75 protein-coding genes and 1 other RNA gene (1 of these 76 cut by a window edge) are annotated in these 84,730 nt (G+C 67.3%); 46 read left to right on the top strand and 30 right to left on the bottom strand.

Annotated elements, in window-relative coordinates; genetic code table 11:
* Nucleotides 1-328: 328 nt before the first annotated feature.
* Both NR101_RS05240 and ppa read right to left on the bottom strand, forming a co-directional pair.
* Nucleotides 329-1,450, bottom strand: a complete 1,122-nt coding sequence (locus NR101_RS05240; RefSeq protein WP_256776000.1) for an HDOD domain-containing protein — start codon at nt 1,448-1,450, stop codon at nt 329-331.
* 151 nt (nt 1,451-1,601) lie between these two features.
* Nucleotides 1,602-2,138, bottom strand: a complete 537-nt coding sequence (gene ppa, locus NR101_RS05235; RefSeq protein ID WP_256776001.1) for an inorganic diphosphatase — start codon at nt 2,136-2,138, stop codon at nt 1,602-1,604.
* Nucleotides 2,139-2,322: 184 nt separating this feature from the next.
* Here ppa and NR101_RS05230 point away from each other — a divergent pair, with 184 nt between their 5' ends.
* Nucleotides 2,323-3,240: a hypothetical protein gene (locus NR101_RS05230; protein WP_256776002.1), complete on the top strand. Its 918-nt coding sequence runs from the start codon at nt 2,323-2,325 to the stop codon at nt 3,238-3,240.
* 273 nt (nt 3,241-3,513) lie between these two features.
* Here the strand turns inward: NR101_RS05230 and NR101_RS05225 are convergent, their stop codons facing one another.
* The gene (locus NR101_RS05225; RefSeq protein ID WP_256776073.1) at nt 3,514-3,771 is read right to left on the bottom strand and encodes a DUF2789 domain-containing protein; all 258 of its coding nucleotides are present in this window, start codon (nt 3,769-3,771) and stop codon (nt 3,514-3,516) included.
* A gap of 280 nt (nt 3,772-4,051) precedes the next feature.
* Here NR101_RS05225 and NR101_RS05220 point away from each other — a divergent pair, with 280 nt between their 5' ends.
* The gene (locus NR101_RS05220) at nt 4,052-4,366 is read left to right on the top strand and encodes a hypothetical protein (RefSeq protein ID WP_256776003.1); all 315 of its coding nucleotides are present in this window, start codon (nt 4,052-4,054) and stop codon (nt 4,364-4,366) included.
* A 64-nt stretch (nt 4,367-4,430) separates the two neighbouring features.
* On the opposite strand, the gene NR101_RS05215 is transcribed toward NR101_RS05220, so the two are convergent.
* On the bottom strand, nt 4,431-6,458 hold the full coding sequence (locus NR101_RS05215) for a sodium-translocating pyrophosphatase (RefSeq protein WP_256776004.1): 2,028 nt from the start codon (nt 6,456-6,458) through the stop codon (nt 4,431-4,433).
* Nucleotides 6,459-6,862: 404 nt separating this feature from the next.
* On the opposite strand from NR101_RS05215, the gene NR101_RS05210 reads away from it, so the two are divergent.
* Nucleotides 6,863-7,366, top strand: coding sequence for a hypothetical protein (locus NR101_RS05210; protein ID WP_256776005.1), 504 nt, complete (start codon nt 6,863-6,865; stop codon nt 7,364-7,366).
* Between the two features lie 96 nt (nt 7,367-7,462).
* Here the strand turns inward: NR101_RS05210 and NR101_RS05205 are convergent, their stop codons facing one another.
* Nucleotides 7,463-8,719: a 6-phosphofructokinase gene (locus NR101_RS05205; RefSeq protein WP_256776006.1), complete on the bottom strand. Its 1,257-nt coding sequence runs from the start codon at nt 8,717-8,719 to the stop codon at nt 7,463-7,465.
* Between the two features lie 141 nt (nt 8,720-8,860).
* On the opposite strand from NR101_RS05205, the gene NR101_RS05200 reads away from it, so the two are divergent.
* The 3 genes from NR101_RS05200 to NR101_RS05190 all read left to right on the top strand — a co-directional run bounded on the left by NR101_RS05200 (nt 8,861) and on the right by NR101_RS05190 (nt 11,699).
* On the top strand, nt 8,861-9,424 hold the full coding sequence (locus NR101_RS05200; protein WP_256776007.1) for an adenylate kinase: 564 nt from the start codon (nt 8,861-8,863) through the stop codon (nt 9,422-9,424).
* Nucleotides 9,425-9,742: 318 nt separating this feature from the next.
* Nucleotides 9,743-11,107 (top strand): UDP-N-acetylmuramate:L-alanyl-gamma-D-glutamyl-meso-diaminopimelate ligase, encoded by a 1,365-nt coding sequence (mpl, locus tag NR101_RS05195; RefSeq protein WP_256776008.1) that lies wholly within the window; start codon nt 9,743-9,745, stop codon nt 11,105-11,107.
* A gap of 13 nt (nt 11,108-11,120) precedes the next feature.
* Entirely contained in the window at nt 11,121-11,699 is a 579-nt protein-coding gene (locus NR101_RS05190) for an LON peptidase substrate-binding domain-containing protein (RefSeq protein WP_256776009.1), read from the top strand.
* Nucleotides 11,700-11,869: 170 nt separating this feature from the next.
* Here NR101_RS05190 and NR101_RS05185 read toward each other — a convergent pair whose 3' ends face one another.
* Nucleotides 11,870-13,870, bottom strand: coding sequence for a bifunctional DedA family/phosphatase PAP2 family protein (locus NR101_RS05185; protein WP_256776010.1), 2,001 nt, complete (start codon nt 13,868-13,870; stop codon nt 11,870-11,872).
* 102 nt (nt 13,871-13,972) lie between these two features.
* On the opposite strand from NR101_RS05185, the gene NR101_RS05180 reads away from it, so the two are divergent.
* Both NR101_RS05180 and NR101_RS05175 read left to right on the top strand, forming a co-directional pair.
* Nucleotides 13,973-14,635, top strand: coding sequence for a serine/threonine protein kinase (locus tag NR101_RS05180; protein WP_256776011.1), 663 nt, complete (start codon nt 13,973-13,975; stop codon nt 14,633-14,635).
* 11 nt (nt 14,636-14,646) lie between these two features.
* Nucleotides 14,647-15,141: a DUF2867 domain-containing protein gene (locus NR101_RS05175; protein ID WP_256776012.1), complete on the top strand. Its 495-nt coding sequence runs from the start codon at nt 14,647-14,649 to the stop codon at nt 15,139-15,141.
* A 7-nt stretch (nt 15,142-15,148) separates the two neighbouring features.
* On the opposite strand, the gene NR101_RS05170 is transcribed toward NR101_RS05175, so the two are convergent.
* Nucleotides 15,149-15,835, bottom strand: a complete 687-nt coding sequence (locus NR101_RS05170) for a hypothetical protein (protein WP_256776013.1) — start codon at nt 15,833-15,835, stop codon at nt 15,149-15,151.
* Between the two features lie 108 nt (nt 15,836-15,943).
* On the opposite strand from NR101_RS05170, the gene NR101_RS05165 reads away from it, so the two are divergent.
* Both NR101_RS05165 and NR101_RS05160 read left to right on the top strand, forming a co-directional pair.
* Complete coding sequence (locus NR101_RS05165) at nt 15,944-16,762, top strand: NAD(P)-dependent oxidoreductase (protein WP_256776014.1); 819 nt, start codon at nt 15,944-15,946, stop codon at nt 16,760-16,762.
* 89 nt (nt 16,763-16,851) lie between these two features.
* Nucleotides 16,852-17,802, top strand: coding sequence for a YiiG family protein (locus tag NR101_RS05160; protein ID WP_256776015.1), 951 nt, complete (start codon nt 16,852-16,854; stop codon nt 17,800-17,802).
* A gap of 84 nt (nt 17,803-17,886) precedes the next feature.
* Here the strand turns inward: NR101_RS05160 and NR101_RS05155 are convergent, their stop codons facing one another.
* Nucleotides 17,887-18,759: an ion transporter gene (locus tag NR101_RS05155; protein ID WP_256776016.1), complete on the bottom strand. Its 873-nt coding sequence runs from the start codon at nt 18,757-18,759 to the stop codon at nt 17,887-17,889.
* Nucleotides 18,760-18,823: 64 nt separating this feature from the next.
* On the opposite strand from NR101_RS05155, the gene NR101_RS05150 reads away from it, so the two are divergent.
* A complete protein-coding gene (locus NR101_RS05150; RefSeq protein ID WP_256776017.1) occupies nt 18,824-20,053 on the top strand; it encodes an acetylornithine transaminase in 1,230 nt (409 codons plus the stop codon).
* Between the two features lie 60 nt (nt 20,054-20,113).
* On the opposite strand, the gene NR101_RS05145 is transcribed toward NR101_RS05150, so the two are convergent.
* Complete coding sequence (locus NR101_RS05145; protein ID WP_256776074.1) at nt 20,114-20,725, bottom strand: HAD-IA family hydrolase; 612 nt, start codon at nt 20,723-20,725, stop codon at nt 20,114-20,116.
* Between the two features lie 124 nt (nt 20,726-20,849).
* On the opposite strand from NR101_RS05145, the gene azu reads away from it, so the two are divergent.
* Nucleotides 20,850-21,296 (top strand): azurin, encoded by a 447-nt coding sequence (gene azu, locus NR101_RS05140; protein ID WP_256776018.1) that lies wholly within the window; start codon nt 20,850-20,852, stop codon nt 21,294-21,296.
* Between the two features lie 107 nt (nt 21,297-21,403).
* Here azu and hemL read toward each other — a convergent pair whose 3' ends face one another.
* Nucleotides 21,404-22,693 (bottom strand): glutamate-1-semialdehyde 2,1-aminomutase, encoded by a 1,290-nt coding sequence (gene hemL / locus NR101_RS05135; RefSeq protein ID WP_256776019.1) that lies wholly within the window; start codon nt 22,691-22,693, stop codon nt 21,404-21,406.
* A gap of 16 nt (nt 22,694-22,709) precedes the next feature.
* A complete protein-coding gene (thiE, locus tag NR101_RS05130) occupies nt 22,710-23,345 on the bottom strand; it encodes a thiamine phosphate synthase (RefSeq protein WP_256776020.1) in 636 nt (211 codons plus the stop codon).
* Between the two features lie 72 nt (nt 23,346-23,417).
* On the opposite strand from thiE, the gene NR101_RS05125 reads away from it, so the two are divergent.
* A complete protein-coding gene (locus NR101_RS05125) occupies nt 23,418-23,609 on the top strand; it encodes a rubredoxin (RefSeq protein ID WP_256776021.1) in 192 nt (63 codons plus the stop codon).
* A gap of 116 nt (nt 23,610-23,725) precedes the next feature.
* Here NR101_RS05125 and NR101_RS05120 read toward each other — a convergent pair whose 3' ends face one another.
* From NR101_RS05120 to NR101_RS05085, 8 genes are all read right to left on the bottom strand, one after another.
* The gene (locus tag NR101_RS05120; protein WP_256776022.1) at nt 23,726-24,571 is read right to left on the bottom strand and encodes a tetratricopeptide repeat protein; all 846 of its coding nucleotides are present in this window, start codon (nt 24,569-24,571) and stop codon (nt 23,726-23,728) included.
* A 157-nt stretch (nt 24,572-24,728) separates the two neighbouring features.
* Complete coding sequence (locus NR101_RS05115) at nt 24,729-25,178, bottom strand: DUF192 domain-containing protein (RefSeq protein WP_256776023.1); 450 nt, start codon at nt 25,176-25,178, stop codon at nt 24,729-24,731.
* Nucleotides 25,179-25,230: 52 nt separating this feature from the next.
* Nucleotides 25,231-25,878 (bottom strand): ribose-5-phosphate isomerase RpiA, encoded by a 648-nt coding sequence (gene rpiA, locus NR101_RS05110; protein ID WP_256776024.1) that lies wholly within the window; start codon nt 25,876-25,878, stop codon nt 25,231-25,233.
* Between the two features lie 28 nt (nt 25,879-25,906).
* On the bottom strand, nt 25,907-26,383 hold the full coding sequence (locus tag NR101_RS05105) for an EVE domain-containing protein (RefSeq protein WP_256776025.1): 477 nt from the start codon (nt 26,381-26,383) through the stop codon (nt 25,907-25,909).
* A 12-nt stretch (nt 26,384-26,395) separates the two neighbouring features.
* Nucleotides 26,396-27,001 (bottom strand): 5-formyltetrahydrofolate cyclo-ligase, encoded by a 606-nt coding sequence (locus NR101_RS05100; protein ID WP_256776026.1) that lies wholly within the window; start codon nt 26,999-27,001, stop codon nt 26,396-26,398.
* Between the two features lie 79 nt (nt 27,002-27,080).
* A non-coding RNA gene (gene ssrS, locus NR101_RS05095) (6S RNA) lies at nt 27,081-27,265 on the bottom strand.
* 197 nt (nt 27,266-27,462) lie between these two features.
* The gene (locus NR101_RS05090) at nt 27,463-27,759 is read right to left on the bottom strand and encodes a cell division protein ZapA (RefSeq protein ID WP_256776027.1); all 297 of its coding nucleotides are present in this window, start codon (nt 27,757-27,759) and stop codon (nt 27,463-27,465) included.
* Nucleotides 27,756-27,977, bottom strand: coding sequence for a TIGR02449 family protein (locus tag NR101_RS05085; protein ID WP_038686482.1), 222 nt, complete (start codon nt 27,975-27,977; stop codon nt 27,756-27,758). Before NR101_RS05085 ends, NR101_RS05090 begins: the two co-directional genes overlap by 4 nt.
* 199 nt (nt 27,978-28,176) lie before the next feature.
* Between NR101_RS05085 and NR101_RS05080 the strand changes: the two genes are divergently transcribed.
* Complete coding sequence (locus tag NR101_RS05080) at nt 28,177-28,725, top strand: UPF0149 family protein (RefSeq protein WP_256776028.1); 549 nt, start codon at nt 28,177-28,179, stop codon at nt 28,723-28,725.
* 7 nt (nt 28,726-28,732) lie between these two features.
* Nucleotides 28,733-30,058: an aminopeptidase P N-terminal domain-containing protein gene (locus tag NR101_RS05075; protein WP_256776075.1), complete on the top strand. Its 1,326-nt coding sequence runs from the start codon at nt 28,733-28,735 to the stop codon at nt 30,056-30,058.
* 155 nt (nt 30,059-30,213) lie between these two features.
* Here NR101_RS05075 and pepQ read toward each other — a convergent pair whose 3' ends face one another.
* From pepQ to rph, 7 genes are all read right to left on the bottom strand, one after another.
* Nucleotides 30,214-31,542 (bottom strand): Xaa-Pro dipeptidase, encoded by a 1,329-nt coding sequence (gene pepQ, locus NR101_RS05070; protein ID WP_256776029.1) that lies wholly within the window; start codon nt 31,540-31,542, stop codon nt 30,214-30,216.
* A gap of 82 nt (nt 31,543-31,624) precedes the next feature.
* Nucleotides 31,625-31,984 (bottom strand): PilZ domain-containing protein, encoded by a 360-nt coding sequence (locus tag NR101_RS05065; RefSeq protein ID WP_256776030.1) that lies wholly within the window; start codon nt 31,982-31,984, stop codon nt 31,625-31,627.
* Nucleotides 31,981-34,503 carry a DUF1631 domain-containing protein gene (locus NR101_RS05060; protein WP_256776031.1) on the bottom strand — a complete coding sequence of 841 codons (2,523 nt, stop codon included), beginning with the start codon at nt 34,501-34,503 and terminating at the stop codon, nt 31,981-31,983. Before NR101_RS05060 ends, NR101_RS05065 begins: the two co-directional genes overlap by 4 nt.
* A gap of 235 nt (nt 34,504-34,738) precedes the next feature.
* Nucleotides 34,739-35,968 carry a radical SAM family heme chaperone HemW gene (gene hemW, locus NR101_RS05055; protein ID WP_256776032.1) on the bottom strand — a complete coding sequence of 410 codons (1,230 nt, stop codon included), beginning with the start codon at nt 35,966-35,968 and terminating at the stop codon, nt 34,739-34,741.
* 58 nt (nt 35,969-36,026) lie between these two features.
* Nucleotides 36,027-36,620: an RdgB/HAM1 family non-canonical purine NTP pyrophosphatase gene (gene rdgB, locus NR101_RS05050; protein ID WP_256776033.1), complete on the bottom strand. Its 594-nt coding sequence runs from the start codon at nt 36,618-36,620 to the stop codon at nt 36,027-36,029.
* Nucleotides 36,617-37,006 (bottom strand): VOC family protein, encoded by a 390-nt coding sequence (locus tag NR101_RS05045; RefSeq protein WP_256776034.1) that lies wholly within the window; start codon nt 37,004-37,006, stop codon nt 36,617-36,619. The genes rdgB and NR101_RS05045 overlap by 4 nt, the downstream gene beginning before the upstream one ends.
* Nucleotides 37,003-37,731: a ribonuclease PH gene (rph, locus tag NR101_RS05040; protein ID WP_256776035.1), complete on the bottom strand. Its 729-nt coding sequence runs from the start codon at nt 37,729-37,731 to the stop codon at nt 37,003-37,005. The genes NR101_RS05045 and rph overlap by 4 nt, the downstream gene beginning before the upstream one ends.
* Nucleotides 37,732-37,852: 121 nt before the next feature.
* Here rph and NR101_RS05035 point away from each other — a divergent pair, with 121 nt between their 5' ends.
* The 17 genes from NR101_RS05035 to NR101_RS04955 all read left to right on the top strand — a co-directional run bounded on the left by NR101_RS05035 (nt 37,853) and on the right by NR101_RS04955 (nt 62,100).
* Nucleotides 37,853-38,713: a YicC/YloC family endoribonuclease gene (locus NR101_RS05035; protein ID WP_256776036.1), complete on the top strand. Its 861-nt coding sequence runs from the start codon at nt 37,853-37,855 to the stop codon at nt 38,711-38,713.
* Entirely contained in the window at nt 38,710-39,375 is a 666-nt protein-coding gene (gmk, locus tag NR101_RS05030) for a guanylate kinase (RefSeq protein ID WP_256776037.1), read from the top strand. The genes NR101_RS05035 and gmk overlap by 4 nt, the downstream gene beginning before the upstream one ends.
* Before the next feature lie 112 nt (nt 39,376-39,487).
* A complete protein-coding gene (gene rpoZ, locus NR101_RS05025) occupies nt 39,488-39,787 on the top strand; it encodes a DNA-directed RNA polymerase subunit omega (RefSeq protein ID WP_005410877.1) in 300 nt (99 codons plus the stop codon).
* 220 nt (nt 39,788-40,007) lie between these two features.
* Nucleotides 40,008-42,167 carry a bifunctional (p)ppGpp synthetase/guanosine-3',5'-bis(diphosphate) 3'-pyrophosphohydrolase gene (locus NR101_RS05020; RefSeq protein ID WP_256777710.1) on the top strand — a complete coding sequence of 720 codons (2,160 nt, stop codon included), beginning with the start codon at nt 40,008-40,010 and terminating at the stop codon, nt 42,165-42,167.
* A gap of 510 nt (nt 42,168-42,677) precedes the next feature.
* A complete protein-coding gene (locus NR101_RS05015) occupies nt 42,678-43,070 on the top strand; it encodes a RidA family protein (protein WP_256776039.1) in 393 nt (130 codons plus the stop codon).
* A 1-nt stretch (nt 43,071) separates the two neighbouring features.
* On the top strand, nt 43,072-45,183 hold the full coding sequence (recG, locus tag NR101_RS05010) for an ATP-dependent DNA helicase RecG (RefSeq protein WP_256776040.1): 2,112 nt from the start codon (nt 43,072-43,074) through the stop codon (nt 45,181-45,183).
* 435 nt (nt 45,184-45,618) lie between these two features.
* Nucleotides 45,619-46,554, top strand: a complete 936-nt coding sequence (locus NR101_RS05005) for a nucleoside hydrolase (protein ID WP_256776041.1) — start codon at nt 45,619-45,621, stop codon at nt 46,552-46,554.
* 112 nt (nt 46,555-46,666) lie between these two features.
* Complete coding sequence (locus tag NR101_RS05000) at nt 46,667-46,927, top strand: type B 50S ribosomal protein L31 (protein WP_256776042.1); 261 nt, start codon at nt 46,667-46,669, stop codon at nt 46,925-46,927.
* Nucleotides 46,928-47,272: 345 nt separating this feature from the next.
* Nucleotides 47,273-48,550 carry a citrate synthase gene (locus NR101_RS04995; RefSeq protein ID WP_256776043.1) on the top strand — a complete coding sequence of 426 codons (1,278 nt, stop codon included), beginning with the start codon at nt 47,273-47,275 and terminating at the stop codon, nt 48,548-48,550.
* A gap of 714 nt (nt 48,551-49,264) precedes the next feature.
* Complete coding sequence (locus NR101_RS04990) at nt 49,265-49,627, top strand: NirD/YgiW/YdeI family stress tolerance protein (protein ID WP_256776044.1); 363 nt, start codon at nt 49,265-49,267, stop codon at nt 49,625-49,627.
* 593 nt (nt 49,628-50,220) lie between these two features.
* Nucleotides 50,221-50,718 carry a CS1 type fimbrial major subunit gene (locus NR101_RS04985; protein WP_256776045.1) on the top strand — a complete coding sequence of 166 codons (498 nt, stop codon included), beginning with the start codon at nt 50,221-50,223 and terminating at the stop codon, nt 50,716-50,718.
* A 67-nt stretch (nt 50,719-50,785) separates the two neighbouring features.
* Entirely contained in the window at nt 50,786-53,509 is a 2,724-nt protein-coding gene (locus tag NR101_RS04980; protein ID WP_256776046.1) for a TcfC E-set like domain-containing protein, read from the top strand.
* Entirely contained in the window at nt 53,506-54,639 is a 1,134-nt protein-coding gene (locus tag NR101_RS04975; protein WP_306175391.1) for a CfaE/CblD family pilus tip adhesin, read from the top strand. The genes NR101_RS04980 and NR101_RS04975 overlap by 4 nt, the downstream gene beginning before the upstream one ends.
* Nucleotides 54,640-54,655: 16 nt before the next feature.
* Complete coding sequence (locus NR101_RS04970; RefSeq protein ID WP_256776047.1) at nt 54,656-55,351, top strand: pilus assembly protein; 696 nt, start codon at nt 54,656-54,658, stop codon at nt 55,349-55,351.
* Nucleotides 55,352-55,419: 68 nt separating this feature from the next.
* Entirely contained in the window at nt 55,420-60,798 is a 5,379-nt protein-coding gene (locus tag NR101_RS04965) for an ESPR-type extended signal peptide-containing protein (protein WP_256776048.1), read from the top strand.
* A gap of 64 nt (nt 60,799-60,862) precedes the next feature.
* Nucleotides 60,863-61,303: a hypothetical protein gene (locus tag NR101_RS04960; protein ID WP_256776049.1), complete on the top strand. Its 441-nt coding sequence runs from the start codon at nt 60,863-60,865 to the stop codon at nt 61,301-61,303.
* Nucleotides 61,294-62,100, top strand: coding sequence for a toll/interleukin-1 receptor domain-containing protein (locus tag NR101_RS04955; RefSeq protein ID WP_256776050.1), 807 nt, complete (start codon nt 61,294-61,296; stop codon nt 62,098-62,100). Before NR101_RS04960 ends, NR101_RS04955 begins: the two co-directional genes overlap by 10 nt.
* Before the next feature lie 155 nt (nt 62,101-62,255).
* Here the strand turns inward: NR101_RS04955 and NR101_RS04950 are convergent, their stop codons facing one another.
* Both NR101_RS04950 and NR101_RS04945 read right to left on the bottom strand, forming a co-directional pair.
* A complete protein-coding gene (locus NR101_RS04950) occupies nt 62,256-62,906 on the bottom strand; it encodes a hypothetical protein (RefSeq protein WP_256776051.1) in 651 nt (216 codons plus the stop codon).
* 271 nt (nt 62,907-63,177) lie between these two features.
* Nucleotides 63,178-65,604, bottom strand: a complete 2,427-nt coding sequence (locus NR101_RS04945; RefSeq protein ID WP_306175390.1) for a penicillin-binding protein 1A — start codon at nt 65,602-65,604, stop codon at nt 63,178-63,180.
* 224 nt (nt 65,605-65,828) lie between these two features.
* Between NR101_RS04945 and NR101_RS04940 the strand changes: the two genes are divergently transcribed.
* From NR101_RS04940 to tkt, 14 genes are all read left to right on the top strand, one after another.
* Nucleotides 65,829-66,887, top strand: a complete 1,059-nt coding sequence (locus NR101_RS04940) for a pilus assembly protein PilM (RefSeq protein ID WP_345779476.1) — start codon at nt 65,829-65,831, stop codon at nt 66,885-66,887.
* The gene (locus NR101_RS04935) at nt 66,887-67,696 is read left to right on the top strand and encodes a PilN domain-containing protein (RefSeq protein ID WP_256776053.1); all 810 of its coding nucleotides are present in this window, start codon (nt 66,887-66,889) and stop codon (nt 67,694-67,696) included. The genes NR101_RS04940 and NR101_RS04935 overlap by 1 nt, the downstream gene beginning before the upstream one ends.
* On the top strand, nt 67,693-68,370 hold the full coding sequence (gene pilO, locus NR101_RS04930; RefSeq protein WP_256776054.1) for a type 4a pilus biogenesis protein PilO: 678 nt from the start codon (nt 67,693-67,695) through the stop codon (nt 68,368-68,370). The genes NR101_RS04935 and pilO overlap by 4 nt, the downstream gene beginning before the upstream one ends.
* Nucleotides 68,367-68,900 carry a pilus assembly protein PilP gene (locus tag NR101_RS04925; protein ID WP_256776055.1) on the top strand — a complete coding sequence of 178 codons (534 nt, stop codon included), beginning with the start codon at nt 68,367-68,369 and terminating at the stop codon, nt 68,898-68,900. The genes pilO and NR101_RS04925 overlap by 4 nt, the downstream gene beginning before the upstream one ends.
* 19 nt (nt 68,901-68,919) lie before the next feature.
* Nucleotides 68,920-70,893: a type IV pilus secretin PilQ family protein gene (locus NR101_RS04920; protein ID WP_256776056.1), complete on the top strand. Its 1,974-nt coding sequence runs from the start codon at nt 68,920-68,922 to the stop codon at nt 70,891-70,893.
* A gap of 191 nt (nt 70,894-71,084) precedes the next feature.
* Complete coding sequence (locus NR101_RS04915) at nt 71,085-71,411, top strand: YkgJ family cysteine cluster protein (protein ID WP_256776057.1); 327 nt, start codon at nt 71,085-71,087, stop codon at nt 71,409-71,411.
* Nucleotides 71,412-71,526: 115 nt separating this feature from the next.
* Nucleotides 71,527-72,561: a MoxR family ATPase gene (locus tag NR101_RS04910; RefSeq protein WP_256776058.1), complete on the top strand. Its 1,035-nt coding sequence runs from the start codon at nt 71,527-71,529 to the stop codon at nt 72,559-72,561.
* Nucleotides 72,562-72,566: 5 nt separating this feature from the next.
* Nucleotides 72,567-73,493, top strand: a complete 927-nt coding sequence (locus NR101_RS04905) for a DUF58 domain-containing protein (RefSeq protein ID WP_256776059.1) — start codon at nt 72,567-72,569, stop codon at nt 73,491-73,493.
* On the top strand, nt 73,490-73,951 hold the full coding sequence (locus tag NR101_RS04900; RefSeq protein ID WP_256776060.1) for a DUF4381 family protein: 462 nt from the start codon (nt 73,490-73,492) through the stop codon (nt 73,949-73,951). The genes NR101_RS04905 and NR101_RS04900 overlap by 4 nt, the downstream gene beginning before the upstream one ends.
* An 80-nt stretch (nt 73,952-74,031) precedes the next feature.
* Entirely contained in the window at nt 74,032-74,979 is a 948-nt protein-coding gene (locus NR101_RS04895; RefSeq protein WP_256776078.1) for a VWA domain-containing protein, read from the top strand.
* Complete coding sequence (locus NR101_RS04890) at nt 74,976-76,748, top strand: VWA domain-containing protein (protein WP_256776061.1); 1,773 nt, start codon at nt 74,976-74,978, stop codon at nt 76,746-76,748. Before NR101_RS04895 ends, NR101_RS04890 begins: the two co-directional genes overlap by 4 nt.
* A complete protein-coding gene (locus NR101_RS04885) occupies nt 76,745-78,451 on the top strand; it encodes a BatD family protein (RefSeq protein ID WP_256776062.1) in 1,707 nt (568 codons plus the stop codon). Before NR101_RS04890 ends, NR101_RS04885 begins: the two co-directional genes overlap by 4 nt.
* 66 nt (nt 78,452-78,517) lie before the next feature.
* Nucleotides 78,518-79,855 carry a dicarboxylate/amino acid:cation symporter gene (locus NR101_RS04880; protein WP_256776063.1) on the top strand — a complete coding sequence of 446 codons (1,338 nt, stop codon included), beginning with the start codon at nt 78,518-78,520 and terminating at the stop codon, nt 79,853-79,855.
* 201 nt (nt 79,856-80,056) lie between these two features.
* The gene (tkt, locus tag NR101_RS04875; protein WP_256776064.1) at nt 80,057-82,057 is read left to right on the top strand and encodes a transketolase; all 2,001 of its coding nucleotides are present in this window, start codon (nt 80,057-80,059) and stop codon (nt 82,055-82,057) included.
* 172 nt (nt 82,058-82,229) lie between these two features.
* Here tkt and NR101_RS04870 read toward each other — a convergent pair whose 3' ends face one another.
* On the bottom strand, nt 82,230-84,188 hold the full coding sequence (locus NR101_RS04870) for an acetyl-CoA hydrolase/transferase C-terminal domain-containing protein (protein ID WP_256776065.1): 1,959 nt from the start codon (nt 84,186-84,188) through the stop codon (nt 82,230-82,232).
* A gap of 31 nt (nt 84,189-84,219) precedes the next feature.
* Nucleotides 84,220-84,730: the 3' portion of a flavin reductase family protein gene (locus NR101_RS04865; RefSeq protein ID WP_256776066.1), read on the bottom strand. The gene runs 47 nt beyond the window's last position; only the last 511 of its 558 coding nucleotides appear in the window; its start codon lies beyond the right edge, outside the window; its stop codon occupies nt 84,220-84,222.

The raw sequence follows: 84,730 nt of genomic DNA, 5'->3' as shown, positions 1-84,730 counted from the left end.
GAGGGGGCGGCCGCAGGCCGACGCCGGAGGACATTCGCCGGAAAGGGCATGGGGGCCCAACGCCCGATCCACCGACGGCCGCGCCTGGAAGGGTTCACAGCGCGCGTCATGCGTGCGACGCCGATGGGAGAAGCCTCTCTGTCGAGTTCATTGCGCAATGGAAGGCGCCTTGCACCGCACCGCCGCACGTGCACGCGCACGGGTCTACGTCAGCGCCGGCGGACACGCTGTAGGTGCCGTTGATCGAATTCGGAAGGGCCGGACATTGGCCGGCCCACGATCAAACCTTCCAGCGCAGCCGCATCGCCACGCCGGAAGGCGGCAGGCCTCAGGCCTCGCTGGCCACCAGCCCCATCAGCGCATTGGCGTGGTCCCGCCACTGCGGCAGCTTGTGCAGCACGCCTGCACGCTGCAGGTACTCCTCATCCACCGGATCGCCATTGATCAGCGCTAGCGCCACGTGCACCGCACCGGTCACCCAGAAGCTGCGCGTGTTGGACTTCTGCGGCTGCAGGTGGAACGCCACCGCCTCGATGATCGGCATCGGCAGTCCCCACAGGCCCAGCAGGTAGGCGCCGGCCTCGGCATGGCCGGGGCGTTCATCGGCCGCGTCGGCCGGGGCAACGCGCTCGTTGCGCACGCCCGGCAACAGCAGCCCGATGTCGGCCAGCAACGCGGCCGTCGCGCCAAGCTCAGCGCTGGAATCGGGCAGCAGCTTGGCCGCCAGCCGCGAGGCCAGCAATGCGCGCTGCTGCAGCGAATTGCGTTCGGCACCGGACAACGCCGAGGCGGAAAACACCTCGCTGGCCAGCACCAGGTCGCGCAGGGTGGACAGGCCCAGTCGCGTTACCGCGGTGCGCAGGTCGGAAATGGTACGGCCGCTGTTGAAGAACGCCGAGTTGGACAGCTGCAGCACCTTCGCCGCAATCGCCGGGTCGGCCGACACCAGCTTGGAGACATCGGCGGTGTCGGTCTCGTCGTCATGCTCCAGCGCTTGGGTCAGGCTCAGGTACAGGTGCGGCGGTGAAGGCAGCTTTTCGATGCGGCCGATCGCGCTGCGCAGATGTGCGCTGTCGAGCAGTTCGCGCAGCTCTTCCAGGCTGGTCAGTGCTTCCAGCAGCACTTCCGGGGCCAGCGGCATCGGCAGGAAGCGGTGGGCCACCCCGATCAGGCGCGCCGGCGGCGGCCGGTTGCCCTGCTCGGCATCCACCAGCGCGATGCGGATCGTCTCCGGACGCAGCGTCCGGATCTGCCCGAGCAGCGTGGTGGCGTTGAGATCGGGCAGGGTAGGGCAGGCGATCACCGCGTCGATCGGACCGGCGGCGACGATGTTCATGGCCGCCTGGCCATCGGATGCGGTCAATGGTTGCCACTCTTCCCCAAGATCGGCAATGAAATCCATCAGCTCAGCCGACAGGCTGGCTTGGTCCCCAACAAGCAGAATACGCACGACACAGTCCCCTGGCTGACCACGGTGAAACGCACCGTGGACGGTGTGAAGACGCAATGTACCCAATCCGGCACAAATAGTGATGTGCCGCAGTTAAAAAACGTGATGTCCATCGCTTCGGCGGCGAGCGCCGAAGCGATGCGGTTCAGCCTCAGCCGTTGTTGCTGAGGTAGCGCTGGTGCGCTTCGATCAGGATCTGCTTGGCTTCGGCAGCGCCGGCCCAGCCGTCAAGCTTGACCCACTTGCCCTTTTCCAGGTCCTTGTAATGCTCGAAGAAGTGGCCGATGCGCTCCAGCCAGTGGCTGGACACCTGCCCGATGTCTTCCACATGGGCGTAGCCGCTGAAGACCTTGGAGATCGGCACGGCCAGGATCTTCTCGTCGCTGCCGGCCTCATCGCTCATCTTGAGCACGCCGACCGGACGGCAACGCACCACCGAACCGGGGATCAGCGGCAGCGGCAGCACCACCAGCACGTCGGCCGGGTCGCCGTCGCCGCACAGGGTGCTCGGCACGTAGCCGTAGTTGCACGGGTAGCGCATCGGGGTGGACAGGATGCGGTCGACGAAAATCGCGCCGGTTTCCTTGTCCACTTCGTACTTCACCGGCTCGGAATCCTTCGGGATCTCGATGATGACGTTGATTTCTTCCGGCGGGTTCTTGCCGGGCGAGACGAGTTCCAGACCCATGGGTGTACTCCGAGAGGGGGATGAAGGCGGATAGCCCCCCATTTTATGCCTTTGCCGGCCCGCGTGCAGCGGGGTGGGACCATGGCCCCGTGGAGGGTTTCCCCACGGCCCGGCGCGGCCTGCCCGGATGGGGCTGCACCCCGGGATCGGCGAGGCTGGTCCCTCCTTCTGCTGGAGTCTGGCCATGGACATGCGTCACCGGTTGCTGCTGCGAGTGTTTGCCCTGCTGCTGGCACTGCCCAGCGCCCCCCTGCTTGCCCGGCCGTTCATCGACCTGGTGGATTTCCCCCGCAACGAGGCCAACTGGGATCGCTTCTATTCCCTGGAAGCCCACCTGGCGAGCCGCTTTGACGCAGTCTGTGCCGATACCCTCTGCGAAGGCGACTACAGCAATCTGCGCGCGCTGCAACTACGCTGCTCGGTCAATGCGGCCCGTGCGCAGGTGCATGCCTGCAACTGGCTGTTCATTGCCAGCGAACTGCAGGTAGCGCCGGACACGGGCGAGGTGCGGGTGGACAACCGACGCTGGGACTGCCCTTTGCCGCTGGGCAAGGGAGTGGCGGTGGAGGCCTTCCATGCTTCCCTGGAAAGCGCCGACGCGCTGGATATCGTGCTGCCCGGTGCCGCGATGTCCATCGGCGAGGCGGTGGGCGACTGCCTCCAGCAGACCCGGCGGTCGGCGCGCGCGGCAGCGTCGGCCCGCTACGTGGACGCGCGGGATTATCCCCGCCAGGGCCAGGGTGGGGCGCGTTTACGTGCGCTTGAACAGGCGCTGGTGCGCGGCTTCGATGACATCTGCGGCGACACCTTCTGCGAAGGCGAGTACTACAACCTGCAGGCCATGCGCCTGCGCTGTTCGGTGCACGCCGCCAGCGGCCGGGTGGGGGAGTGCCGGTGGACATTCGCCGGCAGCAACATGGCGGTGGAGGCTGCCACCGGTGCGGTCACCGTGGATGCCCGCGATTGGGCCTGCCGCCTGCCGCTGGCGTCTTACACCCCCTTGCCGCTGCTGCTGGATACGCTTCACGGGCAGGACGCCATCGACACCCTTCTACCGGGGACCAGCACTACGGTGTACGAAGGGTTGACTACCTGCCTGTGAGCTGCCGTGTGATCGCCACAGGCGCGGTAGCGGATGAGGCGGGCAGGCACGACGCATCTGCATTTGCGGGGGACCTGACGCGCCTTCCGCCCCGGCCCTGTGTCTGTCGCATGACCACCGACGCCTCCGCCCGCACCGGGATGCGGATCCGCGGACGCCCGGCGTTGCTGCGGCCGGTGCAATGCAACCGCGGCAACATCATGGGGGCACCGAAGATGTGATCCAGGCGATCTGGTGCGCAGGGACCGGCAGCTGCCGGTCCCTGCGTTGTCATTACACGCCGGTCTGCTGCGCCACGGCGTCGGCATGCAGCGCTTCGCTGAGTTCATCGACGATGATCGCCCAGTCGGCATCGGACTTGAGCTGTTCGGCGAGGAACTGACGTTGCCCGTCGTTCCAATACGGTGCGTCGACCAGGGCGACCTCGGTCGGCAGCTGGTGGGCACGGATGAAGCCGGCGATCGCCTCGTCGGACGCCTCCAGCCCGAGCTGCAGGAACAGATTGCCCATGCGCGGTTCGGTGGTGATCATCATGGGGTGGTCTCCGCAAAAAAGGGGGGTCCCCATTATCGATGCAGCCGCGTGAGCGCCGCATCGCCGGAGCGGGGGCAGGGCGCCCGGCGATGCACAGGGTCGCCGCGCCGCTGGCCGCGGTGGACAGCGCGGCGACCCGGTGGAGGTCATGGTGCCGGTGGCATTTTTCATCCGTCGCCGCTGAACCCGGGCGTGGCCCCTGCGTTGCCTGCGCAGCGAGGTGGCACTAGCATCCTCGGCACCACGGCACGGATGGCCGCATTCGGGAGGGACAGGGATGCATCGCAGACGTGCCACCGTTGTTGCATGGGCTGCCGCCGTCATCGCGTTGCTCGTTGCGCTGCTTTCGCTGGCCCCGTTCGTCGCGGCGATCACGCTCACCGGCGCGTTGGCTCCGCTGTTCGCGTATACGGCGTGGCACGGAGCCCGTCTGCCCAGCGGCATCGGGTTGACCCTCTGTGCGGCGACGTTCCTCGGCAGCCCCCTGCGGTTCGAAGACCTGCCGGACCTGTTGCTGGCCATGGCCGCCCTGTGGGCGGTGGGCGGCGTCATGCTCATGGTCTGGTGGGCGGTGAAGCCGCGCCGCGCGTAGTGTGTGCGCGCCTGCAAAGGCGCGCATGCCCCGGCACGGCCGGGACATGCACCCCTGCCGCGTGCTACAGCAACGGCACCAGCAGCAACGCCACGATGTTGATGATCTTGATCAACGGATTGATCGCCGGGCCTGCCGTGTCCTTGTAAGGATCGCCGACCGTATCGCCCGTGATCGCGGCCTTGTGCGCCTCGCTGCCCTTGCCGCCGAAGTGGCCATCTTCGATGTACTTTTTGGCGTTGTCCCACGCACCGCCGCCGGTGGTCATCGAGATCGCCACGAACAGGCCGGTGACGATGGTGCCGATCAGCAGGCCACCCAGCGCGCGCGGCCCGAGCAGCAGGCCGACCACCACCGGGACCGCCACCGGCAGCAGCGAGGGCACGATCATTTCGCGGATCGCCGAGCGGGTCAGCATGTCCACGGCGCGGTCGTACTGCGGTTTGCCGGTGCCCTCCATGATCCCGGGGATCTCGCGGAACTGGCGGCGCACCTCCTCCACTACCGCACCCGCCGCCCGGCCCACGGCCTCCATCGCCATCGCGCCGAACAGGTAGGGGATCAGGCCGCCGATCAGCAGGCCGATGATCACCGTGTGGTCGGACAGGTCGAAGGCGAACACCTCCCCGGGGTTGGCGGCCTGCAGGTTATGCGTGTAATCGGCGAACAGCACCAGCGCGGCCAGTGCCGCCGAGCCGATCGCATAGCCCTTGGTCACCGCCTTGGTGGTGTTGCCAACGGCATCCAGCGGATCGGTGATGTCGCGGATGGCGGAGGGCAACTCGGCCATCTCGGCGATGCCGCCGGCGTTGTCGGTGATCGGGCCGTAGGCATCCAGCGCGACGATCATGCCGGCCATCGACAGCATCGCGGTGGCGGCGATGGCGATGCCGTACAGGCCGCCGAAGTAGTGCGCCAGCCAGATCGCCACGCAGACCGCGATCACCGGCAGGGCCGTGGACTTCATCGAGACCCCGAGCCCGGCGATGATGTTGGTGCCGTGTCCGGTGGTGGATGCCTGCGCCACGTGCTGCACCGGCTTGTACTGGGTGCCGGTGTAGTACTCGGTGATCCACACGATCAGGCCGGTGAGCACCAGGCCGACCAGGGCGCAGAAGTACAGGTTCAGCGCGCCGTGTGCGTTGTCCGGCATCAACTGGATGGTGATCGGATAGAACGCGATCGCCGCCAGCACGCCGGACACGATCACGCCCTTGTACAGCGCGCCCATGATCGAGCCGCCCGGCTTCACCTTGACGAACAGCGCGCCGATGATCGAGGCGATGATCGACACACCGCCCAGCACCAGCGGATACAGGATCGCGTTGCGCCCGGCTTCGGCCAGCATCAGGCTGCCCAGCAGCATCGTGGCGATGACCGTCACCGCGTAGGTCTCGAACAGGTCGGCGGCCATGCCTGCGCAGTCGCCGACGTTGTCACCAACGTTGTCGGCGATCACCGCCGGGTTGCGCGGATCATCCTCGGGAATGCCGGCCTCGACCTTGCCCACCAGATCCGCGCCGACGTCGGCCCCCTTGGTGAAGATGCCGCCGCCCAGCCGCGCGAAGATCGAGATCAACGACGAACCGAACGCCAGCCCGACCAGCGCGTGCAGCGCCTGCCCGGTTTCCAGACCGAGCCGCAGCAGCAGCGCGTAGTAGCCGGCCACGCCCAGCAGGCCGAGCCCGACCACCAGCATGCCGGTGATCGCGCCGCCCCGGAAGGCGACGTCCATCGCCGCACTGAGGCCGTTGCGCGCCGCTTCGGCGGTACGCACGTTGGCGCGTACCGACACGTTCATGCCGATGTAACCGGCCGCGCCGGACAGCACCGCGCCGATCGCAAAGCCGATCGCGGTGTACCAGCTGAGAAAGACGCCGACCAGCACGAACAGCACGGCGCCGGCGATGCCGATGGTGAGGTATTGACGGTTGAGATAGGCGCGCGCGCCTTCCTGGATGGCGGCGGCGATTTCCTGCATGCGGGCATTGCCAGCCGGTTGCCGGAGAATCCAGCGTGCCGACACGATGCCGTAGAGAATCGCGAGAATGGCGCAGAACAGCGCCAGAGAAAGCCCGTAACGTTCCAGCATGTCCCCTCCCGGGTGATGGATGGCATCCAGTGAACGGACGAACCTCTCCACGCGGGGGCACAACGGGCTGCAACCTTGGACCAACCCGTTCAGACCGTACCCGGTCCTCAAGCGTGTGGCGGTGTTCAGCAATCCCTGGTGGCCCGAGTATGCGGGCATTCTCCCGCAGACCGGTAGTGCCGGGTACGCGTCATCGCATGCGCGCTGTCGCCCCATGGTTTGCTGCGCAAACCACGGGCCCCTCTTATCAGCATCCAGTCCCCGGCCGCTTCGCGGCTGCCCCCTGACTCAGGGGGCTGGTGGTCAGCCCTCTGGATCCAGCTACGCGTTGATGGGACGCCTTGCCACGCCGTTCAGCCATCCGCTGGCAGCCTCGCTCCATCCCCAGCTCCCGGAGTCCTGCCATGTCCACCCGTCACCTGCTCTGGCTCGCGCTGCTGCCCGCCATCGCGGCCAGCGCCGCCGAAACCCCCGAGCTGCAACGCGCCGCCGGTGCGCCGCAGGCGGTGGGCGCGGCGCATACGCTGCGCCAGATTCCCGAGGCCTGTGCGCGGCTGGAGGGCATGTTCACCGCCGATGCCGCGCAGCCCTACAAATTCGCTGTGGTGCGCACCAGCGAGCAGTGCCAGCCGCGTGCGCGTTTCGTCGATTTCGACAAGGCCCAGCCCAGCCAGGCCAAGGGCTGGAAGCTCAATGATGTGATCCGCGTGCCCAGCGCCGCGTGCCCCGCACAGCAGGCGGTCGTGCGGGTATGGCGCATGCCGGTCGCGCAGAAGCCCGAGCTGGATGGCCAGGGCCAGTCCCGGATCTACCTGGAAGAGGCCAAGAAACAGGCGGCCGCCGGCAAGATCGCGCAGGTGCCGATGTTTGCCGCGCAGCTGAAGGTGGAAGGCAAGCCCTGCAACTGAGCAGCTTGCGTGACAGTAATGAAGGCCGCTGGCGGGCTCCCCGGGATCGCCTGATCCCCGACGGAGCCCACCAGCGGCCGTTATTGTTGCAGTGGTTTACGCTTCGAACGCAGGCAGTTTCTTCTTCACTGCCACGTTCTTCAGCGTGACGTACTTGGGCAGGCCGTCGGCGCCGTAGGGCAACGGCGCTTCGCCCTTGATCAGCGGTGACAGGTAGGCGCGCGCCTTGGCGGTGATGCCGAAGCCGTCCTTGCGGATGAAACCGGCCGGCATTTTCTTCTCGTGGTTGGCCACCTTGTGCAGGGGCGCGGCCTCGATCTTCCAGCGGTACGGTTTGTCGCTGCCGCGCACGATCACCGGCATCACCGCGTTCTGGCCCTTCAGCGCGAACTGCACCGCCGCCTTGCCGACCGCCTGCGCCTGCTCCCAGTCGGTCTTGGAGGCGATATGCCGGGCCGAGCGCTGCAGATAGTCGGGCAAGGTCCAATGCACCTTGTAGCCCAGCGTGTCCTTGACCCGTGCGGCCAACTGCGAGGCGACGCCGCCCAGTTGGGTATGCCCGAACGAATCCTTGCCGCCGCCGGCATCGGCGACGAAGCGGCCGTCGGCGGTCTGGATGCCTTCGGAGGCCACCACCACGCAGTGCCCCACGCGCTCGACCACCTGCTTGACCTTGGCCAGGAACGCGGCCTCGTCGTAGGCGCGTTCGGGCAGCAGGATGATGTGCGGGGCGTCATCGGGGCCTTCGCCAGCCAGCCCGGCCGCCGCCGCCAGCCAACCGGCGTGGCGGCCCATCGCCTCGTAGACGAATACCTTGGTCGAGGTTTCGGCCATCGCCGCCACGTCCAGTGCCGCTTCGCGCACCGACACGGCCGTGTACTTGGCCGCCGACCCGAAGCCGGGGCAGGTGTCGGTCACCGCCAGGTCGTTGTCGATGGTCTTGGGCACGCCGATGCAGGTCAGGTCGTAGTCGAAGGCCTTGGCCAGCTGCGACACCTTCCACGCGGTGTCGGCCGAATCGTTGCCGCCGTTGTAGAGGAACCAGCGCACGTCATGGGCCCGGAGCACCTCCAGCAGGCGCTCATATTTGGCCCGGTCGGCCTCGATCGATTTCAGCTTGTAGCGGCACGAGCCGAACGCCCCGCCGGGCGTATGGGCGAGCGCGGCGATCGCCGCCGCCGATTCCTTGGTGGTATCGATCAGCTCCTCGCGGAGCGCGCCGAGGATGCCGTTGCGCGCGGCCAAGACCTTGATTCCCTTGGCCCGGGCGGTGCTGATGACCGCCGAGGCGGTGGCGTTGATGACGGCGGTGACGCCGCCTGACTGGGCGTAGAGCAGGGTACCTTTGGACATGGGTCGACCTTGGTCTGGGGGAAGGACATTGCAGAGACATTACCGGTATGGGGTAAAGTGCGCGTATTGCGGTGCAGCGTGATTGTGGACAATCCCGGGGCGCGCGCCCTTCCATTTTCTTACCAAGTTGGAGTCAGGTTGATGCGATTGGTTCTGTTGGGACCGCCCGGTTCGGGCAAGGGGACACAGGCGACGCGCCTGAAGGAACACCTGTCGATTGCGCACATTTCCACCGGTGATCTGCTGCGTGCCGAAGTGGCCGCAGGCACCGAGCTGGGCAAGCAGGCCAAGGCGGTGATGGACGCGGGCAACCTGGTGTCCGACGACATCCTGCTGGGCATGCTCGAATCGCGACTGGGCCAGGCCGACGTGGCCAACGGCTTCATCCTCGACGGTTACCCGCGCAACGTGGCCCAGGCCAACGCGCTGGACACCCTGCTGGCCAAGATCGGCCAGCCGCTGGATGCGGTGGTGCAGCTGGACGTGCCGACCGAACTGCTGGTCGAGCGCATCGCCGGCCGTGCCGCCGAGCAGGGCCGCGCCGACGACAATCCCGAATCGGTGCGTCAGCGCCTGCAGGTCTACAACGACCAGACCGCGCCGGTGGTCGACTTCTACGCCGGCCGCGGCACCCTGGCTCGCGTCGATGGCGTCGGTGAGCTGGACGCGGTGGAAGCGCGCATCCGCGCGTCGATCCACGGCTGAGTCACCCGGCGCCGCATGCGCGGCGCCTGCCTGGCCCATGAACGCACACGCCCGGCCCCCGAAGGGGCCAGGCGCGTGGTGTGGAGGTGCCAGCGAACGGGCTTGCTCAGAGCCCCGCAGCATGAGCTCCCCTGGGGATGGCCTCTTGGGGAGTAGGACCAATGGGGTGCTGAGGCTGGCCGGTTCCATTGTGTCCGTCTTCACAGTACATCGCTATCGGGGATTCCCCGACACCCGCCGCCTGAATTCCGGCGCGCGCATGAGGAATTGTCTGCCGACCATGGCCCACGACCCAGGGGATCGGCGACAATCCAACGCATGAGCACGATTCACATCCTTGGTATTGCCGGCACCTTCATGGGCGGCGTGGCCGCGCTGGCGCGGGAACTGGGCCATACGGTCCATGGCAGCGATCAGGCGATCTATCCGCCGATGTCCACCCAGCTGGAACAGCTGGGCATCGCCCTGGACCCGGGCTACCGGGCCGACAGCGTTTCGGGCGACTGCGATGCGGTGATTGTCGGCAACGCCTTGTCGCGCGGCAACCCGGCGGTGGAAGCGGTGCTGGACGCCGGCCAGCGCTATATTTCCGGCGCGCAGTGGCTGTCCGAACAGGTGTTGCCGGGCCGCGACACGCTCGCCGTCGCCGGCACCCACGGCAAGACCACCACCACCACCATCCTGACCTGGCTGCTGCAGGCCGCCGGGCGCGAGCCGGGCTTCCTGATCGGCGGCGTGGCCGAAGACTTCGGCGTGTCGGCGCGACTGGGGCAGGGGCGTGAGTTCGTGGTCGAGGCCGACGAGTACGACACCGCCTTCTTCGACAAGCGCAGCAAGTTCGTGCACTACCGGCCGCTGGTGGCGATCCTCAACAACCTCGAGTACGACCACGCCGACATTTTTCCGGACGTGGCCGCGATCCAGCGCCAGTTCCATCACCTGGTCCGCACCGTGCCCGCGCGTGGGCGCCTGATCGTCAACGGCGAGGACGCTTACCTGGCGGAGGTGCTGGCGATGGGCTGCTGGACCCCGGTAGAGCGCTTCGGTTTCGATGCGTCGCTGGAATGGCATGCCGAACTGATCAACGCCGATGGCAGCGCCTTCGTGGTGCACCATCGCGGACAGCGCGTGGGCGAGGTGCGGTGGCCGTTGCTGGGCCGGCACAACGTGCTCAACGGCCTGGCCGCGCTGGCCGCCGCGCATGCGGTGGGCGTGGAGCTGGCCACGGTGATCCCTGCGCTGGCGCGCTTCCGCAGCGTCAAGCGCCGCCTGGAAGTGATCGGACAGTCGCACGACATCACCGTCTACGACGATTTCGCCCATCACCCCACCGCCATCCACACCACGCTGGAAGGCCTGCGCGCCAAGGTGGGCGATGCGCGGATCGTGGTGGCGATGGAGCCGCGCAGCAACTCGATGCGGCTGGGCGCGCATGCGCAGGCCCTGGCACCGTCGTTGGCATTGGCTGACGCGGTGGTGTTCCTGCACCGCCCGGAACTGGCCTGGGATACGGCCGGGGTGATCGCCGCCGTGCGTGGCCAAGCCCATGCGGTGGCTGATACCGATGCCCTGCTGGCGCAGCTGGGCGACATCGCGCGGCCCGGCGACCACGTGGTGTTCATGTCCAACGGCGGTTTCGACGGCGCGCCGCGCCGCTTCCTGGCGCAGCTGCAGCAGGGATGAGTCGGTGCACGCCATGACCGAGACCGTTTCGCTGCCCCTGTTTCCCCTGCACGCGGTGCTGCTGCCCGGCGCGCGGCTGGGCCTGCGCGTGTTCGAGCGCCGTTACCTGGACATGCTGCGCGAATGCAGCCGGCAGGAGTCCACGTTCGGCATCTGCCTGATCCTCGATGGCGACGAAGTGGGGCGACCGGCATTGCCGGCGGCTTACGGCGTAGAGGCGCGGATCGAGGACTTCGACGTCGGCCCCGATGGCGTGCTGGTACTGCGCCTGCGGGGCCAGCGCCGCTTCCACGTGCTGCGCACGCGGGTGCGCGACAACGGCCTGATCCTGGCCGACGTGGCATGGAGTACGCCCGACCACGACGACGAACTGCGGCCCGAGCATGCGCTGCTGGCCACGGTGCTGGAGCACATCATCGAGCAGGCCGGCACGGCCTTCGCGCCCACCCACCCGGCGCAGCTGGAACAGGCCGCCTGGGTAGGCTGGCGGCTGGCCGAACTGCTGCCGCTGGAAGAGCCGCAGCGGCTGCAGCTGCTGCAGCACGATGACCCGCATCAACGACTGGAAGACCTGCTGGGCTGGATGCCCTAAGGGCCGAGCGACGTGCTCCCTCCAAGTGCAGCGGTAGGGTCGCATCCCGATCGACCACCGATGACCGCGCAACGTTCACCGATGGCATGAGCGGCGATCGAAGGCGTCGCCGGCTGCGCTGATGCGTTCACCGTGCTGGTCGGCGCGAACGCGCCCGAACGACGCGTGGATTACTCCGCCGCTGGCGTACGCACCCGCAGCACCGGCATCTGCGTTTCCGGATGGGTGTCCACCTGCTGCGGCAGGCCATCGAGCGCCTCGCGCACCGCGTTCAACGATGGGTCGATGCCGCGCAGCGGGCGCCACATCCCGATCAGGTGGAAATGCTGCTGGTAGTGCAGCGTCTGCGCGCTGCCCAACCACAACGGCGCATCGCCCGGCTGCAGACGTGCCGGCGCCGGCCACAGCCGCAGCGCGAAGATCTCGTTGGGCGCATTGCCCGCGCGCAGCATCAGCAGCGATTCGACCTGGGTATCCAGCGTCGCCGGCAGCACCGGCACTTCCTCCGGCTTGGCCGATTTGTCCAGCATCAGCAGCGCCTGTTGCCAACCGGCCTGCGGCTGCACCCGCCAGCCCTGGCGTTCCAGGCGCTGCTGCAGCGGCGCCAGCGGCCCGGCCACCTGCACGTCCAGCGGCCAGCGCTGGTCATCGTCGAACTCGTTGCGACGCGACGGGAGCTGCTTCCAGTCGTCCTGCCACCAGGCGGTGGAGGCCATGTCCACCGGCGCCGGTTGCGCCGGTTCGAAGCGGGCGAGCTTGACCGGAATGTTGCGCGGCGCATACCACAGCGCGCTGATCGCGAAGACGCCGTAGAACAGCCACGCCACCGGCTTGACCCAGAACGACCGGTTGAAGCGGCGGCGGTACGCGATGCCCAGCACCAGCAGCCAGAAAATGCCGAACAGCATGCCGCCGATTACATCGCTCAGCCAATGCGCGCCCAGATAGATACGCGCAAAGCCGATCAGGCTGACGATGATGCCCGACAGCAGGTACGGCCACACGCGCGTGCGCCCGGGCAGCTCGCGCGCGATCAACACCGCGAAGAAGCCGAAGGTGATGGTGGCCATGGTCACCGACACCGACGGAAAGCCGAAGCCACTGCTGGCATCGGGCGGGCGCACCACGTGCACGGTGGCGCCGAGCAGCTTGCACAGTGCCAGGCCGAAGGCCAGGGCGGCCAGCCAATGCGCGGCGGCCATCCAGCGTCGACGCCAGACCAGGTACCCCATGCCGGCGGCGGTGGCCGGCAGCAGCACCTGCCACGCGCCGAGCGAGGCCAGTGCAGCCATCGGGTAGTCGGCCAACGGGTTGCGCAGCGCCAACATGGCGTCGTGCACGGCCAGGTCCAGGCGGAGCGGTTCGCCGTGGGCGACCACCGCCATCAACAGCGCGAACCAGCACCAGCCCAGCAACAGCAGCATCAGGGCCAGCATCGCCAGCGGCACCGATTCACGCCGCTGCGGATCGAACACCGACACCGAATAGCGGCCCAGGGTGGGATGGCGCTGCGACCAGCGCAGCAGCGTGGCCAGCCAGCTGTCCATGCGCGAGGCCGACCAGCGATAGCTGTACAGCACGATCGCCCAGACCGCGCCCATCACCACCGCCACCAGGCCCAGCACCATCACCAGCCGGCCGGCGACCGCCGCGACCGTGTCGTAGGCCTCGCCCAGCACCCAGCCCGGGGCCAGGAACAGCACCGCCCACGACAGGCTGGCGATGCCACTGGCCTGGATGTAGCGCGACATCGGCATGTTCATCATGCCGGCGATGGCCGGCACGAACGGACGGATCGCGCCGACATACCGCGCCACCAGGATGCTCTTGAAGGCATTGCGGCGGAACATCGTCTCGCCACGGTCGAGCAGCTGCGGGTATTTGCTGAAAGGCCAGAAACCCCGTAGACGATCGCCCCAGCGCCGGCCCACCCAGTAACTCAGGCCATCGCCGGCGAAGGCGCCCAGCGCCGCGCACGCCACCGCATAGGGACCGGAAATCTGGCCAAGGCCGATGAACACGCCCACCGCGAACAGCAGCGGCAACGCCGGCACGATCGCGCCCAGCACGATGACCGCATCGCAGAAGGCAATGAGGAAGATGACCGCACCGGCAAGCACGGGGTGAGCTGAGATCCACGCAAGCGTGGCATCGATCCATGACGAGTCCATCGCCCGATTATAGAGGTGTGAAGGTGACTGACTGCCGGCCAAGGCCGGTCAATGTCGGACATCTGCAGTGATCGCAGGCGATCACGCGCCTAGAATGGCGCGATGAACCGCGCCCCCGATCCCGCCCCGCACGCCCTCAAGGCCGACAGCTTCGGCCGCATTCTGCTGATCGAGCAGGACGGCCATCGTTTTGTCCGCCGCGACCTGGAGGCCACCCCGTGGTGGCTGCGGCTGCCGGCGTGGTGGCTGGCCCGGCGTGAAGCGCGCGCGCTGGCCCACCTGGACGGCATGGCCGACACCCCGGCGCTGCTGGCCTGGAACGGCCGCTGGCTGGACCGCAGCTTCATGGCCGGCGATGCGATGTACCAGCGCCCGCCGCGCGGCGACCTGGCCTACTTCCGTGCCGCGCGTCGGTTGTTGCAGCGCGTGCATCGGCATGGCATCGCGCACAACGACCTGGCCAAGGAAGCCAACTGGCTGGTGCGCGAGGACGGTTCGCCGGCCCTGATCGATTTTCAGCTGGCGGTGATCGGCAACCCGCGCTCGCGCTGGATGCGCCTGCTGGCGCGCGAAGATCTGCGCCACCTGCTCAAGCACAAGCGCATGTACTGTCGTGAACAGCTCACCCCGGTCGAGAAGCGCCTGCTCAAGCGCACCTCGTGGGTGCGCGATCTGTGGTTCCGCACCGGCAAGCCGGTGTACCGCTTCGTTACGCGGAAGATCCTGCACTGGGAAGACAACGAGGGGCAGGGCCCCAAGCCGTGAGGACGCCGGGGGTGAGCGTGGTGCCGCTGGACGCCGGCAACGTGCTGCATGCGCAGCTGCCCGGCGCCGACTTCGTACACGCCTGCCAGGCGGTAGCGCCGCGCGCGCGACGTTCGGCGTTGCAGGCCTACCAGGACATGGCCGCGACGGTGCCGGGCTCGTTCGATGGGCTGATGGCCATACGCAACGGCGGCATGCGCCTGCTCGGCATGAAGGATTTGGGCTCGCTGCGTGCGGTGCCCGACAGCGTTGATCCACGGCCGGGTGACCGGCTCGGCATCTTCACCGTGCAACTGTGCACGCCCGATGCGATCGTGCTGGAAGATGACGACCGCCACCTGCGCGTGCAGCTGGCGCTGCAATGGCGTGGCGATCTGCTGGAGATCGCCACGGTGGTGCACACCCATAACGCGTTTGGGCGGCTGTACATGCTGCCGGTCGCGCCGGTGCATCGGTGGATCGTGCCGCATCTGTTGCGGCGGCAGGTACGCACCTACGCGGGGTGACGCCACTTCACGGTGTCACCGGCACCACCTGCTGACCGATGAAATTTCGCTTGGCATCAAAGTCATAGCCGATCTGCAATTGCCCTTCGTTGGCGCAGGCGTGGCAGTCACGCAGCGGCGTGCGATACAGCAGACGCACGCCGCCGCCGTCCAGCGGCGTGCTGCCATCCGCCTGCGCCGGTGCGAAGGGCGTCGCCTGCGGATGGGCCTGCAACAGCGCCTGCACGCCGGGATCGGCACGCAGGGCATCGTCCCATTGCACGGTGTCCACATCGATGCGGTTGCCGCTTGCATCGATGAGGCGCGTGCCTTCATTGGTGTTGGCGCGGAACGGATACGCCACCGTGGCCACGCCGATGCCGTCGTGTTCATGCCAGGCGGTAACGAAGGCAAGTTCGCCGCCACTGGACAGCTGCTCGGCGGCACGCACTGCATCGGGGCCGGCGCCACCGCTCTGCATCGCCTTGATCAGGCAGTCGCGGGACGCGGCGGCCTCGCCCTGGCGACAGCTGTTCAGATCGCCACTCCATACCACCGCCCGGCTCCAGCGCACTGCGCCGTCGGCAGGCGGCGTTGGGGCGGCGGCAGTCGCGCCGTTGGACATGATCGGGGCAGGAGCGGAGGAATCGCCCTGGCAGGCCGTGGTCATCAGGAGCAGGCCCAGGACAGGCAGCAGGCAACGGGAACGGCGCATGGTAAGTACCTCGCAGCGGTGACCGGAGGACACTATCGTCAAGAAGCGGTGAACTCTGCGTGGGCGCGGCATACTGCCCCATCAACGATTGCGCAGGAGCAACGGACAATGGCCAGTCTGCAAGGCAAGACCCTCTTCATTACCGGCGCCTCGCGCGGCATCGGCCTGGCCATCGCCCTGCGCGCGGCGCGCGACGGTGCCAACGTGGCCATCGCGGCCAAGTCGGCGGTGCCCAACCCGAAGCTGCCCGGCACCATCCACAGCGCCGTCGAGGCGGTCACCGCTGCCGGTGGCCAGGGCCTGGCACTGAAGTGCGACATCCGCGAGGAAGACCAGGTGCGCGCGGCGGTCGCCGCGACGGTGGACACCTTTGGCGGCATCGACATTCTGGTCAACAACGCCAGCGCGATCTGGCTGCGTGGCACGCTGGATACCCCCATGAAGCGCTTCGACCTGATGCAGCAGGTCAATTCGCGTGGCAGCTTCCTGTGCGCGCAGGCCTGCCTGCCGTATCTGCTGCAGGCGCCCAACCCGCACATCCTCACCCTGGCGCCGCCGCCAAGCCTGGACCCGAAATGGTGGGGGCCGCATACCGGCTACACGCTGGCCAAGATGGGCATGAGCTTCGTCACCCTGGGCCTGGCCGCCGAGTTCGGGCCCCAGGGCGTGGCGGTCAACGCGTTGTGGCCACGCACGATCATCGCCACCGATGCGGTCAACATGATTCCCGGCGTGGACATCAACGGCTGCCGCACGCCGCAGATCCTGGCCGATGCCGCGCATGCGGTACTGACCCGCGATGCGGCCGGTTTCAGCGGGCAGTTCCTGCTTGATGACGAGGTACTGGCGCAGGCCGGTATCACCGACCTGAGCGGCTACGCGGTGGATCCGTCGCGACCGCTGCTGCCCGATCTGTTCCTGGATTGAGCCTGCGGCGCCGCCGCAGGGCCGGGTCGTCGACAAAGGCTGCACGCGCAACTGCTACTGTGCGTGCCCCCTTTTGTCTGGTCTGTTGAATGTCCCATCGCAAACGAAGTGCATCGCTCGCCGCCGCCATCGCCGTCATCGGCCTGCTCGGCGCCTGCAGCAAAGGCCCCTCGCACGCCGCCGATACCGAGGGCGTTGAGAAGGTGAATGCTTACGTCGCGTGTTTCAACGCGGTGGAGCAGCCCATCCACGAAGGCTTCCAGCAGTACACCGGCTGGATGCAGGATCCGAAGGCGGGCCCGACCGGCAAGGAGACGCACGTGCGCGGGCCGGGCATGGTGCTGTCGCACCGCGTCGCGCTGTGCAATGAGCCGATGGTGGCGGCGCTGGCGATGGCCCCGGCCGATGCCGCGCTGGACCCGCCTGCGCGCGCCTACCAGCAGCGCTTCGTTGACCTGTACGCGCTGATCGAACAGACCGACCGCTACTACACCCGCGAGGACTACCTGCGCGACGACCACGCCGGCATGCGCACCCAGCACGGCCCGCTGATGCAGGCGTACATGGCATTCTTCGATGCCAGCGATGCGCTGGATGCCGCGCTGGAGAAGCGCGAAGACGAGCGCCGTCACGCCCAGCTGAAGGAGATCGAGGCGGCCGAAGGGCGCTCGGCGTCGTACTACCAGCTCCGGATCGTGGGCGATGCCAAACAGCTGGTGGCGCTGTTGACGGCCGACACGCCGGACCTGGCCGTGGCACGCACGCAGCTGGCCGCCTTCCAGGCCCTGCTGAAGCAGGCCCAGGACGACAAGATCGGTAAGGGCGATGCGATGTGGGGCCACCTGGAGCGCGCTGCCGATGGGCTGGCCCGGGATGCCGGTCGTCGCGTGGAGCGCCTGCAGGAAAACAAGCCGCTGACCCGCAGCGAGCAGATCCTGATGCAGGGCGGTGGCCGCATCGGTAACCCGCAGGGCTCGGCCGAAGCGGTGACCGACAGCTACAACGATCTGGTCGACGCCAGCAACCAGCTGTCGCGCTAAGGCGCAGTGCCACGTCGCTGTCGGCGACGACGGCGTCAACGCGGCGGGGCGGTGAACGCCCCGCCGCGCGCGTGCCTGAAGGGCTCAGGCGTTGAACACCGGCGGCAGTTTCCCGCCGCAATGGCGGCAATGCAGCGCATCCGGCTCGTGTCCTTCCAGCCCGCAGTGCGGGCAGCCGCGGGCATCACGCCGGGCGGCGTGCTCGGCCTCGCGCATGGTGCTGGCCAGTTCGGCGGTGTAGATGCCGGTGGGTACGGCGATGATGCTGTAGCCGATCAGGATCAGCACCGAAGTGACGAAGCGGCCGAGCACGGTCTGCGGCACGATGTCGCCAAAGCCCACCGTGGCCATCGTCACCACCGCCCAGTACATGCTGCTGGGAATGCTGGTGAAGCCGTGGTTGGGGCCTTCGATCACGTACATCAGGGTGCCGGCGATGATCGTGATGGTGACCACCGTGAACAGGAACAGCAGCACCTTGCGACGGCTGCGCCACAGCGATTCCATCAACACGCCGCTCTCTTCGATGTAGCGGGTCAGCTTGAGGATGCGGAACACGCGCAGGATGCGCAGCGCGCGCACCACCAGCAGGCTCTGCGCACCGGGAATGAACAGGGACAGGTAGGTGGGCAGGATCGAGGCCAGGTCGATGATCCCCCAGACGCTGAAGGCGTAGCGCAGCGGGCGCTTGACCACCGCCAGGCGCAGCACGTATTCGGCGGTGAACAGGATCGTGAAGCCCCACTCGAGCACGTACAGCCAGTCGGCGTGGGCGATGTGGAAGCGCTGCACACTGTCGAACATGACCACCAGCACGCTGGCGATGATCGCGTAGACCAGCAGCAGGTCGAAATTGCGCGAGGGCCGGGTGTCGTGGCGGTAGATGATGTCGAACCAGGTCCGGCGCCAGCCGGTCTCTGTCGCGGGATTGAGCTGGGGGGCACTGAACGGTCGCATGGGCGCATTGTGCCCCAGCCGGTGGAAGCGCGAGAATGGGCCTTCCCTGACCCCCCTGACTGCCATGACCGCCGCCGCCACCGATCCGCTCCTGTCCCTGTCGCATTACTACCTGCCGGTCTACAAACCGCGCCAGGTGGTGCTCGAACGCGGCCAGGGCGCGCGCGTCTGGGACAACCAGGGCCGTGAATTCATCGACCTGGCCGCCGGCATCGCCGTGTGCGGCCTGGGCCACAACGACCCGGACCTGACCGCTGCACTGATCGAGCAGGCCGGCAAGCTGTGGCACACCAGCAATGTGTTCTACAGCGAGCCGCCGCTGCGCCTGGCCGAAGAACTGGTCACTTCCTCGCGCTTTGCCGAGCGGGTGTTCCTGTGCAATTCCGGCGCAGAAGCCAATGAAGTGGCGATCAAGCTGGTGCGCAAGTGGGCCTCCTCGCAGGGACGTCCGGCCCATCAGCGGGTGATCGTGACTTTCCGCGGCAGCTTCCACGGCCGCACCCTGGCCGCGGTGACCGCCACCGCCCAGCCCAAGTACCAGGAAGGCTACGAGCCGCTGCCCGGTGGCTTCCGCTACGTCGATTTCAACGATGAGGTGCAGCTGGAAACCGCGATGGCCGCCGGCGACGTGGCCGCGGTCATGCTCGAGCCTATCCAGGGCGAGGGCGGGGTGATGCCGGCCAAGCCGGGCTTCATGCAGCGCATCCGCGCCCTGTGCGACCAGCACGACGCGCTGATGGTGCTCGACGAGATCCAGGTAGGCATGGGCCGCACCGGCACCCTGTTCGCGCACTGGCAGGACAACATCAAGCCGGACATCGTGACCCTGGCCAAGGCGCTGGGCGGCGGTTTCCCGATCGGCGCGATGCTGGCCGGTCCCAAGGTGGCCGAGGTGATGCAGTTCGGCGCGCACGGCACCACCTTCGGCGGCAATCCGCTGGCCGCGGCGGTGGCGCGCGTGGCACTGCGCAAGTTGTCCTCGCCGGAGATCGCGCACAACGTCAGCCGCCAGTCGCAGGCGCTGCACGATGGGCTGGGCCGGATCAACGACGAGTTCAAGGTGTTCAGCCAGGTTCGTGGCCGCGGCCTGATGCTGGGCGCGGTGCTGGACCGGGACTTCGCCGGCCAGGCCGGGGCGATCCTGGACCATGCCGCCGAACACGGCCTGCTGACCCTGCAGGCCGGTCCTGACGTGCTGCGCTTCGTGCCGGCGCTGAACATCACCGATGAAGAGATCGCCGAAGGCCTGAAGCGCCTGCGGGCTGCGGTGCAATCCTTCATCGCCTCGCGGTAGAGCCGACCCTCGGTCGGCTGCTGTTGTCTTTGGGCGAACGCGGCCGACCAACGGTCGGCTCTACGCCAGCCCGTAGCGCTTCAACACCTTGCCGATACTGCGGCTGTCGGTCGCCGTTTCCGCGTGCAACCCTGCCTGCCGCGCACCGCGTACGTTGACGAACAGGTCATCGATGAACAGCGTGCGCTCGGCGCGTGCGCCAAGCAGCGTCATGGCCTGCACGAACACGGCCGGGTCCGGTTTGCGTCCACCGAGCGCGCCGCTGCACAGGATGCGCCCGTTCAAGGCCTCGGCCAGGGTGGGGAGGATGCGCGGGATGGTCTGGGCCATGAGCGCGCCGTTGTTGGTCAGGATGGCGATCGGCAGCTCATGCGCGATGCGCTCGATGCGTTCGATCACGCCTGCCTGCGGCGATGAGGCGGCAATGCGTGCGTCCTGCCATTGCGCGACGCTCACCGTGGTATCCAATGCAGCACCCAGTTGCTGCAGATACAGCGCGCTGTCCAGCCCGGCATCATGCTGTTGCTCCAGCCCACTGTCGAACAACGCCGCCTGCACCTGTGCGGCGCTGCGGCCGGTGCTGGCGGCAAGGTGACGCACGCGCAGGTGGCGCGCATGGCGCACCAGCACCCCATCGAAATCCAGCAGCAGGCAGTCCACGGCAACCGGCATCAGCAACATTCGTCCAGGTCCAGCGTCGACCGTAACCCACTCCGGGTGACCGCTGCGACATCGCGTCGCAGGTGGGCGGCCAAGCGGCTGTCTAGAATCTCCGGACTGATTGTTGGAGATCGCCGTGAAACTGCTTGCCCCCGTGTTGCTCGCCGGCCTGATGCTGGCCCCGGCTGCCCATGCCCGCGTGTGCGCGGTCAACATCGACAGCACCGACCAGATGAGCTTCAGCCAGAAGGAGATCAAGGTCGGCGCAGACTGCACGCAGGTGAAGCTGACCCTGCGCCACACCGGCAAGCTGGCCGCCACCGCGATGGGCCACAACTGGGTGCTGACCCGCAGCGCGGATTACCAGCCGGTGGCGATGGCCGGCATGCGCATGACCCCGGCCGACAGCTACCTGCCCAAGGGCGATGCACGGGTGCTGGCCCATACGGCGGTGATCGGCGGGGGGCAGAGCACCAGCGTCACCTTCGCCACGGCCAAGCTGGCCAAGGGCGGTGACTACACGTTCTTCTGCTCGTTCCCGGGCCACTTCGCGATGATGAAGGGCCGATTCGTTTTCGGCTGAGGCGTAGCTGCCGGGATGGCATGGGTAGAGCCACCCCATGGGTGGCTGCACGCAATGCCGGATCGAACAGCAGCCACGCATGGCGTGGCGCTACCGGTCGCAGAGGCTCAGCCCTTGACCACCTTGAACGCCTCGCGTGCCGCGTCGAGGGTTGCGTCGATGATGCTGTCATCGTGCGCGCTGGACATGAAGCCGGCTTCGTACGCCGACGGCGCCAGGAACACGCCGCGCTCGAGCATCGCGTGGAAGAAGGTGTTGAATGCCGTGATGTCGCAGGACGTAGCCTGCGCATAGGTCTCCACTTTCTGGTCGGTGAAGAACAGCCCGAACATGCCCCCGACCTGATTGGTGGTCACCGCCACGCCGGCGTCGGCGGCGGCGGCTTCCAGGCCGGCGCACAGGCGCGCGCTGGCGGCGCCCAGGCGGTCGTGGAAACCCGGTGCCTGCACCAGCTCCAGCATCGCCAGGCCGGCCGCCATCGCCACCGGATTGCCGCTGAGCGTACCGGCCTGGTAGATCGGGCCGGCCGGGGCGATCTGCGACATCAGGTCGGCACGGCCACCATAGGCGCCCACCGGCATGCCGCCGCCGATGATCTTGCCGAAGGTGGTCAGGTCCGGGGTGATGCCGTAGTACGCCTGCGCACCGCCGAGGGCGACGCGGAAACCGGTCATCACTTCGTCGAAGATCAGCAGCGCGCCGTACTGCGTGCACAGCGCGCGCAGGTGCTGCAGGTAGCCCTCGCGCGGCGGGATGCAGTTGGCGTTGCCGACCACCGGTTCGATGATCAGGCCGGCGATGTGCTCGCCCTGTTCGGCGAACAGCGCGGTGGCCGCGTCGACATCGTTGTAGGGCAGGGTGAGCGTGAGCTCGCTCAGGCCGGCCGGCACGCCCGGTGAGGTCGGTACGCCCAGGGTCAGCATGCCGCTGCCGGCCTTGACCAGGAACGAGTCGCCGTGGCCGTGGTAGCAGCCTTCGAACTTGACGATGCGGTTGCGGCCGGTGGCGCCGCGCGCCAGGCGGATCGCCGACAGCGTCGCTTCGGTGCCGGAGTTGACCATGCGCACCATCTCGCATGACGGGATCAGGCGGGTGAGGGTGTCAGCCATCACCACTTCGGCTTCGCACGGCGCGCCAAAGGACAGGCCGTTGTTGATCGCGTGCTTGACCGCCTGGCGCACGCTGGCATGGTTGTGGCCAACGATCATCGGGCCCCACGAACCCACGTAGTCGATGTAGCGGTTGCCGTCGACGTCGTACAGATACGGGCCATCGGCCCGCTCCACGAAGAACGGCTCGCCACCGACCGACTTGAACGCGCGCACCGGCGAGTTGACGCCGCCCGGTAGAAGCTTCTGGGCGCGGGTGAACAGGGCGTGGGACTGGTCGTGGTTCATGGGGTGTCCTGGGGTATTACGGGAACTGGGCGAGGAAGGCGCGCTGGGTGGCGACCGGGTCGGCGGCGGCGAACACGCTGCTGACTACGGCGACCAGATCGGCACCGGCCTCGATGATGGGTCCGACATTGTCCGGGCTCAGCCCGCCGATCGCCACCCGCGGCACGCCCAGTGCGGCGCTTTGCCGCAGCAGGTCGACGGTGGCGCGGCTGGAAGTGACCTTGGTGGTGGTCGGGAAGAACGCGCCGAAGGCCACGTAGCTGGCCCCGGCGGCCACGGCCCGTTCGGCATTGGCCAGCTGGTCGTAGCAGGACGCGCCGATGATGGCCTCCGGCCCGAGCAGTGCACGCGCGGCGCCGATGTCGCCATCGGTACCGCCCAGGTGCACGCCGGCAGCGCCCACGGCCTGGGCCAGCAGCGGGTCGTCGTTGATGATCAGCGGCACCCCGTGCTGGGCGCACAGCGCCTGCAGGGCGATGGCCTGGGCCTGTTTCAACGCCGTGTCGGCAGTCTTGTTGCGGTACTGCAGCCAGGTCGCGCCGGCGGCGAGCAGCGGCGCAGTGCGCGCCAGCAGCCGCGCAGTGTCGGGCTCGTCAGGCGTGATCAGGTAGACGCCACGCGGGCGTGCAGGGGAGGCTGAAGCAGGATTCATCGGTGGCTACCGGTAGCACGACGGGAGTGGGACAATGGCCATCGCCAGTTCTTGTCCAACCGTGATTATCCAATGACCGACGCCACCGCCACCACTTTCCGCACCTGGATGTGCGTTGTCTGCGGCTTCCTGTACAGGGAAGAAGAGGGCTTGCCGGAGGAGGGCATCGCGCCGGGCACCCGCTGGGAAGACATTCCCGATACGTGGACCTGCCCGGATTGCGGCGTGACCAAGGACGATTTCGAGATGGTCGAAGTCGATTGAGGGCAGCCGTGTAAATCCTTGGCCTGCAAGGGAAAGCAGCCGAGCATGGCTCGGCGCTACGCGACCAACGTCCCGGTCCCCCGGTAGTGCCGAGCCGCGCTCGGCAACCGAATCCCTCAATGCAACCGTGGCGCCCGTCCGCCGATCTCCACCAGCTGCTCGCGCACCCACTGCGCGTCGGTGGCCTGCCCATTGCGCTGCAGGTACAGGGCCAGATCGCGGTGCGCGCCGGCCTGGTAGTCCAGGTGCAGGTAGGCCAGGCCCCGATCGCGCAGGGCGTCGTCCTGTTCCGGCGCTAGCTTGAGCAGGCGATCGGCGCTGCGCGCGGCGCGGTCCCATTCGCCGCGTTCCACGTACACGCCGTGCAGGTTGCGCAGCATGCGCATCAGGATCGCGCGCGCCGGCGCTGCATCCAGAATCTGCGCCAGCACATGGTCGTCCGGGGTTTCCCCGCCCAGGTGCGAGCGCGCGCGCTCGCGCAGTTCTTCCACATCCAGCGGGCGCCCGCCGTTGAACGGGTCCATCACCAGCATTCCGTCATCGACCGGCAGCCGGACCAGGAAATGCCCCGGGAAGGACACCCCGTCCAGCGGAATGCCGAGCCGGCGCGCGACTTCCATCTGCACCAGCGCCAGCGAGATCGGGTTGCCCAGGCGGCGTTCGAATACCTGGTTGAGATAGCTGTTGCGCGGGTCGTAATACTCGCCGTGGTCGCCGCCGTAGCCGAGTTCGTCGAACAGATGGCGGTTGACCGCGGCGATCTTCAGCGGCCAATGCTCGATCGTGTCCACCTCGGTGCGCAGGTGGTCGGCATGGCTCTGCAGCAGCGCGTCGTAGACCTTCGGGTCCAGGTCGGGGTACTCGTCGCGGGCAATCAGCAGCGCGGTGGCCAACAGCGGCAACGCCTCGTCGTCCAGCTCGGCCAGTGAATCCCACGTCGGCAATGTTATCTGCCCCTGCATGGCTACAGACTGGCGACAAACGCAGCCGGTTTCAAGGGCTTCAGCGCCGGATCACGCCCGCCGGTAGAGCCGACCGTTGGTCGGCTGAGCGGGAGCGTTGAGGAGGGCCAGGGGCGGCCGACCAACGGTCGGCTCTACCCCGGGCGGGGGCGCGGTGTCAGCGGTCGGCGATGCCCGGGCCGAAGGTGATCTCGGTGCCGTCCTTCAGGCCGAGCTTTTCGGCCTGGCCGGCGTTGAGTTCGAGCACGTAGCGGGCCGGGCCGCTGCTGGGATAGGGCGGGCAGCGGTCGCCGGCCGAACACGGCGGCACGTCGCGCTGCTGGCTGACGAGGTGGCGCTGGTCGTCGAAGTACAGGATGTCCAGTGCGATCTTCGTGTTCTTCATCCAGTACGCCTGCAGCTCTTCGCGCTCGTGCAGGAAGAGCATGCCGTGGTCGGCGGGCATCTGGTCGCGGAACATCAATCCGCGTGCGCGGCTGGCGTCATCGGTGGCCAGTTCCACCTGGTAACGGGCACCGCCCAGTTCCACCCAGTGGCGGGCGCCGGTGCTGGCGCAGCCGGTCAGGGACATCAGGAGCAGCAGTGGCAGCAGGCGGATCAACGACATCGGGTCTACCTCGGAAGGAAAAAAGGCCGGCCATCGCTGGCCGGCCACGGAATCAGAACACCTTGGGCGGCTGTCCGCCGATGATCACCACATCGGCCGGGCGCCGGGCGAACAGGCCCACGCTGACCACGCCGGGCAGCTGGTTGAGCTCGCGCTCCAGCTTGACCGGATCGGTGATCTCCAGGTGGTGGATGTCCAGGATCGCATTGCCGTTGTCGGTGACCACGCCTTCGCGCCAGGCCGGCTGGCCGCCGGTCATTTCCATGATCCGGCGCGCGATCAGGCTGCGTGCCATCGGGATCACTTCCACCGGCAGCGGGAAGCGGCCAAGCACCGGCACCTGCTTGCTCGGGTCGATGATGCACACGAAGCGCTCGCTGGCCTCGGCGATGATCTTCTCGCGGGTCAGCGCGGCGCCGCCGCCCTTGATCAGGCACTTGTTGCCGTCGCACTCGTCGGCACCGTCCACGTACAGCGACAGGTTGCCGGTGTGGTTGAGTTCCATCACCTCGATGCCGTGCGACTTCAGCTGGGCGGTGCTCTGCTCCGAGCTGGACACGGTGCCCTTGATGCGGTGCTTGATACGGGCCAGGCCGTCGATGAAGTAGGCGACGGTGGAGCCGGTGCCGACCCCGACGATCATGCCGTCTTCGACGTATTCCAGGGCTTTTTCGGCAGCCAGGCGCTTGGCTTCGGACATGGCGGGAAACTCTTGAGGGAAAAGGGGATCAGTGTTTTTCCAGCGACAGCAGCAGCTTCCACTGCGCTGCGGTCACCGGCAGGATCGAGAGACGGTTGCCGCGCGCGGTCAGCGGGAAACCTTCACCCAGCGCATCGGCATGCAGCTTGATCTCGTCCAGTGAAATGGTGTCGTGCAGTTTGCGCTCGAAGGCCACGTCCACCAGCATCCAGCGCGGTTCTTCGCGGGTGGCCTTGGGGTCGTAGTAGTCGGATTTCGGGTTGAATTGGGTATCGTCCGGGTAGGCCTCGCTGGCCACGGTGGCGATCCCCACGATGCCCGGCACCTTGGTGTTGGAGTGGTAGAACAGCACACCATCGCCGACCTTCATGCCGTCGCGCATGAAGTTGCGCGCCTGGTAGTTGCGCACGCCATTCCAGGGCTCACGGCCCACGCGCTGCAGATCATCGATGGAAAAGGCGTCCGGTTCGGACTTCATCAGCCAGTAGCGCTTGCGTGCGGTCATCCGTCTATCTGTCTATCGCGGGAGGTACCGGCCATCGGCCGGCACGGGAACAAGGGTGGTGGTCGCTTCGGTGCAGATCGCATCCACCGCGACGTCCCAGGGCTGCACCGGCAGGTCATCGACCTGCTGGACCGAGAAGCCGACCCCGACCAGCCACGGCGGGGCCGGGCGCTGGTGGCGGAATGCGAAGCTGCGATCATACCAGCCGCCTCCCATCCCAAGGCGCCGGCCCAGCGCATCGAAGCCGACCAGTGGGGCGACCACCAGCGCCATCTGCTCCGGGGCCAGCGTGGCCTCGGGCGCGAGATCGGGTTCGGGAATGCCGTAGCGGTTGCTGGTCAGTGCCTGGCCGGGGCGCCAGGGCGCAAACCGCAGGGTGTCGCCGGCCAGGATCGGCAGGCAGTACTGCAGCGCTGGCGGCAACTGCATCTGCCAGCGGTGCAGCGCGATCTCGCCATCCATCGCCCAGTAGCCGGCAACGAAGCCCTGGGTGGGTGCGAACGGAAGCTGGAGCAGGCCTTCGGCCAGTTGCTCGGCCGCGGCCAGACGCTGCGCGGCGGGGATGTCTCGGCGGCGTTGGCGCAACTGCTGGCGCAGTGCGGAGCGCGGGTCGGTCATGCCTGGGTCCGGGGCGTGGTGCGGGCGCGGATAAAACAAGAGCGACGTCCCGAAGGGGCGTCGCTCTTGCAGGAAGACTGCATTCTCCGCGGTGACGATGCGTGCGAAACGACCTTGAACCCGGGGTTCAAGTGGGTACGCTGGGACTCCTTCGGGCTTCCCGCTACAAGGCGGACTTGCACTCCCGGCGCCGTCGCGCACCCGTGGTCGTAATTAAGGGACAAGGCGAATGTTTGCACACGCCGTCGTTCACAGCAGAGAACGCGTCGCCATTATAGCCAAGCACGCGCCGGGCGATAGGCCGTTCGTCGGTCCGATTGCAGGGAAATTCAGATCGATGACGACGATGCGATGGCCGCGTGCAATGAAACATCGCGTGGAACCCCGTAGAGCCGACCGTTGGTCGGCTGCTCACGCCCACGTGCCAATGATCCCGGTAGAGCCGACCGTTGGTCGGCTGCTCACGCCCCGTCGATCGCCCGGTCCAGCCGCCGGTTCAGATCGGCCAGCGTCTGCTGCAGGGCGACGCCTTGGCGCGCATGTTCATCGCGCAGCTGCTGCAGTTCGTGGGCCAGGTTCAACGCGGCCAGCACGGCCACCCGGTCCACGGCAGCCATCCGGTTGCTGCCGCGGATCTCGCGCATCTTCGCGTCCAGCAGGCGCGCGGCGGCGGTGAGGATCTCGCGTTCCTCCGCGCCCACGCCCACGGTGTATTCACGGTCCAGGATGCGGACACTGACCGGTTCGGTCTGGCTCATGTGTGCTGCTCCAGGGACTTGAGGCGGGTGATCATCGCTTCGACCCGGGAGCGGGCCTGTTCGTTCTTGGCCAGCAGCTGGGAGCGCTCGGCCACCAGTTGTTCCTGCTGGTGGCGCAGGCTGCGGTTTTCCTCGGCCAGGCGCTGGTTGCGCTCCAGCAACGCCTCCACCCGGGCGGCGAAGGCCTGCAATTGGGTGATGGCGTCGGAAGGTTCCATGACCGGCACGATAGGCAAGGGCGGTGGAGGCGGTCAAGCGAATAATGACGGGGCCTGCGGCGGCTGGCCCCCGGTCCCGGTCGGTAGCGCCCCGCGCGGCGATCACGACCCGATGCGGGCGGGCGGATTGCTACACTGTGAGGCTGCCAGAGCGCCGCCTACCGGGGCTGCTGGCACCTTTTTCCGATCGAGCCCCAAGATGACCGAACTTCCGAGTGTCGATGACGTAAACCAGGCCAGCCAGGCGTTGGGCCTGGGCGCCACTGCCGCCGAACTGCATGGTGGCCTGTGCGGCTGGCTGTCCGCGGGCGGTGCGCCGGTGCGTGAGTGGCCGGCGCGGGTGCTGGCCGACGACAACCTGCCGCTGCCGACCGACGGCGATGCGCTGTCGCGGCTGCTGAGCGCCAGCGTGGCGCAGCTGGAGGATCGCGACTTCGCCTTCGAACTGCTGCTGAGCGATGACGCCGATACCGCCGCGCAGGCCGATGCGCTGTTCACCTGGGCGCGGGCGTTCCTGGGTGGCTTCGGTCTGGGCGCGGGTGGTCAGCGTCCGCCGCTGTCCGAAGAGGGCGAAGAAGCCCTGAGTGACCTGGCCAAGCTGGCCCAGGCCTCCAGCGAAGACTTCGAAAGCGGCAACGATGACGACGAAGACGCGCTGGCCGAGATCGAAGAGTTCGTCCGCGTGGCGGTCCTGCTGCTGCACGGCGACTGCGTGATGGCGGCACGTCACCGGCAGCGCCTGAACTGAGATGGATATCCGGCAGCTGACCGGCATCTCCGCCGCCGAATACGCCCGTCGCCGCCGCCAGTTGATGGAGATGGCCGGCGACGATGCGATCCTGGTGCTGCCGGCCGCGTCCGAGCGGGTGCGCAGCCTGGACACGCATTATCCGTTCCGCCAGGACTCCGATTTCTGGTACCTCAGCGGCTTCCCGGAGCCGGACGCGGTGCTGGTGCTGATCCCGGGCCGGCGCCATGGCGAGGTGATCCTGTTCTGTCGCGAGCGCGATGCCGGTCGCGAGGCCTGGGATGGCGCGCGCGCCGGCCAGGAAGGCGCGGTGTCGCAGTACGGGATGGACGATGCGTACCCGATCGACGATCTGGACGAGATCCTGCCCGGGCTGCTGGAAGGGCGCTCGCGGGTGTACTACCACTTCGGGCGCGATGCCGACTTCGACCTCAAGCTGATCGGCTGGGTCAACCAGGTACGCGCGCAGGTCCGCCACGGCGCGCAGCCGCCGCATGAATTCCTGGAACTGGGCCACCTGCTGCACGAGCAGCGGCTGTTCAAGTCCAGCGCCGAGATCGCGTTGATGCAGCGTGCTGCCGACATCAGCGTGCAGGCGCACGCGGTGGCGATGCGCGTGGCCCGGCCGGGCATCCACGAGTACGAGCTGCAGGCCGATCTGGAACGGGAGTTCCGCGCCAACGATGCGTGCGCGGCCTACAGCAGCATCGTGGGCACCGGCGCCAACGGCTGCATCCTGCATTACCGCGACAACAGCGCGCGTTCGCGCGATGGCGACCTGGTGCTGATCGATGCCGGTGCCGAGTACCGCGGCTACGCCAGCGACATCACCCGCACCTTCCCGGTGAACGGCCGTTTCAGTGCGGAGCAGCGCGCGCTGCACGACCTGGTCGGCGCGGCGCAGGCGGCGGCGCTGGCCCAGGCGCAGCCGGGCATTGCCTATGAGGCTGGTCACCTGGCCGCGGTGCAGACCCTGACCGAAGGCCTGCTGCGGCTGGGACTGCTGAAGGGCACGTTGGAAGAGAACATCGCCGAAGGTCACTACCAGCGTTTCTACCGGCACAAGACCGGACACTGGCTGGGGCTGGACGTGCACGACGTGGGCGATTACCGCCTGGCCGGCGACTCGCGCATGCTGGAGCCGGGCATGGTGTTCACCATCGAGCCGGGTCTGTACGTGTCCGCTGACGACCGCGGCGTGGAAGCGCGTTGGCGCGGCATCGGCATTCGTACCGAGGACGACGTGTTGATCACCGAGGACGGCCACCGGGTGCTGACCGCGGCGTTGGCGCGCAGCGCCGATGAGATTGAAGAGGCGATGGCCTCGCGCTGACGGCACTACCGGGCGTGTTCGCGGTTCCTGCGCGCGGGTAGAGCCACCCCATGGGTGGCTGCGCGCGATGCCGGATTCAGGAGCAGCCACCCATGGGGTGGCGCTACGCGGGTCATGCGGCACGGTGGTCCCGGCCACTGGCCGGGACCCATCCCTCAATCGGCGGCCGCGAATGCCGGGCGGGTCAGGTTGTCGGCGTCGGCCTCGGTGCACAGCACCTCGTCTTCGATGCGGATGCCGCCGTAGGGCCGGAAGAAATCGACCCGCGCCCAGTCGATGCTGTCGCCGTTGCCGGCCTGCTTCACTTCGTCCAGCAGCATGTCGATGAAGTACACGCCCGGCTCGATGGTGACCACCATCCCCGGTTCCAGCACGCGGGTCAGGCGCAGGTAGGGGTGGCCCTGCGGGCGCTCGATGCGGCCGCCGCGGTCGCTGGCGGCGAAGCCGGCGACGTCGTGCACCTGCAGGCCGATCAAGTGGCCCAGCCCGTGCGGGAAGAAGGCTGCGCTGACGCCGGTGGCCAGCGCCGCTTCCGGCGACACCTTGAGCACGCCGAAGTCCTTGAGGATGCCCATCAGCGACAGGTGCGCGTCCACGTGCAGCTGCTTGTAGTCCACGCCGGCCCGTACGCCGGCCGCCATCTGCTGCTGGGCGGCGTCGACCGCGTCGATCATCGCCTGGAACTCGTCGTGCCCGGCGGCCGCGTAGGTGCGGGTGATGTCGCTGGCGTAGCCGTAGGCACTGGCGCCGGCATCGATCAGGAAGCTGCGCAGCGGCGTCGGCGCGCTGCGGCCGAGGTCGGTGTAATGCAGCACGGCGGCATGTTCGTTGAGACCGATGATGTTGCCGTAGGGCAACTCATTGGCGTCCTGGCCGACCGCGGCGCAGTAGGCCATGTGGATCTCGAACTCGCTGGCGCCGGCACGGAACGCAGCATCGGCGGCGCGGTGACCGCGCACGCCCAGGCGCTGGGCCTGGCGCATCAGGGCGATTTCGTACGGGGTCTTGTAGCCACGCTGCCAATCCAGGTAGTGCAGCACCGGCTCGGGATTGTTCGGCACGAAGGCGCCCAGCGTGCTTTGCGGCTCGCCCAGGATCGCGCACCGCGCCGGGTCCTTGGGCAGCAGCGCCAGCGCCTGCTCGGCGGTGCGGATGATCTCGATGTCGACGTGTTCCACCCACCAGCCGTTGGGCGCGTCGGGCACCACGTGCCAGTAATCGAACGGCTGGAAGAAGATCACCTTCGGGCGCTGGCCCGGGGTGTACACCAGCCAGCTGTTGGGCAGCTTGGTCAGCGGCAGCCAGGCCTTGAAGTTCGGGTTGACCGCGTACGGGTAGTCGCGGTCATCGAACACCTGGTAGTGCTGGGTGCCGCTGGGGACCACCAGATGATCGAAGCCGCCGCGTGCCAGCGCTTCGTCGGCGCGCTGGCGCAGCACGCTGACGTGGTGGGAATACAGGGCGCCGAGGTCTGGCTGGTTCATCGCGGGGGCTCGTTCGACAGTGCGGAATGCAGCCCCTGATTCTGCCGCAATCGGCTCCGGCGCGCTGTGCCGGAACCGGCACTCAGACCGCCGAAGTTTCCTGCGCGATCCACTCGCGCAGCTGCTCGCGGTGCTCGCGGCTGAGGGTGAGGAAGCGGAAACCCACCCAGGCCTGGCCCGGTGCGTGGGTCTGCTCGCTCCACAGCAGGTGCGCGCCCACGTCCAGCGCCAGCCGCTGGCCCTGCGGCCCGGGGATGGCGAACTGCAGCTGGTACAGCGCGTCGTCGTGCATGGGCACCGAGGCCAGCATCAGCATGCCGGTCTCGGAGACATTGCCCAGCCGACCGACCACGCACTCGGCCAGCATGTCGGTGACCGGGACCAGTTCGGCGACCTGACGGCGCGGGGCGCGGCGGGTATCGGTGTCGGTGTCGGTACTCATTGCGCGCTCTCCACGGCGGGGCCGGTGCCGGCCAGCGAACGCAGCGTGCGCAGCGTGGCCTGCCAGGCACGGTCGATCAGGCGGCTCTTGTCCTCGCTGACGATCCGCACCTGGCCATGCGCCATCAGCCGCGCCAGCGCATCCAGCGAATGCTCGCCGACCTTCTGTCCACGTGGATTGACGAACAGCGCATTGTCGGTGAGCAGGCTGTACCAGGACAGGCGCTGCCGGCGCAGGTCGCCCTGCTGGTTGGTGGTGAACTCGAACCAGGTGCCGAATGGCAGCGTGCGCAGCTGTCGGTAGCAGTCTTCCTCGGCGACGGTGCGTGCCAGCGGTGCCACCTTGCGCGCTTCGTTGCCTTCGGCCTGTTCGCCCAGGCGCGTGCGGGCGCGGATGCGCGCGGTCAGTTCGGTGCGTGAACTGCTGTCGTCCTCACCGCCGGGGGTGGACAGGCGGCGGGCGATCGCCGCCGCTTCGTCCTGGTGGTAGCCGACCTGGGTCAGTGCGGTTTCGACCTGGCCGCCGAGTTCGGTATCGCAGGCCTCGGTGCCCGGTGGCAGGCAGGTGACCTCGGCGATGCGCGCGGTTTCCTGTTCGCGCTGCTGCCACTGTTCGGAGCCTTCGCCGTGGCGCAGCAGGGTCAGGGTGAGCACGTCCGACCAGGCCTGCTTGAGCAGCGACTGCACGAAGCGCGGCGGCGCGGCCTGGGCACACAGCTGTTCGATGCTGGCACCGGCCTGCTGCTTGGCCGCCTCCAGCCGCTCCTTGCCGCGTGCGGCTTCCACGTGGCGGCGCTCGGCCAGTTCGGCCTTGTGCGCCAGCGCGCGGAAGTGCTGCTGGATCTCTTCGTTGGCGGTGTCGAACACCGCCGCGTCGCCCTGGTAATCGTTGACCACCTGGTCGACCGCGCGGCCCAGCTTCTGCACCAGCTGCGGATCGACGTCCTCCTCGCCCAGCCAGTTGGCACCGGCTTCTGCCACGGCGTTGAGCAGTTCACGGGCCGGGTGCTGGTCACGTACGAAGAACGCCGGATCGGACAACGCCGCGCGCGCCACGGGCACCTGCAAGCGGGCCAGCAGGTCGGCGGCGACCGCATCGGGGCGCACTTCACGCTGGATCTGCCCGTACAGCATGTCCAGCAGGTCGAAGGTGTCGTTGTCCTTGACCGTCAAGGCGGCCTGCGCGCCATGGTCGGCGCGCATCTGCGCCAACAGGGCGTTGTGCAGGTCGGCCATGCTGCGCCGCGCGCTGCCGCTGCCCACGGCCTGCGCCTGCAGCTTGGCCAGGGTGGCATGCACGGTCTCGGTGGCCACGGCGACCGGGGAGGGCGCTGGCGAGGAAGACGTGGGCGACGCTGGCGTGGTCGCCGCGCCGTCACCGTCGGCAGCGCTGTGGGTATCGCCAGTGCCAGTGCCAGAGCCAGAGCCAGAGCCAGAGCCCGTGCCGGTACTGCCAGCGGCCTGCCCCACGGCGCCGGCAGTGGCGCCGGCAACATCGCTGCCGCTGGTTTGCCGCGCCGCGCTGAGCAACTGGTGCAGCGCCGACATCGCCGGGGCGGACAGGTCCTGCGCAGCGCCTGTCGCGGCCTCCTTGGGCATCTGCATGGGAGCGGTGGACGCAGGGGGCGTGGCCGCCGGACGCAGCGAGGCGGGCAGGGCGCCCATCGCCTCGCTCGTCATCGCCGCCCAGCTGCCGCTGCTGGCCGAGCCGCTCCAGCCGGTGAGCGGACGGGTGACCTTGCCACCTTCGCGCGGGGGGGCGTTGCGCTCCGGCCCGGTGACGATGCGACGGGTGGTCGCCGAGCGTGCCAGGTACGGGGTGTAGACCAGTCCCGGCAGGATGCCTTCGTGGCCGAGCAGGATGTTGGCGCGTTCCAGCAGCTCGCCGAGCCGGTCGATCAGCTGGCGGTCGAACACCCGGTACAGCGCCAGCTGGGTTTCCATGCCCAGGTCGAAGCGTTCGCCCAGCCCACGCACGATCCCGCACAGCACCTGCGGGCCGAACGGCAGGTCCTCGACATCGAAGGCCGGCCCGGCGGCAAGCACGCCGAAGCGCTGCCCGAGCAGCTGCAGCGCACTGGCCGAGCGCTGGGTCTCGCGGCGGATGATGTCCACCAGCACGATGTCACGGTCGATGTCGGTGTCGGCCACCAGGGTCAGCGTGGTGGCGGTCATCGCCGCTGCAGGCGTTGCCGGGGCGTGGCGGATACGCGGCTCGCGCAGCCCGGCCAGGGCGGTGGCCAGTTCCTCCAGGAAGCGCGGGGCGAACTGCGCGTTGACCTCGTGCAGGCGGCGGGCCTGGGCGTAGATGTCGGCCTGGATCTGGCTGTTGTGCGCGCGTTCGGCCTCGCGGAACAGCTCGCGTTCCAGCTCCACGATGGTCAGCTTGAGCGGGTTGGCCAGGGTCTGTGCCGCCAGCGCGTGCAGGGCGGCGAGCAGCCGGCGCACGCGCGGCGGCGCGGCCACGCTGGCGAAACGGGCCGGATCGGGCTGGGACGTTGAAGGTGCGGACGCAGACATCCGTTGTAGTTCCGGCTCCCCTGAGAGCACAGAATCTAACGTTTTCGCCCTGTCACCGCCAGAAGGGATACCCCGACAGCGTGGCGCCGGCCGTGGGTCGGCTGCTTTGCATGGCGTTGGCGGGCTGGATCACGTGGGCTGATCGGGGGCCGCTGACCGACAGGGGCCGACCAGCGGCAGGCAATCAAGAGCAGGATCAAGAGCAGGATCAAGAGCAGCCGACCAACGGTCGGCTCTACGGGAGGAACAGTTCGACCACGTCGTTGGTGAAGCGCCGGCCCAGTTCGGTGGGCCGGGCATGCTCGCCGTCGAGCGTCATCCAGCCACGCGCGATGGCGGCCTGCAGCGGCGCGGCGATGCTCGCACGCGCCAGCCCGGTGCGCGATTCGAAGTCCTTCAGGGTGAAGCCTTCATGCAGGCGCAGCAGGTTGAGCATGTACTCGAACGGCAGGCGCGGTGCATCGATGATGTCATCGCCGCCGATCGCCGCCGGGCTGCCGGCGGCGTCCATGAAGGTCTGCGGGTGCTTGTGCTTCCAGCGGCGCAGCACGTGCTGTTCGGCGCCACTGCTGATCTTGCCGTGCGCGCCCGCGCCGATCCCCAGGTAATCGCCGAAGCGCCAGTAGTTGAGGTTGTGCGCGCTCTGCCGGCCCGGCCTGGCGTAGGCGCTGACTTCGTACTGGGCGTAGCCGGCGTTGGCGAGCAGGGCCTGGCAATGCTCCTGGATGTCCCACGCCGAATCCTCGTCGGGGATGCCCTGCGGCGGCTTTGCGAAGAACACCGTGTTCGGTTCCAGGGTGAGCTGGTAGTGCGACAGATGCGTGGGCTGCAGCGCGAAGGCACGCTCCAGATCATGTTCGGCCTGCGCAAGCGTCTGCTGCGGCAGCGCATACATCAGATCGATGTTGAAGTTGTCGTAGCCGGCGTCCTGCGCCAGCTTCACCGCGCGCTCGGCTTCGCCACTGTCGTGGATGCGGCCCAGGCGCTTGAGTGCCTCGTCGTTGAAGGTCTGGATGCCGAAGCTGATCCGGTTCACCCCGGCAGCGCGGTAGCGGTCGAAGCGACCGTGCTCGGCGGTGCCCGGGTTGGTCTCCAGGGTCACCTCCAGGTTCGGTGCGAAGCGCAGCCGGGCCGAGGCCGCCTGCAGGAAGCGGTCGATCGCTTCCGGCGGGAACAGGCTGGGCGTGCCGCCGCCGAAGAACACGCTGCTCACCACCCGGCCCCAGACCAGCGGCAGGTCCTGGTCCAGGTCGCGGATCAACGCGTCGATGTAGGCCTCGAACGGCAGTTCACCCTTGGCCGCGTGCGAATTGAAATCGCAGTACGGGCATTTGCGCACGCACCACGGCAGGTGCACGTATAGCGACAACGGCGGCGGAATCAGCCGCAGTTCGTGCGCGTGGTCGTGATCGCCGGCGCAGTGTTCGCCGGGCAGGTGGTCGCAATGGTCGTGTGGCTGCGGCATGGCATTCAAGGGTCGTGCCGGCCGCTGGCCGGCGTTCCAGACATCATCAGGGTAGGCATCAAAGCAAGGCGGGCAGCTTCTGCCTGAGCAGTTGCAGGGCGATGGCGCGATGGCTGATGGCGTTCTTCCGCGCCGGTTCCATTTCCGCCGCGGTCAGGCCGAGCGCGGGGTCCAGGAATACCGGGTTGTACCCGAAGCCATGGCTGCCACGCAGCTCGTCCAGGATCACCCCTTCCCAGCTGCCTTCGCAGATCAGCGGCTGCGGGTCGTTGGCGTGGCGCAGCAGCACGAGCACCGCATAGAAGCGTGCGGTCCTGCGCTCGGCCGGCACGTCGCGCATCGCCTCCAGCAGCTTGGCGTTGTTGGCCGCATCGTCGGTCGGGCTGCCGGCATAGCGCGCGCTGTAAAGGCCGGGCGCGCCATCGAGCGCATCGACGATCAGGCCCGAGTCGTCGGCCAGCGCCGGCAGGCCGGTGCTCTTGCAGGCGTGGCGGGCCTTGATCAGCGCGTTCTCGACGAAGGTCAGTCCGGTTTCCGGCACATCGCTCACGCCCAGCTCGCCCTGCGCCACGATCTGCAGCGGCAGGTCGCCGAGCATGGCCTGCAGTTCCTTGAGTTTGCCGGCGTTGCCGCTGGCCAGGACCAGTTTCATCCTTTCGCCTCCAGCAGGTCCCAGGTGTTGCCATAGAGGTCGCGGAACACCGCGACGGTCGCGTAAACCTCTTCGCGCGGGGTTTCGAGGAATTCGACGCCCTGCGCGGTCATGGCGGCGTGGTCGCGCCAGAAGTCGTCGGTGTTCAGGAAGAAGCCAACCCGGCCACCGGTCTGGTTGCCGATCCGCGTGCGCTGTTCCTCGGTGCTGGCGCGGGCCAGCAACAGGGACGCGGCACTGCCGTCGGTCGGCCCGACCACCACCCAGCGCTTGTCGCCCTGGTCGATGTCATCGATCAAGGTGAAGCCGAGCTTGGCGGTGTACCAGGCGATGGCCTCGTCGTAATCGGCCACCACCAGGGTGGTCAGGGCGATGCGGCGGTTCATGCAGACGCCAGGGCGGCCTGCTGTGCCGCGAACAGGTCCTTGATGCCCTTCTCGGCCAGCAGCAGCAGCGCGTCCAGTTCATCGCGACGGAAGGCATGGCCTTCGGCGGTGCCCTGAAGTTCGATGAAGCCGCCGCCGTCGTTCATGACCACGTTCATGTCGGTGTCGCAGTCGCTGTCTTCGGCGTAATCCAGGTCCAGCACCGGCGTGCCGCGGTACACGCCCACCGACACCGCCGCGACCGCGCCGAAGATCGGGTTGCGCTTGATGTCGCCGCGCTTGAGCAGGAAGTTGACCGCATCGACCAGGGCCACGTAGGCACCGGTGATCGCCGCGGTACGGGTGCCGCCGTCGGCCTGCAGCACGTCGCAGTCCAGGGTGATGGTGCGCTCGCCCAGGGCGCCGCGGTCGATGCAGGCGCGCAGCGTGCGGCCGATCAGGCGCTGGATTTCCAGGGTGCGGCCGCCCTGCTTGCCCCGCGCCGCTTCGCGGTCGTTGCGGGTGTGGGTGGAGCGCGGCAGCATGCCGTACTCGGCGGTGACCCAGCCTTCACCCTTGCCGCGCAGGAAGCCCGGCACGCGGTTTTCCACGCTGGCGGTGCACAGCACGCGGGTTTCACCGAAGCTGACCAACACCGAGCCCTCGGCGTGGCGGGTGAAGGCGCGTTCGATGCGCACTTCGCGCAGCTGGTCGGCCTGGCGGCCGCTGGGACGGGAATCGGACATGCTTGGCTTCCGGTAAGTCAGGGGATGCAGGACCGCGCCCGGACCGGAGGACCGGCAGGCGAGGAGGTCGCAAGGAGACCGCTAGGGTACCATTTGCACTTTGAGAGCACCGGAAACCCGCATGATTCGAAGCATGACCGCCTATGCCAACGGCGAGCGCGCCACCCGTTGGGGCACGCTGGCCTGCGAGCTGCGTTCGGTCAACCACCGGTTCCTGGAGGTGGGCGTGCGCCTGCCCGACGAACTGCGTGCGTTGGAGCCGCAACTGCGCGAGCGCGTCGCTTCCCGCTGCAGCCGCGGCAAGATCGACCTGGTCATGCGCCTGCGTGCCCCGGAGGTCACCGGTGCGCTGGTGGTCAACGATGCGCTGCTGGCCCAGCTCGGTACGCTGGCCACCCGCTTGTCGCCCGGCTTCCCGAACCTGCAGGTGAGCTTCACCGAACTGCTGCAGCTGCCCGGGGTGATGCAGGGCGAGGCGGTCGACGCCGCTGCGCTGCATGCCGAGGCGCTGGCCCTGCTCGATGCCACCCTGGACGGCTTCGTGGCCGCGCGCGAGCGTGAAGGCGACAAGCTGGCCACTGCCATCCAGGAACGCGTGGATGGGGTGGAGCGTATCGCCGCCGAAGTCACCACGCTGATCCCGCTGATCCGCGAGGGGCAGCGCACCAAGCTGGCCGCGCGCCTGGCCGACCTGCCGCACCCGGTCGATCCGGGTCGTGCCGAGCAGGAGCTGGTGATGTGGCTGCAGAAGCTGGACGTGGATGAGGAGCTGGACCGCCTCGGCAGCCATATCGTGGAGATCCGCCGGGTGTTCACCCAGCGCGAGCCGGTCGGCCGGCGACTGGACTTCCTGCTGCAGGAGTTCAACCGCGAAGCCAATACGCTGGGCTCCAAGTCGGTGGACAGCCGCACCTCCAACGCCGCCGTCGAGCTGAAGGTGCTGATCGACCAGATCCGCGAACAGGTGCAGAACATCGAATGAGCAGCCAGCCCACGCCGACCGCCGAGCCCGCACGCGGCACGCTGTACATCGTGGCCGCGCCCTCCGGGGCCGGCAAGAGCAGCATCGTCAACGCGACCCTGGCGCGCGACCCGCAGATCGCGCTGTCGATCTCGTTCACCTCGCGGGCCACGCGCCCGGGTGAGATCAACGGCGAGCACTACCACTTCGTCAGTGCGGCCGAGTTCGAGCGGATGATCGCCGCCGGCGACTTCTTCGAGCATGCCTGGGTACATGGCGACTGGAAGGGCACCGCGCGGCAATCGGTGGAGCCGCAGCTGGCCGCCGGCCAGGACGTGCTGCTGGAGATCGACTGGCAGGGCGCCCAGCAGGTCCGCCAGCTGGTGCCGGGCACGGTGACGGTGTTCATCCTGCCGCCGTCGAGGCAGGCCCTGCAGGACCGCATGCGCAAGCGCGGGCAGGACAGCGAGGCGGTGATCGCCCAGCGGCTGGCCGCCGCGCGTGAAGAAATGCTGCATTTCAATGACTTCGACTACGTCATCGTCAACGAAGTCTTCGAAACCGCCGTGGACGAGCTCTGCGCCATCTTCACCGCCAGCCGCCTGCGCCGGGAGGCCCAGAAGGTCCGCCACGCGGGCCTCATCCAGGCCTTGTTGACCCAGGAAGCGGCCACAACTGACTGATTCTCAACGGGGTGCTAGCCGGTTGGCTTGATTTTGTCCAGTCCTGGCCGGTACAATCCGTCCCCTTTCCCTCATTCGATTGAGCAGCCCTCACCGGCTGCCGGGAGCCCGCATGGCCCGCATCACCGTAGAAGATTGTCTGGAAGTCGTGAACAACCGTTTCGAACTGGTCATGATGGCGTCCAAGCGCGCCCGTCAGCTGGCCAATGGCGTCCAGGCCACCCTGGACAACAGCGAAACCGAAGACAAGCCGACCGTGCTGGCGCTGCGCGAAATTGCCGCCCGCAAGATCGACAACGCCCTGATCGACGAAGTCGAGAAGGCCGAGCGCGAACGTGCCGAGCGTGAAGCACTGGAATGGGCCGCTGCCGAAGTCGTCGCCGACGAAGACATGTCCAAGAACGACGACTGATCGCACCTGATCGTTCGTTGTTGTTTGAACAGCCCGCCCCTGGCGGGCTGTTCTGCGTTTGGGCGTGGCACATCGGGGTAATGCCGCGTTGCGAAGATGGTCACTCGCCGCATCGCGCGCCACCGTCATCGGTAGGCGACCGCCGTTGGTCGACGCAGCGCGGACGGTTCGCCTGTTCAGATGTTTGCCGTTATCCCGCCGCTGGCATAGTCTTCCAGCCATGAACCCAGGCCCCACTGCCAAGGTCGCCTCGCCCCCCGGCGCGGCCGTACCTGACTATGTCCTCCAGCTCGAACGCGCAGCGCATTACCTGCCGCCCGAGCAACTGCCGTTGCTGCGCCGTGCCTGGGAAGTCGGTGCCTCCGCGCATGCCGGGCAGACCCGGAAGTCCGGCGAGCCCTACATCACCCATCCGGTCGCCGTGGCGCAGGTGCTGGCAGAGCTCGGCCTGGACGTGGAAGCGCTGATCGCCGCGATCCTGCACGACACCATCGAAGACACCCCGCTGACCCGCGAAGCGCTGGCCGCCGAATTCGGCGAAGCGGTGGCCGAGCTTGTCGATGGGGTGACCAAGCTGGACAAGCTGAAGTTCCGCGATCGCCAGGAAGCGGCTGCGGAGAGCTTCCGCAAGATGCTGCTGGCGATGTCGCGCGACCTGCGCGTGATCATGATCAAGCTGGCCGACCGCCTGCACAACATGCGCACGCTGGGCGCGCAGAGCCGCGAAGCGCGCGGCCGCATCGCCCGCGAAACCCTGGAAATCTACGCGCCCATCGCGCAGCGGCTGGGCATGAGCCTGGTCAAGAGCGAGCTGCAGAACCTGGGCTTCAAGGCGTTGTATCCGTGGCGCCACGCGATCCTGGAAAAACATATCCGCAGCCAGCCGGTGGTACGCCGCGAGGCAATGGCGCAGGTGGAAGTGCAGCTGAGCCAGCGCCTGGCCAAGGAAGGGCTGGAACACCGCCTGGTCAGTCGCATCAAGACCCCGTGGAGCATCTACAACAAGATGCACGACGAGAACAAATCCTTCGACCAGGTCATGGACGTGTTCGGCTTCCGCCTGGTCGTGCGCAACGTGCCCAGCGCCTACCACGCGCTCGGCGCGGTGCATGCCACCTTCAAGCCGCTGGACGGGCGCTTCCGCGATTTCATCGCGATCCCCAAGGCCAACGGCTACCAGTCGCTGCACACGGTGCTGTTCGGGCCGTACGGTTCACCGATCGAGGTGCAGATCCGCACCGAAGAAATGGACCTGATCGCCGAGCGCGGCGTGGCCGCGCACTGGACCTACAAGTTCGGCGGCGATTCGCCCAACAGCGCGCAGAGTCGTGCGCATGCATGGATCGTGGAGCTGATCGATTCGCAGCGCGCGGCCGGTTCGTCGCTGGAATTCCTGGACAACGTCAAGGTCGACCTGTTCCCGGACGAGGTCTATCTGTTCACGCCGAAGGGCAAGATCCTGGCCCTGCCGCGCAACTCGACGGCGCTGGACTTCGCCTATGCGGTGCATACCGACGTGGGCAACATGGCGGTGGCCTCGCGGGTGGACAAGAAGCTGGTGCCGTTGCGCACCAAGCTGGTGAGCGGGCAGACGGTGGAAGTGATCACCGCGCGCTCGGCCACGCCCAAGCCGCAGTGGCTGGAGTTCGTGGTCAGTTCGAAGGCGCGCACGGCGATCCGCCACCAGCTCAAGCAGCTGGAGCATGAGGACGCGGTGCAGCTGGGCCATCGGATGCTGGATCGCGCGCTGGAGGCGATGGACAGTTCGCTGGAGCGGTTGCCGAAGGGTCGGCTGGATGCGTTCCTGGCCGAGCACCGGTACCCGCGTCTGGAGGCGTTGCTGGCAGAAGTGGCACTGGGCAACTGGATGCCGAACCAGGCGGCACAGGCGTTGATGGCCTATGCCGAGCTGCGCGGTGGCGGGCACTCGAAGCATTCGCAGGAGAAGATCCTGATCAACGGCAGCGAGCGCGGGGTGGTGAGCTTCGCCAACTGCTGCCAGCCGATTCCGGGCGACGACATCATGGGCTACCACACGGCCGGCAAGGGCATCGTGGTGCATCGTCTGGACTGTCCGAACCTGGCGGAGCTGCGCAAGTCGCCGGAGCGCTGGGTGCCGATCGGGTGGGATACGACGGTGTCGGGCGATTACGATACGGCGCTGGTGGTGGAAGTGGAGAACGGGACCGGCGTGCTGGCGCAGCTGGCGGCGGCGATCGCGCAGAGCCACTCCAACATCGAGCGGGTCGATTATCTGGATCGCGATTTCAACGCGGCGGTGCTGGCGTTCAATATCCAGGTGCGCGACCGCAACCATCTGGCCGAGGTAATGCGCCGGCTGCGGCGGGTGTCGGTGGTGCAGTCGGTTCGCCGACAATAAGCCGCATTCCGCGCGGCGATGATCGGCTCCGACGCCCTTCGCCGGGCAATGGGCACACCACCGGAAGGTAGAGCCGACCGTTGGTCGGCTGCCGTAGACCGCGCGGCGATGATCGGCTCCAACGCCTCTTCGCCGGGCAATGGGCACACCACCAAGGTAGAGCCGACCGTTGGTCGGCTGCCGTAGACCGCGCGGCGATGATCGGCTCCAACGCCTCTTCGCCGGGCAATCGGCACACCACCAGGGTAGCGCCGACCGTTGGTCGGCTGCTCGCACAGTGCGCGACAATGATCGATACGGTCGGCCGGCCCACCAACCGTCTTCGTCATTCTCCGGCCAGCCCACCAACCGTCTTCGTCGTTCTCCGGCCAGCCGACCAACCGTCTTCGTCGTTCTCCGGCCAGCCGACCAACGGTCGGCTCTACCAGAGATTGCGGCTTCGATTGCGGCTTCGGGCCTTGGCTTCGGCGGTACAATGGTGGGCCCATTTTTGTCCCCCCTGGAGCTCCCATGTCCCGCCAGATCATCACCAGCGCCAAGGCACCGGCCGCGATCGGTCCGTATTCGCAGGCCGTGCGTGCCGGCAATACCGTGTATTTCTCCGGCCAGATTCCGCTGGACCCGGCCACCGGTGACATCGTCGGTGCCGGCGATATCGAGGCGCAGGCGCGTCGGGCGTTCGACAACCTGAAGGCCGTGGCCGAAGAAGCCGGCGGTACGCTGGACCAGATCGTGCGTCTGGGCCTGTACCTGACCGATCTGGGTGAGTTCGCCAAGGTCAATGCGGTCATGCAGGACTACTTCAAGGCGCCGTTCCCGGCCCGCTCCACGATCGAAGTATCGGGCCTGCCCAAGGGCGCCAACTTCGAAGTCGATGCGGTGATGGTGCTCGACCAGGCCTGACGTGGCGCGGTCACGGGCTCCTGCACCGGCGCTGGCCGTGGCCGGGGAAGCATCGTTGTCGATGCTTTCCGGGATCGGCCCGGCGGTGGCCGCCAAGCTGGTGGCCCGTGGCCTGTCCTCGCTGCAGGACCTGTGGCTGCACCTGCCGCTGCGCTATGAAGACCGCACCCGGCTGACCACCATCGCCCGGTTGCAGCCGGGCGTGGCGGCGCAGGTGGAAGGGCGGGTGAGCGCGGTCGAGCGCGGTTTTCGTGGTCGCCCGGTGCTCAAGGTTGCCATCGAAGATGATTCCTACGGCACGCTGGTGCTGCGGTTTTTCCACTTCCGCGCCCAGCAGGTATCGCAGTTTGCCGTCGGCACGCGGATCCGCTGCTACGGCACCGCCAAGCCCGGGCATCTCGGGCTGGAGATCGTCCACCCCAGCTACCGGGTGATGGGCAGTAACGACGATGACGAACTCGGCGACAGCCTCGACCCGGTCTATCCCGCGGTCGACGGCGTCGGGCCGGCCACGATGCGCCGGTTCATCGGGCTCGCGCTGGATCGGTTGCCGGAAGAATCCACGCTGGAGCTGTTGCCGCCCGGTTGGCTGTCCGGGATGGGGCTGCCGTCGCTGCGCAGTGCGCTGCTGACCGTGCACCGGCCGCCGCCGGATGCCGATCTGGCCGCGTTGGCAGCCGGCCGGCACCCGGCGCAACGACGGCTGGCGATTGAAGAATTGTTGGCCCATCACCTCAGCCTGCGCCGCCAGCGCATGGCATTGCAGGCGCACCACGCGCCGTCGCTGCGTGGGCCCGGCGCGCTGGTCAAACAGCTGCGCGACAGCCTGCCGTTCCAGCTCACCGGCGCGCAGCAGCGCGTGTTCGAACAGATCCGCAAAGACCTGGCCAAGGCGCATCCGATGCTGCGCCTGGTGCAGGGCGACGTCGGCTCGGGCAAGACGGTGGTGGCCGCGTTGGCGGCGATGCTGGCGGTGGAGCGGGGCAAGCAGGTTGCCTTGGCCGCGCCGACCGAGCTGCTTGCCGAGCAGCATCTGAACAACCTGCGCGCCTGGCTGGAACCGCTGGGCGTGCGTACCGCCTGGCTGGCCGGCAAGGTCACCGGCAAGGCGCGCACCCGGGTGCTGGCCGAGGTCGCCTCGGGCGAGGCGCAGGTGGTCGTCGGCACGCATGCGTTGATGCAGGACAGCGTGGTGTTCAAGGACCTGGCGCTGGCCATCGTCGACGAGCAGCACCGCTTCGGTGTGCATCAGCGCCTTGCGCTGCGCGACAAGGGCGCGGACGGACGCAGCGTGCCGCACCAGTTGGTGATGACCGCCACCCCGATTCCGCGCACGTTGGCGATGTCCGAGTACGCCGACCTGGATGTCTCGGCCATCGATGAACTGCCGCCCGGCCGCACCCCGGTGCAGACCGTTGCGCTCAACAATGACCGCCGCCCGGAACTGATCGAACGTATCGCCGTGGCGTGCCGCGAAGGGCAGCAGGTCTACTGGGTGTGCACGCTGATCGAGGAGAGCGAAGAGCTCGACGCCACCCCGGCCCAGGCCACGTTCGAATCGCTGCAGGCGTTGCTGCCGGGCGTGCGCGTGGGCCTGGTGCACGGGCGGCTGAAGGCGAGCGAAAAGCTGGCCACCATGGTGGCCTTCAAGGCCGGGCAGATCGACCTGCTGGTGGCCACCACCGTGATCGAGGTCGGCGTGGACGTGCCCAATGCGTCGCTGATGATCATCGAAAATGCCGAGCGCCTCGGCCTGGCCCAGCTGCACCAGCTGCGCGGACGGGTAGGGCGCGGCTCGGCGGTCTCGCGCTGCGTGCTGCTGTACCAGGCGCCGTTGTCGAACATGGCGCGCGAGCGGCTCGAAACCATGCGCCAGACCAACGACGGCTTTCTCATCGCCGAGAAGGACCTGGAGCTGCGTGGCCCCGGCGAACTGCTGGGCACCCGGCAGACCGGCCTGGCCGGGTTCCGCATGGCCGACCTGGCCCGCGATGCGGACCTGCTGCCGGGTGTGCATGACCTGGCCGAGCGGTTGCTGGCCGAAGCCCCGGACGTGGCCGACCAGGTCGTGCGGCGCTGGATCGGCACAGCCGTGCGCTACGCGTCGGCATAGAGCCCCTCAGCCTGGCGCCAACGCCCCTGACGACGTGTTCGAGAGGCGAGCAAAAGCAGCTTGCTCGAGCGCCGGGCACGCTAGCCGGGTGAGCGAATGTCCCCCGGTGGCGGTCTGCCACCGCCCGCTTCAACTTGAGTTCGTTTATCCGGCTATCCGTGGACCCCGAGGCCGTTGCCAGAACGCTCCGGTTGGCTCCCTTCCTTCCGCAAGCCGAGCCGCTTCGCGGCCGGTAGGCCTTTCGGCGAAATAAAGGAGGAGGTAGCCGCCGCAGGCGGATACCGGGGGACATTCGCAGAAAGGCCTACCGGCCGCGAAGCGGCCCCTCCGGTCGCGGCTGGACCAATCGAAGCGGCAGCAGCCACGGTCAGCCCCCGCCTTGTATTTGTCATGACAGGGTGCGAAAGTCCCTTGCCGATTATCAAGACGGCAACGATGAGCAAGAAGATTCCGCTGTTGATCGACACCGACCCGGGTGTCGATGATGCCCTGGCCCTGTTGATGGCCTTCGCCGATGAGCGCCACGACATCGTCGGCCTGACCATCGCCGCCGGCAACGTGGGCCTGGACCACACCGTCCGCAACGCCCTGAAGCTGTGCGAAGTGGCGGGCCGCGAAGACGTCCCGGTGTTCGCCGGTACCCCCGATCCGCTCCTGCACCCGTCGGTGGACGCCGCCCACGTGCACGGCGCCGACGGCTTCGGCGATGTGAACCTGCCGGCCGCCAAGCGCCAGGCCGAGGCCGAACACGCTGCCCTGGCAATCCTGCGCCTCTCGCACGAATACGCCGGCGAGCTGTTCCTGGTCGCACTCGGACCGCTTACCAATCTCGCCCTGGCCCTGAAGCTCGACCCGACCCTGCCGCAGCGCGTAAAGCGCTTCCTGGTGATGGGCGGGGCGGTGACCTGCCACGGCAACATCACCCCGGCGGCCGAGTTCAACATCGCCTTCGATCCGGAAGCGGCACACATCGTGTTCACCGGCTTCCCGCAGATCGAAGTGGCCGACTGGGAAGCCACCGTCGCCCACGGCCTGCTGCATGCCGACGTGGAACAGTGGCTGGCCGCCGACAGCGACAAAGCCCGCTTCTACGAGCTGATCTCGCGCCAGACCCGCCTGTGGTCCGAAGACAGCCGCGGCGAGCGCTGGTTCGCCGCCGATGCCCTGGCCATGGCCTGGGCGCTGCAGCCCGAAGGCGCGCTGCGGGTCGAATCGCGCCCGCTGAACATCGAACTGGCCGGCGTGCACAGCCGAGGTGCTACCATTGTCGACTGGAACCGCCAGACCGGGCAGCCGGACAACACCCAGCTGCTGATGGCCTACGACCAAGGGCGCTTTGAGGCCCAGGTCCGGGCGGCACTCGGCGTCTGACGACGCCGCTGCGGCGGACCTTTCGCACGGTTGATGACCCCGGCTTGCCCTTGGCGGCATCCGGGGCTATAATGCCGCTCTTGATCACCAGCCCTTATTACGGTGCGCGCCCATGAAGGCCGATACTCATCCTGTTTACCGCGACGTGGTTTTCCACGACGTTACCTCTGATTTCAAGATCCTGACCCGTTCGACCATGTCCACCAAGGACACGGTCAAGTGGGAAGACGGCAACGAGTACCCGCTCGTCAAGGTGGAAATCTCCTCGGCTTCGCATCCGTTCTATACGGGCAAGCACAAGGTGATCGACACCAGCGGCCGTATCGACAAGTTCCAGAAGCGTTTCGGCAAGCCGGCGCCGACCGCAGCCTGAGTTGTCGCTGCAATTGCATGAAAACAACGGTCGCTTTGGCGGCCGTTGTTTTTTTGTGTCCGCGAAAAATGGATGGCCGGCGCCTGTCTGAACGCCAGCTGGCGGGCGTGCGGCATCGGCGGAACGCTGCATCCGGACATTCTTGTCCAGCGCCCCCGCAGCCCTTGCGGCTACTGGCGCAGTGCGTCCATACGCATGCCGGTACCGGCGTCTACGACTTCCGTCCTAGGGCGTCGAAAATGTTGCTGTGCGATAATGGCGGGATCCACGATAACGATCGTGGACTTCCTTCACGTGCCTGCCCCATGCGCTTGGGTGGGCGCCTTCCCTCGAGGAGCGCACACAGTGTCCGATCTTGATCAGGTCACGCTCAACGCCGGCGAAAAGTCGGTTGTTTTGCCCGTCATCAAACCTACGCTCGGCAACGATTGCGTCGATATCTCGAAGCTGACCAAGGAAACCGGTCTCTTCACGTACGACTCCGGCTTTACTGCCACCGCCAGCTGCAAGTCCGCCATCACCTATATCGACGGTGACAAGGGCGTGCTGCTGTATCGCGGCTATCCGATCGAGCAGCTCTCGGAAAAGTCCAGCTACGTCGAAGTGGCCTACCTGCTGATCAATGGCGAGCGTCCGAGCGCCGAGCAGTTGAAGGCCTTCACCGACGAGCTGGCTGCTGAAGCCAACGTCGATGATTCCATCAACACGCTGATCGGCAGCTTCGCCAAGGATGCCCATCCGATGGCCATCCTGACCGCCGCCATCGCGCAGCTGTCGGGTATCTACCACGCCTCGCTGGACCTGTCCGACGCCGAACAGCGCCGCCATGCGGCCGTGCGCCTGATCGCCAAGGTGCCGACCCTGTCGGCGCTGATCTACCGCCACGGCAAGGGCCTGCCGGCCAACAAGCCGGACACCTCGCTGGATTACGTCAGCCGCTTCCTGAAGCAGACCTTCGAATCGGCCGACGGCCAGTACGAACTGAACCAGGACGTGGTCAAGGCGCTGGACCTGCTGTTCATCCTGCACGCCGACCACGAGCAGAACGCCTCGACCTCGACCGTGCGTCTGGTCGGTTCGACCGGTGCCAACCCGTACGCGTCGGTCGCCGCGGGCGTCACCGCGCTGTGGGGTCCGGCCCACGGCGGTGCCAACGAAGCCGTGCTGAAGATGCTGGAAGAGATCGGTTCGGCCGACAACGTCGAGTCCGCCGTGCTCAAGGCCAAGGACAAGACCTCCGGCTTCCGCCTGATGGGCTTCGGCCACCGCGTGTACAAGAACTTCGACCCGCGCGCCAAGGTCATCGGTGAGATGACCGGCAAGGTGCTCAAGCAGCTGGGCGTGCAGGATCCGCTGCTGGACGTGGCCGTCAAGCTGGAACAGGCCGCGCTGCAGGACGACTACTTCGTCGCCCGCAAGCTCTACCCGAACGTCGATTTCTACAGCGGCATCATCTACAAGGCGCTGCAGATCCCGACCGAAATGTTCACCGTCATGTTCGCCCTGGGCCGTACCTCCGGCTGGGTGGCGCATTGGCTGGAGCAGCAGGTCGATCCGGAAATGAAGATCGGTCGTCCGCGCCAGGTCTACACCGGCAGCGACGTGCGCGACTACCAGGGCTGATCGCCCCGGTACCTCGTCTTGAAGAACGCCCCGCATTGCGGGGCGTTTTTTTTGGGCTCTTCGCCCATACGCGGGGCAAACAGAAACGTCCCATGACGCTTTCCACGCACAGCCATCGGCGGGTTGGGCGTTGGGCCCCGATGCCCTTTCCGGCGACGGTCCTCCGGCGTCGGCCTGCGGCCGCCCCCTCCTCCTTTATTTCGCCTCCAAGAGCATGGGGCCAGCGCCCGGCCCACCGGCCACCGCCCAAACGCCCGGCGTCCACCTGCGTACCCCGTGCCGAGCCCTGTATCCGCCGGTAGGCCCCTGGGCAAAATAAAGGAGGAGGCCGCCCCGCGGCCGGGGGACATTTGCGCCAGGGGCCTACCGGCGGATACGGGCCCCTCACGCTCGCCACCAGCCCGATCGGAGACGCCAGCCCATCCCAACGGCCTGCACCCCCGACCACCCGCGTAGCGTCGTGCTCACGCTGCGACGGGCCTTGCAACAAGACCTCTCCCCAGATCGGAGAAACACCTTCTTTATTGGGTGGTCGCTTCTGTTGGTGCCGGCACCCTGTGCGCCCACCCATGGGGTGGCTACACCGTCGTGACGATGAACGGGCAGGCGCGTTGGCGCGCGGCGCTGACGTTTTCGTACTTATTGCATGGGTCTATGGGGCTCCGCGGATCAGGCTTGTCAGATCAACCAAGCAAGTCCCGAAGGAGTCCGACCATGACGCGCTACGCGTTGATTCCCCTGTTTGCCATCGCATCCACCCTGCACGCCAGCGACGCGCTGGCCGGCTATACCGGTCCCGGTGCCACCGCCGTCGCCACGACGGTGGCGCAGGCCCGCCAGCAGCGCGACGACCACGCGGTACTGCTGCTGGGCCACCTGGTCGCCAAGGTCGGCAATGAACGTTACCGCTTCCGCGACGCCACCGGCGAGATCGACGTGGAGATCGACGACGAGGACATGCCTCACCAGGCCATTGGCGCGGCCGCCACGGTGGAACTGCTGGGGAAGGTGGACACGCACCGTTTCAAGCCCACCGATATCGAGGTGAAGCGCGTGCAAGTGCTGCCGCCGCGCTGAGCCGGAGCACGCCCGGTGCGCAAACCGCCATGCCCGACGCTTAGGCCCGCGGGCGGCTGTGAGAGCGCCACTCAGATGGAAAAATGCGTGCGCACCGGGAATGAGATAGGGCGCCGTAGCGCAGGGTCGTGGGTGATGGAACATCCCACGGCGCTGCAATGCGGTCGCGCCGAATCCACGCACGCAGCGCACGACACAGGTTAACGATGACGTGGCCGTCCTTGGACGGACGCAGGGGCGCCACCCTTCACCAGCGGGTGACGGCGTGGTGGATGCACCGCGAGGAAGCGGATCCGGCGGCGCAGGCCAGCGTGGAGCAGCGCCCCGCGTTGGGTCGGCTACGCAAGGGCGTTCCGGTGCACGTGCGTGATCGGGTCGCACGCGCCGAGGGCGCAGGGACGCATAGGAATTGCTGCAATGTTCAAGTAGTGAGGGTGCGGTCGCATTACGGCCAAAATGGCGTCGTTTTTAGGACTCATTGAATGGGCAAATCACCTGCCCCTAACTAACCTGACTGGGCTGTCTCACCCCGCGTGGTGGCGGCGGTGCTTCCTGCGGAAGCGTCTTTTCGAACACTAAAAGAGAGAGAAGCCATGTCCAGTATCCTCAACAAGGCCGCGCTTGCTGCAGCGCTGACCGCCGCTTCGCTGTCGGCCAATGCCGCCGAATCCCATATCACCGTCTACACCAATGTTGACCCGTCCCTGGCGTTGATGAAGCACGATGGCACCGCATTGCCGGACTCGATCCCACTGGACCACATTCCGGGCCAGGGGTTGACTCCGCACAACGAGCGCGTGCGCATCTACACCAACGATGAAGACAAGGATGTGGAAGTGCGGCTTGGCCACGCGCCGTCACTGGTACCCAAGAGCGGCACCGGCACCGATGTTCCACTCACCGTGAGACTCAACAAGCGCGAGCTGACCGTTGCCTCACAGGACTTCCTGGCAGCGGATCTGTACGACGGTGCGCTCAGTGGCGCATCGATCATCATGGACCTGGAGATCGCCCAGACCACCCGCACCCCGATCACGGTGCAGGGCGTGTACGAAGGGATCGTCAGCGTGGTGCTGACCCAGAAGCCGTAACGGTTCACCCCTCGCGTCACTCACGCCGGCCCGGATACCGGGCCGGCGGCCTCAGGCAACGCTCCCCATGAAAGCTACCGCACCTGCCCTGACCCGGCTGGCGGTCGCGCTCGCCTTGTCGTTGGCCACCCCCCTGGTCGCGGCACGCGGCGTCCCCGTCGGTTTTGAAGACCTGGTTGCCGGCCAGACCGAGCAGCTCGATGTACGCCTGTTCGGGCGCACGGCGGGTCTGTCGCCCGTGCGGGTCACCCTGGAAAGCGTGCAATTGGAAGATCCGGCGCGCGTGCTGCAGGCACTGGACCTCTCCGACGAGGCCCAGGCTGCGTTGCTGCCCGCGCTTTCCCAGCCGCTGCCGCGCAACAGCCATCTGGCCTGCCGCTATGGCGGAGGCAGCGCGGGCTGCGGTTATCTCGAGCCACCCGAGGACCCCAACACCGTGCGTGCCCTTTACGATGAAGGCGAAGGCGCGGTGCGCCTGTTCGTTGCCCGCCAGTGGATCAGCGCCGAACCGGCCGCTGATCGCTTCCACCAGATCAGCAGCAACGCGGAGAGCGCGTTCCTGCACCAGCAGACCGTCAACTTCAGTGGCGGCCGTGGCTACCAGGCGCTCACCGCCCAAGGCGCCGGCGCGCTGGGTGTGCTGCAGCGTGGCCATATCGCGGTGGACTGGAACTTCAACAGCCAGCAGTACCGCGGCAGCCGGCGCCGCCAGGATTTCCAGTTCGACAACGCCTACTACCGCCATGACCTGGGCCAGCAGCACTACCTGCAGGCCGGGCGCATGGACCGCCGCAACCTGTCCAGCCCACAGGGCGGCACCTTCAGTTTCAGCCTGCTGCCGATGGACCGTTTTGCCGGCCTGCGCGTGGGCACCACCCAGGCCTACGTGGACACCGAGGCCGCCGTGCAGGCCCTGCCGCTGACCGTGCTGCTGGCGCGCGATGCGCGCGTGGATGCCTTCGACGGCGAGCGCCTGCTGCAGACCTTCTACCTCCAAGCGGGCATCAACCAGCTCGACACCCGCCGCTTCCCGTTCGGCAGCTACAGCGTGACCCTGCGCATCTACGAAGATGGCGTGCTGGTGCGCAGCGAAGCGGCACCGTTCGACAAGGGCGGCGACTGGACCAACAGCAGCGTGCAGTGGTTCCTGCAGGGCGGTCGCCGCAACGAGCGCCGCAGTGACCGTTTCGACGGCGAGAGGGCGGCCATGGCCGGCCTGCGCGTGCCACTTGGACGCGCCGCCGCAGTCACTGCCGGTGCCGCCGACCTCGGTGGCGTCAGCTATGGGGAGCTGCGCGTGGACCTGCGCCACGCCTTCGCTACCCAGGATATCCGCGCCACCTTCAGTGGCCTGCAGGGCAGTGATGGCAGCACCGGCCAGCAGCATCAGGTGTCGTACCGCCGCCGCGCGTCCTGGAACCTGTACCAGCAGCGCATGCGCGGCAAGGCGTGCCAGTTCGAGGACGACGCGCGCGACCGGCTGGGCTGTGCCGATTCACTCAGTGCCTCGATGGCGCTGCCGCTCGGCGGTGGCAGTGCCTATGTGGCCTATACCCGGCGGCAGACCTGGAGCCGCGGGCGGTTGCTGGCAGGCGACATCGACGACCCGTTGGCCGCACTGGACCCGCTGCTGCCGCCGTGGGAGCAGCGCTACAGCCGCGAGCCCAGCCTCACCCGCACCTGGCAGGCCAGCTACAGCCGCGTGCAGCGCTGGCAGGAGTTCAGCGTGTCCACCCGCATCGGCATATGGCAGCAGCAGAGCCGCAGCAGCCTGCGCGACGGCCGGGACCGCGGCATTTTCCTCAACCTCAGCCTGACCCGCCTGCAGCGCGGCGACCGCGGCACCTCGCAGCGCCGCTACAGCCTGGACGTGCGACAGCCGCAGCATGCGCGCCCGGAGATCAACTACAGCGCCGGGCAAACCCTGCGCCAGGACGTGGAGGCGCAGTACCGCGAGGCCACCGTAGACCTGCGCGGCAACAACAGCGGCCGCTACAGTGCCGCGCTCAGCGCGCAACTGCAGAACAGCATCGGCCACACCGGCGGCACCGTGGCGCACTACCAGCAGCGCGGCCGCACCGAGATGGCCTACAGCGCCACCCACAGCTCCGGGCTGGCGCTGGGCCGGCACGGCTTCTACTGGGGCGGCGGGGTGGGGGCCGAGGCCGGCTTGGCGGTGCAGGTGGACGACACCGACGACCTGGAACTGACCGGCGTCGCCGCCGAACTGCAGGTGGGCGGCCTGCGCCGGCAACGGCTGGCACTCGGCGAGCGCCGCCTGTTGCCGCTGCCGGCCTACCAGAGCCACCGCGCCGAAGTGCAGGACGCCAGCGCGCTGAACAGCGATGCCGCCATCCGCGTGACCGGCGTGGGCGGCGCGCGCCCGGTCTTCCTGCCGCCGGGCCGGCTGATGCATCTGCCGGTGCCGATCGAGGTGACCTACACCTTCATCGGCAACGCGCGCGACATCGCCGGGCTGCCCTTGGGCGGCGCCCGCATTCTCAATGCGCCGGTGCCGGGCACCGGCAGCAACGGTGGCTTCGTGGCCGACTTCCCGCGCCGCGAACGCACCTTGTACCTGCTGCAGAAGGACCACCTGCTGCAGTGCCCGCTGCAGGTGCGTGAGCGACGCAGCGTGGTGATGCTGGTGGGCATCGTGCAGTGCGAGCCGCTGGGCGTGGCGCAGCTGCCGGCCGAGATCCGCCAGCAGGCGCGGGTAACCCGCTTGCTGCAGGAGCACGCCCTGATGGCGGCCACGCCGCAGACGGCCTCTGCGGGAGGTACGCCATGAACCGGCGCGGCGTGTGGGCCGTGATGCTGCTGATGGCGCTGTTGGGGGTGATGCCGAAGGCGTGGGGGCAGCGGCCGCCGGAGACGCATCCGGTGAGTGCGACGCAGAACATTGTGATGTCGTGGGATCGGTCTGCGATGCCGGGGGATGTGGTGCTGATGCCCCCGCGCACATTGTTGGGCTATCACCATACGAATCTCTCACTCCAATACGGCGCCCTGCATCTGGTCTGTCTATCAGACTCTGACGCTACGCGCGGCGCGTGCCCAACAGATAACACCAATGAACATTCGTTGGGCTTGAGAGACATAAGGCTTACGTTCACAGAGAGTCGGTCACAGATGCGCACCGAGTTGTCGATAAGGGGAGGGGTAGAGCGAGCATTGTCTGGTCGCTCCTGCCTCGGAAACTTTTGGCAGAACGGGATATTTGCACCCTGGACGGGCTATGGAACGGCGTGCGCGTTTGATGAGCCAGCGGGTACGGGAGCACAGCTGAGCCTTGGTGAAGGAGAGCTCAGGAAGCTGGTCGCGGGCGTCTGGTCCGCGAAACTGGAACTTAGCGTTCAAACACCGGGCGCTCGAAACTTGGCGGTGCAGGTTTACACCTTTGATCTGACCATCACCGACCGCAACGCCGTCTCAATCTACTTTCCGGCCTTCCACCACGTCACCCCGCTGGTTCAGCTCAACTCCGATTACGACCCTATACAGCAGACGGTAGGCGGCCGCACCTCACTCGAGATGTGTCTCTACGACGGACTCGGCTCCCAGGCCCAGTACCTCGGCGTCACCGTGCGTGACCGCAGTGGCAAGCCGCCCGGTCCCAGTGGCTATTCCCTCTGGCATACCGATGGTGGCAGCGACGACACCCGTCGCCTGGATTACACCGTCACCCTGGACCACAACGGCGCCCCGGTGCCCATGCCCAACGGCGTGGAGCAACAGCTGCATGGCATCGATACCGCACTGCTGCGTCTGGTGTTGTTACCCGGCATGAGCCAACCGGTGTTCTGCGTGCCCACGCCGATCACCTTCGATATTCCGCGCGTCCCCATTTCCACCCAGCAGGCCGGCACCTACTTCGGCGAGCTGCAGGTGGAGCTGCGCGTCCCCACGGTCACGCCCTGACCTTCCAGGAGCTTCCATGAAAATTCCAGCCGTTGTTCTGTTGTCCCTGTCGCTGCTGCTGGCGGCACCTGCACACGCCAATCTCACCGTGCACCCGATGCGCGCGTCGGTCGATGGCAAGCGCAGTACGCAGATCCGCATCTATTCCCAGTCTACCCAGCCGCAGTACATCCAGACTTCCGTGCGACGTATCGTTGACGCCGCCGGCGAGCAGGAGCATGAGGTCGACGTCGATCCCAGCGAAGCGGCCATCGCGGTCACGCCGGGCAAGTTTGCCTTGGCTGGCGGTGGCAACCGCCTGATCCGTGTGATCCCGCTGCAGCCCGTGCAGGCCGAAACCGCCTACCGCATCTACTTCGAAGGGGTGCGCGGTCCGGACGAACGCGACCAGGCCGAGGGCGAGGGCGCCCAGGCCAGCATTGGCGTGAACCTTGTATGGGGGGCGTTGGTGAACGTATTGCCCGTCGACGGCACGGTGGACATTCGCGTGCAAGGCGACCAGCTGCGCAACGCCGGCACGCTGCGCTTGGGCATCACCAGCATCGCCGACTGCGACGGCAGCCAATGCACCGCGCACGAGCTGTCGCGCAGCCTGTATCCCGGCAGCGCATTGCCGCTGCCGTTCGCCATGCAGCCGGGCCACACCGTACAGCTGCGCTACCGGCTCACGCGCGATGGCAATCGTGAGCACGTGCAGACCCTCACGCCCTGAATCCCCACACCTGCCTGCTGCGCAATGCCGGGCGGTTCCCATCTCGTTTCGTTCCCCAAGGAGTTCTCATGAACAAAATCTATCGCCGTGTCTGGTCCACCGCCCTGCAGTGCTGGGTCGTTGCCAGTGAGTTGGCTTCGGTGCGTGGAAAGCGTGCGCAGGTGTCAGGCCGAAGCGCGGCGCTGATCGCATTGCTGGGTCTGGCCCCAATGACCGCTGCGGCGGTCGAAGTCGCTGACGACGACGCTGAGTGGTGGGAACGCCAGGTGTTGAGTGCCTTCCACGCCATATCGGTGGCCCCGTCCGGCAATGCCGTGGTCATGGGCGTGATCAAGGGGTCGGTGTATGGGAATACCTCTGCTGCAAACTGGAGCTTGGTGACCGCCGAAGAAACCATGGCGCTGGGCGGTGAGGCCGGTGCGAACGGCCACGGAAGCTTTACCGCGGGGATCAAGAGCCGGGCAAACGGTGCCGGTGGTGTAACCGTGGGCAACTTTGCTGAAGGCTATGGCCAGAACAGCACGGTCGTCGGCTACTTCGCCAGCGCGACCAACGGTGGCTATGGCACCGCGGTGGGGGCTCGCGCCATCGCCAATGGGCTCGGGACGACAGCCCTTGGTAACGGCTCGAAGGCGTACAGCGAGAACTCCGTCGCCGTTGGCAGCGGCTCCAAGACCCATGATGGGGCGGGCATCTCCAAAATCGCCATTGGAGGTGACGCCTATGCAGGCAGCAGCGGCTGGACAGGCGCCATTGCCGTAGGCGGTGACTCGCGCGCCGAATTCGATGGATTGGCGCTCGGCTACGAAGCCTTGGCCGTAGCGCGCGGTGCGGTGGCGCTTGGACGGGGATCGAGCGCAACTGAAGTCGACACCGTCTCCGTCGGCAATTACCTCACCAAACGCCGCATTGTGAACGTTGCAGACGGCGTGCTGGACGCATCGAGCACTGACGCGGTGACTGGCCGGCAACTCAACGCCACCAATGAACGACTGACCGCTGCCACCACCACTGCAAACGCGGCCCGCACCACCGCCAATACGGCCAAATCCACCGCAGATCGCGCTCTGGCTGCTGCCTCGCTGGTCACGCAGACGTCGACCAGCAGCACGATCCGTGTCGGCGGTTCCAATACTGGTACCGTGCTGGACGTGGCCAACCGGAGTGGAACCAAGCGCCGCATCCAGAACATCGACAACGGTGTGTTGAGCGCCACCAGTACCGATGCGGTGACCGGGCAACAGCTGCACGCCACCAACCAGTCCGTCAGCACCGCCACCAGCACCGCTACGGCAGCCAAGACCGCTGCCGATGGGGCTGCGGCCAAGGCGACGGTGGCGGCCAACACCACGGCCACCGGCACCGCCATGACGGCGGCCAACAAAGCCACCGCCACCGGAACCGGCGCATTGGCCAGCGGCACCTCGGCCAAGGCGCAAGGGACGCACGCCACGGCGCTGGGCTTCAGCGCGCAGGCGACCGCCAACCAGGCCACGGCGGTCGGCCGCGAGGCGGTCGCCACCGGCACCTACGCCACGGCATTGGGCAACCTGGCCAAGGCAGGCGGGGGCAGTGCGCTGGCATTGGGCGATCGCAGCAGTGCCACCCACGGCAATGCGGTGGCCTTGGGTGCCGGCTCTGTCACCGCTTCGGACAATTCGGTTTCTGTGGGTAACGCCAGCGGGAAGCGCAAGATCCAGTACGTGGCGGACGGCACCATCGGCGCGGGCAGTACCGATGCGGTCACCGGCAGCCAACTGCACGCGACCAACACCCTCGTCGGCGCCGCACAGAGCACCGCCACCAGCGCGCAGACCGCAGCGGGTGCCGCCCAGCGCACGGCCGATGCCTTGACCACCCGCGCAACCGCATTGGAGGGCTTGGTCAGCCAGACAGCAGTCGCTGGCACTGTGCGCCTTGGCGCGCAGAACACGGGCACGACGCTGGATGTGCGCAACAAATCCGACGCCAACCGCAAGATCAGCGGCGTGGCCGATGCAACGCTGAGCGCCACCAGCACTGAGGCGGTGACCGGCAAGCAGCTCGCGGCTACCAACACCAGCGTGACGGCAGCACACAGCGCTGCTGCGACAGCACAGACCACCGCGACCGCTGCACAGCGAACGGCGGACGGGGTAGTGACGCGTACGACGGCACTGGAAGGCATGGTCAGCCAGGTGTCGGCGACCGGCGACCTGCGCCTCGGTGGGCAGAACGCCGGTACCGTCCTGGACGTCCGCAACAGGTCGAACGCGGCACGCAAACTGAGCGGCGTGGCTGACGGCACTCTCAGTGCCGCCAGTACCGAAGCGGTTACGGGCAAGCAGCTCAATGCCACCAACACCAACGTGACCGCGGCGCAGAACACGGCGACCACGGCGCAAGCCGCAGCGACCGCCGCACAGCGAACGGCGGACGGAGTCGTAACCCGTGCGACGGCTCTGGAAGGCCTGGTCAGCCAGGTGTCAGCCAGCGGGAACCTGCGCTTGGGTGCTCAGAACACCGGCACCACGCTGGACCTGCGCAACAAGTCCAATGCAGCGCGCAAACTGAGTGGCGTGGCGGATGGCACCCTGAGTGCGACCAGTACCGACGCGGTTACAGGCAAGCAGTTGTTTGGCACCCAGCAAAAAGTGACGGCCCATGAAGGGGTACTGGCGACGCACTCCTCGCAGCTGTCCGGGCAGGATGGGCGCATCACAGACAACCGCCGCGACCTGGATGAGTTGCGCACCGAATTCGAGAACTTCGATCCGGATCTGGACGGTGTGGTGAAGTTTGCCGCGGACGGTAGCATCGACCTGAATGGTGGAAAGGTTCGAGGTGTAGCGGCCGGGAATATCAGCTCGGCAGGTAGCACCGAGGCGGTGAATGGTGGGCAGTTGTTTGCGACTAACGAGCGGATAGATTCAATCGAAGTTCGCAGCCGGTTCTTCAAGATCGGCACTGATGAACTTAGCGAAGATGCCACGGCTGGCTGGTTCGGGGTGGCGCTCGGTGAGTCTTCTGAAGCATCGCCTGCCAACGAGGGTGGGACTGCAGTGGGCAGCTTCTCCAAGGCGATGGGTACGAACTCAGTCGCGCTCGGTCGTGCGGCGCATGTAACAGAGAGTTCTACTGAAGGGTTCGCTCTGGGTGCTAGCTCCCGCGTAGAAGTTGATGGCGGTGTTGCGCTTGGTGCGCAGGCCCAGGTCAAGGCGTCGGCGACAAATGGGGTCGCGCTAGGCTATGGATCGTATGCTGATCAAGAAAACACGGTATCTGTTGGCAGCGGCACTGTGCAGCGTCGAGTAGTGAATGTCGGGCGCGGCTCAGGCACTTATGACGCGACCACTGTTGCACAGCTGCAGGACTCCCTGGCAACGCTCGGAGGTGGCGCAGGCATGGTCAACGGCGATGTTGTGGCGCCAACCTACAACGTGCAAGGCGGTATGCAGAACACGGTCGGCGACGCGCTTTCTTCACTGGATCTCGCCGTGTTCAAGACTGGCGCGCGCGTAGGATCGGTGGAGCATCAACTCCGCTCGGTGTTCCAAGATGGCCCGTCAATCCGCTCCGATGGTCTAAGCCAAATAAACCTTGCTGGCGCCAGTGGCATGGTGCTGGGTAATGTGGCCAACGGTCTGATCGCTCCCGGTAGCCGCGATGCAGTCAACGGCAGTCAATTGCACGCAACGGAACAGAAGATCGAACGCAATCGAAACGAAATTGATGGGCTGCGAGACCTGCTGGAGCCCGCAGATGGGGCGCGATTGACCGGCATGGGAGGCTTGATTGATTTCGGCGGAGTTCGGCTTACTGGTATCGATGACGCCCTGCTGAGTGCGGATAGCAGTGACGCTGTAACGGGTCGTCAGTTACACGCCAGCAATCGCCAGATAGGTGAGAACAAGCAAGATGTCGACAAGCTGCGCGCGGATGTTGACGGTCTTGATCCGGATCTCGGGAACGTCGTGAAGTTCACTGCCGGGCGTAGCGTGGTCGAGTTGGAGGGAGCCAGGATCGTTGGCTTGGCCGCCGGTGACATCAGCTCTATTGGCAGTACAGATGCGGTGAACGGCGGGCAGTTGTTTGCGACGAATCAGCGGGTTTCATCGATCGAGCAGTCTGGACGCTTCGTTGCGGTGACTTTCGATGATGAAAGCAACGCTGCGCAGGCAGGAGAGTTCTCGGTCGCAATCGGCAATGGCGCTGAGGCGGGTCAAGGAACGGATGGTGCTACCGCGATTGGGGCTTACGCGCGGGCTCGAGCAAGAAGCTCGGTTGCTCTTGGCAGAGCTTCGTTTGTTGATGGTGCGGCAGAGAATTCATTCGCGCTCGGCACCGGTTCAACGGTGCTTAGCAAGAATGGCATCGCATTTGGCAGCTATGCGAGGGTCCAGACTGGCGCCGAAGGTTCGGTTGCGTTGGGCGCAGATTCCGCCGCCACAGAGGATAACGTCATTTCTGTGGGAAATTCGACACTGAAGCGGCGCATTGTGAACCTCGCTCGGGGTGGAGACGGAAATGACGCAGCAACCGTCGGTCAGCTGCGTGGTGCGCTAGCAACGCTGGGCGGTGAGGTCGATGCCGATGGCAACGTCGTCGGCCCTATCTTCGCGATACAAGGTGGGTCGCAGCAAACCCTGAATGACGCCCTGACGGCACTAGACACTGCCGTGATCTCCAACAGTACCCGCGTCGGCAACGTCGAGCACCAACTCCGCTCGGTCTTCCAGGACAGTCCCGCCACCCGTACTGACGGCCTCAACCAGCTCAACCTGGCCGGCCCCGACGGCATGGTGCTCGGCAACGTGGCCAACGGTCTGATCGCACCCGGCAGCCGGGATGCGGTCAACGGCGGCCAGCTGCATGCCATGGAGCAGCGCCTGGATGGCCGCATCGACGGTCTGGAACAGCGCGTTGACACCCCGCCGCAAGGTCGCGCAATGGCGACCGCCAGTGCACCTACGCCGCTCGTGGCGGAGGAGGAAGGCAGTGGCGCGGTATCGGGTACGCCGGAGGTCGCCTCTGCCGCAGAGGGGAATGGTCGCATCGCCAGTGCCGACGACGTCGGCAAGCCGGCCAAGGCGGACGCACCCGCCCATGCACCCACCCCCACGCCGCAGGTCAGCACCGCCGATCTGGAGAAGATGCTCGCCCGCGCCAACGAGTACACCGATGACGCGATCAAAGGGGTCGAACAGCGCCTGGACAAGATGGACAAGCGCTTCAACCGGCTGGCGGCGATGAACAGCGCGCAGAGCGCGATGGCCATGAATACCGCCGGCCTGGCCACCTACAACCGGCTGGGTGCGGGCGTGGGCTACAGCGATGGCGAATCGGCCATGGCCGTGGGCTACCAGCGGGTGCTCAACGAGAAGGGCTCGGCCACGTTCAGCCTCAACGGCGCGTTCACCAACAGCGGTGAGCAGAGCGTTGGCCTGGGTGTTGGCATCGGTTGGTAACGCGCAGTGCAGGGCAGGGCACCGTCGGGAGCCCTGCCCACTGTGCAATGAAAAGGGGAGCGCGATGGACACCATCGGTAACCAGATCGCCTGGCGGCTGGGCTATCTGAACATTCTTCAGGGCGTCATTGCCCGTCTGGCCAACAGCGCCGTGGCGATGAAGGCGGGCAGCGCGGCAGTGCTGATCGCGCTGCTGGCCCGCGCGGTAGGCCAGCAGGCGCCCTTCCATTGGGCGCTGTTCGTGTTGCCCGGCGTGCTGTTCATGGGCTTTCATGCGTTCTTCCTGCAGCGGGAGCGCGCCTTCGTGCAGTTGTACAACACGGCCTGCGATGCGCCCCTGGCCCAGATGCTCTCCTACCGTGTCGATGCAGCCCGTTTGGCGGCGGTGCGCGAGCCGTTGCTGAAAGTGCTGTGCCGCCCGACCGTGTTGGCCTTTCATCTGCCGCTGGTGGCCGGCGTTGTGCTGGTCTACCAGGTGGTACGGGAGGCATCACGATGCTGCTGAAGCTGCGCGTACGCAATTTCAATGGCGCCGGGCTGAAGGTGGATGCGCCGGCCACTGCCGCGTACCAGGAGCGGTGCCATGCAACGTGGCGGGCCGTTGCCGCCTACCTGATGGACAGCAGTACCGTACTGGATGCGGAGTCTGTGCAGCAGGCCGTGGCACCCGCGTTCCAGCCCGACGTGTTCCTGTCGCATGGGCGCGGTGATCGAGAACAGGTGCTGCAGCTGGCGGTGATCCTTGAACAGCTGGGGCTGACGGTGTTCGTCGACTCGTGCCTGTGGCTAAACGCCTACACCGTGCAGCAGGAGTTGGACGAGTCACTCTCGGCGCGCGGGAACTCACCCGGCACGCATCACTTTCACTATCACCGCGTGGTACGGACGTCGGCCAGCCTGCATATGGTGTTCAATGCCGCCCTGCAGCGGCTGATCGATGGCTGCGAGCTGTTCCTGCACCTGGAGGGCGAGGCCGCAGGACTACGCACATGCGTGGAGGATGGTCGCCATGCGGGGGCACCGTGGGTGCTTTCCGAGCTGATGTTCGCTCGCCACCTGCCGCGGCGTGGCCGGCAGCGGCTCACCTTGGAGGCCCTGAAATCCGATGCAGACCAAGGCGTGGCGTTCGGTGCCCCCGAAGTGGCACATACGCTGGAATGGGACGTGCTGGAGCGCGCAATCGCCGACACCGTCGGATTCCCGACGACCTCCTACTCTCACGAACATCCGGTTTTCCTGGATCACCTTTACGGAAAGCTGCCGCTCAGCGAACAGGCGAGACGGCTGTTGGGTTGGATATGAAGCGTGGCAGCGGCAGGCGCACGTAGTCGTACGGTGGGAATGCCCGGGAGACGGATCGGGACATCATCCTGAGCGCTCTGCACCCTGCTGAAGGCCCACACCCTCGAGTGAGCCTTCGGGGCAGGTGAGGGTTGGCGGCTGTTCTACTGCACGCCTTACACGCGTGTGGTCACGTACCCGGCGATCTCCGCCTCGGCCAACACCTCGCGAAGCTGCGCCGCCGACGCCCGTCGCATTGGCTTCTCATCAATAGCGGACAAGGGTGGCTGACGCAGTGCGTCGTACGGCAGCACCGCGATGTCGAAGGTCAGGTCTTCGGCGCTGAACACCCAGACCGGCACGTCCAGCGCGCGTTCGCGGTCCAAACGCAGGCGGCGCGTACGCGATTCGGCCGGGATGCCGTGTTCGTCGAAGTAACGTTGCACCGCATCGGCATCGTCGCTGTGCACCTGCAGCTGCACGGGGCTGTTGGCATCGGCCGTGCCCTCCAGGACTGGCCCGCACAGGCGCGGGGAAAACTCCCGCAGAAATTCCATGGCGCGCAGCGCGGCTTCGCGGCGCTGGCGCAGTTGGCTGCCGTGGTCGGCGCCGGCGAACAGGCGCTGGTACTCGCGCAACGCGTCTTCGATCTCCGCATTACGCGGTAGCGAGGCGTCGTCGTGGATATCCAGCCGGGCGGCGGCCTTGAGCTTGGCCTGGTGGTAGTCGCGGATCCCGCCTTCGGCCATCAGCCGGGCCGCTTCGTGGGCGAGCCGGTGGCGACGCTCGCGGGTCTGGGTGGCTGCATGCTGACGGGCTCGATGCATGACCGGAACTCCTTGGCGACCTGCACGGCAATGTACACCGGCGATGTGACAACCGGGTAGAGCCACCCCGAGGGTGGCTGTGCCTGCGATCAGGGAATGCGTGCAGCCACCCATGGGGTGGCTCTACCTGCGATCAGGGATTGCGTGCAGCCACCCGTGGGGTGGCTCTACCGGGGCGATGGCGCGGACGAGGCGCGGCCGGCGAACAAAAAAGGCCGGGCAATGCCCGGCCTGTGTTCGTTCCTGGTGCCGGCGTACCCGGCACGGGGGATCAGAAGATATCGAACGCGGCGTCGTCTGCCTGCTGCACGTGGGTATCCACGTTGAACTCTTCGATCTTGTCCATGTCCTCCACCTTGACCCATTCGGTCGCGCCGTTGAGGGTGGCCTGGACCATGCCCGAGGGCGGGTCATTCTTGGCGATCGGGGTGTCCTTCAACGCCACGCGCATGTAGTCGATCCAGATCGGCAGCGCCGCCTTGCCGCCGTATTCGCGGTAGCCCAGCGAGCGGAAGTCGTCGCGGCCCACCCACACGGTGGTGGCGTAGGGCCCGCCGAAGCCGGAGAACCAGGCATCGCGGTGATCGTTGGTAGAACCGGTCTTGCCGCCCACGTCCTCGCGACCGAGCACCTTGGCCGCCGTACCGGTACCGCGCTGGACCACGTCGCGCATCATCGACACCAGCTGATAGGCGGTACGGGCGTCGATCGCGCGCGGGGCCACCTTGGCATCCGGGTTGACTGGCTTGGGCGCCTCGACCGGCTGCTGCGGCTTGGCTGCCGCAGTGGCCGCCGGTGCCGGCGCAGCGGCCGCGCCGAAGTTGAAGCCGTCCACGACCTGGCTGACCGGGGCGCCGCCACTGGTGCCGGCGCACTCGCGGCAGGCCATGGCCGGGTTTTCCTTGAACACCAGGGTGCCGTCGCGGTCGGTGACCTGGTCGATCACCCAGGTATCCACGCGCGACCCGCCGTTGGCGAACACCGCATAGCCACGCGCGACCGACAGCGGGGTCAGCGAGGCGGTGCCAAGGGACATCGACAGGTTCGGCGGCAGTTCAGCCTCGGCGAAGCCGAATTCGCTGATGTACTTGCGCGCGTAGTCCACGCCCATGCCATCGAGCAGCCGCACCGAGACCAGGTTGCGCGACTGCACCAGCGCTTCACGCAGGCGCATGGGGCCACGGAAGCCGCCGCCGTCGTTCTGCGGCGACCAGGTCTTGCCGCGACGGTCGCGGAACACCACCGGGGCGTCGAGCACGATCGAGGCCGGGTTGAAGCCCTTGTCGAAGGCGGCCGCGTAGATGAAGGGCTTGAAGCTGGAACCCGGCTGGCGGCGCGCCTGGGTGGCGCGGTTGAACTTGTTGCCGGAGAAGCTGAAGCCGCCGACCAGCGCCTTCAATGCGCCACTGTCGGCATCCAGCGAGACCAGTGCGGACTGGCCGCGCGGGATCTGGTCGATCAACCACTCGCCTTCCTTCTCGCCGGCGCGCACGCGGACCAGGTCGCCCCGGGTCAGCAGCTTGGCCGGGGCCTTGTTGACCCAGCGGCTGGCGGCGACCGGCAGGACCAGTTCGTTGCGGTTGGCCAGCACCACCGTGGCGCTGCCATCGGCGGCAGTGGAGGCCACGATCGCCGGCAGCAGCCCGGACTGGGACGGGATACCTACCAGCTTGGCGGCCAGCGCCTTGGCGTCTGCATCGGCGGGAACGTCGAAGTGCTGTTCCACACCGTGCCAGCCGTGGCGATGGTCGTACACGCGCAGGCCATTGCCCACCGCGACGTTGGCCGCAGCCTGCAGCTCGGCGTTGATGGTGGTGGTGACGTGGTAGCCCTTGTTGACCACGTCGCCGCCGAAGCGCGCGATCATTTCCTGGCGGACCAGCTCGGCCACGTACGGGGCTTCGACCTGCACCGGCGGCTCGTGCGCGCTGGCGTGCATCGGCACCGCCTTGGCCGCGTCTGCCTCGGCCTGGCTGATGAAGCCCAGGCTGGCCATGCGCTGCAGCACGTAGAAGTCGCGGCGCTCACGGGCGCGTTCGGGGTTGCTGATCGGGTTGCCGGAGGAGGGGAACTTGGGGATGCCGGCCAGCGACGCCATCTCGTCCAGGTCCAGCTCGCCCAGCTTCTTGCCGTAGTAGAACTCGGCCGCGGCGGCGACGCCGTAGGCGCGGTTGCCGAAGAAACTCTTGTTCAGGTACAGCTCGAAGATCTCGTCCTTGCTCAGCTCGGACTCGATCTTGCGCGCCAGCAGGATCTCGGCCAGCTTGCGGGTGTAGCTGTACTCCGAGCTCAGGAAGAACTGGCGGGCGACCTGCTGGGTGATGGTGGACCCACCCGGCACGCGCTTGTCGTTGGTGGTGGCCAGCAGCCACACCGCGCGGCCGATGCCCTTGTAGTCGACCCCGCCGTGCTGGTAGAACCGCGCGTCCTCGGTCGCCAGGAAGGCCTGCTTGAGGCGCTCGGGGACCTCCTTCATGGTGATCGGGGTGCGCCGGGACTCGCCGAACACGGCCATCAGCTTGCCATCGCTGGCATAGACGTACATGGGCTCCTGCATCTCGATGTCGCGCAGGCTCTGCACGTCCGGAAGCTTGGAGGAAACGGCGTAGTAGAGGCCGCCCGCAACGGCCGCGCCGATGAGGGCCAGGACCAGGAAGGCGACCAGCAACCAGCGCAGCCAGCGGCGAAAGCGTGTCATCAGGGACAGATTCCGATTGCGAATTTCGTGGCCGCAGAGTATAGATTACGCAAGGGAGCGGCTGGGGCCGATCCTGGGGAGCGCAACTCAATCATCGTCTGGGGACGCGTGAAACGTGCCGTGATGCACGTTTCACAGCATGACAGTTGCGATTTGCAAAAAAAACGTTATTAATGCGCGGGCGCAGGTTCTGCGTCCAAGTGCCCGTCGGCAGGGGAGAAACCGTGGGGCTTATCCCAAAAAGCCAGTCGCCGCTTATTGGCGTCGACATCAGCTCGACTGCAGTAAAGCTCTTGCAGCTTTCACGCAGTGGCAATCGCTTTCGCGTGGAACATTACGCTGTGGAACCACTTCCGCCGAATGCGGTGGTGGAAAAGAACATTGTTGAGGTAGAGGCTGTCGGTGAGGCTATCCGACGTGCCGTGAACCGTTCCGGTACCAAGGCCCGGCACGCTGCCGCAGCCGTGGCCGGTTCGGCGGTGATCACCAAGCTGATCCCGATGCCTGCCGACCTGGACGAGAACGACATGGAAGCCCAGGTCGAGCTCGAAGCGGTCAACTACATCCCGTACCCGATCGAGGAAGTGAACCTCGACTTCGAGGTACTGGGCGCCATTCCCAACAACCCGGAAATGGTCCAGGTGCTGTTGGCGGCGTCGCGCTCGGAGAACGTGGAGCTGCGCCAATCGGCGCTGGAGCTGGGCGGTCTGGTTGCCCGGGTGATGGACGTGGAGGCCTTCGCGGTCGAGAACGCCTTTGCCCTGGTCGCCAGCGAGCTGCCGATCGCCAGCGATGGCGTGGTCGCGCTGGTGGACATCGGCGCCACCATGACCACCCTGAACGTCCTGCGTGGCGGGCGTAGCCTGTACAGCCGCGAACAGGTGTTCGGCGGCAAGCAGCTGACCGACGAAGTGATGCGCCGCTTTGGCCTCACCTACGAGGAAGCCGGCCTGGCCAAGCGTCAGGGCGGGTTGCCGGAAAGCTACGGAATGGAAGTGCTGGAGCCGTTCAAGGAAGCCACGGTCCAGCAGATCAGCCGTCTGCTGCAGTTCTTCTATGCCGGTAGTGAATTCAACCGCGTGGATCACATCGTGCTGGCCGGCGGTTGCGCGGCGCTGGCCGGGCTGCCGGAGATGGTGGAAGAACAGCTGGGCGTGGCCACCGTGGTGGCCAATCCGCTGGCGCAGATGACGCTGGGTCCGAAGGTACAGGCACATGCCCTGGCCCAGGACGCCCCGGCGCTGATGATCGCCACCGGTCTGGCGCTGAGGAGCTTTGACTGATGGCGAGAATCAACCTATTGCCCTGGCGCGCCGAGCGGCGCAAGCAACGCCAGCGTGATTTCTACGGCATGCTCGGCTTCGCCGCCATCGGCGGGGTGCTGCTGTCGCTGCTGATCTGGTTCTACTACGACCGGCAGGTCAGTGGCCAGAGCGAGCGCAACAGCTTTTTGACCGCCGAGATCGAGAAGGTCAAGGAACAGAACAAGGAGATCGACCGCCTTGACCGTCAGAAGGAACGTCTGCTGGCGCGCAAGAAGGTGATCGAGGAACTGCAGGCCAAGCGCTCGCAGATGGTCCACCTGTTCGATGCGCTCGTGCGCACCATCCCTGATGGCGTGGTATTGACCGCGCTCAAGCAGGAAGGCGACATCCTCACCCTTCAGGGACGGACCCAGTCCAATGCGCGGGTCAGCGCCTATATGCGCAACCTTGAAAGCTCGGGTTGGATGAGCAAGCCGGAACTGTCGGTGATCGAGGCCAAAAAGCCCGAGACAGGCAAAGATGGTCCGGGCCCGTTGACCGATATCAGCGCGCTGCCGTACATGTTCGAGGTCAAAGTAACCTTGCCGGCGCAGAGTGAGCCAGTTGCTGGTGTGGGCATCGATGGCAGTGCGTTGGTACCTGCTGACCTGGGCGCCAGCCCGGTTGACCCGGCCGCAGCCGCGCCGGTGGCGCCACTCTCGCCTGGCGCTCCGCCAGCCTCCGCCCCGGCCGTCGCGCCGGCCAAGCCGTCCGGCAGCCGCATCGCTCCGCCCGCCGCACCCGCACAACCAGCTGGGTCCAGTACGCCGCAGAAGGGGGCCGCATGAGCCAGAAGATCAACCTGAAAGAGCTGGATTTCAACAACATCGGCAACTGGCCGCAGCAGGCCAAAGTCGTGTTCTGCGCGCTGCTGGCGGCGCTGATCGTGTTGCTGGCCTGGTTTGCCCTGATCAGCGGCAAGCGCGATGAGCTCGCCTCGCTGGAGCAGACTGAAACCACCCTGCGGGCCGAGTTCGAAAAGCAGCAAGGTCGTGCGGTCAATCTGGCGCCACTCAAGCAGCAGCTGGCCCAGATGGAGCAGGTACTGCAGCAGATGCTGCGCCAGCTGCCCAGCAAGACGGAAATGCCGGATCTGATCATCGACATCTCGCAGACCGCGCTTTCCAGCGGGCTCGTCAATGAACTGTTCCAGCCCGGTGCCGAGCAGCCCAAGGAGTTCTACGCCGAAAAGCCGATCGCGCTGCGCATGGTAGGCAGCTACCACCAGTTTGGCGCCTTCGTGAGCGGTGTGGCCTCGTTGCCGCGCGTAGTCATCCTGACCATGCACGACATCAACCTCAAGCCGAAGGACCCCAAGACCGGCATCACCGCGCGCAGTGGTGCGCTGGAGCTGTCGGGCACGGTCAAGACCTACCGTTACCTTGACGAGCTGGAAATGGAAGCGCAGGAAAAGGCAGCCGCCGCCAATGAAAAGTCGGCCAAATCCGGAGGCAGGAAATGAGCCTTGGGGTGACTGCACGGGTAGGTGGGTTGTTGGTGCTGGCATTGCTGGCTGGTTGCGCGCGCGGGGTGAGCAGTACCCCTGGCGATGCACCCAACCTGGCCAAATGGGTCGAAGACGTGCGTGCGCGCCCGGCGCCGCCACTGGAGCCACTGCCGGTGATGCAGCAGTTCGAAACGTTTGAATACTCCGCGCAGGGGATGCGCGATCCGTTCACCGACGCCTGGACCAATCCGCAGGGCGGCTCGGGGCTTCGTCCCGATCCGAACCGTCGCAAGGAGCCGCTGGAAGCCTTCCCGCTGGACGCCTTGGACATGGTTGGCTCGATCGGCAAGGGGGGGGCGCTGGTATCGCTGGTGATGGCGCCGGACAAGGTCACCTATCGGGTGCGTCCGGGTGTCTATCTGGGGCAGAGCGACGGCCGCGTTACCGGGGTCTTCGAAGACCGGATCGAACTGATTGAACTGGTGCCGGATGGCGCGGGCGGCTGGCTGGAACGGCCTGCATCGCTTGCGCTTGAAGATCAATAATGATTATGGGGATAGCACGATGACCTTTTCCAATGCCATGCGGCAGCGTCCCGACCGGCGCCCGAAGCTGATCCACCTGTGCGCGCTGGGAGTCGCGCTCATGGTGGCCAATGGCACGTTGCTGGCGGCGACGCCGGGAGCAGCACCGACGCCGCCGGCGACCGCGGTCGCGCCGGCCATGGCGCCTGCCTCGCTGGCGGTATCCAAGATCGACTTCAAGCGCGGTGAAGACGGCGCTGGCCGCTTGATCCTGCAGTTCGACGGCAAGGGCGCCAACCCGGACCTGCGCACCCAGGGCAACAGCGTGGTGATCGACGTCGGCAACGTGCGCCTGCCGGAGAACCTGCAGAAGTCGATCAACGTGACCGACTTCGCTACCCCCGTGCAACGCATTGATCCGAAGCCGTACGGCGGCGGCACCCAGTTGGTGCTCAACACCAATACCGCCTTCGAGTCGCTGGCCTACCAGACCGGCAACGAGTACGTGGTGGAGATCAGCCCGCGCAAGCAGGTTGCGGCTACCGGCGCGATCAACGCCACTACCGTTACCCAGGCGGCTGCGGCCGTCGCGCAGCGCGGTTATAGCGGCAAGCCGGTGACCTTCAACTTCCAGGACGTGCCCGTGCGCACCGTTCTGCAGCTGATCGCCGAGGAGTCCAACCTGAATGTCGTGGCCTCCGACAGCGTCGAAGGCAACGTTACCCTTCGGCTGGTCAACGTGCCGTGGGACCAGGCACTGGACATCGTGCTGCGTGCCAAGGGCTTGGACAAGCGTCGCGATGGCGGCGTGGTGTGGGTCGCCCCGCAGCCCGAGCTGGCCAAGTTCGAGCAGGACAAGGAAGACGCGCGCATCGCGATCGAGAACCGCGAAGACCTGGTCACCGATTACATCCAGATCAACTATCACAACGCCGCGCAGATCTTCAAAGCGCTGACCGAGGCCAAGGGCATCGGCGGCGGCGGCAGCAGTGGTGGCGGTGGTGGTGGCAACAGTTCCCAGGAAGACAGCGGGTTCCTGTCATCGCGTGGTCGCATCGTCGCCGATGAGCGCACCAATACGCTGATGATCAGTGATATCCCCAAGAAGCTGGCGCGCATGCGCGAGCTGATCAACGTGATCGACCGCCCGGTCGACCAGGTGCTGATCGAAAGCCGGATCGTGATCGCTACTGATACGTTCGCACGAGAGCTGGGTGCAAAGTTCGGTATCAGTGGCAGCCGGGATAACGTGTACTTCAGTGGTGACCTGGCGGCCAATGCAGCGACCCGCAAGTCAGAGGTTGACACCCGGATCGCCAATGACAAGGCGCGTAATGACTGGCTCACCGGCGGTAGTGTCGGTCCGGAACCGACGCCAGTGGGCTCGGCGATCACCCGTGGCCTGAACTGGAACCTGCCGGTCGCTGCGGCCAGCAATCCCGGCTCGCTTGCGCTGTCGATCCTCAATGCTGGTTACCTGCTGGACGTGGAACTGTCGGCCATGCAGGCCGAATCGCGCGGCGAAGTGATTTCCAATCCGCGTGTGGTCACCACCAACCAGCGCGAAGCGACGATCAAGCAGGGTAAGGAAATCGGCTACGTCACCATCAGTGGCGGTGGTGTGGGTGGCGCATCCACCCCGAACGTTCAGTTCAAGGAAGTGGTGCTGGAGCTGAAAGTCACCCCGACCATCACCAACGACAACCGCGTGTTCCTGAACATGTCGGTCAAGAAGGACGAAGTCGAGAGCTACATCACGCTGGCAGGCTACGGCCAGGTCCCGACCATCAACCGCCGCGAGGTAAACACCGCCGTGCTGGTGGAAGACGGCCAGACCGTGGTGATCGGTGGCGTGTACGAGTTCACCGACCGCAACAGCGTCAACAAGGTGCCGTTCCTGGGCGACGTGCCGTTCCTTGGCAACCTGTTCAAGAAACGCAGCCGTAACAAGGACAAGGCCGAACTGCTGGTCTTCGTCACTCCGAAGGTGCTGCGCGTGTCCAAGACCAATTAAGGGTCGCGGTCATGCCTGCAGCGAAAGGGCCGCCTTGTGCGGCCCTTTCGCGTTCAGGAAGCTTCGATGTTGCAACGTACCTGAGGAACGCTCAGGGCCCGCTGTAGAACGGGCAATCGATCAATGAACGCTTGCCTGTGCCGGTTGGGGCGATTGGCCAGGGGTGAGGAGCCCGGCAAGGAATCCGCGCTATGCTGGGCGGCGATTTATTGCAAAAGCAGGTGACCCCCATGGCAGCCGCCAACTGTTCCAGCTGCGCTGCGCAGTGCTGTCGGCTGACCGTGGTGCTCGGGGCGTCCGACTGCGTTCCGGCGCACCTGACCACTGAGCTGCCGACTGGCCTGCGCGTGATGGCCGGGGGCGCGGACGGATGGTGCGTGGCGCTGGACCGTGAGCGCATGAATTGCAGTATCTATGACGACCGGCCGCAGACCTGTCGCCGATTTGCGATGTCTGGTCCTTATTGCAGCGCGATCTTTGCCGGCGACAAAGGCACGATGGCCCCGAATACGCCGTAAGGTGGCTTCGGCCGTTACGAGTATCGCGTTCAGGCAATCTTGATCCCGATCCAGCGCCAGCCCTGCCATCATGTGGGCGGAACCTTACGCACGTCGCGTGGGTCACATGGATCCCATGAACCTGCCTCCCCCCATGCCCGACACCGAGATCGATACTCCCGCCGCCGCCGAGCAGGCCCATGATCGCCTGCACGATGGTTTCCGCGCGCTGCGCGACGCGTTGGCCGGCGAGATCGTCGGCCAGGCCGCGCTGGTCGAACGCCTGCTGACCGCCTTGCTGGCCGATGGCCATCTGCTGGTCGAGGGCGCGCCAGGGCTGGCCAAAACCACCGCGATCCGCGCGCTGGCCGCGCGCCTGGAGGCGGATTTCTCGCGCGTGCAGTTCACCCCGGACCTGTTGCCGGCCGATCTGACCGGCACCGAGATCTGGCGGCCGCAGGAAGGCCGCTTCGAGTTCGTCCCCGGCCCGATCTTCCACCCCATCCTGCTGGCCGACGAAATCAACCGTGCCCCGGCCAAGGTGCAATCGGCGCTGCTGGAAGCAATGGGCGAGCGCCAGGTCACCGTCGGCCGCCACACCTACGCGCTGCCGGCGTTGTTCCTGGTGATGGCCACGCAGAACCCGATCGAGCAGGAGGGCACCTTCCCGCTGCCCGAAGCGCAGCTGGACCGCTTCCTGATGCATGTGCGCATCGGCTACCCGGATTCCGATGCCGAGGCGGAGATCCTGCGTCTGGCGCGGGAACGTGCGCGCGATGCACTGGGTCCGCCGCCACCGGCGCCGCCGCGGATGCCACTGGAAGATGTGTTCGCCGCGCGCAAGGCCGTGTTGTCGCTGCACATGGCGCCGGCGCTGGAACGCTATCTCATCGAGATCGTGCTGGCCTCGCGCGACGCTGCCCGCTACGACCCCGCGCTGGCCAGACGCATCGCCTGGGGGGCCAGCCCGCGCGGCTCGATCGCCCTGGAGCGCTGCGCGCGTGCCCGCGCCTGGCTTGCCGGCCGCGACTTCGTCACCCCCGACGATGTGCGCAGCGTCGCCCCTGACGTCCTTCGCCACCGCGTGCTGCCCAGCTATGAAGCTACCGCCGAAGGCTGGGACGGCGATCGCCTGGTGGCCGAGCTGCTGGCACGCGTGCCGGCGCCCTGACCTCGATGGCTTCGGACGTGGACAGCACCGCAGGCGCCCCCGACGGCGACGGCCTGCGCCCCAGCCTGGCCGAACTGGTCGCGCTGCGGCGCAATGCCCACCGGTTGGCCCCGGCCCGGCGTGGCCGGCTCGGCCATGCCGGCCACGCGCCAGCGCCCATGCGTGGGCGCGGCATGGAATATGCCGAGTCGCGGGAGTACGTGGCCGGCGACGATGCCCGCCACATCGACTGGCGCGTCACCGCGCGTACCGGCCGTGCACACACCAAATTGTTCCAGGCCGAACGCGAGCGCTTGACCCTGCTGGTGGCCGACACGGATCCGGTGCTGTATTTCGGCACCCGCGTTCGCTTCAAATCGGTACAGGCCGCCCGCGTCGGCGCGATTGCCGCGTGGTTGGCACAGCGTCAGGGCGACCGTCTCGGCGCGTTGCGTGGCAGCAGCGTGGAAGCCCCGCTCCCGCCGGCCGGGGGCACCCGCGGTGTGTTGCGCGTGCTCGATGCGCTCACCCGCTGGTACGCGCAGCCACCGGCCGACGACGCCGGGCTGGACCGGGCACTCGAACAGGCGGCGCGTCTGCTGCGTCCCGGCGCGCGCGTGGTCGTGCTTGCCGATCCTGGGCAGGCTGCGGCCATCAGTGTGTCGCGTTGGACCGCCCTGGCCATGCACCACGAAGTGGTGGTGATGCTACTGGTCGATCCGCTGGAGCTGGCCCCGCCAGCAGCCTCGCTGGCGTTCCTGTCGCAGGGCCGCCGCGTGCTGCTCGACCTTGACCGCGCCAGCGTCCGCGAGCACTGGCGCGAGCGCTTCGTGGCGCCGCTGCAGGACCTGCAGAAGCACCTGTCGTCGCGTCGCATCCAGGTGCACGTGGTGGCCTCTGATGACGCCAGCGACTGCTGGCTGACCCCGATGCCCTCGGCGGTGGTGGCATGAGCGCGCCGACCTCGCTGCCGTTGCGCGATGTGCAGCTGCCGCCATCGCCTGCGTGGTGGCCGCCGGCGCCCGGCTGGTGGCTGGTGCTGGGCGCCGTGCTGCTTGTCGCCGCGCTGCTGTGGGCGTGGCAGGCGCGTCGTCGGCGGCGGCGACAGGGCTGGATCCGGTTGTTCGATGAGGCCACCGCACAGGCGGCAACGCCGGTCGAGGAAGTGGCGGCCATCGCCGCGCTGCTCCGCCGTGCGGCGCGCGTGCGTCAGCCCGGCGCGGAACTGCTGCAGGGCCCGGCATGGCTGGAATTCCTCGACGAGCCCGGCAGCCGTGCCTTTTCCGATGGCGATGGGCGGCTGCTGCTGGACGGTGGTTATCGCCCGCAGGTCGATGCCGAAGCGGTACAGCGCCTGCGCGTGCTGGCGCGTGCGCGTTTCCTCGGGCTGGTGTCGGGGCGGCGGCGATGATCGCGATGAACGTGTCGCCGCAGGTGGCTCAGTGGCTGCCGGACTGGCTGTCGTGGCTGGACACCTTCGCCTGGCCGTGGATGCTGGCTGCGCTGCCGGTACCGGTGCTGATGCACTGGTGGCCGCAGCGCAACGCCAGCGCCGCCGCGTTGCGCGTGCCGTACGCGGCCGCACAGCTGCAAGCGCTCGGTAGCGCTGTCGGTGGCCGCGCGCTGGGCGTTGGCCGGCTGCTGCTGTGGTTGGCGTGGGTGTGTCTGTGCGTGGCAGCGGCACGCCCGCAGCAACTGGGCGAGGCGGTGACTCCGCCGCAACAGGGGCGGCAGATGATGCTCGCCGTGGACGTGTCGGGCAGCATGCAGGAAACCGACATGATGCTCGGCCAACAGGTAGTGGAGCGGTTGACTGCCGCCAAGGCGGTGCTGGCCGACTTCCTGGACCGGCGTGTTGGCGATCGCGTCGGGCTGCTGATTTTCGGTGAGCGCGCCTACACCCTCACCCCGCTGACCAGCGATCTGGCCAGTGTGCGTCAGCAGCTCGGCGACAGCGTGGTCGGCCTGGCCGGACGCGAGACCGCGATCGGCGATGCGATCGCGCTGGCGGTCAAACGCCTGCGCGAGCAACCGCAGGGCCAGCGCGTACTGATCCTGCTGACTGACGGCGTCAGCAATGCCGGCGTACTCGAACCGCTGCGCGCCGCTGAACTGGCCAAGACCGAAGGCGTGCGGGTATACACGGTGGCGTTCGGCGGGGACGGCAGCTACCGGCTGTTCGGCATGCAGGTGGCAGCCGGCGACGACCCGGTGGACGAGGCGACGCTGCAGAAAATCGCCACGCTTACCGGCGGGCGCGCCTTCCGCGCCCGCAACACCGATGAACTGGCCGGCATCTATGCCGAACTGCAGCGGCTGGAGCCGGTGGCCTCGGCGGGCCCTGCGGTGCGGCCGCGGATCGAGCGTTACGCCTGGCCACTGGCGCTGGCGTTGTTGCTGGCCGGGTTGGCCTGGATAGTGCCGAGGCGCTGGGCATGAACATCGATTGGAATGCACTGCATCTGGTCCGCCCGCAGGCCCTGTGGGCGCTGCTGGCCCTGCCGCTGATCGCCCTGGTCTGGTACTGGCGTCGCCGCCGCGGCAGCGCGTGGCACACCGCGGTCGATCCGCATCTGTTGCGCCACTTGCTGGTGGCCGGTGGGCAGCGCGCCTGGGGCGGGCTGGTGCTGTTGTTGGTCGGCTGGACGCTGGCGGTGCTGGCCCTGGCCGGCCCCAGCTGGAGACAGGTGGCGCAGCCGCTGTGGCAGTCGCCGACGCCGCTGGTGGTGGCGCTGGACCTGTCCTCGCGGATCACCGCCACCGACCTGCCGCCGTCACGGTTGCTGCAGGCCCGTGCAAAGCTGGCCGCGTTGCTGCGCGAGCGCCAGGGCGGGGAGGTCGCGTTGCTCGCTTATGCCGATGATGCCTACACCGTGGCGCCGCTGACCGCCGATGCGGCCAACGTGGCGCTGTACCTGGATGCGCTGGGCCCGGATGTGATGCCACGCGATGGCCAGCGTGCCGAGCGCGCGTTGGACGCGGCGGTGCTGTTGCTGCAGCAGTCGGGTGCGCGCAGCGGCGACATCCTGCTGCTCACCGACCGTGCCGACGATGCCGCCACCCGCGCAGCTGCCGCGGCGCATCGGCAGGGCTTCACCGTGTCGGTGTTGGGCCTGGGTACGGCGGCCGGTGCGGCCTTCCGTAGTGGCGATGGACAGATCGCGCAGGCGCGCCTGGAAGAGGCGCCGCTGCGCACGGTCGCCAGCAGCGGCGGCGGACGTTATGCGCGTATCGCCAACGACGACAGCGACCTGAAGGCCCTCGGCGTGCTGACCCCGAAGGTGAGCATGGATGACCGCCAGAAGGGCGACGGGCTGGCCTGGCGCGATGAAGGGTTCTGGCTGTTGCCGCCGCTGATGCTGCTGTCGCTATGGGCGTTCCGGCGCCGCGGCCTGGCGATGGCGCTGGTACTGTGCGCAGCGCTGCCGCTGACCCTGCCCACGCCGGCTTACGCGGCCGACGGCACCCTGTGGCAACGCGCCGACCAGATCGATCAACAGAAGTTGGGCGCGGGCGTGGATGCGTATCGCCGCGGTGACTTCAAAGCCGCACAGCAGCAGTTCGAGGGCATCCACAGCGATGCCGGGTGGTACAACCTCGGCAATGCCCTGGCACGGCAAGGCCAGTACGATGCTGCCATCGCAGCCTACGACAACGCGCTGAAGCAGACCCCCGGCATGCCCGATGCCGTCGCCAACCGCGCTGCGGTGGATGCGGCGCGTAAACGCAAACCACCGCCGACGCCACCGAAGGGTGACCAGGGCAAGCAGCCGCCGAAAACGCCACCGTCGCAAGGGCAAGGGCAAGGGCAAGGGCAAGGGCAAGGGCAGGGGCAACCCGGGCAGGATCAGGGGTCGCCACCGAAGCCGCAGGGTAACCAGGATCCCGGGCAGGCGCCGCCGCCGCCGGGCCAGAATCCGGGCAAGCCGCAGGACGGCGATGCCAAGCAGGATGCGGGTAATCCGGATCCGGCCACGCAGGCCAAGGCTGACGCGGCGCAACGCCAGCAGATGCAGCAGGCATTGCAACGCCAGGGCAAGGACGGCAAGGACACCCCGGCGCGACGCCAAGCCGCCGAAACCCCGCAGCAGCGCGAGCAGCGCCAGGCCGTGGAGGCGTGGATGCGGCGGGTGCCCGACGATCCGGGCAGCCTGCTACGAGCCAAATTCCAGTTGGAAAACGAACGCAGGAAACGGGAAGGACGATGAGCATGGGTTCCACCACGCGGCGATGGATGCAGGCCGGCTGCTGGCTGCTGCTGGGACTGGCCAGCCTGGCGCAGGCGCAGACCCGCGCCTGGCTGGATCGTCAGCAGATCCTCGACACCGAGGCGGTCACGCTCAACATCGAGAGTGATGGCGGCGGTGCGCCGGACTATGCGCCGTTGCGCGCGGACTTCGACCTGAGCGCGCAGACCAGCAGCCGCCAGATGCAGTGGAGCAATGGTGGCACCCGCTCGCGCAATCTCTACGCGGTAGTGCTGTCGCCGCGGCGCAGCGGCACCCTGCAGATTCCCGCGTTGCAGGTGGGCGCCAACCGCACGGCACCGTTGCTGCTGCAGGTGGCGGCGAGCGCCCCCGGCGGCGCCGGCACGCCGGCGGCGATGCCCGGCAATGCCGCGGTCTTCATGGAGACCGAGGTGGATGATGCCACCCCGTACGTACAGCAGAGCGTGGGCGTGGTGGTGCGGCTGTATTACGCCTCGCAGCTTGTCTCCGGCGAGCTCCTGCTGGATACGCCCGACGGTGCGTCGCTGCAGCGCGTGGGTGAAGACCGCAGCCAGGTGCGCGAGGTCAATGGCCGTCGCTACAACATGGTCGAGCGGCGCTTCCTGTTGATCCCCGAACGCAGTGGCCCACTGCAGTTGCCGGCCGCGCAGTTCAACGGCCGCACTGCAGGCGGTTTCTTCGACGACATGTTCGGCGGCGACGGGCGACTGCGCGCCAGCGCGCCGGCACGCACCCTGCAGGTGCGGCCACAGCCGGCCAACGCGCCGCAGCCGTGGCTGCCGCTGCATGACCTCCGCCTGCGCTACACCGCTGCACCCGGCAGCGGGCGTGCGGGCGAGGCGGCCACGGTAGTAGTGGAGGCGACCGCGCAGGGCGCCACCCGCGCCCAGTTCCCCGAGCTGCCGGCCCTGGACGTGGGCACCGATGCGCAGGTATTCGCCGAGCCGGCGCAGTTCGATGAGACCTTCACCGGCAGCACCCCGCAGTTGAAGATGACCCGCCGCTACTCGATCGTGCCGCGCAACGCGGGCAGTCTGCGCGTGCCTGGCCCGCGCATGCCGTGGTGGGATGTGAAAGCGGGCGCGGCGCGCGTGGCGACCCTGCCGGACCTGACCCTGGCGGTGGCCGCCGGTGGACCGGGGGGCGCGGCGCCGCCGGTCCCGCTGGATACCACCTCGGCCCTGCCGGGCGAAGCGCCGGCCTCCAACGCACTGCCGCTGGCCGATGCACCGTCTGCGGCCCGCCCGTGGGGCTGGATCGCAGTGGCCATCACCTTCGCGCTCCTGTGGCTGCTGACCCTGTGGTGGGGCTGGCGGCGGGCCGGGCGGCGCCGGGCAGAACCGCGCGCTGCACCGGTCGCGGTGGCCGGCGTTCCGCTGGCCACCGTGTCGCGCGCCGAACTGCGCCGCGCACTGGAAAGCCAGGGGCTGGACGAGATCATCGCCCTGCTGGCGGCGATGGGCGGGGTGCAGGGCCTGGACGCGCTGCTGGGGCGGCTGGCCGACCCGGCCCAGCGCGAGGCGTTGCTGGCCATGCAGCGGGTGCGGTGGGCCGGTCAGGGGGGCGATGTGGCCGCCGCGCGGCAGGCACTGCGCCGGGCGTTCCATGACGGACCGCACTGGCGGGCCACGGCGGTGGCGGAAAACAATGGGCTGGCGCCTCTATATCCTTCGGGACCTTGATGCGCTGCCGGGCCTGCGGGACCGGCTTTGCTAAGCTGATTCAATTCTTTACAGGAAAGCCGTTAGATGACTGAGGCCGCAAAGACCCGGCAGAAAATGCCTTTGCACTGGAAAATGGGCATCGGCTTCGCGCTGGGCCTTACCCTCGGCCTGATCGTGCACGCCGCCGGCCCGGGCGTGCCTGGCCTGACCGATTTCGCCAAGGGCGTGATGGCCTGGGTGACCACGCCGCTGTCGGGCCTGTTCCTCAACCTGATCTTCATGCTGATCGTGCCGCTGATCTTCTCGGCCCTGATCATGGGCGTGTCGGAGATGGGCGACATCCGCGCGCTCGGCCGCATCGGCTGGAAGACCCTGGCCTACACGGTGCTGCTGTCGGGCATCGCGGTGGGCATCGGCCTGGTGCTGGTCAACGTGCTCAAGCCCGGTGCCGGCATGGACCCGCACGTGGCCGCGCAGATGCTCTCGGAGAACGCAGAGCGCAGCAAGGAAATCGTCGCCGGCATCCATGAGACCCCCAAGGGCATGGACATGCTGCTGTCGATCGTGCCCAGCAACGTGCTGCAGGCCGCATCGGACAACGGCGCCATCCTGTCGCTGATGTTCTTCGCGCTGATGTTCGGCATCGGCATGGTGCTGAGCCCCGAAGAGAAGGTCGCCCCGCTGCGCCGCGCCATCGAAGGCGTATTCGAAGTCTCGATGACCCTGATCAACCTGGTCATCCGCCTGGCCCCGTATGCGGTGGCCTGCTTCATGTTCAACCTGGCCGCGCTGTTCGGCTTTGACCTGATCATCCGCCTGGGGGCGTACGTGGGCGTGGTGGTGCTGGCACTGGGCCTGCACATGGTGGTGACCTACGGTACCGCGGTGTGGCTGTCCGGGCGTTCGCCGCTGTCGTTCTTCCGCGATACCCAGGAAGCGACGGTGATGGCCTTCTCCACCGCCTCCAGCAACGCGACCCTGCCGACCGCGCTGCGCGTGGCTGACCAGATGGGCCTGCCGCAGAAAGTCTCGCGCTTCGTGCTGACCGTTGGTGCCACCGCCAACCAGAACGGCACCGCGCTGTTCGAGGGTGTCACGGTGATCTTCCTGGCGCAGTTCTTCGGCGTGGACCTGAGCATCGGCCAGCAGGTGATGGTGATGGCGGTCTGCATCCTCGGTGGCATCGGCACCGCCGGTGTGCCCTCCGGCTCGCTGCCGGTGGTGGCGATGATCTGCGCCATGGTCGGGGTGAACCCCCTCGGCATCGGTCTGATCCTGGGCGTGAACCACTTCCTGGACATGTGCCGTACTGCACTCAACGTCACCGGCGATCTGGCCTTGACCACGCTGGTGGCCAAAGGCGAAGTGGACGATGGCCCGGTCGCACCGGTCGTGCCGGTGGACGCCGTCGAGCGCCCTTGACCCGCGCCTGAGGGCCCTGGTTACCTCAACTGCCGCCGGCGGTTGTGCTGACGCCCCGCACCTGCGGGGCGTCTTTGTTTACGGACAGTGATGCTCTTCACAAGGCTGTCCGCCCGTCGGTCGCGGCCTGACCCCATCGGTGGTCTGTGGGACAATGGGCCGCCCGCAGCTCCGCGGGAGCCTCCCGACTCCGACAGAACCATGACGCAGCCTACCCGCCGCCAGTTGGCCAACGCCATCCGCTTCCTTGCCGCTGATGCGGTCGAAACCGCCAAGTCCGGGCATCCCGGCATGCCGATGGGCATGGCCGATATCGCCGAGGTCCTCTGGAACGACTATCTCCGTCACAACCCGAAGAATCCGCAGTGGTTCAACCGCGATCGCTTCGTGTTGTCCAACGGCCATGGCTCGATGCTGCAGTACGCGCTGCTGCACCTGAGCGGCTACGACCTGCCGATCGAACAGCTCAAGCAGTTCCGTCAGCTCGGCAGCAAGACCGCCGGCCATCCGGAACACCATGAGACCCCCGGGGTGGAAACCACCACCGGTCCGCTCGGCCAGGGCCTGGCCAACGCGGTCGGCTTCGCGCTGGCGGAAAAGCTGCTGGCACAGCGCTACAACCGCCCCGAGCACGAGATCGTCGATCACCGCACGTGGGTGTTCCTGGGCGATGGCTGCCTGATGGAAGGCATCTCGCATGAAGTGGCGTCGCTGGCCGGCACCTGGGGCCTGGGCAAGCTGGTCTGCTTCTGGGACGACAACCACATCTCCATCGACGGCAACACCGCCGGCTGGTTCACCGACAACACCCCCGAGCGTTTCGAAGCCTATGGCTGGAACGTGGTGCGCGGCGTCGATGGCCACGATCCGGACAGCATCAAGGCTGCCATCGACGGTGCCCTGTCGCAGTTCGACAAGCCGACCCTGATCTGCTGCCGCACCACGATTGGTTTTGGCTCGCCGAACAAGGCCGGCAAGGAATCCAGCCACGGCGCCCCGCTGGGCAAGGACGAACTGGCCGAAACCCGCAAGGCGCTGGACTGGCCGTACGGCCCGTTCGAGATTCCCGAAGAGATCTACGCCGGCTGGCGTGCCGGCGGTACCGGCACCCTGCGCCAGGCCGAGTGGGAACAGCAGTTCGACAAGTACGCCAAGCAGTTCCCGGCCGAGGCTGAAGAACTGACCCGTCGTTCGCACGGTGAGCTGCCGGCCGACTTCATCGCCAAGGCCGACGCCTACATCGCCCAGGTCCAGGCCGACGGCCAGACCATTGCCTCGCGCAAGGCCTCGCAGCTGGCGATCGAAGCGTTCGCCCCGCTGTTGCCGGAACTGATCGGCGGCTCGGCCGATCTGGCCCACTCCAACCTGACCTTGTGGAAGGCCAGCAAGTCGGTGGCCACCGATGACCCCAACGCCAACTATGTGTACTACGGCGTGCGCGAGTTCGGCATGACCGCCATCGCCAATGGCCTGGCGCTGCACGGCGGGTTCATTCCCTTCGACGCCACCTTCCTGGTGTTCAGCGATTACGCCCGCAACGGCGTGCGCATGAGCGCGCTGATTCCTGCGCACGCGATCCACGTCTACACCCACGATTCGATCGGCCTGGGCGAAGACGGCCCGACCCACCAGCCGGTGGAGCACCTGGCCTCGCTGCGCTACATCCCCAACAACGATGTGTGGCGTCCGTGCGATGCGGTCGAGTCGGCGGTCAGCTGGAAGGCCGCGATCACCCGCACCGACGGCCCGAGCTGCCTGGTATTCAGTCGCCAGAACCTGCCGCACCAGCCGCGCAGCACCGAGCAGGTCGCCCAGATCGCGCGCGGTGGTTACGTGCTGGCCGATGCCGAAGGCGGCGTCCCGGACGTGATCCTGATCGGCACCGGTTCGGAAGTGGGCCTGGCCGTGGCCGCCAAGGCCGAGCTGGATGCGGCCGGGATCAAGACCCGCGTGGTGTCCATGCCGTCGACCGACGTGTTCGAGCGCCAGGACGCGGCGTACCGTGAGTCGGTGCTGCCCAACGCCGTGCGCAAGCGCGTGGCCGTGGAAGCCGGCGTCACCGGTTTCTGGCGCCAATACGTGGGCCTGGACGGTGCGGTGGTCGGTATCGACACCTTCGGTGCCTCGGCCCCGGCCGAAGCGCTGTACAAGCACTTCAACATCACCACCGAGCACGTGGTGGCGGCGGCGAAGGCGCTTTGATGCACTGAGTGCCGTTGAAGTGGTTTGAAGCAGAAGGCCGGGGATTTCCCCGGCCTTCTGCGTTTGCGGGTGGAGCAGCCGAGCATGGCTCGGCTCTACCGCCACCGTTCGATGCATCGCCTCCGGGTAGAGCCGAGCCACGCTCAGCTGCTCTACGCGCTGCGCCCCGCGCTCAGGTGACGGCCGTCCGCGCCAACGCCAACCGCACCAACCTGGCTTCGATCCGTTCGCCGAAACTCTTCGGCGCATCCAGTCCCATCCGCTGCAGGTACACCGCATCGCCATCGCCGGCCGGCTGGGTTACCGCCGCCAGCACCGTGCGCAGCTTGGTGCCACGCGTCTGCGTGTTCTGCTTCAGCCAGCCCAGCGCCTTGACCAGATGCTGCTCTACCTCGGTGAAATCGCTGCCCAGCGGATAGTCGGGCAACAGGCCCGATTGGCGGAACGGTGACAGTGCGGCACTGACCGCTGCGGCAGTGTTGCGCCGTTGCCAGTGCTCCGGTGCAGTGAAGGCCGGATCCAGTTTCTTCGCGGCCTTGGCCGTCTGCAGCAACCCGGCCTGGAAGGCGGCATCGGTGATCGCGGTCATGCCGATCACGCAGTCCTCGTCGGTGAGGTTGCGCAGGTCGGCGATGCCGTATTCGTTGATGTAGATGTCGCGCAGGTGGCGCGGGATGGTGGTGTGGCCGTAGTTCCAGCGCACATTGGATTGCACCGTGCCCTTGTCCTCGCGCACCGCACGGAACATCAACGCACTGCGTGCCTCGGGCAGGGCATGGGCCATCGCCACGAAGTTGTACTGGCCGCCCACGCCGGATACCACCCGCCCGTCTTCCAGTGCGTCCGACGCGGCCGCGCCCAAGGCGGTGGCGATCATGCAGGAGTTGAAGAAGCGCGCATGCCGGCGCTGCAGCCGCTCCAGGGTTTCATCGCCGCCGTAGAGCTGGTTGATCTCGCTTATCCGCCGCATGCCGATCGCGCGGCGTTCGTCGTCGGGCAACTCGCGCAACCACTGGTAGAACTCCGGCGAGCCCAGGTAGAACGCGCCATGCAGGTACTCGCCTTCGGCGGCGAGGGTGGCGTGGTCGATGGTCAGGGTGCTGCCGTTTTCGATGCGCTGCATCAGCGCCAGGTCGTCGTGCACCTTGCGCCGGATCACCCCGGTCTGCACCAGCCGGCGGAAGCCCTCGTTGAGCATTTCACTGCAGCCGTACAGGCCGATCTCAAACGGCTCCAGGCCACCGCATTCGAGCACGGTGGGGTGGCTGGACAACGTCGGGTCCAGTGCGTGCAGCACCTGCCGGTAGCGGGCGTTGTCGGTGTGCCGCAGCACCAGCGCGTGGCTGATCGCATCGGCCAGGGTACCGATGCCGATCTGCAGCGTGCCACCGTCGCGCACCAGCGCGCTGGCGTACAGGCCGATGGCGTAGTCGCCGTCGCTGACCGGCTGGCGCGGCAGCCCGAACAGGTCGGGGTAGGGCGGCGGCGGGGTGATCACCAGGTCGAAGAAGGACACATCCACCGTCGCGGTGCCGGCCAGGTAGGGCAGCTGCGGATCGATCTCGGCGATCATCAGCGGACGCGGCAGCCCGCGCGCGACCATCGCATCCAGTGTGTCCTGGGTGATGTCGTTGTTGCACGACAGCGACAGCCGCCGGTCATCCGGGCGCACCGCCACCTTCTGCACGATCGCGTGCGGCGCGCGCTGGGCCACCGCGTCGGCGGCATGGGTGTAGTTGAGGCTGGTGTAGCTGCGTTGGGCCTGCGAGGAATTGAGCAGCGCGCCGGACTGCATGTAGAACTCCTCGACCTGCACATGCGCGGGCAGGCGGTCGCGGACCATTGCATCGGCATAGGCCAGTCGCGGGAAATCCGCGCCGAAATGGCGTTCGGCGAAGGGCGCCATGAAGCGCGCTTCCAGCCCACTGCCGCTGGCCTTGGGCGGGTTCAGCGACAGCGCGGTGTAGATCTGCAGCGGCCGCGAGGGATCGTTCTCCACCCGGGCATACAGGGCGTTGAGCAGGCGGTGCGGTTTGCCCAGCGCCAGCGGCGCGCCGATGCGCAACGGGCCCTCCACGCGCTGCAGCAGCCAGTCGATCGCAGCGTCGAGGTCGGTGAGGTGATCGGTCATCCAGCGGCATCCTGCAGGTATATGCGGGCCATTACAGCATTTCGGGCTTGAACAGACGGCGACGCGAGACTTCCGCGCCGGAGACCATGAACTGGCCCTCGCCCCGGTAGTGCACGGTGCGCGGCAGTTTCGGCACGCGCGCGACGTGGGCCTTGACGACTTCCCAGATGAACAGGCCGTGCCGCTTGATCTGGCTGCGATCGACCAGGCGGCACTCGAAGCTGGCGTGGCACTGGGCCAGCAACGGCGCCGCCACGTTGCTGGCCGCGACGGTGTCCAGGCCGAAGTGGTCGAACTTGTCGATCCTGGCGCCACTGCAGTTGCCGATCCCGACCACCGTATCGAGCATCTCGGCGGTGGGCAGGTTGATGACGCATTCGCCACTGCGGCGGATCAGCTCGAAACTGCGGTTACCGCTGGCGATCATCGTCGCCAGCCGCGAGGGCGTGAACGCCAGGACCATGTGCCAGCCCAGGGTCATGACGTTGCGTTGCCCCTTCCAGGCCGAGGTGACCAGCACGATCGGGCCGGGTTCGAGGAAG

The sequence above is a fragment of the Stenotrophomonas sp. Ste86 genome (assembly GCF_024519465.1).
In the GTDB taxonomy this organism is placed as follows: Bacteria; Pseudomonadota; Gammaproteobacteria; order Xanthomonadales; family Xanthomonadaceae; genus Stenotrophomonas.
This window is presented reverse-complemented; position numbering and strand designations above follow the sequence as displayed.

What these genes read in the sequence shown, in the direction of transcription:
- ppa (WP_256776001.1), bottom strand. Translation starts at nt 2,138, where the DNA reads ATGGGTCTGGAACTCGTCTCGCCCGGCAAGAACCCGCCGGAAGAAATC.
- NR101_RS05230 (WP_256776002.1), top strand. Translation starts at nt 2,323, where the DNA reads ATGGACATGCGTCACCGGTTGCTGCTGCGAGTGTTTGCCCTGCTGCTG.
- NR101_RS05225 (WP_256776073.1), bottom strand. Translation starts at nt 3,771, where the DNA reads ATGATCACCACCGAACCGCGCATGGGCAATCTGTTCCTGCAGCTCGGG.
- NR101_RS05220 (WP_256776003.1), top strand. Translation starts at nt 4,052, where the DNA reads ATGCATCGCAGACGTGCCACCGTTGTTGCATGGGCTGCCGCCGTCATC.
- NR101_RS05215 (WP_256776004.1), bottom strand. Translation starts at nt 6,458, where the DNA reads ATGCTGGAACGTTACGGGCTTTCTCTGGCGCTGTTCTGCGCCATTCTC.
- NR101_RS05210 (WP_256776005.1), top strand. Translation starts at nt 6,863, where the DNA reads ATGTCCACCCGTCACCTGCTCTGGCTCGCGCTGCTGCCCGCCATCGCG.
- NR101_RS05205 (WP_256776006.1), bottom strand. Translation starts at nt 8,719, where the DNA reads ATGTCCAAAGGTACCCTGCTCTACGCCCAGTCAGGCGGCGTCACCGCC.
- NR101_RS05200 (WP_256776007.1), top strand. Translation starts at nt 8,861, where the DNA reads ATGCGATTGGTTCTGTTGGGACCGCCCGGTTCGGGCAAGGGGACACAG.
- mpl (WP_256776008.1), top strand. Translation starts at nt 9,743, where the DNA reads ATGAGCACGATTCACATCCTTGGTATTGCCGGCACCTTCATGGGCGGC.
- NR101_RS05190 (WP_256776009.1), top strand. Translation starts at nt 11,121, where the DNA reads ATGACCGAGACCGTTTCGCTGCCCCTGTTTCCCCTGCACGCGGTGCTG.
- NR101_RS05185 (WP_256776010.1), bottom strand. Translation starts at nt 13,870, where the DNA reads ATGGACTCGTCATGGATCGATGCCACGCTTGCGTGGATCTCAGCTCAC.
- NR101_RS05180 (WP_256776011.1), top strand. Translation starts at nt 13,973, where the DNA reads ATGAACCGCGCCCCCGATCCCGCCCCGCACGCCCTCAAGGCCGACAGC.
- NR101_RS05170 (WP_256776013.1), bottom strand. Translation starts at nt 15,835, where the DNA reads ATGCGCCGTTCCCGTTGCCTGCTGCCTGTCCTGGGCCTGCTCCTGATG.
- NR101_RS05165 (WP_256776014.1), top strand. Translation starts at nt 15,944, where the DNA reads ATGGCCAGTCTGCAAGGCAAGACCCTCTTCATTACCGGCGCCTCGCGC.
- NR101_RS05160 (WP_256776015.1), top strand. Translation starts at nt 16,852, where the DNA reads ATGTCCCATCGCAAACGAAGTGCATCGCTCGCCGCCGCCATCGCCGTC.
- NR101_RS05155 (WP_256776016.1), bottom strand. Translation starts at nt 18,759, where the DNA reads ATGCGACCGTTCAGTGCCCCCCAGCTCAATCCCGCGACAGAGACCGGC.
- NR101_RS05150 (WP_256776017.1), top strand. Translation starts at nt 18,824, where the DNA reads ATGACCGCCGCCGCCACCGATCCGCTCCTGTCCCTGTCGCATTACTAC.
- NR101_RS05145 (WP_256776074.1), bottom strand. Translation starts at nt 20,725, where the DNA reads ATGCCGGTTGCCGTGGACTGCCTGCTGCTGGATTTCGATGGGGTGCTG.
- hemL (WP_256776019.1), bottom strand. Translation starts at nt 22,693, where the DNA reads ATGAACCACGACCAGTCCCACGCCCTGTTCACCCGCGCCCAGAAGCTT.
- thiE (WP_256776020.1), bottom strand. Translation starts at nt 23,345, where the DNA reads ATGAATCCTGCTTCAGCCTCCCCTGCACGCCCGCGTGGCGTCTACCTG.
- NR101_RS05125 (WP_256776021.1), top strand. Translation starts at nt 23,418, where the DNA reads ATGACCGACGCCACCGCCACCACTTTCCGCACCTGGATGTGCGTTGTC.
- NR101_RS05120 (WP_256776022.1), bottom strand. Translation starts at nt 24,571, where the DNA reads ATGCAGGGGCAGATAACATTGCCGACGTGGGATTCACTGGCCGAGCTG.
- NR101_RS05115 (WP_256776023.1), bottom strand. Translation starts at nt 25,178, where the DNA reads ATGTCGTTGATCCGCCTGCTGCCACTGCTGCTCCTGATGTCCCTGACC.
- rpiA (WP_256776024.1), bottom strand. Translation starts at nt 25,878, where the DNA reads ATGTCCGAAGCCAAGCGCCTGGCTGCCGAAAAAGCCCTGGAATACGTC.
- NR101_RS05105 (WP_256776025.1), bottom strand. Translation starts at nt 26,383, where the DNA reads ATGACCGCACGCAAGCGCTACTGGCTGATGAAGTCCGAACCGGACGCC.
- NR101_RS05100 (WP_256776026.1), bottom strand. Translation starts at nt 27,001, where the DNA reads ATGACCGACCCGCGCTCCGCACTGCGCCAGCAGTTGCGCCAACGCCGC.
- NR101_RS05090 (WP_256776027.1), bottom strand. Translation starts at nt 27,759, where the DNA reads ATGAGCCAGACCGAACCGGTCAGTGTCCGCATCCTGGACCGTGAATAC.
- NR101_RS05085 (WP_038686482.1), bottom strand. Translation starts at nt 27,977, where the DNA reads ATGGAACCTTCCGACGCCATCACCCAATTGCAGGCCTTCGCCGCCCGG.
- NR101_RS05080 (WP_256776028.1), top strand. Translation starts at nt 28,177, where the DNA reads ATGACCGAACTTCCGAGTGTCGATGACGTAAACCAGGCCAGCCAGGCG.
- pepQ (WP_256776029.1), bottom strand. Translation starts at nt 31,542, where the DNA reads ATGAACCAGCCAGACCTCGGCGCCCTGTATTCCCACCACGTCAGCGTG.
- NR101_RS05065 (WP_256776030.1), bottom strand. Translation starts at nt 31,984, where the DNA reads ATGAGTACCGACACCGACACCGATACCCGCCGCGCCCCGCGCCGTCAG.
- NR101_RS05060 (WP_256776031.1), bottom strand. Translation starts at nt 34,503, where the DNA reads ATGTCTGCGTCCGCACCTTCAACGTCCCAGCCCGATCCGGCCCGTTTC.
- hemW (WP_256776032.1), bottom strand. Translation starts at nt 35,968, where the DNA reads ATGCCGCAGCCACACGACCATTGCGACCACCTGCCCGGCGAACACTGC.
- rdgB (WP_256776033.1), bottom strand. Translation starts at nt 36,620, where the DNA reads ATGAAACTGGTCCTGGCCAGCGGCAACGCCGGCAAACTCAAGGAACTG.
- NR101_RS05045 (WP_256776034.1), bottom strand. Translation starts at nt 37,006, where the DNA reads ATGAACCGCCGCATCGCCCTGACCACCCTGGTGGTGGCCGATTACGAC.
- rph (WP_256776035.1), bottom strand. Translation starts at nt 37,731, where the DNA reads ATGTCCGATTCCCGTCCCAGCGGCCGCCAGGCCGACCAGCTGCGCGAA.
- NR101_RS05035 (WP_256776036.1), top strand. Translation starts at nt 37,853, where the DNA reads ATGATTCGAAGCATGACCGCCTATGCCAACGGCGAGCGCGCCACCCGT.
- gmk (WP_256776037.1), top strand. Translation starts at nt 38,710, where the DNA reads ATGAGCAGCCAGCCCACGCCGACCGCCGAGCCCGCACGCGGCACGCTG.
- rpoZ (WP_005410877.1), top strand. Translation starts at nt 39,488, where the DNA reads ATGGCCCGCATCACCGTAGAAGATTGTCTGGAAGTCGTGAACAACCGT.
- NR101_RS05020 (WP_256777710.1), top strand. Translation starts at nt 40,008, where the DNA reads ATGAACCCAGGCCCCACTGCCAAGGTCGCCTCGCCCCCCGGCGCGGCC.
- NR101_RS05015 (WP_256776039.1), top strand. Translation starts at nt 42,678, where the DNA reads ATGTCCCGCCAGATCATCACCAGCGCCAAGGCACCGGCCGCGATCGGT.
- NR101_RS05005 (WP_256776041.1), top strand. Translation starts at nt 45,619, where the DNA reads ATGAGCAAGAAGATTCCGCTGTTGATCGACACCGACCCGGGTGTCGAT.
- NR101_RS05000 (WP_256776042.1), top strand. Translation starts at nt 46,667, where the DNA reads ATGAAGGCCGATACTCATCCTGTTTACCGCGACGTGGTTTTCCACGAC.
- NR101_RS04990 (WP_256776044.1), top strand. Translation starts at nt 49,265, where the DNA reads ATGACGCGCTACGCGTTGATTCCCCTGTTTGCCATCGCATCCACCCTG.
- NR101_RS04985 (WP_256776045.1), top strand. Translation starts at nt 50,221, where the DNA reads ATGTCCAGTATCCTCAACAAGGCCGCGCTTGCTGCAGCGCTGACCGCC.
- NR101_RS04980 (WP_256776046.1), top strand. Translation starts at nt 50,786, where the DNA reads ATGAAAGCTACCGCACCTGCCCTGACCCGGCTGGCGGTCGCGCTCGCC.
- NR101_RS04975 (WP_306175391.1), top strand. Translation starts at nt 53,506, where the DNA reads ATGAACCGGCGCGGCGTGTGGGCCGTGATGCTGCTGATGGCGCTGTTG.
- NR101_RS04970 (WP_256776047.1), top strand. Translation starts at nt 54,656, where the DNA reads ATGAAAATTCCAGCCGTTGTTCTGTTGTCCCTGTCGCTGCTGCTGGCG.
- NR101_RS04965 (WP_256776048.1), top strand. Translation starts at nt 55,420, where the DNA reads ATGAACAAAATCTATCGCCGTGTCTGGTCCACCGCCCTGCAGTGCTGG.
- NR101_RS04960 (WP_256776049.1), top strand. Translation starts at nt 60,863, where the DNA reads ATGGACACCATCGGTAACCAGATCGCCTGGCGGCTGGGCTATCTGAAC.
- NR101_RS04955 (WP_256776050.1), top strand. Translation starts at nt 61,294, where the DNA reads ATGCTGCTGAAGCTGCGCGTACGCAATTTCAATGGCGCCGGGCTGAAG.
- NR101_RS04950 (WP_256776051.1), bottom strand. Translation starts at nt 62,906, where the DNA reads ATGCATCGAGCCCGTCAGCATGCAGCCACCCAGACCCGCGAGCGTCGC.
- NR101_RS04945 (WP_306175390.1), bottom strand. Translation starts at nt 65,604, where the DNA reads ATGACACGCTTTCGCCGCTGGCTGCGCTGGTTGCTGGTCGCCTTCCTG.
- NR101_RS04935 (WP_256776053.1), top strand. Translation starts at nt 66,887, where the DNA reads ATGGCGAGAATCAACCTATTGCCCTGGCGCGCCGAGCGGCGCAAGCAA.
- pilO (WP_256776054.1), top strand. Translation starts at nt 67,693, where the DNA reads ATGAGCCAGAAGATCAACCTGAAAGAGCTGGATTTCAACAACATCGGC.
- NR101_RS04925 (WP_256776055.1), top strand. Translation starts at nt 68,367, where the DNA reads ATGAGCCTTGGGGTGACTGCACGGGTAGGTGGGTTGTTGGTGCTGGCA.
- NR101_RS04920 (WP_256776056.1), top strand. Translation starts at nt 68,920, where the DNA reads ATGACCTTTTCCAATGCCATGCGGCAGCGTCCCGACCGGCGCCCGAAG.
- NR101_RS04915 (WP_256776057.1), top strand. Translation starts at nt 71,085, where the DNA reads ATGCTGGGCGGCGATTTATTGCAAAAGCAGGTGACCCCCATGGCAGCC.
- NR101_RS04910 (WP_256776058.1), top strand. Translation starts at nt 71,527, where the DNA reads ATGAACCTGCCTCCCCCCATGCCCGACACCGAGATCGATACTCCCGCC.
- NR101_RS04905 (WP_256776059.1), top strand. Translation starts at nt 72,567, where the DNA reads ATGGCTTCGGACGTGGACAGCACCGCAGGCGCCCCCGACGGCGACGGC.
- NR101_RS04900 (WP_256776060.1), top strand. Translation starts at nt 73,490, where the DNA reads ATGAGCGCGCCGACCTCGCTGCCGTTGCGCGATGTGCAGCTGCCGCCA.
- NR101_RS04895 (WP_256776078.1), top strand. Translation starts at nt 74,032, where the DNA reads ATGCTGGCTGCGCTGCCGGTACCGGTGCTGATGCACTGGTGGCCGCAG.
- NR101_RS04890 (WP_256776061.1), top strand. Translation starts at nt 74,976, where the DNA reads ATGAACATCGATTGGAATGCACTGCATCTGGTCCGCCCGCAGGCCCTG.
- NR101_RS04885 (WP_256776062.1), top strand. Translation starts at nt 76,745, where the DNA reads ATGAGCATGGGTTCCACCACGCGGCGATGGATGCAGGCCGGCTGCTGG.
- NR101_RS04880 (WP_256776063.1), top strand. Translation starts at nt 78,518, where the DNA reads ATGACTGAGGCCGCAAAGACCCGGCAGAAAATGCCTTTGCACTGGAAA.
- tkt (WP_256776064.1), top strand. Translation starts at nt 80,057, where the DNA reads ATGACGCAGCCTACCCGCCGCCAGTTGGCCAACGCCATCCGCTTCCTT.
- NR101_RS04870 (WP_256776065.1), bottom strand. Translation starts at nt 84,188, where the DNA reads ATGACCGATCACCTCACCGACCTCGACGCTGCGATCGACTGGCTGCTG.